Raw genomic sequence first — 106997 nt, 5'->3', positions numbered from 1 at the left:
CGATCACCCTGCTCGTCATCGAGGTCCACGTGCCGCACGTCCCCCACGGCGCGAATGACGTCGCCTATCTGCAGGCGCTGGCGAACCTCATACCGAGCTTCATCGGCTTCATCGTCAGCTTCGCCGTGATCGGGATGTTCTGGGCGGGGCATCACCGCGCCTTCGCGCTCGCCCGCCGCTACGACGGCGGCGTGGTGCCGTGGAACCTGATGCTGCTCGGCACGATCGCGTTCATGCCGTTTGTCACCGCTTTCATGAGCGCTCATCAAGGGGCGCGCGTGCCGGCGGTGCTCTACTGGAGCTGGCTGCTGCTGACGGCGGCGCTGAACCTCAAGGTCAACAGCTTCGCGACCCGGCCGACGATGGTCGGGACCGATGCGCCGGAGGGAACCCCCGCCGCGATCCGCCGCAGGAGCCGCAGCGTGCTGCTCGGCGCCCTGCTTTCCTTCGCCATCGCGTGGGTGATGCCGGTCGCGGCGCCGCTCGGCATGGCGACGATCCCCCTGTGGATGCGGCTGTCGGCGCGGCGGGCGAAGGGGGGTTTGATCAAGGCGGGCCTGCCACGTGAGGTTGTCGATGAAGGGGTGCTCGGATCATCTCCAGGAAGTCACCCGCTACGCCAAATGCGTACCCTGCCTCACCGAGCGCAACACGAAGATCGGCGGCCCCAGGCTGGCACTCACCCGCGACCCGCCCACCGGCGACCCGCTCCCCTACCGACCGAGCGGCGGTGGAAGGACGGGATGAAATGGCAGCGGCGGTGAGTTGATGTCTCTTGCTCGTGATCGCCGGGCGCTCGTCAAGTCCGACGCTAACCCCGCGCAATCACAGAGCCACCTAAGTACATGTCTTTATTGCTCGACTGATACTCGAATTTTATCTTGCCCACAACACGGGCCATGTCCACGATTTTGTATGAGATGAGAGAGTAACGCTCAAGTCCATCATCGCCGCTTCCCCGCCTCTTGTGCACGAAGGCTACCAGTAGGTGCCGAGCATCCACGCAGACCTTCGGATTTTCCGAGGGCGACAAATAGAACGATCGAAAGGATGAGCCTTCGGAACCAGCGCCGATCACCTTAGCTTCAAGATAAGTTGGACGATCTCCACGGATATCAATAGCAATATCGGGGTAGCCAGTCCGGCCTCCTGATCCATCGCGGCGGCTTGGCCAAGTTGCGTTCAATCCGACATCACAGCACGCTCTCAGCAGAGGCTCTTCAATTGCATTGCCTAGTTCATTAAGGCGAGAGGTTCGTATGAAGTCACCAGCACTGCGCTCTATGAGCAAAGATGCTGCCTGAGATATCCGCCGCAGAAGATTTTTGTCTTCTTCGTCAGATGCTAAAGGAATGACTTTCTGGCCAGTGACCGCCTCAATCGCGTCAGAAACCCGGATCTTACCTGGGAGCCTTCTGTATGCTCTCACAGCCTCAGCGAGTATCTCTTCTACATCATCATTAGGCATTGCCTCTCCTCAACAAAACGATGCGGTTGGTATTTGTCCCACCGGAGTTGTTTCTCACGCCCCAGCAGTTAGCCGTCTTTGTAAACTCCTGCTGGTTCACCATCACACCTAGCCGCTCGAACGGGAGACCCTCCGCAGCCTGCCAAACGAGTCTTTCTAGCAGTAACTTACCCCCGCGGACCTCACCCACTTCGAAAGCCACGTGCCCCCCCGGTCGAACAATTCGCGCCTGCTCTACAAGCACATCTCGCACCATTTTGGTCCAAGCGGTCTCGGTCCGATGCATGGCAATCTGTACTCCCGATACTTCTATTCCGGCGAACCAGCACCTCAGCCAATTGTCATCGGCGTACTGCACAACGTCCAGGAATGGAGGTGAAGTTACGGTTAGAGCCGCAGCACCGTCAGGTATGCGGGGAGAAAGGCTGGCTGGGCTCGCGCACAAAATTGCGGGAGGGTGCTTCCCTACCGTACCATCTGAAAGCAGAGATTTTGACTTCTTGAGTATGAGCTTCACGACGTCTCGATGCGATGGTACCTGTCGGCGCCTCTCGTTGATCTTCAGCTGCGCCGCTACGCTCACAGCCTGATTTGGTGGCAGCGTGTAAACAGAAAAAAATCCGACGGAGTGGCCGGTCAAACGGTTCATCGCTACCATCCTGATCCAGTCGATGACTGGGTCTGGCGCCTCCTCTGCCAAAGGAGCGTTCTCCAGAAGCCAATCCCGTAGAACCGTTAATTTTCGAAGCGTTTCTGGATGATAGAAGGCTAGAAGGTCATTCCTGACCTCCACCTGTTGATCCCAAGGAACCCTCGCTAGCTTTAAGGCAACTTGGTCCAGCGTCACCAGTTGCAGCCGAGGGCGGGTCAGCAGAACTGACAAAGGATTGACATCATTGCCCAAGGGACGCCGTCCCATCAAGGCAGCTTGTACGGGAGTAGTGCCTCGACCCATAAACGGATCGTGCACACCCTCTCCGACCTTAGTGAGTCTCCGGATGAAGAACTCCGGCAACTGAGGCTTGAAGCAAGCCCTGTAGCTAACTTCGTGTATCGACTTGGCCTGCCTCTGACCCGAGGTCCAGAATTCGTTGATCAGATAGGGGATGCCGCCTTCGGTACGCTCCAGCGTGGCAGTGCCGAAGTCGGCGAAGCGCCTCACGATTTCGATGAAATCACTTGCTCCCGTTTGCAGTGGCTCGGGAACCACTAGACTTCCCTCGTGAGGGAAGAGGGGATCGAAGTGAACGAGAGCTCCCGCAGCTACAGAACGCATATGGCCTCCATCGTCCAAGTGTTCGCGGCTCCAGGGCTCGGACGCAATGTTTGAGTGCCTTTATCCCCAGCTTTCTTAAAGAACAATACAAGAACACGCCCAGCTGTACATGAGGTCGCAAGCTACTCCGCGGCCTCGCGCTCCCGCACCGAGGCTGACCGCCGCCCCTTCGCCTTCGGAGCCTCCACCACCTCCGGAACATGCCCCTCCAGCAGCGGCTTCAGATACGCCCCCGTATATGACCTTTTCTCCCGCGCCACCTGCTCCGGCGTGCCCTCGGCGACGATCTCGCCGCCCTTGTCGCCGCCTTCGGGGCCGAGGTCGATCACCCAGTCGGCGGTCTTGATGACCTCCAGGTTGTGTTCGATCACCACTACCGAGTTGCCCTGGTCGACAAGGGCGTGGAGGACCTCCAGGAGCTTGCGCACGTCCTCGAAATGGAGGCCGGTGGTGGGCTCGTCGAGGATGTAGAGGGTCTGGCCGGTGGCGCGGCGGGAGAGCTCCTTGGCGAGCTTGACGCGCTGGGCCTCGCCGCCCGACAGAGTCGTCGCCTGCTGGCCGACCTTGACGTAGCCGAGGCCGACCTCCTCCAGCATCGCCATCTTGTCGCGGATCGGCGGCACCGCCTTGAAGAAGGCGTGCGCGTCCTCGACCGTCATGTCGAGCACGTCGGCGATGCTCTTGCCCTTGAACTTCACCTCCAGCGTCTCGCGATTGTAGCGCTGGCCGTGGCAGACGTCGCAGGTGACGTAGACGTCGGGGAGGAAGTGCATCTCGATCTTGAGGAGGCCGTCGCCCTTGCACGCCTCGCAGCGGCCGCCCTTGACGTTGAACGAGAAGCGGCCGGGCTTGTAGCCGCGCGCCTGCGCCTCCGGGAGGCCGGCGAACCAGTCGCGGATCTGGGTGAAGGCGCCGGTATAGGTGGCCGGATTGGAGCGCGGGGTGCGGCCGATCGGCGACTGATCGATGTCGATGACCTTGTCGAGATATTGCAGGCCGGTGAGCTTTTCATGGCGGCCGGCCTGGATGCGGGCGCCGTTCAGCTGGCGCGCGGCGGAGGAATAGAGGGTGTCGATGGTGAAGCTCGACTTGCCCGAGCCCGACACGCCGGTGATGCAGGTGAAGGTGCCGAGCGGGATGCTGGCGGTGACGTTCTTGAGGTTGTTGGCGGTGGCGCCGTGGACGGTGAGCTTCCTGCCGTTGCCCTTGCGGCGCTGCGCGGGGACGGGGACGAAGCGGCGGCCGGTCAGGTAATCGGCGGTGAGCGAGTTCTCGTTACTAAGGACGTCGCTCAGCGACCCGGCGGCGACGACGGTGCCGCCGTGGACGCCGGCGCCGGGGCCCATGTCGATGACGTAATCGGCCTGGCGGATCGAATCCTCGTCATGCTCGACGACGATGACGGTGTTGCCGAGATCGCGCAGCCGGCGGAGGGTGACCAGCAGGCGGTCATTGTCGCGCTGGTGGAGGCCGATCGAGGGCTCGTCGAGGACGTAGAGGACGCCGGAGAGACCCGAGCCGATCTGCGAGGCGAGGCGGATGCGCTGGCTCTCGCCGCCGGACAGGGTGCCGGAGGTGCGGTCGAGGTTGAGATAATCGAGGCCGACATTGTTGAGGAAGCCGAGGCGCTCGTTGATCTCCTTGAGGATGGCGCGGGCGATCTCGCGCTGCTGCGGGTTGAGCTTGTCCTCGAGGGTGGAGAAGAAGGCGAGCGCCTGGACAACCGAGCGGCGGGTGCTTTGCGAGATGTCCTCGCCGGCGATCTTGACCGCGAGCGGCTCGGCGCGGAGGCGGGCGCCGTGGCAGGTCTCGCACGGGGCGGCGGACTGATATTTGGCGAGCTCCTCGCGCATCCAGGCGCTCTCGGTCTGGAGCATGCGGCGGTTCAAATTGCCGATCACGCCCTCGAACGGCTTGTTGACCTCGTAGCTCTTGCGGCCGTCGATGAAGCGGAGGGTGACGGGCTTGCCCTTGGTGCCGTGGAGGATGGTCTGGTGGACCTCCTCGGGCAAGTCGTTCCACGGCGTGTCGAGGCTGAAGTCGTACGCGCGGGCGAGGGAGCCCAGGACCTGCATGTAATAAGGGCTGGGCGGATTGGACTTGGCCCAGGGGACGATCGCGCCCTTCTTGATCGAGAGATTCTGGTTGGGGACGACCAGGTCGGGATCGAAATGCAGCTTCTCGCCGAGGCCGTCGCAGCCCGGGCAGGCGCCCTGCGGCGCGTTGAACGAGAAGAGCCGCGGCTCAATCTCGGCAATGGTGAAGCCGGAGACCGGGCAGGCGAACTTCTCCGAGAAGGTGATGCGGCCGGGAGGGGCGTTGTCCTGGAGGACGGCGGCCTTGGCGGCCTTGTCCAGCACCTCGGCGACGCCGGTGCGCTCGGTGCCCGGCGGGTCCTGGGGCGGATCGGCCGGGTCGAGATAGACCAGGCCTTCCGCCAGCTTCAGCGCCTGTTCGAGGGAGTCGGCGAGACGCGTCTCGATGCCCTCGCGGACGACAAGGCGGTCGACCAGCACTTCAATGTCGTGCTTGTATTTCTTGTCGAGCGCCGGGGCCTCCTCGATCTCGTAGAGAGTGCCGTCGATGCGCACGCGGCTGAAGCCGGCCTTCTGCCACTCCGCAAGCTCCTTGCGATATTCGCCCTTCCGCCCCCGCACGACCGGCGCGAGCAGGTAGAGGCGGGTGCCTTCGGGGAGCGCCATGACGCGGTCGACCATCTGCGACACCGTCTGGGCGCTGATCGGAAGACCGGTGGCCGGGCTGTAGGGCACTCCGACGCGCGCCCAGAGCAGGCGCATGTAATCGTAGATCTCGGTGACGGTGGCGACGGTGGAGCGCGGATTGCGGCTGGTCGTCTTCTGCTCGATCGAGATGGCGGGCGAGAGGCCTTCGATGTGGTCGACATCGGGCTTCTGCATCATCTCGAGGAACTGGCGCGCATAGGCGCTGAGGCTCTCAACATAGCGCCGCTGCCCCTCGGCATAGATGGTGTCGAAGGCGAGGCTCGACTTGCCCGAGCCGCTGAGCCCGGTGATCACCGTCAGCGTCTCGCGCGGGATGTCGACGTCGACTCCCTTCAAATTATGCTCGCGCGCGCCGCGGACGGAGAGATGAGTCAGCATATCGTTCCAGCTTTGTTCTATAGCTATAGGGGATCGCGCGGGAGGTCAACGCGGGCACCCGCGAAATGGGTGCTCAAGCGGGGAATGGCAAGTTGGTGCGGAGCACCGATCGAATGGATCGGCCTACGATCGTCGCCTCAGGCCGGTCGGCGCAAACTCAGCCGCCGGGCGTGGAGAGGCTGGACAGATCGAACCAGCCATAGCGAACGCCGGCCCAGATTATGAGCGGAACCAGCACGAGATATTCGAACAGCAGAAAAAGGATGAGGTTTCGGTCGAAGGCGGCATCGTGAGGCTTCGCCGCTGCCAAAGCCGGAGCAGGATGGGGATCAGGATCGCCCGCCACGCCTGTCCCTTCCTTGCAGGTCACTGTACCTTCACGTGACGCGGCTGGACCCGGCGGCGCTTCTCGATGAACACGATCGAGTCATAGACGTGCATGGCCGGCACCCACTGCATCGCCTCCGTCTCGGGTGCACGGTCGTGATACCAGGCGTGCATATCATCGATGATCTGCTTGACGAACTCGATGCCTGTTCCCGGCTTCCGGTAACCGCCCTCCCAGGAGCCGGTCCAATAGGAGGTGTGGAGATCCTCGATCACGTACAGCCCGCCTTCCTTGAGCAGCGGGAACAGGATTGCGAAGCTGCCGACCTGATGGCGGCCCACATGCGAGCCGTCGTCGAGCACGATGTCGGGCTGGCCGATCTCGGCGATGACCGAGTGCAGAAAATCGGGGTCGTCCTGAGAACCAATGCGGACCTTGTTCGGCGGATCGAAGCGCCGGGCGCAGTCAGGGTTGAGATCGACGCCGCAAATATTGGCGGCTGGGCCGAAATAGTCGCGCCACAATTCCAGCGACCCGCCCATGCTGACGCCGATCTCCAGCATCGTGAGGCCGGTGCCTCGATACTTCGCGAAGTGCGCGTCATAAGCGTCGAGGAAGTGCGTCCATTTGTGCACAAGGCGGCGGCCCTGTCCGCGGCGCTCGTAGAAGAGACGAGCGAGCTCGGACTGCGCTTCAGCGGCAAGCGAGGGAATGTCAGCATCAGTGAGCGCCATGCGCTCCATGCTGTTCGGAGCAGCGCCCGTAAGCCGGCTCTTGATCCTGCTGATCACGTTCATGGCCCCCGCTCTAGCACGGGCACTTCGGCATCCGCTTACATGAAGCACTGGTAAGTCAATGTAATATCTCCAGAATGGAGAAAACAATCTTCATTCTGGATGGTTTGAATGCTCGCCGCTCGCGTTCGCTGAGCTGTATACCCTCAGCCTCGATGCCACTTAGAAACGAGATCCGGTGGCAAGCTCGAACCTAGGTCGGCCCAGCTGCCTTGCTGTTCCTCGTCGAGGAGAACAGCACCTTCGTCGCAACGTGGGGTGACGAGAGGAGACCTGCTCCAGATGATCCGCGCTTCAACCGGGGAGCATCATGATGAAGATCTCTAGAAACCTCGCCCTGATCGGGCTCGCAGGAATGGCTTTCGCCGCTCATGCTGCACCCGCCGACGTGAACGGCGCCGTCGCCGCCAAGGCGCGGCCGGCGGAGGCGGTGAAGCTCGACGAGAGCCGCAGGCCGAAGGACGTGCTGAAGTTCCTCGGGCTGGAGCGGGGGGATCGGGCGCTCGATCTGTTTACGGGCACCGGCTACTATGCTGAGATCATGGGGCGGGCGGTGGGGCCGCAGGGCTCGGTGGTCGCGTGGGAGCCGGCCAACTTCTACAATGACGACGCCAAGAAAGCGTGGAGTGCGCTGGGGCCGCGGGTGCCGAATGCGCGGTTGCTTGTGTCGCCGGCGACCTCGATCGAGCTGGCGCCGGACAGCTTCGACTTCGTGCTGATGCACATGATCTATCACGATCTTTACTGGCAGAGCGAGCAGTACAAGTTTCCGCGGCTGGAGCCGGATGCGGTGCTGAAGAAGATCCATGCGGCGACCAAACCCGGCGGGATCGTCGGCGTGGTAGATCATGTCGCGGCAGCGGGCGGGGATACGAGGGCGGTGGTCGACAAGCTCCACCGGATCGATCCGGCGGTGATCCGCGCCGATTTCGAGCGCGCCGGGTTCGTGTTCGACGGCGAATCCGACCTGCTCCGCAATAGCGGCGACGATCATTCGAAGCTGGTGTTCGATCCGTCGGTGCGGGGGAAGACGGACCGGGTGGTCTATCGCTTCCGCAAGCCGGGCTGAGATCTTTTGGGGAACCTCAGTCTGGCGTGAGCGACTTCGCGAGGTCCTGCATCGCCGCTGCGGTGCCCGAGGGGATCAGGTCCTCCCCTCCCCCGGTCATGCCGTTCCAGATGACGGCCCGACTGTCGGCGTCGGTGGCGGTGAACATGACGGTGGGCTTGCCGCTCCACAGGATCAGACGGGCGGAGAGGCGGACGACAGGCGCGTCGTCGCCGCGGGGGCGGACGCGCTCGCCGGCCGCCGGCTCGCGCATCACCACCGGACCGTCGATCGCGCGGGCACGGTTCAGGAGCACTTCGCTCGAAGCGTCGGCGAGCGGCTGCCAGGCGGGGCTGCCGGTCGCATTCTCGACCGCTGCCACCACCAGGATCGTGTGCTGGGTCGACCGACCGCCCGACAAGGCGAAGAGCAGCCCGGCCACGACGACAACCAGAAGCAGCAGGCCAAGGATGAGCGGGCGGAGGCGCGGCTTCTCCGGAGCTGGCGCGGCGGCACCGCCGGTGAGGCGGTAGCCGCGCTTCGCCACGGTTTCGATATGGCGCGGGCTGCGGGCATCGTCGCCGAGCGCCTCGCGCAGGTCACTGATCACGATCGAGACGCTGTTCGGGCTGACGAGGCGGCCTTCCCAGACTTCGCGCACGATCTCGTCGCGCGAGACGAGGGCGCCGCGGCGGGCGCAGAGCAGCTCCAGGGTGCGGGCGGCGCGGTGCTCGAGACGGCGCTTCCCCAGCGGGCCGCGCAGTTCGTTGTCGGCGGGGTGGAAGGTCCAGTCGCCGATCGCGTGAGGCGATGCGTCGGCCCTTCTGGTGTCTGCTTCGGCCATGAGCCAGCCTCCCCCGGACCATCCCCACCCCGAAAGGTGAAGCAAAGTCGTGGCCGAAGCAATGCGGACGCCGCGGCGCGGCTGCTTTATCGAAACTTTATGATTTCCTGACTCGACCTCGAGGGCCTCCCGGCGACAGAAATCCGGCCTTCAACCAAACAGCTTGAGGCCTGCCAGCGGGGGAGATGAGGGTGCGGAAATTCAACACTGGGATGATCGTGATCGCGACGCTGGTCGTGCTGGCCGGCTGCCGTTCGGAAGCGGAGGAGCCGAAGCGGGCATTCTCGGCGGCGGCGCTACAGGCGGCGCTCGCGGATCCCGGCCGGGCTGCGCATCGCGGCGCCGATGCGCGGCGCAAGCCTGCGGAGTTGATCCGGTTCGCCGAATTGAAGCCGGGCGACAAGGTGCTCGATCTGATACCGGGCGACGGCTATTGGACGCGCATCTTCAGCAAGGTGGTGGGTCCGGAGGGGCGGGTCTACGCGGTCTGGCCGCAAAGCTATGCGAAGCTGGCGATGGGCAATGTCGCGACCTTGCGACAGCTGTCAGCGGACAAGAGCTACGGCAATATCGTGACGCAGGTGCAGCCGACGACGGTGCTCGGAGCGCCCGAGCAGCTCGACATGGTGTGGACCTCGCAGAATTATCACGATTATCCGGACGAGTTCATGGGCAAGACCGACCCGTCGGTGCTGAACAAGGCGGTGTTCGGGATGCTGAAGCCGGGCGGCACCTTCATCGTCATCGATCACGCGGCCCAGGCCGGATCGGGGATGCGGGACACCGAGGCGCTGCACCGGATCGATCCGGCGGCGGTGCGCAGCCAAGTCGAAGCGGCGGGGTTTGAGTTTGCGGGTGAGAGCGAGGTGCTGAAGAACCCGGCCGATCCGCTGACGCTGACCGTCTTCGACCCGGCGATCCGCGGCTGGACCAGCCAGTTCGTCTACAAGTTCAGGAAGGCGGAATGAAGCGGGCGCGGCGTTCCGGCCGCGCCCGCGCGGAACTTACTGGCCGTTGACCATCGCGTTCTGCTGCTCGGCGCTGAGCTCGTCGGTGTCGACGTCGGAATCGTCGATCGCCTCCTCCTTCGCCTCGCCGGCATCCTCGACCGCGTCGGCCTGATCCTCCAGCGCGTCCGCCTGGGCGCCGCTGGTGTTGTCCGCCATCTCCTCGAGCGCGTCGGCCTTGTTCTCGGCCTGGTCCGCGGCGCGATCGCCCAGCGCGTCGTCGCCGTCGCCGCCGCAAGCAGCGAGCGAGAAGGCGGCAGCGGCCAGGGTGGCGACGATAATCTTACGCATGTTAATCCTCCTGTAGTTCGGGCGCACAATTCGCCGGGGCCGTTTCGGTTCCGCAATGTGCGCCAGCCCGAGTGTGCAGGAAATGTCGTCTCCGAAACTTTTTTCTTGCGCGCTGCTACAAATGTGGCATGCTACGGGTGTAGCAGGTGGAGCGGCATGATCGATTCCCTTCCGAGACGCGAACGCGAAATCTTCGAGATCCTGTGCAGCATGAGCGAGGCCACGGCCGCCGACGTGCGTAAGGCGATGGCGGACCCGCCCAGCCACAGCGCAGTCAGGACGATGCTGGGGCGGCTGGAGGCCAAGGGCCTCGTCAAGCATCGCAGCGTCGACCAGGCTTATGTCTATAAGAGCGTGCCGCAGGCATCGAAGGTGCGCGAGTCGGCGCTGAAGAACCTGGTGCGGACCTTTTTCGACGGATCGGCCGCCAGTGCCGCGACGGCGCTGCTCGGCCTCACCAAACAGCTTGATCCCAAGGAGCTCGACGCGCTCCAGCGGGCGATCGACGAAGCAAAGGAGCGTAAGTCATGAGCTTCTCCTTCCTGTTCGAGATGTCGTGGAAATCGGCGCTGATCATCGGCGCCGCCCTGATGCTGACGACCTTGCTGCGCTCGCGCTCGGCGTCCGACCGGGCGGCGGTGCTGCGGCTCTCGGTGGGCCTGCTGCTGCTGCTGCCGATGATCGCGATGTTCCTGCCCGCCCTGCAGGTCGAGATGGCGGCCGAGGAGGCGCAGCCCCTGCCCTTCGAGACCCTGCTCGCCGCGGCGAGCGCGGCTCCGGTCGAGATCGCGCCGCTGCAGCCGGTGCCGCAGACGATCTGGGACGATCCGAGCGCGCTGATCGGCATCGCCTATCTGGGCGGCCTGCTGATGGTCGCGATGCGCATCGCCGGGGGCCTGTGGACGCTGCGCCGGTGGACGCGCGCGGCCAAGGCGGTGGACGAAGCGACCTGGGTCGAGGCGCTCGAACGTTCCCGCCCCGCCGGACGGCTCGGCGAGCGCATCCGGCTGCTCGTGTCCGACGAGAGCCCGTCGCCGCTGAGTTGGGGCCTGCTGAACCCCGTCATCCTGCTCGACCGCGACACGCTCGAGCGGCCCGAGGATGCCGAGGCGATCATCGCCCATGAGATGGCGCATATCGAGCGCCGCGACTGGCTGTCGCTGATGATGACGCGCACGTCCGTCGCCCTGTTCTGGTTCAACCCGCTGGTCTGGCTGCTTGAGCGCGAGATCGTGCAGCAGGCCGAGGAAGCGGCGGACACCCATGCGCTCGGCCGGGTCGAGCCGGCCCATTACGCCCAGACCCTGGTCAGCTGCGCCCAGCATGCGGTGCCGCTGCCGGCGAACAGCATGGCGCCGGTCAAGGGCGGGCTCGGCCGCCGGATCTCGGCGATCCTGGACGGCCGCACCCGCAGCCGCAAATCGGGCTCGCTGCTGACGCTGGCGGCGATGCTCGGCTGCACCGCCTTCGCGGCGCCGCTCGCCGCGATCGAGCTGGTGCCGGCGCTGGCCAAGGCGGTGGACTTGCCGATGGCGGCCCTGGCTCCGGCGGCGGCTCAAGCCCCCGCCGCCCCGCTCCCCGCCCCCGCGTCGCTTGCCCCTCCGGCTCCTGCAGCGCCCGCCGCTCCTGCGGCCGCCCCGGCACCCGCGGCACCCGCGGCACCCGCCGCGCCGCAGGTGATCACCGTGCCCGCGGTGGACGTCGATCTCCCCGCTATGGAGGTCAAAGTGCCGGCGATCCGGATGAGCTTCAACGGCGAGCGGATCCTTGTCCCCGCCCAGCTCGTCAAGGTGCCGCGCGTGAAGATGAACATGCCGGCCCAGACTGTTGCCATGCCGGCTTTCGAGCTCCCGGCGGGCCTCGCGGCGACGATCGGCGCCGCCGTCGCCATGCACCCGCATCCCGGCTGGACCGCGGAGGACCAAAGGGAGCTCGAGGAGGATCTGAGGGACGCGCAGCGTGACATCGAGGAGGCTCGTCGCGACGCGCAGCGCGAGGCGGTGGAAGCGCAGCGCGAAGCGGTGGAGGCGCAGCGCGAAGCGCAGCGGGACATGCAGCGCGCACAGCGCGAGGTGCACCGGGCGCACAGGCGGATCAAGATCGACATGTCACACGGCGCAGATGGCATGGAGAAAGGTGCCGAGGGTATGGTCCGCGGCGCTCGCCAGATGGAGCAAGAGGCGGTCAAGCTGCGCGATCCCGCCTATCGCGAGAAGCAGATCGCCAAGGCCCGCGAGGACGGCCGCACGCTCACTCATCAGGAGCTGATCGACGCCATCCCGAAGCTGCAGAACGGCGCCAAGAAGATGGTCGAGGGCGCCGCCCGCATGCGCGAGAGCGCGTCGCGGATGCGCAGCAAGAGCTAGGCACCCGAACAGGACGCGAACCGAGCCCTCTCATCCCGGGGCTCCGGGCCTGCCGCCAGCGATGGCGGCAGGCCTTTTCGTATACCTTCAGTTCAAATCAACTTTACAGGAGCGTGCCTGCTGCCGCCGCGACAAGGTAGAAGCCTGCGCCCACCAAGGCCGCCGCGGGCAAGGTGACGATCCAGGCGATGACGATATTGCCGGCGACGCCCCAGCGCACGGCCGAGGCGCGGCGGGCGGCGCCGACGCCGACGATGCAGCCGGTGATCGTATGGGTGGTCGAGACCGGGATGCCGAGCGAGGTCGCCGAGAACAGCATGATCGCGCCGCCGGTCTCGGCGCAGAAGCCCTGGTGCGGCGTCAGGCGCGTGATCTTGGAGCCCATCGTGTGGACGATCCGCCAGCCGCCGAGCAGGGTGCCGAGGCCCATCGCCGCCTGCGCCGACAGCACGACCCAGAAGGGCACGTAGAATTCGGAGCCGAGAAGGCCTTGGCTGAAGAGCAGGACGGCGATGATGCCCATCGTCTTCTGCGCATCGTTGCCGCCATGGCCGAGCGAGTAGAGCGCGGCGGAGACGAGCTGCAGCCGGCGGAAAATTCGGTCCGCGAACGGGGCGTTGACTCGCTTGAAGATCCAGGACGTGAGCGCGACGAGGAGCAGGGCGACGAGCATGCCGATGGTCGGCGACAGGAAGATGGCGACGGTGGTCTTGGTGACGCCGGACCAGACGACCGCCGATAACCCTGCCTTGGCCGTGCCGGCGCCGAGCAGGCCGCCGATCAGCGCGTGGCTGCTGCTCGACGGAATGCCGAGCATCCAGGTGACGACGTTCCAGGTGATCGCGCCCATCAAGGCACCGAAGATGACGGCGGGATCGATGATGCCCGGATCGACGATCCCCTTCCCCACCGTCTCGGCGACATGGAGGCCGAAGAACAGGAAGGCGATGAAGTTGAAGAAGGCCGCCCAGGCGACCGCCACCTGCGGCCGCAGCACGCGCGTCGAGACGACGGTGGCGATCGAATTGGCGGCGTCGTGAAGGCCGTTGAGGAAATCGAACAGCAAGGCGACGCCGATCAGGGCGGCGAGCAGCGGGAAGGCGAGGGTCGCGTCCATGCCGGCGTCAGGCGTGGTCGATCACGATGCCGTGGATTTCGTTGGCGACGTCCTCGAACCGGTCGAGCACCCGCTCCAGGTGACTGTAGACCTCGCGGCCGATGAAATAGGCCATCGGCTTCGCCTCGCCATGTGCCTTGAAGATGGCCTTGAGCCCGTCCGCGTGGAGATCGTCGGCCGCGCCTTCGAGATGCACGACATTCTCAGTGATCCTGTCCAGCATGCCGGCATTCTTCCCGACCGAGCGGAGCAGCGGCACGGCCTCTGCCACCAGCCGCGCCGCCTGGCCGGCGAGGGCCGCCATCTCGCACATCTGCGGCTCGAATGCGGTGACTTCGTAGAGCGTGATCGACTTGGCGGTGCCGCGCATCTCGTCGATCGCATCGTCCATCGCTGAGATCAGGGCGGTGATCGCGCTGCGATCGAACGGCGTGATGAAGCTTCGGCGCACGGCAACGAGCACGTCACGGGTGATCGCGTCAGCCTGATGCTCGAAATCGGTGATCGCGTCGCAGGCCTGGGCGATCGGGATCTGGCCAGCGAACATCGCCCCCATCGTGTCGGCGCCGCTGACCAGGGTCGCGGCGTGCCGGGCGAACATCTCGAAGAAGCCGTCCTCGCGCGGCATGATGCGTTTGAACAGGTTCAGCACGGAAAACCTCGAGGGCGGCGGCGGCGGAGCGGAGAGCGCCGCGAGCGGCACGGCGGTAGCCGCCGTCGGCGGCGGGGTAAAGCCGCGGATCAGCTCCTTGAGGCCCGCTTCGTCGACCGCTTCGACCGCCTCCGCACGGGTGAACCAGCGCCATTCGCGCTGGTGCCGCTCCGGCCACTCGCCGCTCTGGACGGTGGTGCGGAGCGGGAAGACATGGACGTTCGCGGTGACGCTGCTGCCGTTCCGCCGGCCCTTCTCGTAGCGATAGGCGCCGACCTCCTCGGACGAGACTAGGCCCGTCAGCCCCGCTTCCTCATAGGCCTCCTGAGCGGCGGACTGGGCCGGCGAAAGCCCGGGGATCGGATTGCCGCGCGGAATGATCCAGCGGCGGGTCGAGCGCGAGGTGATGAGCAGGAAGCGCGGCTCGCCGTCATGGCCGACGTCATAGGCCAGAACTCCATATTGCCTGATCATGGGAGCGCTCCTGCGTGCCGACGCACGGGCGTTAGCAAGCGACCGCGGGGCCCGTCCACCTGAGCCGGCACCCAAGCTTGGCAACGGTTATTCGCAGGCCGCTCTTCACCTTGCCTTAGGCTGCAGCCGCCACGGTGCGGCTCGAAGTCGTCGCGTAAGCCGGTCCGGAGAGTCCAATTGTCGCTTCCCTCGCCTCTCCAGCGCATCGAGGAGGCCCTGCGCGAGGCCGGTGTGGAGAAGGAGGGCCTTGCCGAAGCTCTCCTCGAAGCCTCTCGATCAGACGAACTCAACCGCAGGCAGCTGATGAGCCGAACCGAGGCCGCGTTTCGGGAGGGCTTCCTCCTCGGCAAGCGCTGGCCGAAATTCGCGCCCTATGCGGCCGACATCTGGCGCAAGAGCGACGTCTACGGGCGATATTTCGGTAAGAAGGCAGCCGATCCCGCGGCGGATCAACGCTACGCCCGCTATAACGACCTCGCCTAGCCCAGCGACGGGAACAAGGCGTAACGGCCGGCGGCGACCTGGTCGACGCAGCGCCTGTATTCGTCGAAACATTGCATGCCCGTGCGAATAAGGCCGAGCACCGGCTCCGCACCGGGCTTCACCGGGATAAGAGTGATCGGCGAGGAGGCAGGGATGAGCTGCGACCCGGCCCCGACGGCGAGCGTCGTCAGAATGCCGCTCATCGAGCCCTGGATGTTCGGCCGCCCGAGCAGGATCATCCGATGCTGACCCGACGTGTTGGTGACGAGATAGATGTGCCCTGAAATATAGGGGAAGGAGACCAGCCCCTTCTGCGTGAAGTCGCTGTCGAGGCGCGACGCCTCGGCGAAGGTCAAGAGCTCGCGTTCCTCGTCCCAGCTGATGAAGGTCAAATAGGCGTAGACGGCGCCGACCTCCTCGATCGAAGGGCGCAGCGTCAGATACTGGCCCTCCAGCCATTGCACCGCCGGGCGGGCGTAGGCGCCAAGCTCGTCGGGAGCGAGGCCGCTCTGATGGTGCGGGTCGGCGTCATTGGCGGCGTTGCCGCGCAGCTTCATGTCGAGCGCCTCTTCGAGCCGGACGACGGTACCGAGGGTGAAGCGGCGGCGGCCGGCCAGCGCTTTTTCAAGCGTCGAGATGCTGATCCGCGCCTCGTCCGCCAGCCACTGGCGCGAGAGCCGGCGCCGTGCGAGCTCCTCCCGCACCTTCATGGCGACCGCGTCGCTTTGGCCCTCATCAATCTCGTCGTGCACGAATCCACCCCTTGGTCAGGACTGCTTTCCGCACATTTCCGCACATCTCGTCAACTTCTTGCCAGCTTCAAACATAAAGGATCGTTACGGTGGCGGTGATTTGCCGACACTTCCTCTCGAAAAGACGGAGCCGGGGGCGCAAAGCCGCACTGTCGGCATGGGAGCCGATTGGGGAGTGTAAGATGAACCGCGAGCACAAGCTCGACCGTGAAGAGGCTGTGCTGATGGGGGTCTGCGCGCGCCTTGCCGAGAGGGCGGACGTCAACCCGCTGCTGGTGCGCGTCAACGCCGTGCTGATCGGCCTGCTGCTCGCGCCGGTCGTCGTCCCCGCTTATGTGCTCGCCGGACTGGTCTTTGGGAGGCGGACGCTGGCCTGCTAAGGCGGGCGCCATGACGTTCACCGCCAGGATCATGCTGCTCGGCTCGGGAGAACTGGGCAAGGAATTCGCCATCTCCGCCAAGCGGCTCGGCTGCTTCGTCATCGCCTGCGACAGCTATGCCGGCGCACCCGCCATGCAGGTGTCGGACGCGTCCGAGGTCTTCTCGATGCTCGATGCCGAGGCGCTGGGCGCCGCGATTGACCGCCACCGGCCGGACATGATCGTGCCGGAGGTCGAGGCGATCCGTACCGAGGTGCTCCAGGATTACGAGCAAAGGGGCTTCACAATCGTGCCGTCCGCGCGGGCGACGGTGATGACGATGAATCGGGATGCCATTCGGGATCTCGCTGCCGACAAGCTCGGCCTGCGCACCTCGCGCTACCGCTTCGCCGAGAGCTGGGAGGAGACCGAGGCTGCGGCCAGGCATACTGGCCTCCCCTGCGTCATCAAGCCGGTCATGTCCTCCTCCGGCAAGGGCCAGACCACCGTCCGCACGCCGGACGAGCTTCGCGCCGCCTGGGACTATGCCGTCGCCAACATGCGCGGCGACCGGGCGCGGGTGATCGTCGAGGAGTTCGTCGACTTCGACTATGAGATCACCCTGCTGACGGTGCGGACGCGGGATGGCGTGCTCTTCTGCCCGCCGATCGGCCATCGGCAGGAGCGCGGCGACTATCGCGAGAGCTGGCAGCCTGCCGCCATGTCGGAACAGGCGCTGGCCGACGCGCAGGAGATGGCGCGAAAGGTGGTCGACGATCTCGGCGGCTACGGCCTGTTCGGCGTCGAGTATTTCGTGCGCGGCGAGGAGGTGATCTTCTCCGAGCTGTCGCCGCGGCCGCACGATACCGGCATGGTGACGCTCATCTCGCAGAACCTGTCCGAGTTCGACCTCCACGCCCGCGCCATTCTCGGCCTGCCGATCCCGTCGATCCAGCTGCGCGCGCCGTCCGCCTCGGCCGTGATCCTCGCCGACCGCGACGCCGACGCATTCCGCATCCAAGGCCTCGCCGATGCGCTGGCGCTCGGAAGCGACGAGGCGGAAGTGGACGTGCGCATCTTCGGCAAGCCGGTCACCCGCCCCTATCGCCGCATGGCCGTCGCGCTGGCTACAGGCGAGACCACTGACGCCGCACGCGAGCTGGCGAAGGCGGCCGCGGATCGGGTGACGATCGACTACAACTAGGCGAGCAGGCGCTCCGGCAGGATCTGCTCGGGCGCGACGCCGAGTTCCGTCAGATCGGACGGCCAGTCGCGGCCGGTCACGAGGTTTTCGGCGATGGCGGCCATGGCGGGGGCGGTCTGGAGGCCGTAGCCGCCCTGGCCGGCCAGCCAGAAGAAGCCCGGTGCGTCCGGTGCGAAGCCGGCGGTGGGGACGCGATCGGCGGTGAAGGTGCGCAGGCCCGCCCAGCGGTGGGCGATGCGGCTGACGCTGAGACTGGTATATTCCTCCAGCCGCCAGGCGGCGAGGGCGAGGTCGTATTCCTCGGGCTGCGCGTCGCAGGGATAGTCGGGGACCTCGTCCACGGGAGACGCCATCAAGCGACCTGCTTCGGGCAGCATGTAGAATTCGTCCGTGGCCGTCTTGATGAAGGGCCAGGCACTCACGTCCGGCTCGGCAGGCGGATCGATGACGATGATCGTCCGGCGCCTGGGGGCCAGGCCAAGCGGGCGCACGCGGGCCATCTCAGCGATGCGGTCGGCCCAGGCGCCGGCGGCGTTCACGACGACCGTCGCGCTGAAACGCTCGCCGCCGGCCTCGACCTCCCAATCAGTCCCGGCTCGGCGTAGCCCCGACACGCGCGCGCCCGTCCTGACTTCGCCGCCTCGGGCGCGGAGCTGGCGCGCATAGCCTTGCAGGAGCGCGTCGGCATCGAGCTTGAGACCGCCGCTGTCGAGCACTCCGGCCACCACCGCGCCCGCACCCGTCTTAAGGATCGGGCAGATCGACCGCATCTCCGCCTCGCCCACCCTGCTCGTCGTGTCGGTGAAGCGCCGCATCTCCGTCTCGAGCGCGTCGAGCGCCGGCAGCATCTCCTCGCGGGCGATGAACAGGGCGCCGGCGGCGCGGGCGATCGGCACCTCGGCCAAGCCGTCCGGCGGATCGAGGAAGAAGCTGCGGCTGAACGAGGTGAGGCCGCGCACCGCACGGTCGCCGATGCCGTAATGGGCGAAGGTCGCGCTGCGGCCGGAGCTGTGATAGCCGACCGCCTCCTCCGCCTCGAGCACGACGGCGCGGCCATGGGATGCGAGGGCGGCCGCCGCGGAGAGACCCGCAATGCCGCCGCCGATCACGATGAAGTCCGCCGTCGTCATGCGCGCGCTGTCGGGCTGAACGGAGCTTGAGGTCAATGCCCGGCTCCATCCAACGCGAACATGAGCGAGGCTTAGCGGTCGAGGAACCTCGCCAGCACCGGCCCCACTTCCTCCGGCCGCTCCATGTTGAGGTTATGGCCGAGATCCGGGAAGACGTGCGCCTCGGCCACCGGATAGGCCTTCACCAATGCGGCGTGATGCTCGGCGGTGAAGAAGGGGTCCTTGCCGCCGGACAGGATCAGGACCGGTGCCTTGATGTCGGGCGCGAAGCGGCCGATCGGCACCTCCACCAGCTCCCGCATCACGCCCCGCCAGACCTGCAGCGGCACGGCTGCTGTCTCTCGGTCGGCGAAGGCGAGGAAGGCGCGATCGACAGGTGTCGGGCTTCCCGAGGGGCTCCAGCCGCGCATGAACTCCGAGCCGAGCGCAGGCGGCGCCTTGAAGGCGATCACCTCACGGTAGAAAGGATCGTCACGCCTCATCGGCGGCAGAGCGGTCGAGCCGATCAGGACGAGCTTGCCGACCCGCTCCGGATGCTCGGCCGCGATCCACTGCCCGACCATGCTGCCGAGCGAATGGCCGATCACGTCCGCCGTGCTTATGCCCTTGGCGTCGAGGAGCAGCATCGCGTCATGAGCGAAGGCGGAGGTGGAGTAGCAGCAGGCCGGCTTGTCCGATCCGCCGTGGCCGCGCTGGTCGGGGATGAGCAGGCGATGCTTCAACAGATGCGGCGCAAGGATGGTCCATGCGCGGCTGCTGTCGGTCCAGCCGTGAAGCAGCAGGACCGGCTTGCCCTTCGGATCGCCCATCTCGACGTAGGAAAGGGTGATGCCGCTGGCGAGCTTCACCTGCTGCTTGCGGGCGGTCCAGCCGGCCTGATCGATCGGCGCGGCGATGGCGGGGCTCGCGAGCGTCATGATCACGCCCGCGAGGATGCAGAGGGCTGCGAGAATGCGGTTCATGCGATCGCCTTTCCGGTCAGCATGGCGCCGAGCTTCTTGGAGGCGCCGTCGTAGAAGCCGGCCTCGAAGTCGCATTCGCGGGGGTTGCGGAAGGTGCCGAAGATCATGTCGATAAGCGGCAGGTCGCTGTAATTGTAGCGATGCTCGCCGCGGCGATGATGGAGCGTGTGGCTCTCCGGACGGACGATCAGATAGCCGAGCCAGTGCGGCGTCCTGATATTGGCGTGCTGGAACATCGACAGGAAGGTGACGCCGAGGCTGACGATCACCGCCGCCTCGCCGCTGATGCCGAAGCCGAGCACCAGGCAGAGGCTGCCGAGGAAGGCCCAGCCGATCATGTCGAGCGGGCTGAAGTAGAAGGCGCCCCAGATGTCGACCCGCTCGGCGCTGTGATGCATCTGGTGGAACCAGCGCCACAGCAGGTCCGTGCCGTGCATGGTGCGGTGCCAGACATAGATGCCGAGCTCGATGACGAGGAAGGCCCCGATCACCTGCACCGCCAGCGGCAGGACGGTCGCATCGACAAGACGATACTGGCCGAGCAGCCCGTCCCACAGCAACGGCGCGTTGATGGAGATGGCGAAATAGAAAGCGGTGGAGACGATCCCCTTGAGGCGCCAGTTACGGATCCTCGGGAAGATACGCGCGCCGGCGACGAGATCGAGCAGCGCAAAGGCGGCGAACAGCCCCAGCGCGATATAGAGTGTGAGCATGTGTTCCCTCCCGTATGTTGTGGGAGGCGCTGTAGGGCGCTGCCATTGGGAGGACCGTTTGAGGCAGCGTTGAAATTGGGCGGAGGCGGTGAGATCCGCCGTTGGAAAGCAGCTATTCGGCGGGCTGCTCGGCGGGGACCGGTGCTGGTGAACGGAGCTTGATCGCGCCGGAATTGCGGTAGCGCTCGCGCACGGTCGACTGCGGCAGGCCGAGTTCGGTCAGCTTCACCTTGGGCAGGTTGTCGGGCGGGGCGGTGACCAGGGTCGCGAGGGGATCGTCCGCCGCGGCCTCCGGCGCCGGGCGGATGATGTCGGCGAGCGTCAACGGCAGCTTGGTCGCGGAATCCTGCGCGTTTTGCCGGGCGAGCGCGCCGACGCCGGGTTCGACACCCGCATAGGCCTGGCGGAAGGCCACCGGCTGTCCCCAGGCGCCGCCCCAGCGGTAGAAGATGTGGGACCCGATCACGGCTGACTTGACCAGGCTCGACGCCCAGTAAGGCAGCACCGCGACGGTATGGTAGTGGGTGGCGTGGCCGACCGGACCGTAGACCCTGCCGGCCAAGGCCTCGGCGGCGATGCGGCGCGCGCGGGCCCAGCTCGGGCCACCCGCGGGCAATGCGAGCGAGCCGTCGCAGGTGAAGGTGAACTGGCAGCCGGTGTTGCGCTCCGAGCCCTGATAGATGACGCCGCAGACGGTCGAGGGATAGGTCGGATGGCGCAGGCGGTTGAGCACGACCTGGGCGACCGCGCGCTGGCCCTCCTCGGTCTCGGAGCGCGCTTCGTAATAGATGGCCTGGGCGAGGCAATCGAGCGAGCGGAGCTGGTCGGCGGGGGTGCGGCCGCGGAAGACGATCGATGCAGCGCGCGGATTGGGCAGGGTCGACAGCGGGATGGAGGCGTTGATCGCGATCGCCTCGACCGGCGCCACCGGCTTCAGCAGCAGCGGCTCGGGCGGTGGCGGCGGCGCCTTGGCGAGCGCGAGTGCGGCATCCGACGCGAAAGCGGGTCCTGCGCGAGTCGCGCCTTCGGGCACGCACGATGCAGTGGCGATCATCGTAAAAAGGCCGAGCGCGCCGAGGCCGTGCAGTTGCAACCTGCCTCCTGCTTTCAGTTTTTCCACCGACGCTCGCATGAAATGCCGACAATCCCGCTATACTGGGCTGGGCGTAACGTCCTCTACCTGCTTTGCTTCCCGCTGAGGACGGCGCTTTTTCGCCTGTCCCGATACGGTACAGAACTGAAAAAGACGTTGATGCGTTGGGCATTCCAAAAGGGGATTCCCATGTGCCGGCCAGCCTGACAAAGCGCCCGCAATGACAGCCACTTCCTTCGTCGATTTCGCGTTCGCGCTGGCCGATGCCGCGCGCGGCGTGACCATGTCCGCCTCCGTGAAGCTCACCGCGGAGGACAAGAATGGCGGCGGCGTGTTCGACCCGGTGACCGAATCGGACCGCGGCGCGGAGCGGGCGATGCGCGCGCTGATCGAATATCGCCACCCCAATCACGGTATCAGCGGCGAGGAATATCCGGAGCGGCGCGCGCGCGGGCGCTACGTGTGGAGCCTCGACCCGATCGACGGGACGCGCTCCTTCCTGTGCGGACTGCCGAGCTGGACGACCTTGATCGCGCTGCTTGACGAGGGAAAGCCGGTGCTCGGCGTCATCGACGCGCCGCGGATGAGGGAGCGGTTCCTCGGCGTGTCCGGTGCAACGCGGCTGATCGGCGACAAAGGCGAGACCGCGCTGACTACGAGCGGCTGCACGCGGCTCGACGAGGCGCGGATCACGACGACCAACCCCTATCTCTTCGCAGGTGCGGAGAAGGATGCGTTCGAGCGGTTGCGGGCGGCGGCGCGGCTGACCGTGTTCGGCCACGACGCCTACGGCTATGCCCGGGTCGCGGCGGGAACGATGGATCTGGTGGCGGAATCGGGGCTGAAGCCGCACGATTATAACGCCCTGATCCCCGTCGTTCGCGGCGCCGGGGGCGTGATCGGCAACTGGCGGGGCGAGAACGATTTCAGGGCCGGCCAGGTCGTGGCGGCGGCGACGCAGGAACTGTTCGACGAAGCGGTGGCGATCCTGAGAAGCGCTGCAGCCTGACCTCCCCTCCCGGATTCCCGGGAGGGGATCGAGGGGTGGGCACGAGGCGGCGAAGCCGCGAGCTCTGTCAAGGAAGGGCCCACCCCCTGCCCCTCCCTGTAATCAGGGAGGGGGGAGCTCGTGGCGCCGTGCCAGTTCGGAGGCGATGTCTTCCCAGGTGAAGCCGCGGGCCTGCATCAGGACGGTGAGGTGATAGAGCAGGTCAGCGGTCTCCGAAACGCATTGCGCCGCGTCGCCGGTGGCGCCGGCTAGCGCGACTTCCACTCCCTCTTCGCCGATCTTCTGGGCGATGCGAATCGGCCCCTGCTCTAGAAGCTGGGCGGTGTAACTTTCCGATGCGTCGGCGCCAGCGCGTTGCTCCACGATCTCCGCGAGCTTGCCTAGCCAGCCCACGCCGCTGGGCCCGGCTGCGGAGAAGCAGCTCGTGGTGCCGAGGTGGCAGGTCGGCCCGGCGGGTTTCGCTTCGATCAGGAGGGCGTCGCCGTCGCAGTCGGGACGCACGGCTTCAATCGAGAGGCGGTTTCCGCTCGTTTCCCCCTTCGTCCAGAGGCGGTCTTTCGAGCGGCTGTGGAAGGTGACGAAGCCGGTCTCCAGCGTCTGCGCGAGAGCCTCGCGGCTCATATAGCCGAGCATCAGCACCTGGAGCGTGCGCGCATCCTGGACGATGGCGGGGAGGAGCCCGTCCATCTTGTCCCAGGCGAGGCCGCCCACCTCCTCGGCGCTCAGCGGCGCATTTCGATCCCGCATTGGGCGAGATACTCCTTGAGATCGGGAATGGCGACGATGCGGTCGTGGAAGACCGTCGCGGCGAGAGCGCCGCTCGCGTCCGCTTCCTCGAAGACGGTGCGGAAATGCTCCGGAGCGCCGGCACCGCCCGAAGCGATGACGGGGACCGGCGCGGCTTCGGCGACGGCGGCGGTATGGGCGACGTCGTAGCCGGTGCGGACGCCGTCCTTCTTCATGCAGTTGAGAACGACCTCCCCTGCCCCGCGCTCGGTCGCCTCGCGCACCCAGTCGAGGGTGCGGAGGCCGGTGTCGCGGCTCTTCTCGGGGCTGCCGGTATATTGGTGGACGTAATAGTCGCCCTCCGCCTCGAAGCTGTCGACGCCGAGGACCACGCACTGGCTGCCGAAGTCCTTCGCCAGCTCCTCGATCAGCTCCGGCCGCTCGAGGGCGGGCGAGTTGATCGAGACCTTGTCGGCACCGTTGGCGAGGCAGGCGGTGGCCTGTTCGCGGGTGCGGATGCCACCGGCGACGGCGAAGGGGATATCGATGACGGCGGCGACGCGGCGGACCCATGACGTGTCCAGGCTGCGCCCTTCCGCGCTGGCGGTGATGTCGTAGAAGACGAGCTCGTCGGCGCCCTCGTCACGGTAGCGCAGGGCGTGCTCGACGATGTCGCCGATGTCGCGATGGTCGCGAAACTGCACGCCTTTCACGACGCGGCCGTCCTTCACGTCCAGGCAGGGAATGATCCTACGCGCCGGCATCGATCGCTTGCTTTAGGTCGATCCTCTGCTCCCAGAGCGCCTTGCCGACGATCGCCCCGGCCGCGCCCGCAGCCTTCAGGTCCCTGAGGTCATCGAGCGAGGAGACCCCGCCCGAGGCCTGGACGCAGAGATGCGGAAGGCGGCGCGCGACCTCCGCGATAAGCTCGCAATTGGGACCCTTGAGCATGCCGTCGCGGCCGATGTCGGTGACCAGCAGATGCTTGGCGTTGGGATAGAGTTCGGCGATCTCCCAGAGGCTCTTGCCGGACCGTTCGGTCCAGCCTCCGGTGGCGACGATCGGCTCGCCCTCCTCCATCTTCACGTCGAGCGCGAGCGCGATCCGCTCGCCGCCGAAGCGGTCGAAGAGTTCGCCTGCCTTGGCAGGGTCCTTCACGGCGAGGCTGCCGACCACGACGCGGTCGACGCCGGCATCGAAGACGCGGGTGAAATGCTCGGGCTCACGGAAGCCGCCGGCAACCTGCAGCTTCACCGAGACGGACAAGGCGATGTCGACGATCATGCCGTGCTGGCGCGGTGCGCCCTCCCGCGCGCCGTCGAGGTCGACGACATGCGCCCATTCGGCGCCGGCCTGTTCGAAGCCGAGCACCGCCTCGGCGGGATCGAGCATGTAGGAGGTGACGTCGTCGAAGCGGCCCTGCGCGAGGCGCACGCACTGGCCGCCCATCAGGTCCATGGCGGGATAGATGATCATGATCCTGCAACGAACCTTTCGAGAAAACGAGCCCCGGCCTTTCCCGACCGTTCCGGATGGAATTGGGCGCCGAGGAAGTTGGCCTTGCCGACCACTGCCGGAATCTCGCGGCCATAGTCGGCGGAAGCGAGGACGTGCGGACCGGGATCGCAGGCGTAGGAGTGGGCGAAATAAACGTAATCGCCGGCCGCGAGGCCCGGCACCTCGCCGTCGAGCGTCAGCTTGCTCCAGCCCATGTGCGGCACCGGGCGTTCACGCGTCGGCTCAAGCCGGCGGACCTGCCCGGCGATGATGCCGAGACACTCCACGTCTTCCTCGTCCGAGCGCTCGAACAGGAGCTGCATGCCCAGGCAGATGCCGAGCACGGGCTGCTTCAGCGCCTTCAGGGGCTCGCGCAGGCCGAGCGCCTCGATGCGGCGCATCGCATAGCCGGCGGCGCCGACGCCGGGCAGGACGACCCGGTCGGCGGAGGCGATCGCCTCCGGGTCTGCCGTCGTGACCATGTCCAGCCCCAGCCGCTCGAAGGCGATCGCCACCGAGCCGATATTGCCGCAGCCGACATCGACAATGGCGAGCTTCATTCTCCCCTCCCTGATTTCAGGGAGGGGTCGGGGGTGGGCGCGAGCGCACCAGCGCGAGCTCCGGCCGCCATGGCGGGCTCGCATGCCGTGGGCCCACCCCCTGCCCCCTCCCGGAAATCCGGGAAGGGAGGATAAGAGGTTTTCACAGGACGCCCTTGGTGCTGGGCAGCGCATCGCCGTCGCGCTTCACCGCCTGGCGGAGGGCGCGGCCGAAGGCCTTGAAGCAGGCTTCGGTCTTGTGGTGGTCGTTCTCGCCAGACACGCGGACGTGGATGGCGGCGCCGAGGCTGTCCGCGAAGGAGCGGAAGATGTGGCGCGTCATCTCGGTCGGATAGGCGCCGATATGGCTTGCCTCGAACGTGCCTTCGAAGACGCTGTAGGAGCGCCCGGAGAGGTCGATGAGGACGTGAGCCTCGGTCTCGTCCATCGGCAGCGAGAAGCCGAAGCGGCCGATGCCGCGCCGATCGCTGAGCGCCTTGCCCAAGGCCGCGCCGAATGCGAGGGCGCAGTCCTCCAGGCTGTGATGGGCGTCGATGTCGAGATCGCCGTCGCAGGCGAGCGTCAGCGAGAAGCCGCCATGCGCGGCGACCTGGTCGAGCATGTGATCGTAGAAGGGGATGCCGGTGTCGATCCTGCGGGGGGCGTCGGCGTCGAGGTCGATGGCGACGGCGATCTTCGTCTCCTTCGTGTCCCGCACGATTTCTCCGCGGCGTGCGGGTGCGACCTCGACTTCGATGCCGAAGGCGGCGAGGGCGGCCTCATTCTCCGCGTCGGTGCCGATCGTCAGGCGGACGCCGCCAGGAGCGGCGTTGGGCCGGAACCGGATGCGGATGCCGAGGGCCTGCAGCTTCCTCGCCAGCGCTTCGGGGTCGTCTACTTCGAGGAACAGGAAGTTGCCGCCGCCGCTGCGGACGGATTTCACGATCGGGGAGGCGGCGAGCGCGGACGCGAGGCGCTCGCGGTCGGCCTTGATCTGCTCGATTCGCTGCCGGTGGACGGGACGGCGTGAGGGCGAAAGCCCGACCAGCGCCGCCTGGATGGCAAGGGTCGGCAGCGGATATGGCGGCAGAGCGCGCGAGATGAGGGCGATCAGTTCCGGAGTGCCGATCGCGCAGCCGATGCGCGCACCCGCCAAGCCGTACGCCTTTGAGAGAGTGCGCAGGACGACCAGGTTCGGGCGACGCGCGGCCTCGGCGGCGAGGCTCTCCATCTCCGAAAACTCTATATAGGCTTCGTCGAGGACGATGATCGTGTCCGGCAGCGCTTCGGCAACCCGCAGGATGTCGCTAGGCGGGACCGGGTTGCCGGTCGGGTTATTGGGCGAGCAGATGAAGGCCAGCTTCAGCTCCGCTCGGCCGCTCACAGCCTCGAGGAAAGCATCGGGATCGAAGTCGAAGCTGGCGTTAAGAGGTGCCTCGATCACCCCGGCGCCCTGGAGGCGGGCGAACTGGGCATAAGCCGAGAAGGTCGGCGGGCAGATCGAGATCGCGTCCACGCCCGGGCGGCAGAACGTGCGGATCAGGATGTCGATTGCATCGTCCGCGCCGCGGGTGACGACCAGATTCTCCGGCCCGACGGCGTAGAGCGCGGCCATCACCCGCCGCAGTTCCGCCGGCTGAGGCTCGGGGTAGCGGTTGAGGTTGGCGGCGAGGCTGCCCTCGACCAGCGGCGGGAACGGGTTCTCGTTGGCGTCGAGCTTGATCGCGCCCGAAGAGAAGATTTCGTTCGCCTGGGCGGCGATGTCCACCGGCGGCAAGGCCAGGATCTCCGGACGGGCGAGGCGCTGCAACAGGCTCGTCATGCGGCGCGCTCCAGCCGTGCCTCGCCGGCGCGGGCATGGGCTTCCAGCCCTTCGAGCCTCGCGAGAGCCGCGGCGGGGGCGGCGATGGCGCGGGCGGCGCCGGGGCTCACCTGCTGGATGGTCATCGCCTTGAGGAAGGTGTGGACCGAGACGCCGCTCCAGCTCCGCGCCGCGCCGTCGGTCGGAAGGACGTGGCTGCTGCCGGCGAGATAATCCCCGAACGTCTCCGCGGCGTTGTGACCGGCGAAGACGGCGCCGGCATTGCGGATGCGCGGGAGCAAAGGCTCAACGTCGTCAACGGCGAGGGAGAGGTGCTCCGGCGCATAGGCGTTCGCCACCTCCACCGCCTCGGCAGGCGAACGGACGAGGATCGTCCGTCCTTGTGCGAGCGAAGTCTCGGCAATGTCGCGGCGCGGCAGGAGCGGGAGTTGCTTCGACAGCTCCTGCGCGACGATGCCGGGAAGCGAAGCGGAAGTGGTGACCAGCAGCACCTGCGCGGCTGGGTCATGCTCGGCCTGGCTGAGCAGGTCGGCGGCAACCGTGCGCGGGTCCGCGCTGTCGTCGGCGATCACCAGCAGCTCGCTGGGTCCGGCCGGCATGTCGATCGCCGGGCCACCGGGCAGACCAGCGACATAGGTCTTGGCTTCGGCGACCCAGGCGTTGCCGGGCCCGCAGATCTTCGCGACCGGCGGGATGTCGCCGACACCGAAGGCGAGCGCCGCCACCGCCTGCGCGCCGCCGAGCGTCCAGACCGCTTCGATGCCGCACAGCTCGGCGGCCAGAGCGACGACCGGATCGAGGCCACCGCCCGGCCGTGGCGGGGTGACGACGACGATATCCTCGACGCGTGCGGCGCGCGCGGGAATGGCGAGCATCACGAGGGTCGAGAAGAGCGGCGTCCTGCCGCCGGGTATGTAGAGGCCGACACGGTCGAGCGGGCGCCAGACCTTGCGGCAGAGGAGGCCCGGCATCGTCTCCACCGCATGCTCGGCCGGGACGCTGCCGCGGTGAAAGGCCTCGATATTCCGATGGGCGAGTTCGATCGCCTCGATCTGCTCGGGCGCGAGAGTGCGGCGCGCCTGGGCGGCAACGGGTGCCGTCTCGACCCGCCGCGGCGCCTCTCCGTCGATCCGCTCGGCGATGCTGGAAAGGGCGGGCCAGCCGCCCTCCCGGACCTCGTCGACAATGCTGCGCACGGCAGCGAGCAGCGCCGGGTCCCGCCGCGCGATCGGTCTCGCCAGCGCGGCGCGCCGATCGGCCTCTCCGAGACCGCTCCAGTCGAGCCGCCGCATCACATCATCATCTTTTCGATCGGCATCACCAGGATCGCCGAGGCGCCGGCGCCCTTGAGCTTCTGCAGCGTCTCCCAGAAGACCGATTCCTGGCAGACGGCGTGGACGGCGAAGTGGCCGGGGCGGCCGACCAGCGGGATCACCGTCGGCGATTCCGCGCCGGGCAGGATGGCGGCGATCTCGTCCAGCGCCTCCTCCGGCGCATTGAGCATTATATATTTTGAATCCTGGGTGGCGAGCACGCCGTCGATGCGGCCGAGCAGGCGCCCGGCAAGCTCCGCCTTGTCGCCGGGCAGGGGCTTCAAGGTGCGGATCAGCACCGCCTCGCTTTCGAGCACGGTCTCCACCGGCCGCAGCCCGTTCGCCTCCAGGGTGGCACCGGTCGACACGAGATCGCAGACAAAGGTGGCGATGCCGAGCCGCGGCGCCAGCTCCACCGCTCCGTTCATCTTCACCACGGCCGCGGCGACGCCGGCGCGGTCGAGAAAATCCTGCAGGATACGCGGATAGGAGGTGGCGATGCGGGCGCCGGCCAGGCTCTCCGGTCCGTCGTAGGGCAGCCGTTCGGGTGCGGCGAGCTTCAACGCGCAGCGGCCGAAGCCGAGCGTCGCCACCACTTCGAAGCGCGGCTCCGCTTCGCCCAGCGCGAATTCGTCGAGCACATTGCGGCCGACGATGCCGAATTCGCAGACGCCATCGGAGACGAAGGTCGGAATGTCGTCGTCGCGGACGAACATCAGGTCGATCGGGAAGTTCTCGACCCGCGCGGCAAGGTCGTTCTTGCCGTTCTGGATGCGCAGGCCCGCATCGCGCAGCAGGCCCCGGCTGAGCTCGGACAGCCGGCCGGACTTCTGGATGGCGAGGTGGAGGCGCCCTTCCGAGATCATTCGCCGCCCCCGACCCGCTGGATGGCCTTGCGATAGGCCTGGTGCGGCTCCTGGCGGAGGAAGCGGGCGACGCGAACGATGGTGGTCGTGCTGACGCCCGTCGCGTCATGGATCTCGCGATAGGAGAGCTCGCCTTCCTCGAGCAGCCGGGCGACGTGCCAGCGCTCGGCGAGCGTGCGCACCTCGGCGGGGGTGCAGAGATCCGCGAGCAGTGCGGACATCTCCGCGGCCGTCTCCGGCGTCAGCAAAGCGGCGCAAAGGTCGCGCGCCAGCACGTCGCGGTCGCGACTAGGTTCGATCCTGCTTTTCTGCGCGGTGGGCATCGGCTTGTTACACCGTGTTAATACGTTGGAACGGGCCACTACCGATTCGCCGCGCCTGCGGCAAGCGGATTCTTCGTTGCGGGCGCTCGACCTTCGTCGCGCCGCCCCGGCCGTTCGTCGCGTCCGAAAGCCCTTCGCCGAGCCCATCGGACCCCGGTCGCAGAGGGCGCGCATTGCCGCCGCGGGCTGGTTACGCACCACTCATCGGCAGGCCGTCTCGGCTGAAGTTCCCGGGCCGGGGCGGTCTGTCGAACCACCGCAGTCTGGAAGGAACGAACATGTCAAAGCTGGTGTCTATCGCACTCGCCGCCGCCGCAGCCTTCGCTGTGGTCTCCACCTCCACTCCCCTGTTCGCGGCCGAGCCGGCGCTGGTCTACGAGACCGCCGCCGTGCCCTACCGCGACCTCAACCTGGCCAGCACCGACGGCCAGCAGCAGCTTCATCAGCGGGTGCGCGCCGCCGTTCGCAAAGTGTGCGGCGTCGAGAGGAGCCCGGCGCTCAACGAACACAAGGTCGTGCAGGGCTGCCGGACCGAGGCGTTCGCGTCGGCGCGGCCGCAGGTCGACAAGGTGCTCGCCGGGCACCGGCCGCAAGTCATCATCGCCGCCAGTCGCTGAACTGGCTCTTCAGCGGCTGCGGCAGGCGGCGGAGCGATGCTCCGCCGCCTCTTTCTTCAGTTCACGTTGGCGTCGGTGCGGGATTCGGTGCGCTGCTTGTCCGATCCCTTCGACTTCTGCTCGCCCTGGATCGCCTCGCCGCTGACGCCTTTCTCCCGCTCATGATCCTTGAGCGTCGGGTTGTGGTTGTTGTTGCTGCTTTTTCCGTTGCCGCTGTTGTCGCGCATCTTGCTTCTCCTTGTGCGGCTTCAACGAGGCTCGGCGGCAAGCGTTGCGCCTCTCCCCAAGTGCTGCGGCGGAGGCTATCGCAGGAGAGATGCGCCGTTCCCTCTCCCCGCTCCTGCTGCTGCTCGCCGCGAGCTGCTCCCCGCTCAAGACCTTCAATGCGCTGGTGCCGAAGGATGGCGGCGTCGCCATCGTCGCCAAGGACCAGATATTCCGCGAAGGCCCCCGCGGACGGCTGGACCTCTATGCGCCGCGCAGGCGAGGCGAGGCGCCCCTGCCGGTCATCGTCTTCTTCTATGGCGGGTCGTGGAACTCGGGCACCAAGGCTGGCTATGCCTTCGTCGGGCGTGCGCTCGCCTCCCGCGGCTTCCTGGTCGCGATCCCCGATTACCGGCTGGTGCCGGAAGTGCGTTTTCCTGCGTTTCTGGAAGACGGCGCAGCGGCGGTGCGATGGGTGCGGGCCCATGCCGCGCGGCACGGCGGTGATCCCGGCCGCATCGTTCTCGCCGGCCATTCGGCGGGCGCCTACAATGCCGCCATGCTGAGCCTCGACCAGCGTTGGCTCGGGCAGGATCGGGCGGCGGTGCGGGGCTTTGTCGGCCTTGCCGGCCCCTATGACTTCTTCCCCTTCGACCAGCCGGCGAGCCGGGCCGCGTTCGGAGAGGCGGCCGACCCGGCGGCGACGCAGCCGGTGCGCTTCGCAAGCGCCGGCGACCCGCCGTCACTGCTGCTCGTCGCAGGCAAGGACGATCTGGTCGGGCCACATAACGCCCGCAACCTCGCGGCTGCGCTGCGCCGCGCAGGCGTGCCGGTCGAGACGCGCACCTATGACCGGATCGGCCATGTCGGGATCATCACCGCTTTGTCGCGGCTGTTCCGGGGCAAGGCGCCGGTGCTGGACGACCTCACGGGATTCGCGCGGCAGGTGACCGCCGAGGAGCCGGCGACAATCGCCCCCGCAGCCTGAATCGCGGCGTCCTCGTTGCGGCTCTGGCACGTTCGTCGGAGCCGGGAGTCGCTTCGTCGGCACCGCCCGCATTCCGCAGAAATCTGCGGCCTTTACGTCGATCCGCGCGCGCTTTGAACCCGGGTGCGGGTTATCCAGGATCAGCGGCGCAGGGCTTCAGGGTCGTCTTCATCCCTCGATCGGCGGGCCTTGCGTCGCACCCGACATCAGACAGGCAGACAGGACATGATCGCACGTACTCTCGCCGCCATCGGAGCTTCGGCCCTCCTCCTCGCCACGCCGGCTTTCGCGCAGGACGAGCTGATGAGCGTCGAGGTACAGGTCGGCGACCTCAACCTCGCCAGCGTCGACGGCAAGGCCCAGCTCAATCGCAGGGTTGTGAGGGCAATGGGCGAGATCTGCGGCCAGCAGCCGCGCGAGCTCCGCCTGTATACCGGCTACGACAGCTGCCGCACCGAAGTTATGGCCGACGCCGACGCCAAGATCTCCGCCCTCAGCGGGCCGACGGTCCGCATCGCACTTGCCAGGCGCGCGCGCTAGAACCCCCTTCTGTCGCGGCTCCTGCAAGAGCTCGCCGAGCTATTTCCGCCCGGCGAGCTCTTTCGCATTGTGGAGGTAGAGCCGGCCGACCTTCTGCTCCTCGCCGGTCGGGAAGCGCGCATACCAGCGGCCGCTCTCGTCGCGGCGGAGGCCGACCACATAGTCGCGGCGGACGATCGCGGAACGGTGCAGCCGGACGAACTGGGTGGGATCGAGCTCTTCCTCAAGCTTGCCGATCGTGTGGTTGATCAGCCAGCTGCGCTGTCCGGCGTGGAGCCGCATATAGTCGCGCTCGGCGGTGATCCGGTCGACGTCGCGCGCGGCGAGGCGGACCAGCCCGCTCGGCTCCGACACCCAGAATTCCTCGATGTGGCGCGACTGCTGCTCGGGCGCCTTGGGCTGTGGGGGGCCGCCGAGGCGCTCGCGGGCACGCTCCAGCGCGCGGGCGAGCCGCTCCGGCGTCACCGGCTTCATCAGATAGTCGATCGCCTCGAGATCGAACGCACCGACGGCGAACGTGTCGAAAGCGGTCACGAAGATGACGAGCGGCGGCGTCTCCAGCCGGGACAGGGCGCGCGCCACGTCCATCCCGTCCATGCCCGGCATGGCGATGTCGAGGAGCAGCGCGTCCGGCGCGACGCCCTCGACCATGCGCAGCGCCGCATCGCCATCCGAAGCCGTCCCGACCAAGGTCACGTCGGTAAAGCGCGTCAGCAGCACCTGCAGCCGCTCGACCGCGAGCGGCTCGTCGTCCACCACCAGCACCCTCAGCGGTTTCGCCTCAGTCATTGCGCACCACCGGCATCGTCAGCACCACCCGGAATCCTCCACCTTCAATCGGCCCGTATCGGCAGCTCGCCGCATCGCCGAAGCGAGCCAGCAGGCGGTCGCGGACATTTGCGAGGCCGACGCCGGTGCCATGCTCGGCCTCGACGCGCTCGACCGCGCCCGCATCGTTCTCGATCACCAGCTTCACCCGACCCTCCTCCTCGGTTCCGCGGATGGTCAGGGTCACGACGTTCTTGGCGCGGGCGACGCCATATTTGATCGCATTCTCGATCACCGGCTGCAGCAGCAAGGCAGGTATGCGGGCGTTGCGGAGCGCCGGCGGGATCTCGATGTCGACGCGGAGCCGGTTCGGGAAACGCGCCTTCTCGATGTCCAGATAGAGCATCTGGAAGCGGATCTCGTCGGCCAGAGGCACGTCGGCGGCGGGATCGATGGTCAGCGTCGAGCGGAAGAAGTTGGAGAGGCTGAGGATCATCTTCTCCGCCTCCTCCTCGCGCCGGGTCATGATCAGCGAGGAGAGGCTGTTCAGCGTGTTGAACAGGAAGTGCGGATTGACCTGGTAGCGCAGCGCCCGAAGCTGCGCCGACTGCGCCGCCCGTTCAGCATCGGAAGCGCGCCGTTCCGCCAGGCGGAGCTGGTTGCCGGCGCTCATCGCCACATAGAAGGACGCCCAGGCGCCGAAGAAGAAATACCAGGTGACGGCGCCGTCGGCGATCGTGCGGGGCGCCTCGCGCAGCAGCAGCTCGCGCGCGTTGACCTGCATCGTCTGCCCGCCCGGCAGCACGACCTGGCGCACATCTGCCTGCCGCGCCGCGCCGCGCGCCACCTGGCGCTGCACCAGCGGCTCGTAGAGGAAGAAGGCGTTGAAGTTGAACGCGGAGTAAAGCAAAGCCGCCGGCACCGACGCGACCGCGGCGACGGTGATCATGCGCGACAGGCTGGCGCGGTTCGCAACCAACCGAAGCGCGAGATAGACGAGGAAGGTCAGCGCGACCCCGACGAGGATGCCGGCCGAGCGCCTCAGCAGCATCTCGTTGATGCCGTGGCCGATCACCAGCGCGCGCAGCATCACCGTCGCGAAATAGAAGAACCAGAAGCCGAGGATCGACTTGACCGCGAGCGGGAAATCCGAAAACCGGCCCTGGGGACGCGGCAAGGTAAGTGACGCCATCGGCCCTTCTTAGCCGGTGGAATCGCCGAACGCCGCAGCCAACATGCCGTTTGCAGAAAAAACCGGCAGGTTGGTCGAAACAGGACGTGCTTATAGGGTCCGGCGCCTCGGCAGGGTGCTGGCGAGTCGGTTCACGAAAGGGCGAGGCTATGCGGCTCAGGATCGACGCGACGCTGGATTATTATTTCCCCGCGCCCGCCGACGTGCTGCTGGCGCTGGAGGTGGCGCAGCTCCCCGACCAGCTGCTGGTCGAAGACAAGCTCACCGTATCCACTGGCACCCCGCTCACGCCCGTCGAAGGGCAGCAGAGCATCGGCCGCCGCACCTGGGCCGCCGGCGAAGGCGATTTCCTCGCCCATTACACCGCGACGGTGGACGTGGACCGGCCGCTGCCCGACATCGCCCAAATCCCCGCCGCGCCGCTGCGGGAGCTGCCCGGGCTCGTCATCCCGTTCCTCTGGCCGAGCCGCTATTGCCGCGCCGACAAGGCCCGCGATTTCGCGCTGGAGACGTTCGGCAGCCTCCAGGGCGGCGCGCAGGCGCTGGCCATGGCGGAATGGATTCGGACCAACATCGCCTACACGCCCGGCAGCAGCGACGGTGAAACCACCTCGGTCGATACCTTCCAGCAGAAAAAGGGCATCTGCCGCGACTTCGCCCATGTCATGATCAGCTTCTGCCGGACGCTCGGCGTGCCGGCGCGGATGGTGAGCGCCTATGCCTGGCAGCTCGACCCGCCTGACTTCCACGCCGTCGTCGAAGTCTATCTCCAGGGCGGCTGGCACCTCGTCGACCCGACCGGCCTCGCCCCGATCGAGGGGCTCGCCCGGATCGGCATCGGCCGGGATGCCGCCGACATCAGCTTCATGACCATCTTCGGCACCGCCGAGCTCAGGAACCAGGCGGTCAAGGTCGAACGGATCGATTGACGCCGCGCCACGTTGCTCTCGCATCAGCGAGGAGGCGCACGATGGTCGAAATCAAGAACCCGGTCGACGAGAAGGCGATGGCGAAGATGTCCGTCGCGCCGCCCGATCCCAAGGCCGGAAATCAGAGCGACACCCCTCCCGACAACGTGTCCGGTGCGACCGCTTCCGGCGTCGACGACGAGGATCCGCTTTCGGCACACCCAACCTGATCTGAGCACTCGCCGCTAATTAGCTGTGGATAAGCCGCTTTCTGTGGATAAGCGGCTTGCCAGGGGTAAATGCCGCAGATTCTTGCGCTTCCCGCTGTCCCGCTGTTGCACGCATGTGACAGTCGCGCCGCTCGCCCGAAAATTATCGTTAAAACAAGTTGCGACCCCGCCGTTTCTCTGATTCACTTTATGAACGGGGAGCGGATTTCTGGTTAAGCGCTTGGAAAGTCGTTTGGGCGCATGATCTCCGCGAAGGGCAAGAGGAGTGGGATCATGGCCACGAACACGAAGCCAGCGGATGGAGCGCTGACCCTGGCCGAAATGAAGGAATTCGCGAGCTTCTCGAAGGCGACGCAGCGTTATATCCGCCGCTCGCTCGACGTGGGGCTCGGCCGCCGGGACGCGATCAAGCGCTGGTCGCGCGACGTCGCCGAAGCCGCCAGCATCCGCGCCCAGGCCCGCATCTACCAGCGCCTCGATCATATCCGCGACTATGTGCCGGACGACAGCGGCCTGGAGGCGATGGAGCCGCTGATGGGCCCGCTCGTCACTATGACCGCTTTCGATCTCGGCCAGGACCGCCTTCCCGACTTCGCGTCGTTCCGCTTCCTCTACGAGCGGCTGATCGGCGCGGCGGTGCGGCCGTGGCTCCCCGGTGCCTTCTGCGCCGCTGCCGCGCTCCCGCACCTCCACCCGGAGAAGCGCCGCGTTCTGCTCCAGTCGATCAGCGAAGCCGCCGCGACCGCGCCGGGCTGGTCGAACCGCGAGCCGGCTTTCTACCCGGAATGGGTGGAAAAGGTCGACGTCACCGTCGCCGGCTGAACTTTTCCCAAAAAATGCGAAAGGCCGCTCCCCGCCCTGGAGCGGCCCTTTATTTTCTCTCGATCACCGCTCCCACCACCGCGATCCGCTCGACGTCGGCATAAGCCGGCGTCTCCAGCTCCTCCCCGAACACGTCCGGATCAATTTCGCGATAGCGCAATGTGCAGCCTAGCCCCGGCAGCGCCCGCTCCAATTCGTGTCGGAAGGGGTCCCGCCCATCGACGATCGCGACGCCCGTATAGAGCAGCATCCTCCCCCCCGGCTCCAGCCGCCGCGCCCCGGCGAGGCCCCAGTCGAGCGACAGCGCCGCACCATGCATGCTGCCGCCGTTGCGATAGGTGCGGTCGGACGGATCGATCATGTAGGGCGGGTTGGCGATGATGAGGTCGACCGCACCGGCCACGGCGTCGATACTCTCGCCTTCCACTAGCTCGACCTCCACGCCGGCATGGCGCCCATTGATCGCCGCCTTCCGCAGCGCCCTTGGATTGGTGTCGAGCAGGGTGATCCGCGCGCCCGGCACGTAAGGCGCGGCGAGGATGCCGCCGGCGCCGCTGCCGGCGCCAAGATCGACCAGCCGGGTGGCGCGCCCTCCTCGCGGCAGCTCGCTCCGGAGGAAATCGGCAAAGCGATACGTATCGGGTCCGAAGAAGACCGCGTCTTCCGCTTCCGTCGGGAAGGGCGAATGGAGAAACAGCCGCCCGTGGATCCGCGCCACCCGCACGCCGCTCTTCAGCAGCGCGCCTTCGCGGCGGAGCGATCCCGCCCGTTCCAGCAGGTCGCGTAGAGCTGGCGGCAGCACTTCCGCGGCGAAAGGCAGGCTCCAGCCGAATATGCCGCGAAGGTCCTGCGCCTCGCTCATCCCGGGTCGCGCCACCACCCGCTGATGGGTGGCAGGCGTCGGCGCGACGAAGTCGTAGCCGCGGCGTTCCAGCTCCGCGAGCAGCTCCAGCAGCGCATCCGCTGCCGCATCACCCTGCACCAATCGCCGTCTCCTCCTGTCTTTCGCGCGCCGATTGCACATCGCCGCCGTCATGGCCATGTGCGGCGGGTAACGAGGAGGATCACATGTTCACCCGCAGCGCATCGGCCCGCTATGACGGCCTCGGCAAGGACGGCAATGGCCACGTCTCGACCCAGTCGGGCGTGCTCGCCGATCAGGCTTACGGCTTCAATACCCGCTTCGGCGACGAGGCCGGCACCAATCCGGAGGAGCTGATCGCGGCCGCCCATGCCGCCTGCTTCACCATGGCGCTCTCCTTCGGCCTCGCCCGCGCCGGCTTCAGCGACGGCACCCTCGAAACCACCGCGCGGGTGAAGCTCGAAAAGGACGGCGACGGCTTCAAGATCAGCCGGTCGGACCTGCAGCTCGAGGCCACGGTGACCGGCATCGAGGCGGAGCGCTTCGCCGAGATCGCGCAGGAGGCGAAAGCGAACTGCCCGGTCTCCAAGCTGCTCAATGCCGAAATCACGCTGGAGCATCGGCTCGCCGCCGGCTGAGGGCGGCTGAACCCCGGCCTTCGCCCTTGTTGTTTTGGGTTCATGAAACCCATGCAACAAGCGCCGCGTTGTTCCATCCGAATAACGACAGAAGGATTAGGGGTATGCGTAAGATCATGATGGCCGCCGTCGCGGCTAGCCTCGCCATGCCGGTTGCGGTGCCGAGCCCGGCTTTCGCGCAGCGGGACGGCTATTATCACGGCAAGACCTGGCGGGATAACCAGGGGCGCCTCCGCTGCCGCCGCAAGAACGGGACCACTGGTCTGATCATCGGCGGCGCCGCCGGCGCGCTGGCGGGCCGGGCCATTGACGGCGGCCGCAACCGCACGGTCGGCACCATCGCCGGCGCCGCGGCGGGCGCGCTGCTCGGCCGCGAAGTCGACAAGAGCCGCGGCTTCCGCTGCCGCTGAGCGAATAATCCGCCCTCCCAGTATCTGGAGGCCGGGCTGCTTCGCTAACCTGAGGCAGTGAATTTTTCGAAAGGGCCGCGGACCATCCGCGGCCCTTTCTCGTTGCGCCTCCATGCGCATCCATCATCTCAATTGCGGCACCGACTGCCCGTTCGGCGGGGCCTTCTTCGACGGCCGCAGCGTCAGCCCGCTCGGCCGCCTGGTCTGCCATTGCCTGCTGGTCGAGACGCCGTCCCACGGGCTGGTGCTGATCGACACCGGCTATGGCCTGAGGGACGTCCATCATCCGCATGAGCCGCCGGAGCCGCGCATCACGCCGGTGATGCGGGCGATGCTCAACATCCGCCTGCGCGAGGAGGAGACCGCGATCCGCCAGATCGAAGCGCTGGGCTACAAGGCCGGCGACGTGCGCCACATCGTGCTCACCCATCTCGATTTCGACCATGCCGGGGGGCTGGAGGATTTCCCGCACGCGACCGTGCACCTGATGGACAAGGAATATCAGGCGGCGACCGGCCCGCGCGAAGGCTTTGTGCCGCGCAACCGTTACCGGCCGCGGCAGTTTGACGAGATCCGCAACTGGAAGCGCTACGGCGTCAAGGGCGAACCGTGGTTCGGCTTCGAGGCGGTCCGCGATCTCGACGGCCTGCCGCCCGAGATCCTGATGGTGCCGCTCCCCGGCCACACCTGGGGCCATGCCGGGATCGCCGTGCAGGACGAGGACGGCTGGCTGCTCCACGCGGGCGACGCCTATTTCTACCGGCACGAGGTGCGGCGCCGGCAGCGCAAGTGCACGCCGGGCCTGCGCCTCTACCAGACGATGATGGAGACCGACCGCAGGCTCCGCCTCGCCAACCAGAAAAGGGTGCGCCGCCTTTCAGTGGAGAAGCGCGACAAGGTGCGCGTCATCTGCGCCCACGATCCCGTGGAATTCGAGCGCTGCGCGGCGGGACGGCCGCTTTAGGGCATCCAGAGAACCCGTCACCCCGGCGAGCCGGGGTCTCAGGACGAGAAGGCGCCGGCGCAGTTTCTCACTGAGATCCCGGCTTTCGCCGGGATGACGCAGGACACTTGGTCTTTAGCTGCCGCTGCTTGGCGAGCCGCCGCCGCCTTCACTTCCGCCCGAGGCCTTGCGCCGGGAGCCGCCGCTCTTGGCGGCACCCGATGTGCTCTTGGCCTTGGCAGCGTTGCTCTTACCGCCCGACTTGGCGCTGGCAGCCTTGGCGCCGCCAGATGCTTTCTTCGCTGCGCTCTTCGCCTTTCCGCCGCTGCCGGCCTTGCCGCCGCTGCTGCGCTTCCGCGGCGTCGAAAGCGGTTCTTCCGAGCCGGAGGCGCGGGAGCCGCCGCCGCTCGAGCTGCTGCCGCCCTCATCGAGGTTGAAGACACGCCGGAAGGTGTCGGTAGCGGCGGCGACGAGCTGCTCGCCGATCCGGCTGGCGTTGGCGGCCGCTTCCTCGGTCGCGTCGGCCGCATCCTTGGCCGTCTTCTTCGCCGTGTCCCTTACCTTCTGGTTGGCGGTAAGCGCCGCTGCGGCCGTGACCAGCCCGGCTGCGATCACGCTGCGGGCGATCGGGTTCTGGGCGAGCTCGGCCGCCTTCTGGCCGAATTCCTTCAGCGCCGCCGGAATGCGTTCGGTGCCCGACTGGTCGCCGTTCGCACCGCCCTGATTGTCGGATTTGTCCTTAGCCATTTGCCGTCTCCAGCCTGATTCATAACTGACCCGTAACAGACGTGCGGGAGCGCGAACAGTTCCGTTCGCGCTCCCGCAGTCTTGGCGAGACGTCGCTCAGGCGCGGCGTGCCGTTATTGCTCTTCGTCCCGTTCGAAGCTGCCCTGGCCGCGATCCTGATGCTGCTGCTGGTCCTGCAGCAGCTCGTCGGCCTGCTGGTCGAGCTGCAGGTTCTCGGCGGGATCGGAGCCGCCTTGCTGGCTGATGCTCCCGCTCCCGCGGCCGCCGCCCTGCTGCTCGTCATACGCTTCGCCGCGGCTCTGGCCGCCTTCCTGGCTGTTGCCATAGCCAACCTGTGCCTGCTGCTGGCCCTGGTGATTGGCCTGGTTCTGGGCATTGCCGTAACCGCCGCCGCCGCTGCTGCCGCCCGGCGCGGCCATGTCGCTCTGCGAGGGGCCGCCGCCCATCTGCTCGCCGCCCGTGCCTTCCTGCATCTGGTCGCGCGTGAAGTCGCCGCCGCGCTCGCCGGTCTCCTGCGATTGCTGAAGATCGCGGCCTCTGAGCTGATCCGCGTCCTGGATGCCGCTATTCTGCTGATTGGTCATATCGTCTCTCCTTGAAAATCGTCCTTAGCGGGCGGGCTCGTGATCGCCCGGCCCGCGGCCGAGATCGTCGTAGCGATAGGGCTCGCCGTCAGGATTGACGCCGGTGGGGTTGGGGGTGACGACCTCGCGCCCCTCCTCGCCGCGGCCCTTCGCTTTCTCGAGATCCTCGGGGATTTCGTTGTGGCGCGCTTCGTCGCTCTCGGGGAGCGGATGGCCCTTGCCGTCCATCTCAGACGCCCTCGTCCAAATCGATCGGGCGCTTCACCGCGCGGTCGATCGGGCGCGGGCCGTGCGGAGGCTCCTCGCCGGCGCCCGCCATCGTGTCGCTGTCATAATCCTCGCGCGGATTGCCGCCGCCGCCCGCGCCCGAGCCGCTGCCATGCACTTCGCCGCTCTTCGGATCGAACGAAGCCGGCTTGCCGCGCTCGCTCTCTTCGGGACCGGTCGGTCGCTCCTGCACCTGAAGCCTCCTTGCCTTTGCTCGACGGGATGAACGCGCCCGGCGACACGCCCGTTCCCCGCCCCCATTTGTCGAGCCGGCCGCACCCTTCTCGTTGCCGGTGCGTTACGTCACCGGATTTCCACCCACAGGAGTAAAACCATGTTCGACAAGAGCCATGACATCAGCGTGCTCAACAGCCTGATCGAGACGACGATCGACAGCGTCGACGGCTACCGCCGCTCGGCCCAGGAGGCGACCAACAGCCGCTTCAGCGCCGCCTTCCTGGAGCGCGCCAACGAGCGCGAGCAGGTCGTCTCGCAGCTGCGCGACCAGGTCCGCCAGCTCGGCGGCAATCCGGAGGATGACGGCAGCGTGCTCGCCGCCGCCCACCGCGCCTTCCTCTCGCTGCGCGACAAGGTGACGGGCAGCGACGACGCCGCCGTCATCGCCGAGGTCGATCACGGCGAGAGCTACCTCAACGGCAAGTGGGAAACCGCGCTGCGTGACGACCAGCTCTCGACCGAGACCCGCAGCCTCATCCAGAGCTGCTACGACTCGGTCCGCGAGGGCCGCGACACTTTCCGCCGCCTCCACGAGGATATGTCCTCGACGACCGGCGCGGGCACCAGCACGAGCTACTAAGTTCGACGCTTTGGGAAGGGCGCGTTCCGAAGGTGGAGCGCGCCCTTTTTCGTGCCTAGCCGGAGAGCCTTTCGCAGGCTTCGGCGAAGGCGTCGATGAGCTGGGGAGGCGGCGGCTCTACCGGGCCGATCCGCTGGGTGCCGTAGAGGGCGGTGACCTGACCGGCATTCCGAAGCAGCGCCTCCAGATTGGCGGGGATCGGCCCCTCAGCCGCGACGCCGTTTGGACGGGACAAATCCGCCACCAGCGTCACCGGCTCCTCGCCGAGGCCGAGGCTGAAGCGATCCTCGCTCCCGATGGCGGTGAAGCCGGGCACTTCGACCGTCAGGCGCGCCGGCGAAGCAAGACATGCGACTTCCATGCGGGCGTCGCCGCGCTCGACCAGCCTCAGCTCCATCGTACCCCCGGCAACGACACTCTCCCACGTGGAGGTCGGGGCCGGTGCCGCCTCGAGCGGCTGAGGCGCCGGCTGCTGTGCGGCCGGTGGGCCGGACGGCGTGGGCAGCGTGTCCGGTTGGTCCGGTTGAGGCGCAGGCCCGCAGCCTGTGAGGAGGGCGAGCAGGATGACGATCCGCTTCATGTTCGAGCCACTGCACGGACACGGCGGCGCCTGGCAAGCCGCTATCGGGCAGAGCGCTCCCAGAGCGGGCGCAGCAGCGCGGCCGCCAGCCGCCCCCGGACCAGCAGGCAATCGATGATGTCGGGCCCGGGCACCTCGCCGATGATGCTCTTGTGGCCGCCGTCGCCGGCACCGTCGTCGAGGATCTGGATGCCGCGCCCGGCGGCGTCGATATAGGTGCGGTAGGCCAGCAGCTTGCCGGGGCTGTGGCGGGCAAAGGCCTGATCGTAGCTGTTGGCGATGCAGTAGCGGGTGCGGCCCGCCTCGATGCCGAAGCTGAACGCGGCCGGCTTTCCGTCTATGTAGAGGAGGCCCGCATGCATCATCGCCGCGAGCGCGGGGTCCTGCGCCGCTCTCTCCCAGAGGGCGCGGCGATTGGCGTCAAGGAATTTGGCGTCGGCGCCTCGCGTCTCGCCGACCCAGCTTCTGCGCTCGATAGCTGCGAGATCGTCGAAGAGCTCGGGCGTCCAATCGCCGCCGGACGCGAAACGCCACTCGACCGCGCCGTGCGCGGCGAGATGCTTCTCGTGCTGGCGATTCTTCTTCAGCGTCGAAGAGCGCGGCCAGCCGCCCGACGCCCGCGCCTCGCCGACGTCCATTGTGAAGCTGGTCGCGATCCGCCGCTCCAGCAGTTGCCAGCCGGCGCCGGGAGCCACGCGGCGGATGCGGCTGACGGTGGGGTCATCGGCGTTGGCGGGCCCGATGCGTACTGCCCAGCCGAGCGCCGCCTTGGTCACCGGGCTGGCGAGGAATGCCCCAACCTCCGCATCGTCGGCATCGGCGGCAATCGGGAAGCTGCGGATCGGCCAGTAGCTGCCGGGCACCGCCCGCACGAGGGGCGCCGCCCTGACGCTCGGAAGTGCTGCGACGAGGCCTCTGGAGTTGGAGGCGATGAGTGTCGTGGCACCCTCCCCCGCCGCGGCCTCAAACCAGGCCTTGCGCAGGAAGGCGTGGCGCGGATCGGCATGCGCGGCCACCTCGTCGAGGCCCGCGTCTATTCCGCTCGCCACCCGCACGTCGACGTCCGGACCGGAGGTTCTGGCTGTTAGTCCGTGCAACTTGGTGTTTCGCTTCTCCAGGATCGGCAGCGGCTTAGCCGGCAAAAGTGACGATCCGGTAAGCCGCGGTTGACGCGCCGCCCCGCCACGGCCCAATCAGGATCCCATGAACGGGGCGGGCATCGCATCGATCGCCGAGATCATCCAGCTGGCGATCGCGCCGGTCTTCCTGCTCGTCGGCATCGGCAGCCTGCTCAACGTCATGACCGGCCGCCTCGCCCGCATCGTCGACCGCGTCCGTGCGCTCGAAGAGGACGTGCTCACCGCCGACGAGCAGCGCCGCCGCGACGATGTCGGCGAGCTGGCGGTGCTGTCGCGGCGGCTCAGCATCAGCCAGTGGGCGATCGCCATGTGCACCATCTCGGCCGTTCTCGTCTGCGTCATGGTCAGCCTGCTCTTCTTCGGCAGCATGGGTGCGACCAGCTTCGCCTTCGCGGTCGCCGTGCTGTTCATCGCGGTGATGGCGGCGCTTACCCTCGGGCTCCTGCTGTTCTTCCTCGAGGTGACGATCTCGACCCGCGTCGTCCGGGTGCGGGAGGAATATGTCCGCGCCGGGAGGATGAAGCGTGACGCCTGACCTCGAGCGGCGGCTGCTGCAGGCGAGCGTGGCGCTCGCCTCGTTGGTGCCGCTGTCGATGGGCGGCCTCAGCATCCTCAAGGGCGCCGACGTGATCAAGGGCATGGACCCGCCCTTCCCGATCGATCTCGACAGCCATTATCGCTACCTTTCCGGCCTGCTGCTCGGCATCGGCATCGTTTTCGTCGCCTCGATCCCGCGCATCGAGAGGCACCGCACGATCTTCCTCACACTGGGCGCGGTCATCCTCGTCGGCGGCCTCGCCCGCCTCTGGTCCCTGGTCGAGGTCGGACCGCCCAGCCGCGGCCACCAATTCGGCCTGGTGATGGAACTCGTGGCGGTGCCGCTGATCGTGCTGTGGCAAGGCCGCATTGCCCGGCGCTGCTCGGGCTGACGTCCGCAGGAGAGAGTTGCAGCGCGAGCGCTCCTGTATTAATGTTCTAACACAGCGATTTTCTATGCGCTGTGCGGGAGCAAGAGCAAGCCATGCGGGCCTTGAGTGATGCCGATCTGCTGACTGCCGGCGGCGCGTTCGACAGCGAGGAGCTGGCGGACCGGCTCGAAGGCGGACGCAAGAAGCGTCGCTACGCCTATCTGGCCTGGCTCTGCCTCGGTTCCCACTACCTCTATCTCCGCCGCCCCGTGATCCAGGCGCTGTTCTGGCTGAGCCTGGGCGGCCTGTTGATCTGGTGGGCGGTCGATCTCCTGCGCATCCCGGCGCTGGTCGAGCAATATAATCGCAGCGCCGTCGGCAAGCTGCTCAAGTCTTGGCAGGCGCGACTGGACTGGCGCCTGGAGGCAGCCAGACCGACCGCGCCGTGGCCGCTCCAGAGGAGTGGTTACGCAGAGGAAGCTGAAGAGCCGGCTCCTGCGCCTGAGGCCCAGCCGGAACGCGAATACGCACCTCGCCCGACCGGATACGCGGCTGCGCGGCGGAACTTCAGGCCGGCGGCGGCTTATGCGCTGGTCGCGCTCCTGCTGGCCGTCCTGGTCGTCCCTGTGCTGGCGCCGAGGCCGATCTATCCCCGCGGTGCGTACGAGCCCTCTCATCGGACGCTGCGACAGGTCAATATAAGGGCGACGCCGAGCACGAGCGGCGCCGTCCTCGACACCGTCCCGAAGAACATCCTCATCAGGGGAGAGGTGGTGGAGGTGGCGGACGCAACGCCTTCCACCTGGCTGAAGATCACGCGCGGTCCCCAGACCGGCCGCTACGTCGCCATCCAGAATCTCGGCCGGCGCTGATCCGAAGCCCATAACGAAAACCGCTCCGCCTGCCGGAGCAAGCGGAGCGATCCTCGCGTAAAGCGGACCTCAACAGGCCCCCGGAAACTGGGCAGCAATGATCGTGCCACGACGCAAAGCTGCGGTTCACCGTGGTAAAGCGGATTGGTTTCGTAAAGATTAGCGACATTCGAGGAGTGCCGGCGCAGCTGCGACATCGGGGCTCCAAATGCGTTGAAGGGTCGCCGGGCGGACTTGCCCGACGACCCTCCGACATGGTCAGCGGCCGGATGCTCCAGCCCGGAGGACCACTAGAAAGCCTAGGCTTTCGTCCCCCGAACGAGCAGAACCGCGCCTCTTGCTGGACCATGAGACATCGGATCACCTCCTTTCGCTTGTTGAAGAGGAGGCAACTATGAGTCGGGCCGAGTCGCCGATCAAGGCTTGTAATGAATTAGTTTGACGCTAGGATTCCTGGCTTCCGCCTGCCGGCCCGACCGGCGCCTCTGAAGAGGCTTCCCACCTTGCGGCTTTCCGGTTTTTCGATCCTTTTCCTGGCCCTGCTGCTCTGCGCCTGCACCAGCCGCACGCAGCAGGTGCTGCCGCTGTCGCGGTCGATCGTCGGAGCGAGCCAGGTGACGAAGGTGGAGATGGTCGTTCAGCCCGCTGCGCGCGCGTCGGTGGCCGCGCTCGACGAGCGGGCGAGCCGATCGGGCGACGAGGGGTATGAGGCGGCTCCGCTGGCACAATTGCTGCCGGACATGATCCGCGATGCGACCCGCAAGCTGGGTCTCACGAACGAGCGCGAGCTCAAGCTGTTGCTCGAGATCGACGATCTCCAGACGGCCAGCGCCGGCGCAGCGATGTTCGGCAAGGAGGATCGGCTGGCGGGCACCGTCTTCATCCGCGACGCGGGCACGGACGAGCTGCTCGGCCAGCTCTATGTCGACGTCAATGCCCGCAGCAGCGGCCTGATCGGCCTCGCCACCCGCGGCGGGGTCCGCGAGCGGATCGCCGAAGCTTTCGCCACCCGCATCGCGAACGCGCTGGCAGGGCGCTAGGCCCGGCAATCCTCCACGACCCGGGCCGGCTCGGGCCAGGCGGGGATGACCAGCATCGTCTGGCCCGGCACTTCGACGGTGAAGCGGCCGCGGCTGAAGGCGATCTGGTCGAGCAGGCGGTCGCTCGCCGGCACGGTCGCATGGACATAAGGCAGCGGCTCGGCCTGCAAAGAGACGGGCAGGTTGCGCGCGCCGTAGGAGGTGCGGACAGTCATCATGTTGCCGCTCGCCCGCCCCTCACGCCAGAGCGAGACCTGGCGGGAACCGCGGTCGCAGCGGACGCTGAATTGTGCCTCACTGTTGGCGGCGCCGAACTGCGCCTGGCTGGTGCCGCCCTGGTTGCTGTAGACCCAGGCGCCGGGCGTAAGTGCGACAAGGCTCCAGTCGGCCGCGGCTGGCGGCGGGGGCGGCGGTGCCGGGCGCGGCCGCGGCGATGCCTGGGGCTGCTGGACAGGCGGCGGCGCCGGCGTCTCGCGCTTCGGCACGCAGCCGATCAGGACGGCCACCGACCCAAGCACCAACACCGCACGCACAGATTTCATCGCCACGCTCCGCAACCTTCATGTTTCAACCATGGCGCCCGCAAATCGATCCCGACGCGGCGATTGGCTTATCCGAAGACGAGGCCTATCGCACCCCGGAAAGGAGCCGCCGATGCGCCGCCTCGCCCTCATCCTGCCGCTGCTCGTCGCCGCCTGCGCGCAGCCCTTCGAAGGCCGGGTCGCCGCCCGCCTCGCCGATGCCGGCCTGTCGCGGCCGATGGCGGACTGCATGGCGAAGCGCTGGGTCGACCGGCTGAGCCTGGTCCAGCTCCAGAAGATCTCCGCCCTCTCGGAGGATCTGAAGCGGGAACGGAGCGAACGGCGGCTGACGGTGGCGCGCTCTATCGATCGGGTGCGGGAGGTCGACGATCCCGAGATCCTGAGGGTCGTCACCAGCTCCTCCGTCGCCTGCGCGCTGAGGTCCTAGCAGAGCGACGGACTGGCGGCGGGTCTTGGGGCCGAAGGTGGCGAAGCTCGGATCGGGTTCGGCACGATATTCGGGCGCGGCCCCGAGAGAGCTTCTCCGGGGGAAGCGATCGGCGAGGCCATGCGTTCTTCATTCGTGGGTCATGTCTGCCGAGTCATGCTCGCGGCACCCACGGGTAACGGCAGTGCAGGGATGGACCAGGCCAGCAACAGCGACCGGATCAAGTCGGCGGCCGCCGTCGCGGCCTTCCACGCGCTGCTCGGTTACGCATTCGTCACCGGTCTCGGCATTGATGTGACGCAGCGCGCATCGGAGACGCTGAGGCTGTTCAACATCATGGATCCCCCTCCTCCGCCGATCGAGGAGGTCATCCCGGCGGAGAAAAGAACCGAAGCGCCGGAGGGCGAGGCCTCGCCGCAGAATCTCAAGTCGAAAGCCACTCCGGTCGTCGCGCCCGAGCCCAAGGTCCGGCTGGAGGTGCCGCCACCAGTGGTTGCCGCGCCCGTGCCGGCGCAGGGCAGAGAGAGCTCGACCGGCGCGGCCCCCGTTCCCGGTCCGGGCACCGGCGCGGGCGGGATCGGCACCGGCACGGGCAGCGGTGGCCAGGGCGACGGCACCGGCGGCGGCGGCCTGAGGCAGCGGGCGCGGCTGTTGGAGGGCGAGTTGTACCGCCGGGATTATCCGCGGGCCGCGAGGCGCGCCGGCATCGGCGGCCGTGTGGTGGTGCGGATCGACATCGGCGCCAACGGCCGGGTCAGCCAGTGCAGCATCGTCCAGAGCAGCGGCAATGCCGACCTCGATGAAACCAGCTGCCGCCTGATCCAGCGCCGCTACCGCTACGCCCCGGCTCGCGATGCCGCCGGCCGGCCCGCTCCGGACTCGGTCCGTGAGGGCCATGTCTGGTTTACCGACCGTCCGCCCGATGGCCCGCCGCCTTCCTGATCTCAGTGCCGCGCGGCTCTCGCCCTCTTCTCCGCCCGCGCGGCCTTCTGCTTGCCGTAGCGGGTGGTGCGGGTGCCGGGCTTGCCGCTGATCGACTGGCCGCGCGGCATGGCGCGCTTCTCGGTGTCGGGGAGGCCCAATTCGTCGGCCTGGAGGCGGCGGATCTCGTCGCGGAGGCGACCGGCCTCCTCGAATTCGAGGTCGGCGGCGGCCTTGCGCATGCGCTGCTCGAGATCCTCGATGTACGCGCGCAGGTTATGCCCGACGAGATGCGGCGCCTCCTCGTCGCCCGTGTCGACCAGCACGGCGTCGCGCTGCGACACGTCTGCCAGAATGTCGCTGATGTTGCGCTTGATCGTGGTCGGTGTGATGCCGTGGGCGGCGTTATATTCTTCCTGTTTCTGCCGGCGGCGGTTGGTTTCGTTGAGGGCGCGCTCCATCGAGCCGGTGATGCGGTCGGCATAGAGGATGACGCGGCCCTCGACGTTGCGGGCGGCGCGGCCGATCGTCTGGATCAGCGAGGTCTCGGAGCGGAGGAAGCCCTCCTTGTCGGCATCGAGGATGGCGACGAGGCCGCATTCGGGGATGTCGAGGCCTTCGCGCAGCAGGTTGATGCCGACCAACACGTCATAGACGCCGAGGCGCAGGTCGCGGATCAGCTCGATGCGCTCCAGCGTCTCGACGTCCGAGTGCATGTAGCGGACGCGGAGGCCCGCTTCGTGGAGGAACTCCGTCAAATCCTCGGCCATGCGTTTGGTGAGCGTGGTGACGAGGGTGCGGTAGCCCTTCCGCGCCGTTTCCTTGGCTTCGTAGATCAGGTCGTCGACCTGGTCCTCGACCGGCTTGATTTCGACAGGCGGGTCGATGAGGCCGGTCGGGCGGATGACCTGCTCGGAGAAGACGCCGCCGGTCTGCTCCATCTCCCATGAGCCGGGCGTCGCCGAGACCGCGACCGATTGCGGGCGCATCGCGTCCCATTCGTTGAAGCGCAGCGGCCGGTTGTCGATGCAGCTCGGCAGGCGGAATCCATATTCGGCGAGCGTGATCTTCCGCCGGTGATCGCCCCGCGCCATCGCGCCGATCTGCGGCACCGTCTGGTGGCTCTCGTCGACGAACAGGAGCGCGTTCTCGGGCAGATATTCAAACAAAGTGGGCGGCGGCTCGCCGGGGAGGCGGCCGGTGAGGAAGCGGCTGTAATTCTCGATGCCGGCGCAGGAGCCGGTGGCGGCGATCATCTCCAGGTCGAAATTGGTGCGCTGCTCCAGCCGCTGCGCCTCCAGCAGCTTGCCTTCAGCCACCAGCTCCTTGAGCCGCTCGGCAAGCTCGTGGCGGATCGCCTCCATCGCCTGCTTGAGCGTCGGACCCGGGGTCACATAGTGGCTGTTGGCGTAGACCTTCACATAATCGAGGCTGGCGATCTTCTTGCCGGTGAGCGGATCGAACTCGACGATCTCCTCGATCTCGTCGCCGAAGAAATTGATGCGCCAGGCGGTGTCCTCATAGTGGGAGGGGAAGATCTCCAGATTGTCGCCGCGGACGCGGAAATTGCCACGCGCGAAGGCCTGGTCGTTGCGCTTGTACTGAAGCGCGACGAGCTTGCGGATGATCTCGCGCTGGTCCTCGGTCGCGCCTTTCTTGAGGCTGAAGACCATCGCCGAATAGGTCTCGACCGAGCCGATGCCGTAGAGGCAGGAAACGGAGGCGACGATGATCACGTCGTCGCGCTCCAAGAGCGCCCGGGTGGCCGAGTGGCGCATCCGGTCGATCGCCTCGTTCACCGAGCTTTCCTTCTCGATGTAGGTGTCGGAGCGCGGCACGTAGGCTTCGGGCTGGTAGTAATCGTAATAGCTGACGAAATATTCGACCGCATTTTCCGGGAAGAAGCTCTTGAACTCCCCGTAAAGCTGGGCGGCGAGGATCTTGTTCGGCGCGAGCACGAGCGCCGGGCGCTGCAGCTCCTCGATCACCTTGGCCATGGTGAAGGTCTTGCCCGAGCCGGTGACGCCGAGCAGCACCTGCGTCTGCTCGCCCTGCCGCATCTGATCGACGATCTCCGCGATCGCGGTCGGCTGGTCGCCGGCCGGCTCATAGTCGGAGACGATGCGCAAGCGCTTGCCGCCTTCGGCCTTTTCCGGCCGCTGCGGACGGTGGGGAACGAAATTCTCGCCGGTCTCCGGCTCTGCGAGGCCGGTTCTGATCGCTATCGCCATCGCTTCCATATGGTCATTCCGCCGCCGTCCCGCTAGCGTCACGGCAAGAACAACAGGGGGATAACTGAAAGATGCGCAGCCTGGTCCTGCTTCCTTTGCTTGCCCTTGCCGCCTGCTCGGGCGGCGGCGAGGATCCTACGGCTCAGAACAAGGCGAAGGCCGAAGCCGCCAAGAACCTGCAGCTCGCTGCCGGCCAGTGGCAGATCTCGACCGAGGTCACCCGCTTCGACAGCCAGGATAACGGGCCGCCCAAAATCAACACGCCGGTCGGCACCAAGCACGAGGCGAGCGCCTGCGTCGCCGAGGGCGAGGGCAAGAAGCCGGCCCCTGTCCTTCTCGCCGGGGATGAGGATTATGAGTGCGAATATGGCAGCTTCTACATGTCCAGCGGGACGCTCAACGCGCAGCTGAACTGCCGCCGCGACGGGCTTTCCGGCGAGATCAGGATGACGGTCGACGGCACCTATACGGCTGACAAGATCGACGCCGAGCAGAGCATCTCGACCTTCCTGTCGGGCACCGGCGACGTCACCATGCAGACCAAGCTCACCGGCCGCCACGCCGCCCCGGCCTGCGCGGCGGCGGGCGACGCCAAGGCGAGCTGAAGGTGATCACGGGCAGGCTGATCAAAACAGGGGCCATCCCGCTCCTGCCGCTCCTGCTCGGCGCGGCCGACGCGCAGCTCGCACCGGGTCTTTGGGAGGTGATCAACACGCCCGGCGTCGCCACTCTCGACGGGCGCGCATTGGAAGACCTGCCGCTGGGGCCGATCAAGACCCAGGAGATCTGCCTGACCCCCGACCAGGCGGCGGACCCCGCCCGCTTCTTCGCACGCGATACCGAGGCGGACTGCCGGATCACCAGCGCTACGATCGCCGGCGGCAGGATCGAGATCGTCGGCGCCTGCCCCAACTCCGAGGAAGGGAATGAGGGTGAAGTGACGCTGAGCGGCCGCTATGGCAGCGACAGCTACGAGATCGACTTTGCGACCAAGGCCGAGGATTTTCAGGGCGTGATGACGTTCAGCGGCAAGCTCACCGGCCGCCGCGTCGGATCATGCGGCGGCACCAGTTAACCGAACAGAGGAACCATGCGCTTCAAACTCCTGATCCTGGCGAGCGCCTTTGCCGCCGCCCCCGCCCTCGCCGCGCCGGATTTCTCGGCGGCGGTGAAGGCCGATTACGACCGGCAGCTCCGGGCGATGTTCGAGGATTTCCACAAGAATCCGGAACTGAGCTTCAAGGAGAATCGCACCGCCGGCATAATGGCGAAGCAGCTGCGCGCGGTCCCGGGCATGACCGTCACCGAAAAGGTTGGCGGCACGGGCGTGGTCGGCGTGCTGAAGAACGGGAGCGGGCCGACAGTGCTGGTCCGCGCCGACATGGACGGGCTGCCGCTCGAGGAGAAGAGCGGCCTTCCTTATGCCTCCGCCGCGAGGCAGACCGGAGTGGACGGCGTCGAGAACCCGGTGATGCACGCCTGCGGCCACGACGTGCACATCACGTCGATGGTCGGCACGGCGCGGCAACTCGCGGCGATGAAGGATCGGTGGAAGGGAACCGTCGTGTTCATCGTGCAGCCGGCCGAAGAGCGGGTCGGCGGCGCCAAGGCGATGATCGCGGACGGGCTCTACACGCGCTTTCCCAAGCCGGATTACGCGATCGCCTTCCACGTCGCGTCGGACCTGCCGACGGGCAAGGTCAGCGCGGCGGAGGGCATCCAGTATAGCTCGGCCGACAGCGTCGACATCATCGTCCACGGCGTCGGCGCGCACGGCGCGTCGCCCAACGCCGGCAAGGACCCGGTCTTCATCGGCTCCCAGATCGTAGTGGCGATGCAGGGCATTATCGGCCGCGAGATCGAGCCGCTGAAGCCGGCGGTGATCACGGTCGGCGCCTTCCACGCGGGCACCAAGCACAACATCATCTCCGACCGCGCCCACCTGCAGCTCACCGTCAGGGCCAATGACGAGCCGACGCGGGCGCAGCTGCTGGCCGCGATCAAGCGCACGGCGGAAGGGATCGGCCGCGCCAACGGCCTGCCCGAGAACAAGCTGCCCGAGGTGAAGGTCTCGGAAGGCACGCCGACCACGATCAACGATGCCGCGCTGGCCCGGCGACTCAATGCCGCCATGGCCCGCGACCTTGGCGCCGACGCGCTCGAGCCGTTCGTCCAGACCGGCATGGGCGCTGAGGACTTCGCCTATTTCGTCGAGCAGAAGCATGGCATCAAAGGCTATTACTTCGCCGTGGGCGGGACGCCACAGGCCGCGTTCGACGCCGAGAAAGCGGGCGGACCGCCGGTGCCGTCGCACCATTCGCCGCTGTTCAAGATCGATCCCGAGCCTTCGGTGCGCCTCGGCACCGAAGCGACGACCGTCGCGGTGCTCGACCTGCTGAAGCCGGGCGCCTCCGCGGCGGCCGGAAACTAGGAGAAAAAGAAGATGCGTCGACTGCTGCTGCCTTTCGCCCTTGCCGGCGCCCTCGCCGCCTGCGGCTCCGAGCCCGAGGCGGAGAAGAAGGGCGACATGACGGCCGAGGAAGTGGCGGACGAGCTCAGCGGCATGAAGATCGAGCCGGGCCAGTGGGAGGCGACGAACGAGATCCTCTCGGCGAGCGCGCCCGGCGTCCCCGCTGACGCGCTGAAATCGATGGTCGGTCAGAAGAGCACCGTCAGCAACTGCATCACGCCCGAGCAGGCGGCCAAGCCCAGCGCCAACTTCCTCGCCGCCCAGCAGAGCAACAATTGCACCTACCAAGACTGGAACATGGACGGCGGCAGGATGACCGGCACCATGACCTGCGAGGGCGGCGGCATGCCCGGCAAGGTAGTGATGAACATGAGCGGCGATTACGGCCCCACCGCCTACAACCTCGATATGGATATGAACACGACGGGGCTGCCGGGCGGCATGACGATGACGATCAAGGCGAAGACCACCGGCCGCCGGGTCGGCGAGTGCACGGCGACCTGAAATTCCTCCCCAGCAAAAGCTGGGGAGGGGGACCATGCGAAGCATGGTGGAGGGGAAATCGGGGTACGACCCTTCCACCACCCTTCGGGTGGTCCCCCTCCCCACGGCTTCGCCGCAGGGAGGAATGAAAGATGATCGGATATGCGACTGTAGGGACGAACGATCTCGACCGCGCCCGCGGGTTCTTCGACGCATTGTTCGGCACGATCGGGGCGAGCCGGAAGATCGAGCTGCCGCACGGCTTCACCCTTTACGGCACGAGCATGGGCCGGCCCGGCGTGGTGGTGACGCCTGCCTATGACGGCAAGCCCGCGACGCCGGGCAACGGCAACATGATCGCAATTCCCGTGGACAGCCGCGACAAGGTCGACGCGTTCCACGCCAAGGCGCTGGAGCTCGGCGGCAGCGACGAAGGTGCGCCTGGCCTGCGCGGCCCCGAAGGCGACAAGGCCTTCTACGGCGCCTATTTCAGGGACCTCGACGGAAACAAGTTCTGCGTCTTCCGGATGGGCCCGGCCGACGCTTGACGATCAAAGTGGCGGCACCCGGAAGGTTCGCCCGACCTCCGTCGCCACGAAGCGCTCCGGCGCGATCCCCCGCTCCCGCTTCAGCCGTTCGAGCCGCTGCGGCGGATCGTTGATCGGCTCGAAGGTGAGCTGGAAGGTCCCCCAGTGGATGCCGAGCGCGCGGGTCGGCTTCAGCGCCTCAAAGATGCGCACCGCCTCTTCCGGGTTGATGTGGTTGGTCTTCATGAAATCGCGCGGCTCGTATGCGCCGATCGGGATCATGGCGAGCCGGAACGGGCCGCGACGCGCAGCCTCCTGAACCCATGTTCCATCGCCCCAACCGGTGTCGCCGGCGAAGAAGATGTTGCCGCCCGGCAGGACCACGGTGAAGGCGGACCAGAGCGCCCTATTGCGGTCCGTGCCCCAGCGAGAGCCCCAATGGTGGTTCCGCTCTGCGATGACGGCACCGCCCTCGAAGGCCCGCTTCTGGTTCCAGTCGAGCGCGACCGACTCCACGCCGACGTTCCGAAGGATCGTATCGTTGCCGAGGCTGGTGACGATCAGCGGCCGATCGCGCTGCCAAAGCCGCCTGAGCGTCGGCAGGTCCATATGGTCGTAATGATTGTGGCTGATGAGAACGATGTCGATCTTCGGCAGCCGCTCGAAGGCGACGCCAGGCGCCCGAGCCCGCCGGGGGCCGACGAAGGAGAATGGCGAGGCGCGCTCGGACCAGATCGGATCGGCGAGGATGTTGAGCCCCTGCGTCTGCACCAGCACCGTCGCATGGCCGATCCAGGTGACGAGCATCTCGTTGCCCTCGACGCGCAGGGGCGGGACAGTCTGCGTCACCGCCACCCGCTCCGGCCACTCGGCGCGGCCGCCGCTGATGAAGCGGCTTAGGAAGCCTCTTCGCCCGCTCGTCTGTGCCGCCGGCTCCGGTCCCTGGCTGCCGGGATTGAAGAAGTGCTGGCCGTCATAATGGCTGCTCGGCGGGCCCCGATAGTAGATGCGATCGAGGAAGGGCGGGATCAGCGTCGGAGCGAGGCAGATGGCGATCACGACGAACAGGAGGACCGTGCCGATCCACTTCAGGATGGTGCGCATGGCGGCGGCTCCTGACCGATGTTGATCTCGGCGGCAAGTTGCGCGACCAGTGAGGCATGCCCTATTCGGACGAGCAGATCGGCGCCTATTTCGCTCGCATCCGGGCGCGGGAGGCGACCAGCAGCCTCGGCGCGCTCGCCGAGATCCAGCGCGCGCACCGACTGGCGATCCCGTTCGAAAATCTCGACATATTGCTCGGCCGCGGTGTCAGCCTCGACCCGCAGGCGCTGTTCGACAAGCTCGTGACGCGGCGGCGGGGCGGCTATTGCTTCGAGCAGAATGCGCTGCTGCTCGGCATGCTGCAGGCGCTTGGGTTTGAGGCGCGGCCGCTGCTCGCCCGGGTCTGGCTCAACGTCACTGAGACACCGCCGCGCACCCACACCCTCAATCTCGTCCACGTCGAGGGCGAGGACTATATCGCCGATGCGGGTTTCGGCGGCAGCTATGTGCCGCCGATGCCGCTGATCGCCGACGAGGTGGCGCAGACCGACGACGGCGCCCGCCACCGGCTGGTGCGGGCGGGCGAGCATGGCTGGATGCTCCAGCGCGACGTCGGTAGCGGCTGGACGCGGCAATACAGCTTCGCCACCGAGAAGGTCTGGACCGCGGACCTGGAGGCGGCGAACCACTGGACGGCGACGCGGCCGAACACGCGCTTCACGACGCTTCGGATCGTGTCGGGGACGCTGCCCGACGGCCATGTCGCGCTCACCGGTACGGCGCTGACCGTCACCCGGAAGGGAGTGGCGGAGACGCGGGAGATCGGGGATCCGGACGAATATCGGCGGGTCCTGCGTGAGAGCTTCGGCCTGGAGCTTTCGGCGCAGGAGGTGGACGGGCTGGGGCTATTCTAGCGCGCGACCTGGAAGCCGGCGGGGGCGCCCTGCTCGGGATGCTCCTCATGATATTTGTCGAGGATGAGGCTGACCTTGCCGGGCGCGGCGGCACCGCAATCGAGCGGCCAGGCATCGACCAGCGAGCCATAGGCGCCGACGCCGGCCGCCGTCCTGGTGCCGATCGCGGGGGCGCGGCCATCGGCGCAGCGCAGCCGCGCGAGATAGGCGCGCTCGCCCTCCGGCCCGGCGACGCGAACCGGATTCTCCAGGGTGCCAAGCGGATGGGCGGCAGCGGCGGCGATCGCCTGCTCCAGCGCCGCATCCGAATTGCCGGCGCCGATCCCCTCGAGCAACGCGCGCGGCGCCGGCGATTCCTCGCGCGGAGGCTGCTGGGCGGTGGCGGTGGTGGCGGTGATGACGGCGGCGGCGAGGACGAGGACGCGATACTTCATGGCGTTGTGCTTAGCCGACGCCTCAATGGAAGTCGCGGGTCTTCTGGCGGACGATTGTCTCGGGATCGGCGCCCGTGCGGAAGGGTGGGTGGTAGGAGTCCCGGACCCTCTTCTCCCAATCGCGTTCGCCGCGATCGGGCGAGCCGCCATGAGTGGCGCCGTCGCCCGGCCCGGGCCGGTGCGGAAAATCGCGTTCGCCGACGGTGCGCAGCAGCGGCGTATAATCCTCGATCCGGTCGGCGATGACGTGGATCACCCGCCCTTCTTTCTGGACCGTGCCCTTGATGCTGATCATGGCCGAGGAGAGCACGACCCGGCGCTGCGCCTCGAACCGGTCGGGCCAGATGATGCCGTTGGCGATGCCGGTCTCGTCCTCGATGGTGATGAAGAGGACGCCCTTGGCCGAGCCCGGCTTCTGGCGGACGAGGATGATGCCGGCCACCTCGACCTTGCGGCCGTCCTTCACATGCTCGAGGTCCGAGCAGCGGATGATGCCGCGCCGCTCGAGCTCGGATCGAAGAAAGGCGAGCGGGTGATCGCGCAAGGTGAGCTGGGTGGAATGATAATCCTCCACCACCTCGCGCCCCGCCGTCATCGGCTTGAGCTTGACCTGAGGCTCGCGCTCGGCCTCGCGGGCATTGGCATGGGCAAATAGCGGCAGCTGCTTCTCGCCGAGGCCTCGCACCTGCCATAATGCCTCTCGACGATTGAGGCCGAAGCCGTGAAACGCGTCCGCATCGGCCAGCCGCTCCAGCGCGGCGACCGGTACGCCGGAGCGCAGCCAGACATCTTCAATGCTGCGGAACAGTCCTGAGGCTCGAGCCTTCAGAATTTCCTCAACGTGGATGGCGGCCAGGCCGCGCACGACGCGCATGCCCAGGCGAACCGCCAAAAAACTTTCCGTGTCTGCCTTCTCCAGGCTGCAATCCCAGGAGCTGGCGTTGATGCAGGGCGGGCGAACCTCCACGCCATGCTCGCGCGCATCCCGGACGATCTGAGCGGGGGCGTAGAAGCCCATCGGCTGCGCGTTCAGCAGCGCGCAGCAGAAGATATCGGGATGATGGCACTTCATCCACGATGACGCGTAGGCGATCTTGGCGAAGCTGGCGGCGTGGCTTTCCGGGAAACCGTAGGAGCCGAAGCCCTCGATCTGCTTGAACGTCCGTTCGGCAAAGTCGCGCGCATAGCCGCGCGCGATCATGCCGTTGATGAGCTTGTCCTGGAACGCGCCGACACCGCCGGTGAACTTGAACGTCGCCATCGACCGCCTGAGCGCGTCGGCCTCGGCCGCGGTGAAGCCGGCGCCGACGATCGCCACCTTCATCGCCTGCTCCTGGAAGAGCGGCACGCCGAGCGTCTTTTCCAGCACCTCGCGCAGCTCGGGCTTGGGATAGTGTGGCTTCTCCTTGCCCTCGCGGCGGCGCAGATAAGGATGGACCATGTCGCCCTGGATCGGACCGGGACGGACGATCGCGACCTGGATGACGATGTCGTAGAATTTGCGCGGCTTCAGTCGCGGCAGCATGCTCATCTGAGCGCGGCTCTCGATCTGGAAGACGCCCAAAGTGTCCGCCTTGCAGATCATGTCGTAGACGACCGGATCGTCACGCTGGAGCGCAGGTGAGGCGAGGTCCATGCTGATGCCCTTGTGCGCGGCGAGCAGATCGAAAGCGCGGCGCATGCAGCCCATCATGCCGACGCCGAGCACGTCGACCTTCATGAACTTCAGCTCTTCGATGTCGTCCTTTTCCCATTCGATCACCTGACGGTCGACCATCGCGGCAGGCTCGATTGGAACGAGGTCGGCCAGCCGGTCGCGGGTGAGCACGAAACCACCGGGATGTTGGCTGAGGTGGCGCGGCGTCCCGATCAATTGCCGGGCGAGGTCGAGGGTCAGGGCCAGCCGGCGATCGCCGGGATCAAGGTTGAGGCTGGCGGCGTGCTTCTCGCTGACGCCTTCGTCGGACCAGCCCCAGACCTGACCGGCGAGCGCTCCCGTCACATCCTCCGGAAGCCCCAGCGCCTTGCCGACCTCCCGGACCGCGCCGCGTGCGCGGAAGCGGCTGACGACGGCGGTCAGCGCGGCATGCTCCCGGCCATAGGTGCGGTAGATCCACTGGATCACCTCCTCGCGTCGCTCATGCTCGAAATCGACGTCGATGTCGGGCGGCTCGTCACGCTCGGGCGAGATGAAGCGCTCGAACAGCAAGGTGTGCTTGATCGGATCGATCGAAGTGATGCCGAGCACGAAGCAGATCAGCGAATTGGCGGCCGATCCGCGCCCCTGGCAGAGGATGCTCTGGCTCCTGGCATAAGCGACGATCGAATTGACGGTGAGGAAATAGGGCGCGTAGCCCATCCGTCGCACCAGCCGGAGCTCATGCTTCAGCAGCCTCTTATAGCGCCGCGGCGGTGCATAGCCGCCGAACTTCGCCCGCAGCGCCTGATTGGAGAGCCGCTCCAGCGCCTGCTGCGGGGTGCGGCCGCTCATCACCAACTCGTCCGGATATTGGTAATCGAGCTCGCGCAGCGAGAAGGTGCAGCGCTCGGCGATGGCCTTGGTCGCAGCAGTCGCGTCCGGATATCTTCCGAAGCGGCGCTGCATTTCATCGGGGCCCTTGAGGTGCCGGTCGGCGAAGCGCTCACGACGGAAGCCGAGCTCGTCGATCGTGCATTTCTCGCGAATGGCGGTGACCACGTCCTGCAGCATGCGCCGATCGGGCGTGTGGTAGAGTATGTCGCCCGTGGCCAGCGGCGTCAGTCCGAAGCGGCGGGCGAGTTCGGCCGTGCGATGCAGACGAAGCGCATCGCCCGGGCGGCGATGATGGGTAAGCGCGACATGGCCGTCAGCGCCGAAGATCTCCGCCATCATCGAAAGCTCGGCTTCGCCCGGTTGGCCGAGATCCGGGACCAGCGCCGCGACGAGACCTTTGGCGTAGGCCGCCACATCCTCCCAATAGAGGAAGCATTGTCCCTTCTGTCCCCGTTGAGCATCGGCACGGCTCTTGCCGACGGTCAGCAGCCGCGTCAGGCGCGACCAGGCGGCGCGATCCTCCGGCCACACCAGGATCGATGCCGCGTCGACCAGATCGAGCCGGCAGCCGGCGATCAGGCGACAGCCGGTCGCCTTGGCGGCGATCAGCGCCCGGACGAGACCGGCGACGCTGTTGCGATCGGTCACGCCAAGGGCGTCATAACCGAGCAGCTTCGCCGCCGCGAACAGCTCGTCGCTGGACGAGACGCCGCGCAGGAAGCTGAAATGGGTGGTGACCTGGAGCTCGGTATACATGTTCAGCCGAACAGGCCGTGCAGGTGCCAGCTGAGATCACCGCTACGCGGATCGACGGCGTCGCCGCGGCGGAACAGCCAGAAGCGTGCGCCGGTCACGTCCTCCACCTGGAAATAGTCGCGGACGGCATCGCGCTCGGCGGAGCCGCGCCACCATTCGCCCTGGATGCGCTCGGGGCCGTCGCCGCGAGTGACCTGGTAGGAGCGGCCGCGCCAGGTGAAGCGCTTCGGCACGCCGTCGGGCAGCAAGGCGAGCACGCCCTCCACCCGTTCCGGTGGATCGAGCAGCCGTGTCGGGCGCGGCCATCGGGGCCACCTAAAAGGGTTTTGCGCCATCGGGTCGGTGCGGCGGACGCTGCGTTCCGGAACGTCGCTCTCGACCGCGGCAAGGCGGAAGATCCGCCGCAAGCCGAGCCGCGTGGCAAGCCGGTCGACCAACTGAGCGAGGTCCGCGGCTTGTTCCTTGCCGGAGAGTTCGGACGGCACCGGCTGAGGAGCAAGCGGATCGACCCGCTCGGCCACCAGCCGCATGGCCTCGATGCCGAAGCCGGGCTCGATCTGGTCCAGCCGGGTGGCCATCAGGCGCACGATGTGATCGGCATCGCGGCTCGGCCGGGCCAAACCGATGGCGACCCGCTGGTCGACCGCGTCGATGCGCGTGAGCGTAAGCGAGACGAGCCGAGCGCCCAGGTGCCGAGCTGTCAATTGCACGCATAATTCCGCCACCAGATTGGACATGGCCAGAGCGATCGGCTCCGCGGTGAGCAGAGGCTCGACGAAGCGGCAATGGGCGAGCGGCGCCTCGGCCGGCACGAGCTGGTCGATCGGCTGGGCACGCGCGCCGAGCGCTTCGTCGAGGCGGATCGCCACCGCCTGGCCGAAACGGCGCACGAGCGGGGCACGCGGCAGGGCGGCGAGCGCCCCGATATTGTCGATGCCCAGCCGCCGCGCAGTTTCAGCCGCGGCCGTATCGAGCCCCAAGGCGGAGAGCGGCAGACGCTCGATCGCCTTAGCCGATTGCCCCGGCGGGCAGATGGCCACCGGCCGGGCAGAGCATCTGGCGATTGCCTGTGCCGCCGCCGCGGTGTCGGCGATCGCGACACGGGCGCCGAAGCCGAGATAGCGGCAAAGCTTGAGCATTCGTCGCGCCAGGCGCTCCTCACCGTCGAACAGATGGGCGGAAGCGCCGATGTCGAGTAGCAGCCCCTCGCCCGGGGCGACGGCAACCTGGGGCGTCCAGTGCCTGGCGGCATGGCGGGCGAGGCGATCGAGGTCGGCGGCGACGCCTTCAGGATCCGCCGGGCGGATGACAAGGCCCGGCACCAGCGCCCGCGCCTGAGTGAGCGGCATGCCTGCGGAAAGGCCGAGCGCCTCTGCGGTGGGGCAGACATGAGCCAGGACGACACGCTGGCCGACGCGCTCGGTGATGACCATGGGGGGCCCGCCGGTCTCGGCCGGATCGTCCTTCTCCGCCTCTGAGGCCGCAGAACCGACCGCGCGGGCCACGAAGCCGCCCAATGTGCGCCCCTGCTGCCAGAAGGCGCCCTCGAGATCATAGACCGGGCGACCGGGAGGCGCGGCCTCGTCGGACGGTGCCGGGCGAAAGGGATGCGGCAGGCTTTCGCTGCGGCGGCCGAGCTCGCGCACAGGCGGGCGCTGATGGAGCGGCAAGGTCTCGATCTGGGCGAGGATCGCCGCCTTCTGCGCGCGCTTGCGGGCAAGCCGCTGATCGAGCCACTCGTCGGTTCCCGCGTCCCGGGCCCAGTGCGCACCGGGCCGCCAGCCGCCAGCCTCCACGGAGGAATGATCGGCCGGTTGTCCAGCCTCAATCAGCTTTGCGGGCGTCTGACGCGCCTTTTCCTCCTGGCCAAGCCTCTCTCTTAGAGCGAGGAGCTTGGCCCGCTCCTTGGCATTTTCAGGCCATCGGGCATCCGGCCACCATGGCTCCTCCTGCGGCGCTGAAGCCGGGGGCCTAGGCTGCGCGTCTTGCCGCGGCCGCTCGGTCTGCCGTATTCGCTCGATCGCCAAATTCGGCAGGTAGAGCGAGGCAACCCGTCGCATCGCAGGACTCCATCATCCAGTCATGGGGCTCGCCGCCGCGCTGGCGGACGAGGGTGAGGCGCCAGCGGGGGCGGCCGATGCCTTCCACCGGCAGGGGCGATGACGGCGCAGAGGCGATCCGCCAGCGCGTCACCGCGGACGAAGGCAGCGCCAGCGGGTCCTCTCCACTCCGCTTCCAGCGCTTCAGCATCAAGGCGGTCGTGCCGCCCTCCTCCGCGGCCAGCTGCAAGCGGCGGGTGGAGGCCATCTGGACGCGGCCGACCTCTCCCACCACGGCGGCGAGGCCGCGGTGGCGAAGGCCCTCCTCCATCACCGCGAGTACATCCTCGTCGCGGCCGCATTCGGCATAGATGACCTGGCCCGGCCCAAGCCCCGCCTGGGCGATGCCAGGCGCGAACAGGTCGCGGCGGCTGAACGCCCAGAGCACGTCGCCCGTGGCCCCGGCACGCCGGGCCGCGATGCCGGCAATGAACAGGGTCGCGGCGGCATCGTCGCTGAGTTCAGGCGTGGCGCCGGTCACCTCGTGCAGCGCCGCGACGGCAAGCCCGCCGCCGGCCATCCGCGCATCGATGGACTCGATGCCGAAAGGCAGGCAGTCGCGTGCCCGCTCGCCGCCCGCCGATTCGATCGCCCGCACCTCGGCGCGCAAGGCGGCAAGGCGTTCGGATTGGGCAGGCGACAGGGCAGGCATAGCGACTCACAAGACTCGTCTGTTCCTATTATGTTCCTCTTACATTCATCCGGAGTCAACGTGCCTGTGGCGAGAAGAACAGCCTGCACCCGCACTTGCGGTCTTCCACGCTCGACAGCCGCGCCTAAATTGGTGAAGCCGATCCGATGAATTTCCTCCGCACCTGTTTCCTCACCTTGCTCCTGCTCGTCGGCGCTCCCGCCTCGGCCGAGGGAGACAGCAGCTGGTTCTACAAGGGCAGCGACGTTCCGCCCGATCCGGCCTGGACGTTCGGCACGCTGCCCAACGGCCTGCGCTATGCGGTGCGGCGCAATGCGCTGCCGGAAAAGCAGGTGTCCGTGCGGGTGCGGATCGCCGCCGGCTCGCTCCACGAGCAGGATCATGAGCGCGGCTGGGCGCACTTCATCGAGCATATGGCGTTCCGCGGCACCAAGGGCTTCGGCGACGGCGAGGGGCGGCGGATCTGGCAGAAGCTCGGCGCCAATTTCGGCAGCGACAGCAATGCGTCGACCAGCCCGACCCAGACCGTCTACCAACTCGACCTCCCCCGCGCCGACGAAGCGAGCCTCGACACCAGCCTCGGCGTGCTGTCCGAGATGGTCGACACCGCCTTGTTCGACCCGACGATTCTGGAGGCCGAGCGCAAGGTCATACTGGCGGAGAAGGGCCGCCGCTCCGAGCTCGCCACCCGCATGCTAGAGGCGAGCTGGCCGGTCTTCTACGCCGGCCTCAAGATTGCCGACCGCGACACGATCGGCACCACCGAGACGCTGCAGAAGGCGACGCCCGAAGGCATGCGCGCCTTCTACGAGCGCTGGTACCGGCCGGAGCGGGCGACCGTGATCATGGTCGGTGATGCCGATCCCGCGATTATGGAAAGGCTGATCGCCAAGCATTTCGGCGGCTGGCAGGGCACCGGCCCCGCGCCCGCCGAGCCCGATTACGGCCGCATCGCAGAGCCCGAAGCGCGCGCCGCCTCGCTCGCTTATCCTGGCGCGCCTTACGCAGGCTCGGTCATGTGGCTGCGGCCCTATGTCGAGACGCCGAACACCAAGGCCGTCGAGCGGATCGACCTCGCCCGTTCGCTCGCCGCCCGCATCCTCAACCGCCGGCTCGAAGCCAAGGCGCGAGGCGAGGCGGACTTCGTCAACGCTGCGGTAGTCGAGAACCAGACAGCGGGCATGGCCGATTACACCCAGATCTCCGTCACCGCGCGCGAAGGCAAGTGGCGCGAGGCGCTGGCCCAGAATTTCGCGATCATCGCCGATGCGCTGCGGGCACCCCCGAGCGAGGCGGAGATCGCGCGCGAGATGAAGAACCTGAAGGCCACGGCCGCTTCCGGGGTCGCCGGAGAGGCCACCGTCAAGTCGCAGCAGCGCGCCCAGCAGATGGTGAACGCGATCAGCCGCAACAGCATCGTCACCACGGCGGCGACCATCCAGGCGGTGATCGACGAACTCGAGCCCGAGATGACGCCGCAACTGGTGGGCGAGGCGATGAGGGGCCTGTTTGCGGGATCCGGCCCGCGCTTCGTGCTGCTCGCGCCGCAGCCGGTCGAGGGCGGCGACGCGGCGGTCGCGACTGCCTTGGCGATGGCCGAAAAGGCCGCGCCGGCCGCGCGCGAGGCGGAGCGGCTGGTCAGCATGGACAACCTGCCGCCGCTCGGGCCGCCCGGCCGCGAGGTGTCGCGCCAGCGGATCGAGGACCTCGACGTCACCATCGTCCGCTTCGCCAACGGCTCCAGCCTGATCTTCAAGCGCACCGAGTTCGAGCGCGGCTCGGTCGGCGTGCAGGTCCGCTTCGGCAACGGCCTGGTCGGCCTGCGTCCGGACCAGCCGTCGCTGGCATGGCTCGGCGGCCTCGTTGGCCCGTCCGGCCTCGCCGATCTCAACCTCGACGGCATGGAGCGGCTGATGACCGGGCGCCGGATGGGCCTGAGCTTCTCGGTCGGCGAGGACGCGTTCGAGCTGCAGGGCGTGACCAACGGCCAGGATCTCGACGACCAGCTGCGGCTGCTCGCGACCAAGCTCGCCTATCCGCGCTGGGACGCGCCGCTCTTCGCCCGCTTCAAGACCGGCGCGCTGGAGAGCTACGACCTGAGCTTCGCCTCCGCCACCTCACGCGCGGGGCGCGAGCTTGGCGGCTTCACGCGCGGCGGCGACGAGCGTTGGGCGCCGGTCGAGAAAGCGGAGATCGCCCAGGCCGAGCTCAAGGACCTGCAAAGCTATTTCACGCCCCTGCTCGCCACCGGGCCGATCGAGGTGGTGATCGTCGGCGACGTCGACCTCGAAACCGCAGCCGCCGCGGTCGCGAAGACAATCGGCGCGCTACCGGCGCGCGGAGCGGCGGAGATCCCGTCTAATGCGCGCGCGGTGCGGCCGCCGCAGCCGAGCCCGAAGCCCAAGACCTTCACCCACGAAGGCGATCCGGACCAGGCCTTCGCGGTGATCGGCTGGAACACGTTCGGCGGCATCGACCGGCGCAGGGAGCGGCGGGCGCTGAGCCTTGCCGCCAATATCCTCCAGGCGCGGCTGTTCGAGCGGGTGCGGGAGGCTGAAGGCGCGACCTATTCGCCGAGCGCGATCGCGACATCCTCGGAGGAGCTGCCGGACTGGGGCATCTTCTACGCCGCCGTGGAGGTGAAGCCCGAAAGCGCCGGCACCTTCTTCCGGATCGCGCGCGAGGTGGTCGCGGAGCTGGCGGCCAAGCCGGTGACCCCGGAAGAGTTCGAGCGCGCCAAGAACCCGGTGATCACCGGAATCGAGCGGCGGCTCAAGACCAACGCCTATTGGATGAGCGCGCTCGAGGATTTCGTCAGCCAGCCGGAAATGATCGAGGTCGCCCGCACTTTCGAGAGCGACTATGCGGCAATGACCGCCGAGGACCTGCGCGCGGCGGTAGCGGCTCATGTCGCCGATGGCGGCGACTGGTCGATGCTGGTTCTTCCCGCTAAACAGGCGGCCGGTGGCAAGTAGCAGCGCACAGATCACGGCGCCCACGCCGGCGCCCGCTCCGGCGACCGGGACGAAACCCGGCAAGGCCAAGAGCTGGGGCCCACTGAGGCTCCAGCAGCAGCCTTTCTTCGAGGACAAGAACCGCGCCTTCTGGATCCTCCAGTCCGCCGGCTGGGCAGGCTATTTCGTGCTCCGCACCCTGAGCGGCATCGCCAATGCGATGGGGTGGAGCTACGTCATCCACACCGCTTTGCTCACCGCCACCGGCTATTCGATCACCCTCCTCATCGCGGCCTCCTACCGGCGGTTGATCAAGCTCCGGCCGATCATAACCTGGGCGATCTCGATCGCCCTGGTGCTGCTCGCCTCGGCGGGCTTTTCGGCGATCGAGACGTGGAGCTACGCCACCTTCCTCAGCCCCGGATCGCGGCCGGGCGGGCTCCAGTTCTTCAGCTCGATTCTGCTCACCTTCTCGCTGCTCGCCGCTTGGTCGGCGCTCTATTACGGCATCAATTATTATCTGCTGCTGGAAGAGCAGACGGACCAATTGCTGCGGCTCGAGCACCAGGCGAGCTCCGCGCAGCTGGCGATGCTGCGCTACCAGCTCAATCCGCACTTCCTGTTCAACACGCTCAATTCGATCTCGACCCTCGTCCTGCTGAAGCAGACCGAACGGGCGAATGCGATGCTTTCGCGCCTGTCATCCTTCCTTCGCTACACATTGGTGAACGAGCCGACCGGACAAGTGACGGTCGAGCAGGAGGTGGAGACGCTGAAACTGTATCTCGAGATCGAGAAGATGCGCTTCGAGGACCGCATGAGGCCGCGCTTCGAGATCGATCCGGCGGCGGCGCGGGCGCGACTGCCGTCGCTGCTGCTCCAGCCTTTGGTCGAGAATGCGATCAAATATGCGGTGACGCCGCAGGAGGAAGGCGCCGACATCGCCGTCGAGGCGCGCAAGATGGGCGACAGGGTGGTTCTGACGGTGCAGGATACCGGTCCGGGGGCGGACAGCGGCTATACGCAGCGGGCGGAGCTGTCGACCGGAGTCGGTCTGGCGAATATTCGCGACCGTCTGGCGCAGGCCTATGGCGCCGACCATCGTTTTGAGACTCAAACGAACGTTCAGGGGGGCTTCAGCGTTACGATCGAAATCCCGTACCAAATCCAGTCCGAGGAAGTGAAATGACCATTCGTACCATTCTGGTCGATGACGAACCCCTTGCCATCCAGGGCCTGAAGCTCCGGCTTGAGCGGCACGAGGATGTGGAGATCGTCGAGACCTGCTCGAATGGCCGCGAGGCGATCCGCGCGATCAAGACGCACAAGCCGGACCTCGTCTTCCTCGACATCCAGATGCCGGGCTTCGACGGATTCTCGGTGATCCAGGGGCTGATGGAGGTCGAGCCGCCGCTCTTCGTCTTCGTGACGGCCTATTCAGACCACGCGATCCGCGCCTTCCAGGCGCAGGCGACCGACTATCTGATGAAGCCAGTCGAGGAGGAACGGCTCGCCGACACGCTCGACCGCATCCGCCAGCGCCTCGCCGAGAAGCGCGGCGTCGAGGAGGTCGGGCGGCTCAAGGAGGTTCTGGCCGAGGTCGCCCCCGAAGCAGTCGACAGCGTCAGCGAGGGCGGCGATGAGGCGCACAGCTCGAACCGCTACGAGAAGCTGATCAACATCAAGGACCGCGGCCAGATCTTCCGCGTCGACGTCGACACGATCGAGAAGATCGACGCCGCCGGCGACTATATGTGCATCTACACCGGCGACAACACGCTCATCCTCCGCGAGACGATGAAGGACCTCGAGAAGCGCCTCGACCCGCGCCGCTTCCAGCGCGTCCACCGCTCGACGATCGTCAACCTGGACCTCGTCCGCCAGGTGAAGCCCCACACCAACGGCGAATGCTTCCTGGTGCTGGATTCAGGCAGTCAGGTGAAGGTCAGCCGCTCCTATCGGGACGTGGTGGCGAGGTTCGTTCACTGATCAGCCCGCCGGTCGACGAAGGCCCTGTCGCGCTCGTCGCCTGAAGGATCGGGTTTGTCGAATATGAACACGATGAATCCGGCCGCGCGTTAAGCATCGCCGCGTTACTTACCGGCCTCAGCATGAGCGGGCGACGCGATGCGCGTCGCTTAGACGAACGGACCATGTGCGTCCGCTTGTCCGCTGCCTGGCGCCCTGTGCAGCTTGACGTCCCACCAACGAACATGCCGCGCCGCGACGGCGCGAGGCGAGCAGTCGCCCAGGGGGAGAGAATGCAATGAACAGGTGCGTGTTCGTCGTGGCGGCACTGCTGGCGCTTCTCCCCAATTCCGCACCCGCGCAGCTCTCCAGGCAGCAGCCTGTCGCAGCATCGAACCCGACGCATTTCATCGTGTTCAACAAGCCGGGGCCGCAATGGGAGAAGCGCGGCGAGTTCGTCGACCATGCCCGACAGCATCGGGATCTTTACGAGCGGATGGCCGGGGAGGGTTCGATCATCGCCGGGGGCGCACTGGCAGGCGATCCGTTGCTGGCAATGTCGGTGTTCCGCACCGACGTCGACCGCGCGAGGATCCGGGCAGCCCTTGAAGCCGATCCCCTCGTCCAGGCCGGCGTAACGGCCCTCGAATATCAGGAATGGTGCGTGGATCTCGGTCGCCTCAACAATGTCCGTCCCCGGATCGCGTTCCGCGGGTTGACGGAGAGAGAGCTGCACGAAGCGAAGATGCCGTGATCCTCCTTGGCCGAGGCACCTAGTGCCCACCTGATCGTTTCGCTAAACCGAAACCTCCTCGGAACAGGCGCGGACGATGCTGACACTGCTCATCCTTCTCCAGGCGGCCGCTGCGCAGGCGCCGGACATCGAGCTCAACGCCAACGTGCGGGCGCGGTCGGTGACGATCGAGAAGCAGGGGGATGCGAGGCTCACGGTGACGACCGAACCCGACGGCGGCAATGTGGTGGACGTGCAGGCGCCCAAGGCGAACGGCCGCAAAACCCTGCGCAACGTCGAGGTGAACGTGCGGGCCGAAGCGCGCATCGCGGACCCGCTGAATGCGCAGAACAATAATCCCGAGCAGGCGGAAACCGCGCCGCCTAAATAACGTTGAGCCTCCGTAACAGGAGGGATGCCCATGCGTAAATTTGCTGCCCTTGCAGCCACTGCGGCCGCACTTTCAGTGGCGGTGCCGGCCGAAGCTCAAAATCGGGATCGCCGGCAGGCTCAGCCCGGCCAATCGACGCCGCTCGCCATGCAGGCGATGCAGGGGGGCCAGGCACCGGACGTGCTGCTCGATGTGCCGAATCTTTCGGTCGACGAGATCAATCTGGAGGTGAACAATCTCCAGGTGCATATCGCCCTCGACGCGCGGCTCGCCAACCTACTGAAGCTCACGGCAGGCGCGGACGCGTCGATCGATCAGGTGAAGATCGGCATCAAGGGCGTCCAGGCGACCGCGACGTTGGTCGTGCGGCTCGAGAATGTCCGGGCGATCATCGAACGGACGCTGCAGACGCTGGACAACAATCCCCAGATCGTGACGCAATTGCTCTCCACCGTCGACAATACGGTGGGCACTGTCGGCGGCGTCGCCAACAATGCGCTGCCGGTGGTGGGTGGTGTCGCCAACAATGCCGTCAACACTGTCGGCGGCGTTGCGAACAACGCCCTGCGCAACGGCTCATTGCTCAATCTCGGCGCCGCAGGGCTGAGCGAGGTTTCGCGCACCGTCAACAGCGCCGGCAACACGGTGCGGCGCGTGCGGGACCGCGGCGGACAGCTGCTCGAGGTCGTGACCGACACGGCCGGCCGCATCCTCTCTTCGCGGCCGGTCAGCCAGTAGGCGCTTTCGCCGCAAGGAACGGGACGGCATGATCGCCTGGAGCTGCTCAAACAAGCGGCTCCAGGGAGGCAAATCATGAGCGACAAGGCAGGCGCGTTCCGGGCGCTGCACGTGAAGGGCGATCCGCTCGTCCTCTTCAACATCTGGGATGCCGGCAGCGCGCGCATCGTCGCGGAGGCGGGTGCGAAGGCGATCGGCACCGGCAGTTGGTCGGTGGCGGCAGCCCAGGGCTTCGATGACGGCGAGCAACTGCCGCTCGAGCTGGCGATCGCCAACATCCGCCGGATCACCGACGCGGTCGAGCTGCCGGTCACGATCGACCTCGAAGGCGGCTACGGACGGGAGCCGGAGCGTGTTGCAGACAGCGCACGGCAGGCGCTCGAAGCAGGCGCCGTCGGCTGCAATCTCGAGGATCGGATCGTCCGCGGCGGCGGCCTCTATCCGATCGAGGAGCAGTGCGCGCGGCTCGCCGGAGCGCGATCAGCCGCGCCGGCCGAACGCTTCTTCATCAATGCGCGGATCGACACCTTCCTGCAGGCCGATCCCTCGACCCATGAGGGGCTGATGGAGGAGGCGCTGGAACGCGGCCGCGCCTATGCCGGCGCGGGCGCGGACGGACTGTTCGTGCCGGGGCTGGTCGAGGACCGGCTGATCGGCCGCTATTGCGAAGCCGCGCCGCTGCCGGTCAACATCATGGTCTGGAAAGGAACGCCTCCCCTTCCCCGCCTCGCCGAACTCGGTGCCGCGCGCATCAGCCATGCCGGCGCGCCATGGCGCATCGCAATGGACGCGCTGCGCGATGCCGCGGCGGAGCTTTACGGCTAAGCTCTCCCGGGCAGCGGCCGGATGACCGATCAGCTTCTCCGCGCGCGCAGCATGGACCTCATCCCGCCGGACGTGCCGGACTTCATCACGTTGCTCTTGAACAGGCTCGCGCCGAGCTTGATCGTCAGCCACACCCAGCCCGCCTGCCAGACAAGGGCGAGGAGGTGCGGCCAGAGCTCCGGCGTCTGGGCGGCGCGGGCGATCATCGCGAGCGGCGAGCTGAACGGGAAGATCGCTGCGGCAATGCCGAGCAGGCCGTTGAACGGACCGACCGCGAACGAAGCGAACATGAAGATCAGGATCTGGCCGACCGTCACCGGCATGGAGAGCGTCTGGACCTCACGCACGGAGGAGGCCTGGCTGCCGATGCCGAGGAACAGCGCGCCGAGCAGCAGGTAATTGGCGCTGTAATAGAGGATCACCAGGATGACGAAGAAAGGCCAGCCGACGGCCGGTTCGGGCAGGCTGCCGCCGGTCGGGAACAGGGCCAGCCCGGTAATGGCGCCGACGGCCCAGACGGTGATGCCGACGAGCGACACGGCCAGCATCGCGAACAGCTTGCCCAGGAAGATTGCGTCGACCGGCGCGGAGGCGGCGAGTATTTCGATGACCTTGTTCGACTTCTCCTCGATCAGGTTGGAGAGCAGCATGCCGGCGAGCAGCACGGTCAGCATGAACAGCAGGAGCTGGCCGCTCCGCGCGGTGAGCGCGCGCAGCGAGGCGAGCGAGCCGGCGGATTCGTCGACCTTGACGAAATCCAGCTCCACCGGCGTGTAGGGCGCGCCGGCACGGGCGAGCGCGCGCTGCTGCATCGCCTCGTCGAGGATCAGCCCCACCTGGCTGCGGATCGTGCCGGTCTCGCTGACCGCGCCGGTGAGCTTGGGCCGCGCCAGGCCGCCGGTCAGCACGCCTAGGAAACGCCGGTCGGAGGAGGTGAGCAGGTCCTGCACCTGCCCTTCCACCTCATAATCCTGTTCGACGCGGACCAGCTCGGGAAGCTCCCGCTCGCCGAAACTGGGGTTGAGCCGCTCGCGCGCCGCGGCAATCGGTGCGAACTCGGCCGCGCTCGCGATCACTGCAACGCGGGCGCGGAGGTCGTCGCGGGCCATACGCTCGGTCGCGTTGCCGAGCACGATCGACAGGCCGATGATCAGCAGCGGCCCGAGCAGGAACAGCAGAAACGTCCGCGAATAGACCGTGGCAACGAAATCGCGGCGGCCGATCACGAAGGCGGAGCGGAGGAAGCTGTTCATGCCGCAGCCTCCAACTCGGCGTTTTGGGCCATCTCGCGAGCGGCCGCTTCGCCGGCGATGGCGACGAAGGCGTCGTGCAGGCCCGGCCGCTCGATCGACAATTCCTCGATGCCGGCGCCGCCGTCGATCAGCGCCTTGAGGAGCGGCTCGATGCCGGCGAGCGGCAATTCGAAATGCCACACGCCCTCTTCGCTGACCGCATCGACAGGCAGAGCGGAGCGCCAGGGACCGTCCTGGGCCCGCGTGCGCAGGCGCACCTGCGGCCGGAGGCGGTCGCGCGCTTCGGCGACGCTGCCTTCGAAGCGGATGCGGCCGCCGGCGATGATCGCGATCCGCTCGCACAGCCGCTCGGCATGGGCGATGACATGGGTCGAAAAGATGATCGTCGCGCCGGCCGCCGCCTCGGCACGAATGAGATGCTCGAGCCGCCCCTGGTTGATCGCGTCGAGACCCGAGAAAGGCTCGTCGAGGACGATCAGCTTCGGGCGATGGATGATGGTGCCGAACAGCTGCACCGTCTGCGCCATCCCCTTCGACAGGCTCTTGATCGGCTTGGCGACATAGTCGGCGAGGCCGTTTTCGCGAAGCATCCCCTCCGCCCGCTTCTTGCCGACGTCGAGCGGCAGACCACGCAGGGCGCCCATGAAGGCGATCGCGTCGCGTGTCGTCATGGCCGGATAAAGGCCGCGCTCCTCAGGCAGATAGCCGACCAGCTGGGCCGCCTCGATCGGCCGCTCGTGGCCCAGCAAGGTGCGGTGGCCGTTGTCGGGATCGATGATGCCGAGCAGCATGCGCAGGGTCGTCGTCTTGCCGGCGCCGTTGGGGCCGAGCACGCCGTAGATCGTTCCCTCCGGCACGGCGAGGTCGATCCCGTCCACCGCGGTCTTGCCGTCAAAGGCCTTGAACAGGCCCTTGGCTTCGATTGCGAGCCCACCCACCTTTGCACGTCCCCTTTTCGGATCAATGTGGTAGCGGCGGCTCGTGACGATAAGCAAGCATTTGCGTGAGCGGATCGAGGAGCAGGCGCATGCGCTCGGCTTCGCAGCCGTCGGCTTCGCCCGCGCCGATGCGACGCCGAAGACGGCGGAACGCCTTCGCGAATGGCTGGCGACGGGCGCGCATGGCGACATGATCTGGATGGAGGAGACGGCAGAGCGTCGTGGATCTCCTGCAGGGCTGTGGCCCGAGGTGCGCTCGGTGATCTCGCTCGGCATGAGCTACGCGCCCCAGATGGATCCGCTGGCGCTGGCCGGTCAGGCGGAGATCGGGCGGATCTCCGTCTATGCGCAGGGCGCCGACTATCATGACACGGTCAAGAAGGCGCTGAAGGCGCTGGCGCGCTGGCTGGTCGCGGAGGCAGACTGCGAGCTCAAGGTATTCGTAGACACGGCACCGGTCATGGAGAAGCCGCTCGCCGAAGCGGCGGGGCTCGGATGGCAGGGTAAGCACACCAATCTGGTCAGCCGCAAGGACGGCTCCTGGCTGTTCCTCGGCGCCATCTACACCACGTTGGAGCTCGAAGAGACTGTGCCGTCTCACCGGGTGCATTGCGGAAGCTGCAGCGCCTGCCTCGACGCCTGTCCGACAAGCGCTTTTCCGGCACCCTTCCAGCTCGATGCGCGACGCTGCATCTCCTATCTGACGATCGAGCATAAGGGATCGATCCCGCACGAGTTGCGCGAGGCAATCGGCAACCGCATCTACGGCTGCGACGACTGCCTGGCAGTGTGCCCGTGGAACCGGTTCGCCGACACGGCACGCCGCAACCAGGCTTTCGTGCCTCGCGCGGAGCTGGTCGCCCCCGCCCTCGCGGACCTGCTGGCGCTGGACGACGCGGCATTTCGAAAGGTGTTCGCCGGCTCTCCGATCAAGCGCATCGGCCGCAACCGCATGGTGCGCAATGCTGCCATTGCCGCGGGCAACAGCGGCAGTGCGGCGCTGATGGAGCCGTTGCGCAAGCTGGTGGACGACGAGGATCCGGCGGTGGCGGAAGCGGCGCAGTGGGCATTGGAGCAGCTGACAAGCGTCCGCTCGTCGCGAGCGAACCTGGCAGAGCTTACTGCCCCTGCCGACCTGCCATAAGCGCAGCGACGCAGCTGGCGCGGTCGATGTCGCGGCCGTCGGGAAGGCGCGCATCAACATGGGTGACGACTGGCTCCCGCCCCTGCTGCGACGGATAGAGATAGGCGTCGAGCACGCAGACCGGACCTGAGAATTGCAGCTTGCGGGCGCTGCCCTCGCGCACATCCAGCGCCGGATTGCCAAATTGGGCGGTAAGGGTGCCGGCGCTTTGCCCCATCACCGCGCCGAGGCCTGCGACCGAGACGGCACGCGGGGCAGCCGCGACGGTCGGCGCCGGTGCTTGCGTCGTCGTGGTCGGCGCACAGGAGACCAGCGCCAGCGGTACCCCGAATATCGCCGCCTGCCTCGCCAGAGCCCGCATCTCTTTCTCCCGCATCGGCGCCCTGTTCGCCGAGCCGCGGCGCAGGGTCAATCGCTTAGGTTGCCGAGCCATGAGCGGGCGGCTAGGGCCGGCCCTTTCCCGGCCAGAGAAAGACCTAAGTGACCGACACCAGTCTCGATATCCTCGCGATCGGCAACGCCATCGTCGACGTGCTCGCCAGCGCCGACGAGGCCTTTCTCGAGGCCGAAGGCCTGACCAAGGGCGGCATGCAGCTGATCGACGCCGATCGCGCGGAAGCGCTCTACAGCCGGATGGGTCCGGGGCGGGAGATCAGCGGCGGATCGGCGGCCAATACGCTGGCTGGTGCGGCGGCACTGGGCGTGCGTTGCGCCTTCATCGGCCAGGTCGCGGACGATCAGCTCGGCGCGGTCTTCGCGCACGACATCCGCGCCCATGGCGTGCGCTTCGACACCGCGGCCCGCCCCGGCCATCCGCCGACTGCGCGCTGCCTGATCATGGTCACGCCCTGCGGCGAGCGGACGATGAACACCTTGCTCGGCGCCTCGCATTTCCTCGATCGCTCCACGCTCGACCACGACCTCGTTCGCAGCGCCTCGATCCTCTACCTCGAGGGCTATTTGTGGGATCCGGAAGAGCCGCGCGCGGTGATGCGCGAGGCCATCGAAGTGGCACGTGCGGCCGGTCGCAAGGTGGCGATGACGCTGTCGGTCAATTTCATCATCGAGCTGCACCGCGCCGACCTGCAGGGGCTGATCGACCAGGGGCTGATCGACATCCTCTTCGTCAACGAAGAAGAATTGCTCTGCCTCACCCAGGACGAGGACCTCGACACCGCCTGCGCGAAAGTTGCCGCGAAGGTCCCCTTGCTCGTGGTCACTTTGGGTCCGAGGGGTGCGATCGCGATCCGCGACGGCGAGCGGTTCTCGGTTGAGGCCGAGCCCGTCGAGCGCGTGGTCGACACGACGGGCGCGGGCGACCTGTTCGCCGCCGGCTTCCTCGCCGGCCACGCGCAGGGCCGCTCGATCGAGGATTGCCTCCACATGGGCGCCATCGCGGCCGCCGAGGTGATCTCGCATTACGGCGCCCGGCCGGAGGCGGACCTCAAGGCGCTGGTCGCGCAGAAGCTGGGCTAAGTACGAGCTTCCTCTACCAGCGGGAGGATTGATTTAGTCGACCGGGCCCTTTGGGCTGGGCGGACTGTCCGGATGCGGATCCGGCACGTCGATGTCCGGTGACGGCGGAATGATTTCGGGCGGCGGCTCAGCCGGCTGCGCCGGTTGCCCGTCGGGGCTCGGGATGGGCGGATTGGTCGCCATGTTTCGTCTCCTCCGCCGTGCAACGTCACCGCGCAAGCGGAGTTGCCGCCGCCGCGCATAAACGAAGGGGAGCCGAAGCTCCCCTTCTCGATCACATCTGCGGGATCAGGTCACACCCGGCGGGGATGGTGGTCTTCGTCGACCCCCGGGATGCCCGGCTCGATGTCATGGATCTCGGGCTCGTGCACCTCGATGATGCCCTTGCCCAAGTGACTGTGCCGGTAGCCATAGAGATAGTAGATGACGAGCCCGATCGCCGCCCACACCGGCAGCACGATCATCGCCTCCGAAGGCAGGTTGAAGAACAGGAAGATGCAGCCGGCGATGGTCAGCGGCCCGATCAGCCAGAGCGCCGGCGTCTTGAACAGGCGTGGCCGGTCCGGCTCCGTCTTGCGCAGCAGCATCACCGCGATGGCCACCATCATGAAGGCGTAGAGCGTGCCCGCATTGGCGATGTCGGCGAGCTGACCGACCGGAAGGAAGGCGGCCGCGAACGCCACCACGGCGCCGGTGAGCGCAGTCACCACATAGGGCGTCTTCCATTTCGGGTGGATCTTCGACAGCCCCTCCGGCAGCAGGCCGTCGCGCGACATTACGAAGAAGATGCGGGTCTGGCCAAACAGCAGGATCAGGATCACCGACGGCAGGGCCACGAATGCGGCGATGCCGAGCAAGTTGCCGATGCCCGAGAAGCCGATCTGGCGCAGAACGTGGGCCAGCGCCTCGTTCGAGCAGACCAGCATCTCGGCATATTGCGGCAGCGCGCACTGACGGGCGAGTTCCTCGGAACCAGCCGGGAACGGAACGCCGTTCGGGCCCATGATCGGCTGGCCCCCGACGGTGCCGACCGCACCCGCCGACACCAGGATGTAGAAGATGGTGCAGAAGAGCAGCGATCCGATGAGGCCGATCGGCACGTTGCGCTGCGGATTCTTGGTTTCCTCGGCCGCGGTCGAGACCGCGTCGAAGCCGACATAGGCGAAGAAGATCGTGGCCGCCGCGCCGACTGCGCCAAGGCCCGTGCCGAAGCCGCCGAAGACGCCGGCGGGAAGGAACGGGTTGAAGTTTGCCACCTCCGCGTTGGGCAGCGTCAGGATGATGAATGCGGTGAGCGCCGTCACCTTGATGGCAACCAGGACTGCGTTGACCTTGGCGGATTCGCTGGTGCCGATCATCAGCAGCCAGGTGACGAGGAGGGCGATCACCACCGCCGGAAGGTTGATGAACCCACCCGGCGCGCCGCCCAAAGCCAGCGGGCCGGCGGTGAGCGCAACCGGCAACTCGACTCCGAGCAACTCTCGCATATTGCCCACGAAATAACCGGACCAGCCGACCGACACCGCACTGGCCGCCACTGCATATTCGAGCACCAGCGCCCAACCTACCGTCCAGGCGAGCATCTCGCCCATCACCGAATAGGTATAGGTATAGGCGGAGCCGGCGACGGGGATCATCGCCGCGATTTCGGCATAGCAAAGCGCGGCGACGATGCAGATCGCACCGGCGATGGCGAAAGCGAGCATCAGTCCGGGACCGGCCTTTTGCGCTCCGGCCGCGGTCAACACGAAGATGCCGGTGCCGATCACGCAGCCGATGCCGAACAAGGTCAGCTGGAACGCGCCGAGGGTCGGCGTCAGCGACTTTTTCTTGGCTGTGGCGAGGATCGCGTCGAGAGGCTTTACGCGCCCGAAAATCATGTCCGTCCCCTTACATTGGGCGGAGCCGACGCACCGCCGTCTTTATTGGCCGGGAACCTAGCCAAACATTCCGCAGCCGCAAAGGATTAAACGCTCAGCGCGCAAGCATGGGCCCCAACGGCTGACCGCCGAAGATGTGGACGTGAAGATGGGGCACTTCCTGCCCGGCGAGACGGCCTATGTTGGCCAGCAGGCGATAGCCGCGCGCCACCAGGCCGATGTCCCGCGCCACCTTGCCGACCGCCCGCACGAAGCCCGCTATCTCCTCGGCCGAGGCGCGTTCCGAAAAGTCGTCCCAGGATACGTAGGCGCCCTTCGGAATGACAAGAATGTGCACCGGCGCCTGCGGGTTGATGTCGTGGAAAGCCAGCGCATGCTCGTCCTCGTAAACGCGCTTCGAGGGAATCTCGCCGCGCAGGATGCGAGCGAAGATGTTGCTGTCGTCATAGGGCTTGGTGGCGTCGATCGGCATGAAGGCTCCTCCTCCGCCCAGCTAGCCAAGTCTGCTCACCCGGCGCAACGCGCTTGACCCCTAACGGTGCGGCGTTACGAGTCAGCCTTATGAGCGAGCACACGCCCGACAGCCTGATTCCCTATGACGAGATCGTCCAGGAAGCGCTGCGCGCGGTGGTGGGGCGCGTGCTCGGCGAGGTCGAGACGACCGGGCGGCTGCCGGGCGAGCATCATTTCTATATCACCTTCAAGACCGCCGCTCCGGGCGTCGAGATCCCGAAGCACCTGTCGGAGCGCTTCCCCGACGAGATGACGATCGTCATCCAGAACCGCTTCTGGGACCTTAAGGTGGCCGAGGACGGGTTCGAGGTCGGCCTCAGCTTCAACCAGGCGCCGGCCAAGCTGATCATCCCGTTCGCTGCGATCACCGGCTTCGTTGATCCGGCGGTCAATTTTGCGCTGCAATTCCAGGCGCAGGTCGAAGAGGCCGAGCCGCAGGGTCACGAGCATGCGGAGAACGATCCGCCGGCCGCAGAGCCGATCGAGGACGGATCGAACGTCGTCTCGGTGGATTTCAAGCGTAAGAAATAGCGAGTCCTCCTCCTCCGCGAAGCGGGTGAGGCTGCGCCTCACATGGAGGAAAGATTGACCACCACCCGCACCGAGACCGACAGCTTCGGACCCATCGACGTCCCTGCGGACTGCCTGTGGGGCGCGCAGACGCAGCGTTCGATCGAGAATTTCCCGTTTGGGCCGCAGGAGCGGATGCCGGTCGAGATCGTCCACGCGCTCGGCTTCGTGAAGCAGGCGGCGGCGCGCGTAAATGCGCGAATTGGCGGCCTGGACGCCGAGCTTGCCGAGGCGATCCAGCAGGCCGCGGGCGAGGTCGCGGGCGGAGCGCATGACGACCAGTTCCCGCTCGTCATCTGGCAGACCGGCTCCGGCACCCAATCCAACATGAACGCCAACGAGGTGATCGCCGGCCGCGCCAACGAGATCCTGACCGGCAGGCGCGGCGGCAAGACGCCCGTCCACCCCAACGATCACGTCAACAAGGGCCAGTCCTCCAACGACAGCTTCCCGACCGCCATGCACATTGCCGCCGCCGTGGCGGTGACCAAGCGGCTGCTGCCGGCGCTGCGGACGATGCAGGCCAAGCTCGCCAGCCAGGCGAAGGCGTGGGATGTGATCGTCAAGATTGGCCGCACCCATCTCCAGGATGCGACGCCGCTGACGCTGGGGCAGGAATTTTCCGGCTATGCGGCGCAGCTCGCCGACGGGATCGAGCGGGTCGAGGCGGTGCTGCCGCGCCTGCACCGGCTGGCGCAAGGCGGCACGGCGGTCGGCACCGGCCTCAATGCCCCCAAGGGCTTCGGCGAGGCCTTCGCGGCCGAGGTCGCCAATCTCACCCGCCTCCCCTTCGAGACCGCGCCGAACAAGTTCGAGGCGCTGGCGAGCCATGACACGCTGGTCGAGCTGTCGGGCGTGCTGAACGTGCTCGCTGTGTCACTGACCAAGATCGCCAACGACATCCGCCTGCTGGGCTCGGGACCCCGCGCTGGCCTGGCCGAGCTCAGCCTGCCGGAGAACGAGCCGGGCAGTTCGATCATGCCCGGCAAGGTGAATCCGACGCAGGCGGAGATGCTGACCATGGTCGCCGCGCAGGTGATGGGGAACCATGTCGCGGTCACCATCGGCGGCCTTCAGGGGCACATGGAGCTGAACGTCTTCAAGCCGCTGATCGGCGCGGCGGTGCTGCGCTCGATCGACTTGCTGTCGATCGGCATGGAAAGCTTCACCGAACGTGCGCTCAGCGGGCTTCAGCCGAACGAGCGGCGGATCACCGAGCTGATGAACCAGTCGCTGATGCTGGTGACCGCCCTCGCGCCCGAGATTGGCTATGACAACGCCGCCAAGATCGCGAAATACGCACACGAGCACGGCCTGACGCTGAGGGAGGCGGGGCTGGAGCTGAAGCTGGTCGACCAGGCGACCTTCGACCGGGTGGTGAAGCCGGAGGCGATGCTCGGGCGGTAGCGGAACTGCGGGCGGCCTGCGCGGTTCTGGTGGAACGACCACTCAGTTCGCTTCCGCAACAAGAAAGCCGCCGATGCTCCTCGATATCGCTGCCCGATCCAGTCCCTTCGGCGAGCTCCTGACACTGGCGCCCGGGATCAGGTGGGGCGTGGACAGCGAATATGGCGTGCTGAAGCACGTCATGGTGAGCGAATCGCACCATCTGGCGATGGTGCCCTGCAACTCGGTGACCAAGGCGAGCCTCGAAGGCGGCCTCGCGCTGTGCTCGGATACGGCCGCGGACCAGCACGCGAGGCTGGTGGAGGCGCTGGAGCAGGAGGGCGTGCGCTGCCATTTCGTGCCGCCGGGACGCGATCTCGTCGATCTCTGCTTCACTCGCGATTCGACATTGATGACGCCCTGGGGGCTGCTCACCCTGCGCCCGGCGGTCGAGCATCGCCGCGCGGAGGCAGAGCGCGTGCGCGGCGCGACGCAGGGGTGGGGCGTCCCGAGCCTCGGCCCTCTGACCGATGGCCACGCCGAAGGCGGCGACGTCTGCCTGGTGCGGCCGGGAACGGTCGCGATCGGATGGTCGGGTGAGCGGACCGACGCGGCGGGCGTCGAAGCACTGGCCGCATTGTTCGAGGCGCGCGGCTGGCAGGCGATCCGCACCCGCTTCGACCCGCATTTCCTGCACCTCGACACCCTGTTCACGATGGTGGACCGGAACCGGGCGGTCGCCTCCATCGAGGAGCTCGAGGCCGGATTCGTGCGGCAGCTCCGGGCGCTCGGTATCGATCTCGTCCCCGTCACCCGCGAAGAGGTGGATCAACTCGGCGCCAACATCCTCAGCCTGGGCGGCGGCCGGCTGCTGTCGACCGCTGCCAATCACCGCGTGAACCGTGAGCTGGAGCGGCTCGGCTATCGCGTGATCGCGGTCGAGATCGACCAGTTCGTCCGCTGCGGAGGCGGCATCCACTGCCTCACCATGCCGCTCGCGCGCCTGCCGGGCTGAATCGCTAACCCACATCAGGAAACGTGCGTTTCCAGCCGCTTGGCAGGAACCCGGCCGGCGAATCCTTGTTGGCGAGCTATCCAAAGGCGAAAAACAGGAGTCCCCTATGCACCGCTCGATCTTCCTCGCCGCGGCGGCGTCCATCACGCTCGCCGCCTGCGCCATGAACGACGACATGTCCGGCCCGGGCGCTACAGCCGCCGGCATGCCCGCCGACATGACGCCCGAAGAGCGCACCGCCTATGTCCGAATGGCGGCGTCGAGCGACATGTACGAGATCCAGTCCTCGCAGATCGCGCTGTCAAAGGCGCAGAACCCGGCGATGCGCAGCTTCGCCGAAATGATGGTGAGGGACCATACCAATACCACCCAACAGCTGATGGCCGCCGCCCAGACCTCCGGGATGCCGCCGATGGCGCCGCAGATGATGCCGATGCATGCCGACATGGTCGCAAAGCTCCAGGCCGCTTCCGCCGGTGCAAGCTTTGACCGTATGTATGCTCAGCAGCAGCTGATGGCGCACCAGCAGGCGCTGGCGCTCCACTCCAACTATGCCGCGCGCGGAGATACGCCTGCGCTCCGCACGGTGGCAGGCACCGCCACGCCGATCGTGCGCGGACATCTGGAGATGGTGCAAAGGTGGCCGCGCTAACCCCCGACGGCGCGGCGCCGGGCGACGAGGCTGCGCCCGGCACGCCCGGCACGGGCGAGAATCTGTGCCGCGACTGCGGCGGCAGCGGAAAGCTGAACGGCGCATCCTGCCCGACCTGCGACGGCACGGGCAGGATCATCGAAGGGATTGGCGGGGGCTAAGCGCCCTGCCCGTCCGCCTCAGGCGCCGGCCAGCTCCGCCAGCTTCACGACGGTGCGCCAGTTGCGTGCCGTCACCGGCGAACCTGCGAGCCGTTCGAGCAGCGAGGGCGCCAGCTTCGAAGTGCCCGCGCCCTCCGGATAGTGGATCCAGAGCGCTCCGCCGGCCTCCCGGATCTGCTCGCCGTCGCGGGCGCGCTCCTGGATCGCGGCGGCGGCGCCGGCCGCAAGGGGATGCTTTGAGAGGCTGAGCATCAGCCGGTTCGGCTCGGCCTCGGCAGCCTCGCGAAGAGGGTTGGCAGCTACCAACGCCTGCCATTGGGCGGCAGAGCGTACGAGCACCGGGACGTCTATTCCGAACCTACGCTCCACCGCCTGCTCCAGCTTTGTCTCGAGCGAGGTGGCACCGCCTTTGGCCGCAAAGATCAAATTGCCGCTCTGGATGTAGGTCTCAACCTGCTCCCAGCCCAGCTCCGCGCAAAGCTCGCGGAGCTCCGCCATCTTGATGCTCGTGCGCCCGCCGACGTTGATGCCGCGCAGCAGCGCGATGTTCCTGGCCATGGCCGTTTCCCTAACTCGTCAACGAGCAGGAAACCAATCGCACTTGACGGAGCGGAGCGCCCGACGCCATTGGCCGCCATGGCGACCGGCAATCCGCTTCTGAGGCGTGGCCTCCTGTTCGTGCTTTCCAGCCCCAGCGGCGCCGGAAAGTCCACCATCGCCCGGATGATCCTCGAAGCCGATGACGGCATCGGCCTCTCGGTTTCCGCCACCACGCGACCGATCCGGCCGGGTGAGGAGGATGGGGTCGACTATCATTTCGTCAGCAATGCAGAGTTTGACGAGTTGATCGCGAACGGCGCCTTCCTCGAATGGGCGCATGTTTTCGGCCACCGCTACGGGACGCTCAAGACCGAGGTGGTGAAGCAGATAGAGCATGGCCGCGACGTTCTGCTCGACATCGACTGGCAGGGCACCCAGCAGCTGAAGCAGGTCGACCCGGACATCGTCCGCGTGTTCGTGCTGCCGCCGTCGATGGAGGAGCTGGAGCGGCGCCTGCGCTCGCGCGGCACCGACAGCGACGAGGTGATCGCTCACCGCATGAACCGCGCCCATATCGAGATCAGCCACTGGGCCGAGTACGATTACGTCTTCATCAACGACGATGCCGACAAGTGCAAGAAGCTGGTCCATACCGTGCTGAAGGCGGAGCGGCTGAAGGCGTCGCGGCGCGTCTTCCTGCACGATTTCGTGCGCAGCCTGCTCAACGGTGAAGCGTCATTTGCGCAGGGCGCGCATTAGGTTAGTCTAAGCTCCTCAACAGGGGAGCGAAGACATGATCGGACGAGCATTGATCGGCGGCGTCGCGGCGGCGGTCGCCATGTTCATCATCGGCTTCATCTTCTTCGCAACGCCGCTCTACAAGCTCGGCAGCAGTTCCCTCGACAACGCCCAGGCCGCCGCAGTGCAGACCGCGATGGCGCAGAACATACCCGAGACCGGAACCTATTTCGTGCCGAGCGGCGACACGGCGGAGCAGGCGGTGATGTACGGCCGAGGTCCCGTCGCCACCATCCATTACAACACGGCCGGCTTCTCGATGGGCGATGCCGGGGTGATGATCGGCGGCTTCCTGCACATGCTGGTGGTGTGTCTGCTGATGGCGGTCGGGCTCTACACGCTGTCGCTCTACATCCCGAGCTTCGGCGAACGGGTGCGGCTGCTGGTGCTCGGGGTCGTCGGCGCGGCCGTGTTCATGCGGCTCGGCGACCCGATCTGGTACCACCAGGACTGGGGCCACGCCATCTACCTGTTCATCGCCGACTGCGTGGCGCTGATCGTGGCCGGCCTGGTGATCCTGAAGCTGCTCCCGCGGCAGGGCGTGGCGGCCCGCACATCGGCGGATACTACAGCAGGGTGAGAAGCCTGTAGCCCGCGTCGAAGTCGCGGCGGCGGGAGGCGAGCATGGCGGCGGCTTCGGCGTCCTCGCCCCATTGCTCGATCTGCCAGCTTTCGTCGAGCGTAGCCGCGGCCCAGCCGGTCTCGAGGTCGATCGCCCGTTCAGCCAGTGCGAGGGCGATCACCAGCGAGCCGCTGACCGTGACCAGCGGCGACAAGGCGGCAAGCTGGAAGGCGTCGCGCGAAGCGATGGCGCGGGCGAGACGTTCGATCGTCTCCTGGTGCTGAGGGCGGTGCATGATGCCGCAGGCCGTCTCGAACTCGATGTCGTAGCGACGGCGCGCCCAGGCGAGGAGCGGGTCCCAGAGCTCGGTCTGGCGCTCGACCAAAGGCTGCGGCCCCTCCGCCCGGTAGCAGAGGAGGTCGCTCTCGCCGTAGCGCGCCAGGCCCGCCGCAAAGAGCGTCGGATCCGGCGCGACCCGGTCGATCGCGGCATTGGCCAGCCCTGTAAGCGGCATCGAGCGCGGGTCGATCTCTTCCCCCTGCCCCTGCCATTCCTCGGCAATGGCCTGTCCCAACCTCTCCGTCGGCACGACGAGCCCGTGGCGCGCCGGCGTCTTCACCGGCCGCCCGTCGAGCGCGATCTGCCAGCCGCCGTCGGCCGGCGCCACCGCGGCTTCCTTGTAGAAACGCTTCATGGGCCGGGAGGCGTGCGCCACCTGCGGGCCAGCCACTTCGGCGCGAAGAAGCTGATGACGAGGCCGATCAGGGCGAGCGGCAGCCCGATCTCGATCGCGCCGCCCTGCCGCATCCAGTCGCTGTGCCAGATGGCGAGGCCGATCAGCACAACGATCGTGCCGCCGATCCGCACCAGGTTCATCAGGATGAAGCGGTTGCGCCAGGTGGCTTCGCTGATGCCGCCGGTGGGGTCGAAGGTCATGCAAGCGCCTTTACGAGCTCGGCGATCTGGGAGGGGTGCTCGGCGATGTAATCCGCGCCGGCGGCGAGAAGTTCCTGGGCCTCGTGATAACCCCAGGTGACGCCGATCGCCGTCACGCCGGCCGCCCGCGCCATCGCCATGTCGTAGCTGGTGTCGCCGATCATCAGGGTCGTCTCCGGCGCTGCGCCGGCCTCGGCCATGGCGAGCTCGACCATCGAGGGATGGGGCTTGGACGGATGGCAGTCGGCGGTCTGCAGGGTGACGAAGCGGCGGGAGAGCCCGTGATGGTCGAGGCAGAGGGAGAGGCCGCGGTCCGACTTGCCGGTGGCGACGCCGAGGAGCCAGCCGCCCTCCTCCAGAGCGTCGATCAGCGCATTTATGCCGTCGTAAAGCGGCTCCTCGACGAGACCACTGCCCCTCAGCCGCTGGAATGCGCCTTTGTAATCCTCCGCCAGCGCCACATGGACGTGCGGCTCCGCGTCCGGAAGCATCGCGCGCATCGCCTCGACGAGGCTGAGGCCGACTACCCTGCGCGTCCGCTCCCGCGGCGGCGGCGGCAGCTCGGCCTTGGCAAAGCATTCCTCCATCGCCAGGCAGATATTCGCCTGGCTGTCGACGAGCGTGCCGTCGCAGTCGAAGATGGCGAGGCGGTTGGTCATTCGGCGGGCATCATCAGGGCGGCCATGGCCGCATTGCCCGCGCCCGCCACGCCGGAGGCGGCGGCGCGCCGCTCGTCGGGCTTCTTCATCTGGCCGAGCTTGCGCGTGCCGCGGATCCCCTCGATACGCATCTCGAAGCCGGTGATCGCCTTCAGCATCGCTTCGAACTTGCCGGGGCTCATCTTTGCCCGCGTCCAGACCGGCTTCGGCGCCAGCCGCGCTTCCTGCACCGCGCTCAGATCCTCGATCTGGGCGGCCAGCTCTTCCTCGCTCAGGCGGCGCAGCGACCCCTCGCATTCGACCGCGAGGTAATTCCAGGTCGGCACCTGGTCGGCCGTGCCATACCAGTCCGGGCTCACATAGACGTCCGGACCGGTGCAGGAGAGCAGAGCGTAGGCGCCGTCGAGCGCTGCAATCGCGCGATTGGCGCGGGAGACGTGGAAGGCAACGCGGTCGCTCCCGGCAGTGACCACCGGCGCGTGGACCAGCATCGGCCCGGCCTCGCCCGAGACGAAGATGGTGCTGAACGAGACCTCCGACAGGAAGGCGAGCATCTCGCTCCGCTCCTTCCAGGCATAGCCGGGATGCGGGTGCATCAGAAGCGGCCCCGCGAACGCCGCTCGCCCTTGCGTTCCTTGCGGCGGCTCTTGGCAGCGGCCGTCGCGGCCTTGCGTTTCCCCTCAGGGGTCTCGGAGAACTTCACCTCGTCGAGCGGCAGGTCGCCCTGCTCCAGCTCGAAGCCGAGCGCGGCCAGGCTCTCGGCGAAGTGGGACGGCAGATCGGCTGTCACGTCAACCCGGCCGCCATCCGGATGGTCGATCCTGAGCCGCCGCGCGTGGAGATGGAGCTTGCGGCTGATCGTGCCGGTCAGGAAGGCATCCTGGCCGCCATATTTGCCGTCGCCGACGATCGGATGCCCGATCGCTTGCATGTGGACGCGCAACTGGTGGGTGCGGCCGGTATGGGGCTGGAGCTCGACCCAGGCGGCGCGGCTCCCGGCACGATCGATGACGCGGTAGCGGGTGCGGGCGGGCAGGCCCTCATCCTCGTCGACACACATTTTCTCCCCGCCGGTGCCGAACTGCTTGCCGATCGGCAGGTCGATGAAGCCGTCCTTCACCTCCGGCACGCCGACCACCAGCGCCCAGTAGACCTTTCGCGCCGTCCGGCCCGAAAAGCTCTTCGAGAAATAGGCGGCCGCGCGCGGGGTGCGGGCGATGAGCAGGACGCCGGACGTGTCCTTGTCGAGCCGGTGGACGAGCTTCGGCCGGTTCGTCTCCGCGCCCGGCAGGCCGTCGAGCAGGCGATCGAGATGGGCGTTGGTCTTTGTCCCGCCCTGGGTGGCCAGGCCCGGCGGCTTGTTGACGACGATCGCGGCGGGGTCGGTGTGGATCACCATCTCGTTGACGAAGGCGATCTCATCCTCGCTGAGCGTCGGGCGTTGAGGTTTCGCGCGCGGCCGCTCCTCGCCTTCGGTATCGGCCGGAGGAACGCGGATGGCCTGCCCCGTTTCAACCCGGTCACCCGGCGTGGCGCGCTTGCCGTCCACGCGAAGCTGCCCCGTCCGCGCCCAGCGCGAGACGGTGTTGAAGCGCGCGTCCGGCAGGTTGCGCTTGAACCAGCGGTCGAGGCGGATGCCGTCATCCTCGGATGAGACGGTGAACTGGCGGACCTCGTCGCTCATGCCGTCGCCCTCGCCACCCAGAGGCCGACGAACAGGAGCGCCACCGATCCCGCGACCGAGGAGACGGCATAGGCCGCCGCCACGATGAGCTCGCCGCGCTCGATCATCTGCACCGTCTCGAGGCTGAAGGCGGAGAAGGTGGTGAAGCCGCCGAGCATGCCGACGCCGAGGAACAGGAGCAGGGGCTCGTCCACCTTGCCGTCGTGCGCCGCGATGCCGGCGAGGATGCCCATCAGCAAGCCGCCGAGCAGGTTGGCGATCCATGTGCCCCAGGGGAATAGGTGCCCGAGCTGCTCGACGGCGACGCGGCTCAGATGGTAGCGAAAGCCCGCGCCGATCGCGCCGCCCAGCATGACGATGAGGTAATTCGGCATTGCCGGCGATGTAGCGACGGCCGGCCTATGGCGCCAGCCTCTCACATGCCCGTCATACCGGCGAAGGCCGGGATCTCAGGACGAGAAGGCTCAGGTGCAGGTTCTCGATGAGATCCCGGCGTTCGCCGGGATGACGTGATCGATCACACCCCGTTGACGATGACCGCGACTTCCGAGCCGCTCTGCTGCGGCGTTACGATCAAATAGTAGGCGCCGCCCTTCTGCTGGTTGGCGCCGGCCAGGATCTGATCGCCTTCGCGCTGCTGCTGCTCGGCCGAATAGCCGGCGCTCTGGGCGCGGCCGCGATACCAGTCGAGCACACGCTCGGCCGCGTCACCGGTGGTGAAGGTGACGACTCGCATCCGGCAGTCACCCTGGTTGTTGGCCGCCGCCTCGGTGAGCTTGCCGCCAGGATACACCGCAAAATCGGGCCCGAGCTGCTGCGCCCATTGCGGGTTATAGTCGAACGCGCCGCTGGCGCAGCCGCCGCTGTTGACGGCGGAGCTCTGGTCGCCTTTCGGCTGCCCCGCCGGATATTGCGCCTGGGCGGGTCGCTCGGGCGGGCGAACGGCATTGCGGTTCGACTGCTGAGTCAGCGTCGGATCGACCATGATCTGGTCTTCCAGCGCGCTGGTCAGCGCCGGATCGGCTTCGTTGCCGGCGATCTGGTTGTCGATCTTCGCCAGTTCGGCATCGTCGGAACGATTGCACGCGAAGATGGAGAGCGTCGCCACGGCCAGGATTGCGGTCGGGATCAGCAACTTGCGGTTGGTCATCGAGAGCTCCTCGGCGAGGCTTATGCCAGAAGAGGCGCCCCAATGGGCCACCGGAACATGGTTAACGGCTTAGCCGGCCCCGCCTGTCCCTTTCCGGGACCGCCAGTAAGCGAAGGTTTCCGCCTGCACCGCTTCGATGAAGCGGCGTGCCTCCGGTCCCTCCCATGGACCGGAATAGCCGCGCGAGCGGCCGCCGCCCGCGACCCACCAGCCCTGGCCCGGGAGGCCGTCGCTCTGGCGCACCACCAATACCGCCAGCTCCGGCTCACCGCGCGAGGCGCCTTTCTCATCGACAGTGCCGAGGACCGCGCAGAGGGCACGCATCTTCGGGCGCGAGAAATGGTAGCCGAGCCGCTCCAGCACCTCGGCGTAAGTGAGCGCCACGCCGGCGCGGGCCGCGGCGACGAGATGCGCCCGCACCTCCGCCGGATCCGCGAGCGCGGTCATCAGCCGCCGCCGAGCGACGGATCGAACGGCTTGAGGCGGATGAGGCGCGACGTCCTGAGCGCAGCCTGGCGATGGACGACGGCGTCCTTGTATCCCGGATGGGTCACGGATTTGAGGAAGGCCGTCGCCGAGGGGTAGCGGGCAACGAACGCCATCGACCAATTTTCCGTGATCGGCCCAATCAGCATTCCCTCCATCCGGCCGGACCAGATGATCTGCCCGCCGGCCTCGACGAAGGATGGAAAGCTCTGCTCGCCATAGATGCGGAAGGCTTCGGCGCCGCTCAAATCCTCCTTCGCCTGAGGGTGATCGGCGGGATAGAGCGCCTTGTCGCGAAAGAGGACGAGGTTGAGGAGGTCGATCGGATAGCCGTCCGGCAGCTCGAGGAAGCCTGTGAAATGAGCCGGCCAGGGCTCGGTATATTGTTCGTCGACGGTCATTGCCCGTGCCGGTCCTGGAGCACGATCCGCCCTTCCGTGCCGCCGCCCGCCGCCGGCGTGAGCGTCAGCGTGAACGGGTCGGTGTCGCCCTTGCTGGTGCCGACAATGCGATAGCCCTGGCCCTGCTGCTCCGCCGACGAGACCGTCAGTTCCTTCGCCTGGGCGGGATCGCGATACCAAGCCGCGACCTTCGCCGGCGCGTCGCCGGTGGTGAAGCGAAGCTCGACCGAATCGTCGCCCGCGCCGCTGCCGTCATTGGCCTGGACGTGAAGTCCCGCCAGCTTGGAGCCGGGATAGAGGACGTCGCCGTCGGCGCCGATCTCCGCCCGAAGCGCGTCCGGGATATTGAGCTTCATGTCGAATCCCGGCGCGTCGATGCTGATCGAGCCGTCTTCCGATTTGCCGTCGGCCGTCGACGCGGCCTGTCCGGCCGCCTCCGCCTTGTCGTCCGTTCCGACCTTCATCTCGCAGGCGGCGAGCAGCGCCAGGGCGCCAACCAGGATGTAACGAGCTGACACGGTCATATTCGGCTCCTTCATCGGAGCGCCAGCCTAGCCCATTGCGGAGGCGCAACCAACCCGCCGCGCTTGTGGGGGCGCGGTCGCTCCTCTAGGCGCGCGGCGATGACGAACGATCGCGCCCGCGGTGGCCTGCTCCTCGGCCTCGGCGCCTATCTTCTGTGGGGCGTGCTGCCGCTCTACTTCAAGGTGCTGGCGCATGTCCGGCCGACCGAGATCGTCGCCCATCGCATCCTCTGGTCGCTGATCTTCCTCGGCGCGCTGGCGGCGCTATGGGGGCGGCTGCCGAAGATCCGCGCGGCGCTCGCCAATCGGCGCGTGCTCGGCACGCTCGTGCTCACGGCCACGCTGATCGGGGTCAATTGGCTGGTCTGGATATGGGCGGTCTTGAACGGCCATGTGCTCGAGGGCAGCCTCGGCTATTATCTCAACCCGCTCGTCAACGTGCTGCTCGGCGTCGTGCTGCTGAAGGAAAAGCTGAGCCGGCCGCGCCAGTTCGCCGTCGGGCTCGCCTGCGCGGGCGTAGCGGTGCTCGCCTGGGGCGCGGGCGGCGGCCTCTGGATCAGCCTCAGCCTCGCTGTGAGCTTCGCGCTCTACGGCTTCCTGAGGAAGGTGGCGCCGGTGGAGTCGCTGGAGGGCCTCGCGATCGAGACCGCCATCCTGACGCCGCTCGCGCTCGGCTGGATCCTTTATCTCGAGCAGCAGGGCACCGGCGGCCTCGGCATCGACCGGATGACGACGATCCTGCTGATCCTCGCCGGCGCCGTGACCGCCGTCCCGCTGCTCCTGTTTAACGCCGCCGCCAAGCGGCTGCCTTATTCGACGCTCGGCTTCCTCCAATATATCGCGCCGTCGCTGCAGTTCCTGCTGGCGGTGCTGCTGTTCGGCGAGCGGCTGACGCTCGCCCACATCATCTGCTTCGGCGCGATCTGGACGTCGCTCGTCATCTTTGCGGCGGAGGGATGGCGGCTTGGGCGCGCCAGCGCGCGCGAAAAGGCTGCGCTCGAGGCGCAGGTGCGCTAGGAGAGAAGGATGCTGAACCTCGTCTCGATCATCATCGGCGTCGTTGCCCTGCTCCTTGGGGTCGTCGCCTTCCTCCCGTTGCTCGGCTGGATGAACTGGCTCGTCATCCCGATCGCCATTGTCGGCCTCGGCGTCGGCGTCCTTTCGAAGCGCAGCGGCGGGACCACGCTCAACATCGTCGTGATCATCGTCTGCGCGCTGCGCCTGATGCTCGGCGGCGGGATCTTCTAGAGCGGGCTGTAGTCCTTCGGCATCTGACGGAAGTCCTGCCGGTCGCAGATCTCACCATTCTCATCCTGGAGAAAGGCTTCGCCGTGAAGCTCGGCGGCGCGCTCCTTGGCGGTCGCCCAGGCTTCCTCCTCGCTGGCATGGCTGGTGGTCTGGTCGGGCAGGCCTTCCTCGCGCACGACCCAGCTGCCGTCCCACTTCACTGCCCAGAAATTCCGTCCGACCATCATATCCTCCTGAGAAGCGCCGGGGGGAACGCGGCACGTTGCACACCCGTTCCAATAGTCGATCGGACGACGGGAGGACAGACTCATGCACGGCCGTAGCGGGACAGGCTGATGCGGCCGAACCTCCACCCGCACATCGTCAACGGCCGCTCCGGCGATCCGGCGCTGTACGTCGAGATGCTGCACCGGAAGGGCGCCCTGCTCTTCGACATCGGCGATCTGTCCACGCTCAGCGCCCGCGACCTGCTGCGGGTGAGCCATGTCTTCGTGACGCACACGCATATCGACCATTTCATCGGCTTCGACGCGCTGCTGCGGGTGTCCGTCGGGCGCGAGAGATCGGTCGAGATGGTCGGACCTGCGGGGTTCCTGGACCGCCTCCAGCACAAGCTGCTGGGATATGAGTGGGACCTCGTCGACCGCTACGATGCCGATCTCATCTTCGATGCGAAGGAGGTGCATCGCGGCGGTCATTGTCGATCCGCGCGCTTCCGCTTCAAGAACGCCTTCCAGCGGGAGGCGCTTGCGGACTGCAGCGTAGCGGACGGAGTGGTCGCGACGGGTCCAGGCTTCGACGTCCGCGCACAGGTCCTGGATCATCACGGACCGTGCCTCGGCTTCGCGGTTGCCGAGAGGGCGCATGTGAACGTGTGGAAGAACCGGCTCGAAGAGCGGGGGCTCGCAACCGGACAATGGCTGCAGGCGCTAAAGCAGGCGGTGATCGAAGGCGCGGGCGACGACCTGCCGATCGCACTTCCCTCAGGCGAAACGGCGACCCTCGGCAGCTTGCGCGACCTCGTCAGCGTCACGCGCGGGCAGAAGATCGCCTACGTCTCGGACGTTGCGGACACGCCGTCGAACCGGGAAGCCATCGCCGCGCTCGCGGGCGAGGCGGACACATTCTTCCTCGAAGCGCGCTTCGCCGCCGACGACAAGGAACAGGCACGGGAGCGGGCGCATCTCACGACCACAGCGTGCGGAGAAATCGCCCGCGTTGCCGGAGTGCGGCGGCTGGAGCCGTTTCACTTCTCGCCGCGCTACGAAGGTGAAGAGGCGCGGATGCTGGGCGAGGTTGAGGCAGCGTTCGGGCGGGCGCTGGCGCCCTAGCCCTTCATCCGGACGTAGGAGCCGGGCGCCGGCTCGAGCGCCGGGAGCTTGCCCGATCCGGGCTCGAGCGCCGGCACCATCTTCTGGCCCTTGGCGAGCCGCGCCTGCCAGTGCGGCCACCAGGAGCCGTCCTGCTTGGTGGCGCCGCCGAACCATTCGTCCGCGCTCTCCGGCAGCGCCTCGTTGGTCCAGAAGCCGTGCTTGTTGGCCGAGGGCGGGTTGATGACGCCGGCATTGTGGCCCGATCCGCCGAGCAGGAAGGTGACCGGTCCGCCGAACAGCCGCGCGCCGTCATAGGTGGCGGACCAGGCGGAGACGTGATCCTCCTTGAGGCTGATCGCGAGCAGGGGCGTCTTCACCGCGCCGAGATCGAGCGGCACGCCGTCGAGAATGATGCCGCCCGGCTCTTTCAGCAGATTGTCGCGCAGCAATTGCTGCGCATAGCTCAGCAGGAAGGCACGCGGAATGTGGGCGCCGTCGGCGAACCAGTAGAGGATGTCGGAGGGCGGCGCCTCGCGGTCGAGCAGATAGTGGCTCACGACCGACGACCAGATGAGGTCGTTCGCCCGGACCGCGCTGAACAGCGCCTGGAAGTCTTGGGCGGCCATGAAGCCCTTGTGGTCGAGATGACGTTCCATTGCTGCAAGCTGCTCGGGCTCGGAGAAGGTCGCCCACTGGCCGAGCTCGGCGAAATCGAACAGCGATCCGATCGTGGTGGCGGAGGCGACGCGGTCGCCCTGCCCCTTCTCTTCGAGATAGGCGAGCGTCATCGCCACCAGCGTCCCGCCCATGCAGAAGCCGAACATGTCGACCTGCCTTTCGCCGGTCGCCTGCTCGACCGCGTCCAGCGCGGCGACGGGGCCGAGCTTTATGTAATCGGCCATGTCCATGCTTGCGAGCTCGGGACCCGGATTGATCCAGGAGACGACGAAGACGGTGTGCCCCTGCTCGACCAGCCAGCCGATCAGGCTCGATTTGGGCTGGAGGTCGAGCAGATAATATTTGTTGACCAGCGGCGGGACGTAGAGGATCGGCCGCCGGTAGACCTTCTCCGTCGTCGGCGCATATTGGATGAGCTGCATCAGCTCGTTTTGATAGACCACACTGCCCGGCGTCGCGGCGATGTTCACGCCGAGCTCGAACTCCTCGCTCGATCGCCGCTGGACGATGCCGGGCTGCGCCGCCGCGTCGGCGAGCATGTTGGCGAGGCCGGAGATGAGGCTGACCGATCCGGTGTCGATCGCCTTTCGGATCGCCTCGGGATTGGTGAACGGAAAATTGGCCGGCGACAGCGCCTGCAGATATTGCTGGGTGAAGAAGAGCACGCGGGTGCGGGTCGCCTCGTCCAACCCTTCCGCATTCTCGACCAGATCGACCATCCGCCTAGTGGCGAGCAGATAGGCCTGTTTGAGATAATCGAAGACCGGCTCTTCCGACCATGCGGGGTCGTTGAAGCGCCGGTCGCCGCGCTCGGGCACCGCCACCGGCTCGGCCGAGCCGCCGGCCGCGCGCGTCGCGGCATTGCTCCACAGCTTCATGAAATCGGCCGCGGCCTGCTGCTGCGCCGCGACGGCCTGCACGGGATTGGTCAGGAGATGCGTGGCGAAAGCGGAGAAGGCGCGGATCGGCGAGGCCGGATCATAAGGGAGCGGCGCCGGCGGGTTCGCCGCGGCGCCGGCAGTGGAGCGCAGCACGTCGGCGGCACTGGTGACGACCCGGGACCAAGCTTCGGCCAGCTCGGTCGGGCTCGGCGCCGCCGAAGGGACTGTCCAGACGCGGCTGTCGGTCACCTGTTGCTCCTTGTCCTTAGAGCGCCATCAGCTCGTCGATTGCGGCGCAGTCGCGGGGGCTCACGAACAGGAACGCGAGTGCGCGATTGGGGTTGCGGCTCGCCCAGCCGGCTTCCGGGTCGGCGACTTCGGCGTGGGTCGGAAAGGCACGCGCCTTCGGCTGCTCGAACGCAAGTTCAACGTCAGCGGTGAACGCGGCCGCATGTGCCTCGAACGTCATCTCGATTCCCCTGAGTGGATGGCGCTCCTCTCTCACATGCGGTATGTGGAATCCATCTATATTGCATCGCAACGATAGCTCGAAAGTTCACATACGTGGCCGAGTTCGACTGGAACAGCCTGCGGAGCTTCCTCGCCATTGCGCGGACCGGCCGCCTCACCGCCGCGGCGGCGCGGCTGCAGGTGGACCATATGACGCTCTCGCGCCGGATCGCAGCGCTGGAGCACTCGCTGAAGGCCAAGCTCTTCGACCGGAGCCCGTCCGGCTACACGCTCACCGGCGCGGGGCACCGGCTGCTGCCGATCGCCGAGCAGATGGAGGGGCTCGCCGTCGGCGTCCGTGACGCGGTCGGAGGGACCGCCGCCACGGTGGAAGGAAGCGTTCGCATCGGCTCTCCGGAAGGCTTTGGCAGCTATTTCCTCGCGCCGCGCATCGGGCGCCTGACGGAGCGTCACCCGCAGCTCAACGTCCAGCTCGTCGCCGGCTCGGCCGTGTTCAGCCTGGCGAAGCGCGACGCGGACATCGCGATTGCCGTCAGCCGCCCGCCCGCCGGCCGCCTGATCGTCAGCAAGCTGATCGACTACGATCTCGCCCTCTATGCGGCGCCTTCCTATCTGGAGGCGCACGAGGCGATCCGCAGCGCGACCCAGCTCGAGGGCCACCGCTTCGTCAGCTATATCGGTGACCTGCTGCACTTTCCTGAGCTCGATTTCCTGAAGGACGTCGCGCCGGAGGGCTGCACCGCGCTCGAAAGCAGCAACCTAGTTGCGCAGTTGAAAGCCACGCTCGCCGGCGCCGGCCTGTGCGTGCTGCCGGCATTTCTTGCATCGGAGGAAGCGGGGCTCGTCCGCGTATTGCCGGATGAGGTGAGGCTTACCCGATCGCTCTGGTTGATCGTCCACGAGGATTTGAAGGCGCTCGCCCGCATCAAGGCGGTGCTGCGGTTCATCAAGGAGGAGGTCGAGGCCGCCGAGCCGGTGTTCAAGCTTTGAAGAGCCCACCCCTACCCCTCCCGATAATCCGGGAGGGGTGAAGGCACGGGCTCGCTGTCACTTCTCCGTCATCACCCAGACGCCGTTCCAGTTCACGAGCGGCGGACGCTCGGCGTAGATGCGGCAGCGCTCGAGATAGAGGGTTGAGGGGCCGTCGTCGGGGATGGCCTGTAAGGCGGTCTCGAACGCCTCCATCCCCTTCTTGAACTCGCGGGCGCGATAGGCGGCGATGCCCTCCGCATAGGCTTCCAGCATCTTGCCGAGCCCGTTCGACAGCTCGGCTTCGCGATAGCCGAGGGATTCGTAGACGGCGACCGGCTGGTCCTTGCCCTTGACGCGGAGCAGGTCGATCTCGCGCATCAGGCCGGGATTGCGAAGGTCCGCCACAGTATATTCGGAGAGCAGGATTTTGGAGCCGTAATATTTGGTGGCGCCCTCCAGCCGCGAGGCGAGGTTCACGCTGTCGCCGATGACGGTATATTCCATGCGCTTGGTCGAGCCGATATTGCCGACGACGACGTCGCCGGTGCTGACGCCGATGCCGATGTCGAGCGGCCCCTTGCCGTCCCGCGCGCGCTTGGCGTTCAGCGCCGCCAGCTCCATCATCATCTCGTTGGCGACGAGCAACGCGTTGTCGGCATCCTCGGGGCTGGCGAAAGGCGCGCCGAACAAAGCCATGATCGCGTCGCCGATATATTTATCGAGGATGCCGCCATGGTCGAAGATGACGTCGACCATCTCGGTGAAATATTCGTTCAGCATCGACACCGTCTCGCGGGCGCCGAGCGCTTCGGAGATGGTGGTGAAGCCGCGCACGTCGGAGAAGAGGACCGAGACCTTCTGGTCCTTGCCGCCCAGTTCCTCCTCGCCGGCTGCGAGCAGCTGGTCGGCCACTTCCTTCGACATGTAGCGCGCCATGGTCGAGCGGACGCGCTTCTCGTTGGAGATGTCCTCCAGCACCAGCATCGAGCCGATCCGCTGGTCGTTGACGTCGATCAGCGGGGTGGTGGTGAGGTTCACAGAGATTGGCTGCAGGTCGAAGCGCGCCACCTCGGCATCGACCGCGATCGCGGTCTCGCCGGTCTGCCGGGTCTTCTGCAGGCTGTCGGCGATCCAGCGGTTGACGCCGGTAAAGGCATAGGGCGCGAGCACCCCGACCAAGGCGTCCGAGCGCGCGGCGAGCAGGCCTAGGGCGGCATCGTTGGCGGTGACGATGCGGTTCTCGGCGTCGAGCGTGATGATGCCGTTCGACGTGCTCTTGAGGATGCTCTCATTGTAGTTCTTGATGGTGAGCACGTCGTCGAACAGCTTGGCATTCTCCAGGCTGACGGCGATCTGGGCGGAGAAGGCGCGCAGTCGCGCCTCGTCCTTGGCGTTGAAGGCGCCGCCCCTTTTGTTCAGGACCTGAGTGACGCCGATGCGGCCGCCGGCCTTGTTCGAGATCGGCGTGCAGAGGATCGAGCGGGTGCGGAAGCCGGTGCGCAGGTCGACCTGCGGGTCGAAGCGCGGGTCCTCATAGGGGTCGGAGATGTTCTCCAGCTTGCCGGTCGTGAAGACGGCGCCGGCAATGCCCTTGTTCGCCGGGATGCGGATCTCGCGGACATGGATCCCTTCGGCGAACAGCGAATAGAGCTCGTGGCTCTTCTCGTCATAGACGAACAGGGTCGAGCGCTCGGCGTTGAGGAGCTCGGTCGTCGCGCGCATGATCTTGGCGATCAGCACGTCGAGCTGGAGCTCGCCGGCAAGGTCGTTGCTGATCTCGAGGATGCGCTGCTCCTCGCGCAGCGAGTCGACCATCAGCTCGAAGCCGCGGAAGAGGTCGGCATATTCGTCGGTGCTGATGACGTCGAGGTGGACCTCGTCGATCTCGCCCTTCTCGACCTGCTTCATAGCCGCCAGCATGCGATCGGCGGACCGGGACACCTCGTTCGCGGTCAGCAGCGCCATGATCACCGCGCCGACCATGCAGGTGATGATGACGCCGGCGATCCAGAGGTAGAGCGGCATCATGTCGCCCATGCCGACGGGCATGCCGCGCAGGACGAGCAGTCGCTCGAACTTGAAGATGACCGACAGGGCGAAGAAGACCAAAGGCAGCGCCGCCACGAAGATGGCGAGATAGAGGAGCTTGGCCTTCAGGCGGATCGAGATCAGCCGCTTCTGGCTGTACGGAGGTAGCGGCCCGCCGAGCATTCGGCTGAACTTCGCGACGATCGGCTCCATCTCGCGGCTGACGGCGAAATATTCGAAGATGGCGTGGGTCGGCGAGGCGAAGAACATGATCGTTGCTGCCAGCGTCCATAGCTGCCAGCCCGCATAATTGGCGTCGGCCACAGCGTTGCCGACGACCAAAGCGAGGCACATCAGCACCGTCGCCAGCGGTCCGTGCAGCAAGGTGACGCGCAGGAACGAAAGGAACGGCAGGTTCAGCGCCTGCACCAAAGCGTCGCAAATCTCGTCGCTGGTCGGCCGCTCACCCCGATCCAACGCCCGCAGCGCCGGCCGGATCGGCCGCACGTGCATCCGGATCGCGAGCACGTCGACCGACGTATAGAGGCCGATCCCCAGCGGGATCGCCATGAACAGGGTCGCCCACTGCCACGGCGTGAACTCGAGCCCGAGATAGACCAGGATCAGGGTGATGACGACGGCCGCCGCCGAGCCCTGATGGTAGAGCACGACCATGCGCCAGAACAGAGCGCGGCCGGAATCCTTCTCGGCCGCAGGCACGGCTTCGCCAGCGCCGGCCGAGGCGGCTCCCGTGATGCTGCGGCTCAACATGCGCTAATCGCCGACGCGTCCTCCCCCGAATCGCGACCGTCGCACGCTACCATGCCGACGGAAAGAGGCTTGAAAAAAATGGCGTCCGGAGCGCCCGAGATCAGAAGCGGATGACGCCGCCGACGCTCAGCACCAGAGGGTCCATCTTGAAGCCGCTGACCACCGGCGCGCCGTTGAACGTGCCCCTCGCCTCGGTGCGGAGGAACGCCTTCTTCACGTCGACGTACAGCCCGTATCGGCCGGTCAGCATGATATCGGCGCCGGCCTCGATCACCGGGCCGATGTCGTTGTCGACCTCGACATCCTGGAACGCGCCGTCATCGGTCGAGAAGACGAGCATATAGGCCACGCCGGCGCCCACATAGGGCCGGATCGTGCCGCTGCGGAGCGGGTGGAACTGGGCGGTGACGGCGGTCGGCCCGTAGGTGACTTCGGCAAGCTTGCCGAACGGCGCCAGGACGTCCGTGCCGATCACGTCGATATGGGGCGGAATACCGACCACGGCGGAAATGGCGATATTCTCGGCGACAAAGCGGCCGACATGCACCGTCGGCGTATAATGGTCCTTGGTGTTGGCGTCGGCGCCGGGCACCGGCGTCCCGCCGACGCTGAGCTCGATCTGGTCCGCGAGGTGGAGCATGGAGACACCGGGCTTGGCGAACCACGTGGCCTCATCGTTCTGGGCTGCGGCCGGAGCGGCGCACAGTGCCGTCGCCGCCAGGATCGGCAGATGATGTCTACGCAACGCGCACACCCCCCATGTTCGCCGCGCAACATGGTTAATGCGCGGGCGCTCGCACCCTATGCCCGCTGGAATTCGCGTTCAAGAGTCCAGCGCGAGCGCCCGCGTGGAGGGTCAGCCTTCCTGGCTCTGATTGTGCTCGCCGCCCGGTTCGGAGACACCATCGAGCGCCGCCGAGGCCGCCTGCCCCTCATCCTCCATCTTGGTGAGGTCGCCGAGCGAGACAATGCCGACCAGCTTCTGCTCCTCGCGGCTCAGCACCGGGAAGCGGCGCACCTGCGCCTCGCTCATCTGTACGGCGACATCGTCCGCATCCTCGTCGTCGAAGCAGAAGAGCGGTTTGCCGCTCATCACGTCGCGGACCGGCGTATCGGGCCCGAGCCCTTCGGCGACGCCGCGCACGGCAATGTCGCGATCGGTGACCATCCCGATCAGCTTGTCGCCCTCCTGAACGGGGACGACGCCGGCATCCGCCTGGAGCATCAGGCGGGCCGCTTCCTGCATCGGCTGCTCGGGGGTGACGACCTCGACGTCGGAGGTCATGATCTCGGATATCTTCATCGGGATGCTCCTGGCTGGGGATGCCGTTCAAACGGCTGCTGAATTCGCCCGTTCCGGCGCTTCGTCGCGTCCCAGCGGCGGCTCGGATGAAGCGTGGGCGGCGCCGGCTGACGCAAATGGGGGCACCCCGCTCTTCCGGCTTTGCAAGCCTCGCGAAGCGGCTGTCGATGCTGCGGAATCCGTGCGCCGGCGATAACAACTACGATCTGAGTCTTTCCAGCCACACCACTTCAGATTGAGTCTGAACTTTGGCGCCCGTCACAACATCTAGTGGGGGACTCCTTCCGTTCCCACTATATCTTAACCAATCTTAACATTCAGTCTGAACTGTTTCGCTTGACGGGATCGGCCGGCTGACTCAGGCTGGCTGTCTTTGGGGAAGACGGGGGCGAGATTGAATGAGCGTCATGGGACGTGTCGGAACGAGTGCGCGGCGCGCCAAAGCGACGCCCAAGCCACTTGATTTGCCCGTAAATCGCATCATCGAGGGCGATTGCATCGCCGCCATGGCCGCCCTTCCGGACGCCTGCGTCGACATGGTCTTCGCCGATCCGCCCTACAATCTCCAGCTGGGCGGCGACCTGTTCCGGCCCGAGGGCAGCCGCGTCGACGCGGTCGACGACGATTGGGACAAGTTCGACACCTTCGCCAGCTACGACGCCTTCACCCGCGCCTGGCTGACCGAAGCGCGCCGCATCCTGAAGCCGGACGGCACGCTCTGGGTGATCGGCTCCTACCACAACATCTTCCGCTGCGGCGCCGCGCTCCAGGATCTCGGCTATTGGATCCTGAACGACATCGTCTGGCGCAAGTCGAACCCGATGCCGAACTTCCGGGGCACCCGCTTCACCAACGCGCATGAGACCCTGATCTGGGCGAGCCGATCGGAGGACAGCCGCTACACCTTCAACTACCGGGCGATGAAGGCGCTCAACGACGAACTCCAGATGCGCTCCGACTGGGTGATCCCGATCTGCTCGGGCGGCGAGCGGGTGAAGACCGACGGGGTCAAGGCGCATCCGACCCAGAAGCCCGAGGCCCTGCTCTACCGCGTCCTGCTCGCCTGCACGAGCAAAGGCGACGTCGTGCTTGACCCCTTCTTCGGCACCGGCACCACCGGCGCGGTGGCGCGGCGACTGGGACGCAACTGGATCGGTATCGAGCGCGAGCAGAAATATGTGAAGGTGGCGCGCGAGCGGATCGCCTCGACGCTCGAGCTGGACGAGAGCGCGATGCGGACGATGGCGTCGAAGCGCGCCCAACCGAAGGTGCCGTTCGGCGCCCTGATCGAGACCGGCATGATCGAGCCCGGCGCGGTCCTCACCGACTCCAAGCGCCGTTGGACCGCCCGGGTCGGCGCCGACGCGTCGGTCGAAATGGCTGGCAAGATGGGCTCCATCCACCAGATCGGCGCCGCCGCCCAAGGTGCGCCGAGCTGCAACGGCTGGACCTTCTGGCACGTCGAGCAGGGCGAGGCGCTGATTGCCCTCGACGATCTCAGACAGAAGTATATCGCGACGCTCGACTGACCTTACGGAAGCCCGGCATGAGCGAGCGTATCTATCTCCGCCCCACGGCATTCGTCGACGCGCCGTTCGGGCATGACGGAAAGGTGGCGCGGCTTGCCGGGGGGCTGCTCTGGTTCTCGGCGGTCGAGCTGCTGCGTGTCCAGGATGGGCGGCTGGCGGCCGAGTTGGTGCCGGTCGGAGGGATCGAGGAGCGGCTCGACGAGGCGGGCCGCGCCGCCTGGGAGAATATCACCCGCCCGCGGCCTCCGCTCATGCTCGGCGAGCGGGTCGTCCGGCTCGACCAGCCGCAGGTGGTCGGCATCGTCAACATCACTCCGGACAGCTTCTCGGATGGCGGCGCGCATGAGGAGGCGGCTGCCGCGATCCGGGCGGGGCACGACATGGCCGCGGCCGGCGCCGCGATCGTCGAGCTTGGCGGCGAGTCCACCCGCCCGGGCTCCAAGCCGGTCTGGGAAGGGGATGAGATCGAGCGCATCCTGCCGGCGGTCCGTCCACTCGCGGCCGCCGGCACCGCGCTTTCGATCGACACACGCAAGGCGGCGGTGATGGAGGCGGCGCTCGCCACGGGCGCGACGATGATCAATGACGTCTCCGCTCTTTCCTTCGACGAGCGGTCGGCCGGCATCGTAGCGCGCGCAGGCTGCCCGATCGTGCTGATGCATCATCAGGGAACGCCGGAGACGATGCAGGATGCGCCGCGCTATGATCGTCCCGTGCTGCTCGAAGTCTATGACTGGCTGGAGACGCGGATCGAGGCGGCAGTCACCGCCGGCATCGATCGCGCCAGGATCATCGTCGATCCGGGGATCGGCTTCGGCAAGAATGTGCAGCACAATCTTCAGCTGCTGAACGGCCTGTCGCTGCTCCACGGTCTCGGCTGCCCGATCATGCTCGGCGCCAGCCGCAAGCGAATGATTGGTGCGCTCGCCGGCGAGGCGCCCGCGGACCGGCGCCTGCCCGGCTCGGTCGCTCTCGCCCTGAAAGGCGCCGACCAGGGTGTCCACTTGCTGCGCGTCCACGACGTCCCCGAGACGGTCCAGGCCGTGAAGGTCTGGCGCGGGCTCAGGGACGCCGCTCTGGCGCCTTAGACGACCATCACGTCCTGATGCATGGCGACGCTGTCGCTGCGCGCCAACATGGATGGATCGTAGCTGCCGCCGCCGAAGCCGCTGCCCACCGGCTCAAAAATTACCTCCGTATCGAGCTCGGCCGGTGCCTCGAGGCCGACGAAATCGTCCACGGTCAGCGCCAGCGCGTCGGCAAGCTCGATCTGGAAGTCGGCAACGCGATCGCCGTTGCTGTCGCCTTCGATGATCGTCGTGCCGTCGAAGCTGACCGCGCGGACTTCGCCCGCCGTGCCCGAGAAGCGAGCGTCGCCGATGAATGTCGACAGCGCCAGGTCCGAGAGGTCGATGAGGTCGCTGCCCTGATCGAAGTCGGAGATGACGTCGCGGCCACTGCCGGCGCCGCTGTCGGCGAGCGTATCATAGGCGAAGACGTCCGCGCCGGCACCGCCGGTCAGGGCATCCTTGCCGAGGCCGCCGGTCAGGACGTTGGCGGCGTCGTTGCCGATCAGCGTGTCGTTGCCGGAGCCGCCGCGCGCATTCTCGATGGTCACGCTGTTGGCGATGGTGAAGCCGCCGTGAATGCCATAGGCGAAGGAGACACGACCGCCGCCGCCTTCCTCATATTGCAGCGTCGCGGGGCGAAGGTCCATGGTCGCGTCGCGGGCGCCGTCATAGACGATCTGGTCGGTGCCGCCGGCATCCCAGATCGAGGCGTAGAAGGTGCCGGGCGCGTTGACGTCCTTCAGCGCATAGGTGTCGTCGCCGGTCGCCCACTCCTCGTTGACGCCATATTTGTCTTGGATGACGGCGATATCGAGGGGGCTGAGCGTCGCGACCCAGCCGAAATGATCGACCTCAAGGCCGGTGATGCCACCTGAGCGCGATTGGCCGTAGGGCGAGGTCGACCAGCCGTCATTGTAGGACATGATGGTGAAGACCTGCTGGCTGAGGTCGAAGTCTCCGAAGCCGCCGCCGATCCCGGCCGTGCCGCCGCCGGCGCCGCGCATGATGCTGGAGCGCCCGCCATTGTCATGCGGGTGGGCCATGCCGAGGCCGTGGCCGAATTCGTGCAGCAGCGTCGGGAAGTAGAAGCCACCCGGCTGCAGGCCCTCCTCGGTCCAGCGCACGTCGCCGGCGTTGAACTCGGCCTGGCCTTCATTCTGCTCGTTGGGCGGGCTCATCCTGCCGAGCAGCGACGCGCCGGCGCCCGGCGTGCCGAGATAGGTGATGATCTTGAAGTCGGCCTCGGCGCGGTTGTCGACTTCGACGAAGACCAGGTCCGCGACCTGCTCATAGAAGTCGAAGGCGAGTAGGAACGCCTCCTTCTCCCAGGCCTGCAGGCCCTTGGCGACGATGTTCTCGGTGGTGCCGGGGCTGGTCGGATCCTCGCTTATGAAGACGTCGCCGGCCTTGGCGAAGTAGACGGTGATGACGTTCTTGCCCTCGATGCCGAACGGATTGCCGCCGACGCCGGTGAAGGCGTTGCCAGTGACGCGCGGACCCTCGGCGCCGTCGGGATTGCGGGAGGTGCGGTCCACCTGGCTGCCCCAGTCGAGCGAGTGGAGCGGGCTGTCCGGCGAGTAATAAGGCTGGTAGGTCGGCTTGCCGGTGACGTCCTTCACGAACAGCTCGTAATCGCCGATCGCGTCGCCGCCGGTGCCGTTGGTGGCGTCCTGATCGAACGCGCGGGCATTGATGTAATAGGTGCCGCTGCTCTGGGCGACATAGGTGAGCAGGGCATCAAGACCACTGGGCGTGTTGGGGCCGCCGCCGTCGGCGGAGACGACCAGGTTGCCGGCGCTGTCGTAGAGCTCGACATAGGCGTCGGCGAGCGGGATGCCGGTGGGGCCGAGCAGCTTGGCATATTGGCCGATGTCGTAGGTGCGGCCGGCGACCAGCTCGACCTTGAAGAAGTCCATGTCGCCGATCATGTTGATCGTGGAGACGAGGCTCGGTCCGTTCACCTCGACGATGCGGGTGGTGCTGGTGTCGCCCGGGATGTTGTCGGGCGTGAGGATCAGGATGTTCTGGGCGGTGAGCGGCTTCAGGTCGCCGACCCCGTCGATCGGCATCGCGTCATAGCTCTTGCCGCCGAACGTCAGGCCGAGCGGCCCCGCCGCCAGCGCGAAAGCGCCGGGCAGATCGGCTTGAGTGGCGGTCTGATAATGAGTGGTGAGCTTGCCAGCCCAATAATTCCTAGCAAGCTGCGATTTGTCGGCGTCACAGATCCAGCACATTCAACTCTCCTGATGTCGTGAATCGCGTCGGGACCGCGCCGATCCTGCAGGCGGCAGCGGTCGTCCGAGGGCGGGGGAAACGCTCGAAAGCGCGCGTGGGAACGGGAGCGGAAAGGCTGCGCCGGCAGGCGGCGGATCGGGGCTTTCCAATAGCCGACAGAAGAGAGCGTCGAGCCAACTTCATCCCTGTTCGAAGCCGGAGTCCGGCTGTTGAAGATCGAGAAGAAGTGCGACGGATTATGGTTGCGGCGTCCACGACGAGCGGAATAAGTCACGCGTCAAGACGAAGCTTTAGGCCACCACGTCCCAGTAGTTACGTCACCGTTATCATGAGTTGACTTGGCGTCCATTTCGCTGAGCCGGCGCGGCCATTTGCGGCCACGCCGGCTGGCTTGTCATCGGGCGGCCATCAAGGTCTCCTGGCGGGCCGCGAGAGCAGCCTCAAGCGAGACTTTCAACCGCGTTGGGGCGGTCGCGAGAGCCTTGTCCAGCGCGGCGGAAGCGCAGCGTTCGAACGCGATCTTCGGCCGCTCGTCGCGGCAGATCTGGACGCCGGCCCGCTCGACGCGGCGAAGCAGGCGCTCGCGACCGTCGCTGGTGGCGAGATCAAGATCGGAGCCGCGGATCAGGAAAGTGGAGCCGATCTCCCACTTCTGTTCCTCGGCGGCGGCGGGCGTGATAGTCACGAGAGAGAGGAGGGCGGCGAGTGCGAAGGTGCGGGTCATGCGAAGTCTCCATTCGGGCGCGGCCGTTCCGCGCCGGGATGACAGAGACTGGTCCCGTTCAGGCTTCGTCCGACAGGATGCCGGCCTGATGATCTGCCGATAAAGTGCCGATGAACGCCTGACATGGCCAGCGAAGCGCCCACCATCGTTCTTGCCCATGCCGCGCCCTTTCGAATCGGGGCGATGGAGGTCCGGCCCGGCACCCGCGAGGTGATCGGCCCGAGCGCACGCGAGGTGATCGAGCCGCGCGTCATGCAGGTGCTGGTCGCGCTGGCCCAGGCGAGCGGCGAGATCGTGTCGCGCGACGACCTCATCGCCTGCTGCTGGGAAGGCCGCGTCGTCGGCGAGGATGCGATCAACCGCGTCATCTCCAAGGTCCGCAAGCTCTGCGACACGGTCGGCGCCGGCAGCGCACGGCTCGAGACCATCACCAAGGTCGGCTATCGCCTCCTGACGGACGAGAGCGCGCCGATCCCGGGCGCGCTGGCCGCCGTGAAGCCCCGCTTCAGCCGACGTGCTCTTCTGGCGGGCGGCGGCGCCCTCCTCGCAGCGGGAGGCGGTGCCGCCTGGTTTGCGTTGCGCGACGACGATGGCGTGCCGGCCGAGGCCGAACCCTATTATCAGCAGGGCCTGGAGGCGATGCGGATCGGCCTCACCGAGCGGAACGCCGAGGGGATCGGCTTCCTCCGCCGCGCCGCCGAGATCGCGCCCCAGTCGGCGCAGGTCTGGGGCGCGCTCGCCGTCGCCTACCAGCAGAGCCGCAATTCCTTGCCGCCGCGGGAGGCGCAGGTCGCGCAGGAGCGGTCGCGGTCAGCCGCCCGGCGCGCGCTCGAACTCGACCCAGACAATCCCGCCGCCCATGGCGCGATGCTGATGGACATGCCGCTGTTCGGCAATTGGCTGGCGGTCGAGCGGTCGGCGATCAAGTCCAGTGCCGTCGGCCGTTTCGACGCGGGCGGCGTGCTCAATTCGCTACGCTGGAACGTCGGGCGGACGAGGGAGGCCCTGGACAGCTTCGAGACATTGGGCGCGGGCAAGCTCATCCAGCCGCTCGTCCAGTATCGCTATGCGATGCTGCTCTGGGCGGCCGGGCGGCTCGACGAAGCGGACCGGGTGACTGAGCGGTCGCTGTCGCTCTGGCCGCGCAACTTCGCGATCTGGTTCGGGCGCTTCTGGATGCTCGCCCGCACCGGCCGCCCGCAGGAGGCGCTGGCGCTGTCCGCAAACCGGGCGGTGCGTCCCACCGGGATCCCCGACTGGAATTTCGAGGTGAACGACCTCAACGCCCGCGCTTTCCTGACCAGGGCGCCGGCGGATGTGGAAGCTGCGCTGGCCGCGTATCGCAGGGCCGCGCCGATGGGTGCCGGCTTTGTAGAGAATGCGATCCAGTTCGCAGCGCCCGCAGGCCTGCTCGACGAGGCGTTTCGCTTCGCCGAGGCTTATTATTTCGGGCGCCACTTCCGCGTCAGCACGACCCGCTTCACTACCCAGCAGGGCGGCTACACGCCGCGCGACCGGCTCGTCACGCACATCCTCTTCGCGCCCAGCACGCGGGCCATGCGGCGCGATCCGCGCTTCCTGCCGCTGGTCGAGGAGCTTGGCTTAGTCGAATATTGGCGCCGCTCCGGCACCCGGCCCGATACAGCCGCGGAAATGGGGCTCCGCCTCTAGCGCGACGGAGCCCCGCTCCGCTCAATGATCGAGCGGGATCGCCTTGGTCTTGCCCGCACCCGGGCCGGCGCCGAGATCGGTGCCGGTGGTCGGGTTGCGGCTGGTGTCGGACTTGGTGCGCTCCGCCAGCGCGACATTGTCCTTGGCTTCGCGGCCCGACAGATTGACCGACGCGAGGCCGTCGCCGCCGTCCACCGGGATATTCTCGACGATATTGTCCATGCGCTCCCACTCGTCGCCGTCGTTCCACGGCCCGACCGCATCGCCCTGACCCTGCGAGGTGTTGACGTAGAGGCTGGCGAATTCCGGACGGCCCGGCAGCTTGCCCGGCGGGAAGTTGTTCTCGATCGAATAGAGCGCCTTCTCGAAGCTCTTCTGGTGCGCGACTTCGCGGGTCATCAGGAAGGTGAGCGCATCCTTCACGCCGGGATCATCGGTGACGTTGATCAGCCGCTCATAGACGATCTTCGCCCGCGCCTCGGCGGCGATGTTGGAGCGCAGGTCCACGGTCGGCTCGCCGCGCGTGTCGACATAATGGCCGTTCCACGGCACGCCCGACGAGTTCACGAAGGCGGGGCCGCCGCCGTAGAGGATCGATTCGGTGTGGCTGATGCCGCCGGCATTGATCTCCCGGTACAGCTCGGCCTCGGACATGCTGCCCTCCGCCATCTTCGCCTTGGCGCCCTTGTTCAGCATCGTCACGATCGAGCCGATCACCTCGAGGTGGCTGAGTTCCTCGGTGGCGATGTCCATCAGCATGTCCTTGCGGCCGGGGTCGTCCTCGGCAAGCCCCTGACTGAAGTAGCGCATGGCGGCGGCAAGCTCTCCGTCGGGGCCGCCGAACTGCTCGAGCATGTAGGTGCCGAGCACCGGATCCGGCTCCGAGACGCGGACGGTATATTGCAGCTTCTTGTTGTGAATGAACATGAATGGACTCCCCGGGGAAGGCGTTGCGGGCACTGGATACGCAAGTAGCGAACCCCCGCCGCGCTCCTGACGTTCCCCGGGCATGCGACGAACCGATGTAAGTAAGTCGTTCAGTCCAAAAGGCTAATTTAGGTTAACCTCTCAGGCGGCGACAATCCTTGGATCGCCTGCAGCGACGGCCAGGGACGCGCGCGTCGAGAGCGCCCCGCCCGGCTGCATCACCTGATCGACGACCTTGAACTCGCTCAGCCAGCGCTCCGGCGTGACGTCGCAGACCAGATAGCCGCGCTGGTTGTTGTTGAACTTGAGGAAGGGGCTGGCCTGCTGGATCTCAACCATGTCCGGCCGCTGGTCGTTGCCGGTGCCGCCGGAGCTGATCGAGGTGGCGACGAACTCGGTGGCGATCGGCTCGCCTTCCGGGTTGCGGCCGTCGAGGTGGAGCTCGCCGGCGAAATTCTGGTGCTCGTCGCCGGTGAGGACGATGGTGTTGGCGATGCGGCGATCGCGGATGAAGCGCAGCAGCCGGTCGCGCGGACGCTGATAGCCGCCCCAGCTGTCGGGGTTCACGGCGAAGACATCCGGCGCCGGCACCCGGTCGAGATCCATCATCATGATCTGCTGCGCCAGCGCCTTCCAGCGGGCACGCGAGCCGGCGAGGTTGTCCATCAGCCACTTTTCCTGCGCCGCCCCGAGCACCTCGGCATTGGCGCGGTCGAGTTCGCCGCATGGAACGCCCCATTTGTCGTCGCAGGGCTGGTCGGTGCGATATTGGCGGGTGTCGAGCAGGTTGAGATCGAGCAGGTCGCCATAGACGGCGCGGCGGTAGAGCTGCAGCGAAGGCCCGACCGGGAAGGACCTCGCCCGGAGCGGCATGTTTTCGTAATAGGCTTGGGCGGCGGCCTGCCTGCGCAGGTTGAAGGTGGCCGGCGGCGTCCCGTTCTCGTCGATCGAGCCGACCCAGTTATTCTCGATCTCGTGATCGTCCCAGGTCACGAACCATGCCGCCGCGGCGTGCGCCGCCTGCAGGTCCGCGTCCATCTTATACTGGGCGTAGCGGCGGCGATAATCGTCGAGGCTGTAGATTTCGAGGTCGACGTGGCGGCGGACATTCTCGACCGGGCCGCCCGGACTGTTCCACAGCCGCTCGCCGCG

General features: G+C 67.2%; 120 protein-coding genes (2 of these 120 cut by a window edge). 54 read left to right on the top strand and 66 right to left on the bottom strand.

Annotated elements, in window-relative coordinates; all coding sequences use genetic code 11:
* A protein-coding gene (locus tag AC5JBD_RS06115; RefSeq protein WP_495720871.1) for a TMEM175 family protein crosses the window boundary here: on the top strand, positions 1-764 show its 3' portion. It extends 70 nt beyond the left edge of the window; only the last 764 of its 834 coding nucleotides appear in the window; the start codon falls outside the window, past its left edge; it ends in the stop codon at positions 762-764.
* A gap of 47 nt (positions 765-811) precedes the next feature.
* Here AC5JBD_RS06115 and AC5JBD_RS06110 read toward each other — a convergent pair whose 3' ends face one another.
* The 5 genes from AC5JBD_RS06110 to AC5JBD_RS06090 form a co-directional block, all read right to left on the bottom strand.
* A complete protein-coding gene (locus AC5JBD_RS06110; protein WP_495720870.1) occupies positions 812-1468 on the bottom strand; it encodes a hypothetical protein in 657 nt (218 codons plus the stop codon).
* Complete coding sequence (locus AC5JBD_RS06105; protein WP_495720869.1) at positions 1461-2744, bottom strand: DNA methyltransferase; 1284 nt, start codon at positions 2742-2744, stop codon at positions 1461-1463. Before AC5JBD_RS06105 ends, AC5JBD_RS06110 begins: the two co-directional genes overlap by 8 nt.
* Positions 2745-2866: 122 nt before the next feature.
* Positions 2867-5866: an excinuclease ABC subunit UvrA gene (gene uvrA / locus AC5JBD_RS06100; protein ID WP_495720868.1), complete on the bottom strand. Its 3000-nt coding sequence runs from the start codon at positions 5864-5866 to the stop codon at positions 2867-2869.
* A 157-nt stretch (positions 5867-6023) separates the two neighbouring features.
* The gene (locus AC5JBD_RS06095; protein WP_495720867.1) at positions 6024-6212 is read right to left on the bottom strand and encodes a hypothetical protein; all 189 of its coding nucleotides are present in this window, start codon (positions 6210-6212) and stop codon (positions 6024-6026) included.
* 20 nt (positions 6213-6232) lie between these two features.
* Positions 6233-6991: a class I SAM-dependent methyltransferase gene (locus AC5JBD_RS06090; RefSeq protein WP_495720866.1), complete on the bottom strand. Its 759-nt coding sequence runs from the start codon at positions 6989-6991 to the stop codon at positions 6233-6235.
* Positions 6992-7301: 310 nt separating this feature from the next.
* On the opposite strand from AC5JBD_RS06090, the gene AC5JBD_RS06085 reads away from it, so the two are divergent.
* A complete protein-coding gene (locus AC5JBD_RS06085; RefSeq protein WP_495720865.1) occupies positions 7302-8057 on the top strand; it encodes a class I SAM-dependent methyltransferase in 756 nt (251 codons plus the stop codon).
* Between the two features lie 16 nt (positions 8058-8073).
* On the opposite strand, the gene AC5JBD_RS06080 is transcribed toward AC5JBD_RS06085, so the two are convergent.
* Entirely contained in the window at positions 8074-8880 is an 807-nt protein-coding gene (locus tag AC5JBD_RS06080; protein ID WP_495720864.1) for a winged helix-turn-helix domain-containing protein, read from the bottom strand.
* Between the two features lie 185 nt (positions 8881-9065).
* On the opposite strand from AC5JBD_RS06080, the gene AC5JBD_RS06075 reads away from it, so the two are divergent.
* The gene (locus tag AC5JBD_RS06075; protein WP_495720863.1) at positions 9066-9848 is read left to right on the top strand and encodes a class I SAM-dependent methyltransferase; all 783 of its coding nucleotides are present in this window, start codon (positions 9066-9068) and stop codon (positions 9846-9848) included.
* 36 nt (positions 9849-9884) lie between these two features.
* On the opposite strand, the gene AC5JBD_RS06070 is transcribed toward AC5JBD_RS06075, so the two are convergent.
* Positions 9885-10178 (bottom strand): hypothetical protein, encoded by a 294-nt coding sequence (locus tag AC5JBD_RS06070; protein ID WP_495720862.1) that lies wholly within the window; start codon positions 10176-10178, stop codon positions 9885-9887.
* A 156-nt stretch (positions 10179-10334) separates the two neighbouring features.
* Between AC5JBD_RS06070 and AC5JBD_RS06065 the strand changes: the two genes are divergently transcribed.
* Together AC5JBD_RS06065 and AC5JBD_RS06060 are read left to right on the top strand one after the other, a co-directional pair.
* The gene (locus AC5JBD_RS06065; protein ID WP_495720861.1) at positions 10335-10709 is read left to right on the top strand and encodes a BlaI/MecI/CopY family transcriptional regulator; all 375 of its coding nucleotides are present in this window, start codon (positions 10335-10337) and stop codon (positions 10707-10709) included.
* Positions 10706-12544, top strand: coding sequence for a M56 family metallopeptidase (locus AC5JBD_RS06060; protein ID WP_495720860.1), 1839 nt, complete (start codon positions 10706-10708; stop codon positions 12542-12544). The genes AC5JBD_RS06065 and AC5JBD_RS06060 overlap by 4 nt, the downstream gene beginning before the upstream one ends.
* A gap of 103 nt (positions 12545-12647) precedes the next feature.
* Here the strand turns inward: AC5JBD_RS06060 and AC5JBD_RS06055 are convergent, their stop codons facing one another.
* Together AC5JBD_RS06055 and AC5JBD_RS06050 are read right to left on the bottom strand one after the other, a co-directional pair.
* Positions 12648-13661 (bottom strand): inorganic phosphate transporter, encoded by a 1014-nt coding sequence (locus AC5JBD_RS06055; protein ID WP_495720859.1) that lies wholly within the window; start codon positions 13659-13661, stop codon positions 12648-12650.
* A 7-nt stretch (positions 13662-13668) separates the two neighbouring features.
* A complete protein-coding gene (locus tag AC5JBD_RS06050) occupies positions 13669-14784 on the bottom strand; it encodes a DUF47 family protein (RefSeq protein WP_495721194.1) in 1116 nt (371 codons plus the stop codon).
* Between the two features lie 180 nt (positions 14785-14964).
* Here AC5JBD_RS06050 and AC5JBD_RS06045 point away from each other — a divergent pair, with 180 nt between their 5' ends.
* The gene (locus tag AC5JBD_RS06045; RefSeq protein WP_495720858.1) at positions 14965-15270 is read left to right on the top strand and encodes a hypothetical protein; all 306 of its coding nucleotides are present in this window, start codon (positions 14965-14967) and stop codon (positions 15268-15270) included.
* Here the strand turns inward: AC5JBD_RS06045 and AC5JBD_RS06040 are convergent.
* Positions 15267-16022 carry a helix-turn-helix domain-containing protein gene (locus AC5JBD_RS06040; protein WP_495720857.1) on the bottom strand — a complete coding sequence of 252 codons (756 nt, stop codon included), beginning with the start codon at positions 16020-16022 and terminating at the stop codon, positions 15267-15269. The genes AC5JBD_RS06045 and AC5JBD_RS06040 overlap by 4 nt on opposite strands.
* A gap of 182 nt (positions 16023-16204) precedes the next feature.
* Between AC5JBD_RS06040 and AC5JBD_RS06035 the strand changes: the two genes are divergently transcribed.
* Entirely contained in the window at positions 16205-16402 is a 198-nt protein-coding gene (locus AC5JBD_RS06035) for a PspC domain-containing protein (protein WP_495720856.1), read from the top strand.
* A gap of 10 nt (positions 16403-16412) precedes the next feature.
* On the top strand, positions 16413-17585 hold the full coding sequence (gene purT, locus AC5JBD_RS06030) for a formate-dependent phosphoribosylglycinamide formyltransferase (protein WP_495720855.1): 1173 nt from the start codon (positions 16413-16415) through the stop codon (positions 17583-17585).
* Here purT and AC5JBD_RS06025 read toward each other — a convergent pair.
* The 4 genes from AC5JBD_RS06025 to AC5JBD_RS06010 all read right to left on the bottom strand — a co-directional run bounded on the left by AC5JBD_RS06025 (position 17582) and on the right by AC5JBD_RS06010 (position 21483).
* The gene (locus AC5JBD_RS06025) at positions 17582-18715 is read right to left on the bottom strand and encodes an NAD(P)/FAD-dependent oxidoreductase (RefSeq protein WP_495720854.1); all 1134 of its coding nucleotides are present in this window, start codon (positions 18713-18715) and stop codon (positions 17582-17584) included. The genes purT and AC5JBD_RS06025 overlap by 4 nt on opposite strands.
* 71 nt (positions 18716-18786) lie before the next feature.
* Positions 18787-19677 (bottom strand): alpha/beta fold hydrolase, encoded by an 891-nt coding sequence (locus AC5JBD_RS06020; RefSeq protein ID WP_495720853.1) that lies wholly within the window; start codon positions 19675-19677, stop codon positions 18787-18789.
* The gene (locus AC5JBD_RS06015; protein ID WP_495720852.1) at positions 19674-20390 is read right to left on the bottom strand and encodes a sterol desaturase family protein; all 717 of its coding nucleotides are present in this window, start codon (positions 20388-20390) and stop codon (positions 19674-19676) included. Before AC5JBD_RS06015 ends, AC5JBD_RS06020 begins: the two co-directional genes overlap by 4 nt.
* Positions 20391-20502: 112 nt before the next feature.
* Entirely contained in the window at positions 20503-21483 is a 981-nt protein-coding gene (locus AC5JBD_RS06010) for a cell wall hydrolase (RefSeq protein ID WP_495720851.1), read from the bottom strand.
* A 220-nt stretch (positions 21484-21703) separates the two neighbouring features.
* Here AC5JBD_RS06010 and AC5JBD_RS06005 point away from each other — a divergent pair, with 220 nt between their 5' ends.
* Positions 21704-22492, top strand: a complete 789-nt coding sequence (locus tag AC5JBD_RS06005; protein WP_495720850.1) for an inositol monophosphatase family protein — start codon at positions 21704-21706, stop codon at positions 22490-22492.
* 102 nt (positions 22493-22594) lie between these two features.
* On the opposite strand, the gene hisIE is transcribed toward AC5JBD_RS06005, so the two are convergent.
* The 8 genes from hisIE to AC5JBD_RS05965 all read right to left on the bottom strand — a co-directional run bounded on the left by hisIE (position 22595) and on the right by AC5JBD_RS05965 (position 29578).
* A complete protein-coding gene (gene hisIE, locus AC5JBD_RS06000) occupies positions 22595-23239 on the bottom strand; it encodes a bifunctional phosphoribosyl-AMP cyclohydrolase/phosphoribosyl-ATP diphosphatase HisIE (protein ID WP_495720849.1) in 645 nt (214 codons plus the stop codon).
* Positions 23215-23982, bottom strand: coding sequence for an imidazole glycerol phosphate synthase subunit HisF (hisF, locus tag AC5JBD_RS05995; RefSeq protein WP_495720848.1), 768 nt, complete (start codon positions 23980-23982; stop codon positions 23215-23217). The genes hisIE and hisF overlap by 25 nt, the downstream gene beginning before the upstream one ends.
* Positions 23969-24694, bottom strand: coding sequence for a 1-(5-phosphoribosyl)-5-[(5-phosphoribosylamino)methylideneamino]imidazole-4-carboxamide isomerase (locus AC5JBD_RS05990; protein ID WP_495720847.1), 726 nt, complete (start codon positions 24692-24694; stop codon positions 23969-23971). The genes hisF and AC5JBD_RS05990 overlap by 14 nt, the downstream gene beginning before the upstream one ends.
* Positions 24691-25275, bottom strand: coding sequence for an imidazole glycerol phosphate synthase subunit HisH (gene hisH / locus AC5JBD_RS05985; protein ID WP_495720846.1), 585 nt, complete (start codon positions 25273-25275; stop codon positions 24691-24693). The genes AC5JBD_RS05990 and hisH overlap by 4 nt, the downstream gene beginning before the upstream one ends.
* A 142-nt stretch (positions 25276-25417) precedes the next feature.
* On the bottom strand, positions 25418-27076 hold the full coding sequence (gene hisC / locus AC5JBD_RS05980) for a histidinol-phosphate transaminase (RefSeq protein ID WP_495720845.1): 1659 nt from the start codon (positions 27074-27076) through the stop codon (positions 25418-25420).
* Entirely contained in the window at positions 27073-28368 is a 1296-nt protein-coding gene (hisD, locus tag AC5JBD_RS05975; RefSeq protein ID WP_495720844.1) for a histidinol dehydrogenase, read from the bottom strand. The genes hisC and hisD overlap by 4 nt, the downstream gene beginning before the upstream one ends.
* Positions 28368-29255 carry an ATP phosphoribosyltransferase gene (gene hisG, locus AC5JBD_RS05970; protein WP_495720843.1) on the bottom strand — a complete coding sequence of 296 codons (888 nt, stop codon included), beginning with the start codon at positions 29253-29255 and terminating at the stop codon, positions 28368-28370. The genes hisD and hisG overlap by 1 nt, the downstream gene beginning before the upstream one ends.
* On the bottom strand, positions 29252-29578 hold the full coding sequence (locus AC5JBD_RS05965; protein WP_495720842.1) for a YerC/YecD family TrpR-related protein: 327 nt from the start codon (positions 29576-29578) through the stop codon (positions 29252-29254). The genes hisG and AC5JBD_RS05965 overlap by 4 nt, the downstream gene beginning before the upstream one ends.
* Before the next feature lie 278 nt (positions 29579-29856).
* On the opposite strand from AC5JBD_RS05965, the gene AC5JBD_RS05960 reads away from it, so the two are divergent.
* Positions 29857-30195: a UrcA family protein gene (locus AC5JBD_RS05960; RefSeq protein ID WP_495720841.1), complete on the top strand. Its 339-nt coding sequence runs from the start codon at positions 29857-29859 to the stop codon at positions 30193-30195.
* Between the two features lie 56 nt (positions 30196-30251).
* Here AC5JBD_RS05960 and AC5JBD_RS05955 read toward each other — a convergent pair whose 3' ends face one another.
* Positions 30252-30422 (bottom strand): hypothetical protein, encoded by a 171-nt coding sequence (locus tag AC5JBD_RS05955; protein WP_495720840.1) that lies wholly within the window; start codon positions 30420-30422, stop codon positions 30252-30254.
* An 89-nt stretch (positions 30423-30511) separates the two neighbouring features.
* Between AC5JBD_RS05955 and AC5JBD_RS05950 the strand changes: the two genes are divergently transcribed.
* Both AC5JBD_RS05950 and AC5JBD_RS05945 read left to right on the top strand, forming a co-directional pair.
* The gene (locus AC5JBD_RS05950; RefSeq protein ID WP_495720839.1) at positions 30512-31387 is read left to right on the top strand and encodes an alpha/beta hydrolase; all 876 of its coding nucleotides are present in this window, start codon (positions 30512-30514) and stop codon (positions 31385-31387) included.
* A 225-nt stretch (positions 31388-31612) separates the two neighbouring features.
* On the top strand, positions 31613-31927 hold the full coding sequence (locus tag AC5JBD_RS05945) for a UrcA family protein (protein WP_495720838.1): 315 nt from the start codon (positions 31613-31615) through the stop codon (positions 31925-31927).
* Between the two features lie 39 nt (positions 31928-31966).
* Here AC5JBD_RS05945 and AC5JBD_RS05940 read toward each other — a convergent pair whose 3' ends face one another.
* Entirely contained in the window at positions 31967-32716 is a 750-nt protein-coding gene (locus AC5JBD_RS05940; RefSeq protein WP_495720837.1) for a LytR/AlgR family response regulator transcription factor, read from the bottom strand.
* Entirely contained in the window at positions 32709-33887 is a 1179-nt protein-coding gene (locus tag AC5JBD_RS05935) for a sensor histidine kinase (protein ID WP_495720836.1), read from the bottom strand. Before AC5JBD_RS05935 ends, AC5JBD_RS05940 begins: the two co-directional genes overlap by 8 nt.
* A gap of 149 nt (positions 33888-34036) precedes the next feature.
* Between AC5JBD_RS05935 and AC5JBD_RS05930 the strand changes: the two genes are divergently transcribed.
* The 3 genes from AC5JBD_RS05930 (at position 34037) to AC5JBD_RS05920 (ending at position 35847) form a co-directional block, all read left to right on the top strand.
* Complete coding sequence (locus AC5JBD_RS05930; RefSeq protein WP_495720835.1) at positions 34037-34816, top strand: transglutaminase-like domain-containing protein; 780 nt, start codon at positions 34037-34039, stop codon at positions 34814-34816.
* Between the two features lie 41 nt (positions 34817-34857).
* On the top strand, positions 34858-35025 hold the full coding sequence (locus AC5JBD_RS05925) for a hypothetical protein (protein WP_495720834.1): 168 nt from the start codon (positions 34858-34860) through the stop codon (positions 35023-35025).
* Between the two features lie 273 nt (positions 35026-35298).
* Positions 35299-35847, top strand: coding sequence for a hypothetical protein (locus tag AC5JBD_RS05920; RefSeq protein WP_495720833.1), 549 nt, complete (start codon positions 35299-35301; stop codon positions 35845-35847).
* A 49-nt stretch (positions 35848-35896) separates the two neighbouring features.
* On the opposite strand, the gene AC5JBD_RS05915 is transcribed toward AC5JBD_RS05920, so the two are convergent.
* Positions 35897-36829: a methyltransferase gene (locus AC5JBD_RS05915; protein ID WP_495721193.1), complete on the bottom strand. Its 933-nt coding sequence runs from the start codon at positions 36827-36829 to the stop codon at positions 35897-35899.
* An 86-nt stretch (positions 36830-36915) separates the two neighbouring features.
* Here AC5JBD_RS05915 and AC5JBD_RS05910 point away from each other — a divergent pair, with 86 nt between their 5' ends.
* The 3 genes from AC5JBD_RS05910 to AC5JBD_RS05900 all read left to right on the top strand — a co-directional run bounded on the left by AC5JBD_RS05910 (position 36916) and on the right by AC5JBD_RS05900 (position 38721).
* Positions 36916-37347 carry an OsmC family protein gene (locus AC5JBD_RS05910; RefSeq protein WP_495720832.1) on the top strand — a complete coding sequence of 144 codons (432 nt, stop codon included), beginning with the start codon at positions 36916-36918 and terminating at the stop codon, positions 37345-37347.
* 104 nt (positions 37348-37451) lie between these two features.
* Positions 37452-37757 (top strand): glycine zipper 2TM domain-containing protein, encoded by a 306-nt coding sequence (locus tag AC5JBD_RS05905; protein WP_495720831.1) that lies wholly within the window; start codon positions 37452-37454, stop codon positions 37755-37757.
* A 112-nt stretch (positions 37758-37869) separates the two neighbouring features.
* Entirely contained in the window at positions 37870-38721 is an 852-nt protein-coding gene (locus tag AC5JBD_RS05900) for an MBL fold metallo-hydrolase (protein WP_495720830.1), read from the top strand.
* A 114-nt stretch (positions 38722-38835) separates the two neighbouring features.
* Here AC5JBD_RS05900 and AC5JBD_RS05895 read toward each other — a convergent pair whose 3' ends face one another.
* From AC5JBD_RS05895 to AC5JBD_RS05880, 4 genes are all read right to left on the bottom strand, one after another.
* Positions 38836-39447: a hypothetical protein gene (locus tag AC5JBD_RS05895; protein ID WP_495720829.1), complete on the bottom strand. Its 612-nt coding sequence runs from the start codon at positions 39445-39447 to the stop codon at positions 38836-38838.
* Positions 39448-39560: 113 nt separating this feature from the next.
* Positions 39561-40031, bottom strand: coding sequence for a hypothetical protein (locus AC5JBD_RS05890; protein ID WP_495720828.1), 471 nt, complete (start codon positions 40029-40031; stop codon positions 39561-39563).
* A gap of 24 nt (positions 40032-40055) precedes the next feature.
* Positions 40056-40259 (bottom strand): hypothetical protein, encoded by a 204-nt coding sequence (locus AC5JBD_RS05885; RefSeq protein ID WP_495720827.1) that lies wholly within the window; start codon positions 40257-40259, stop codon positions 40056-40058.
* A gap of 1 nt (position 40260) precedes the next feature.
* Positions 40261-40491 carry a hypothetical protein gene (locus AC5JBD_RS05880; RefSeq protein WP_495720826.1) on the bottom strand — a complete coding sequence of 77 codons (231 nt, stop codon included), beginning with the start codon at positions 40489-40491 and terminating at the stop codon, positions 40261-40263.
* A gap of 141 nt (positions 40492-40632) precedes the next feature.
* Here AC5JBD_RS05880 and AC5JBD_RS05875 point away from each other — a divergent pair, with 141 nt between their 5' ends.
* Positions 40633-41115, top strand: coding sequence for a ferritin-like domain-containing protein (locus AC5JBD_RS05875; RefSeq protein ID WP_495720825.1), 483 nt, complete (start codon positions 40633-40635; stop codon positions 41113-41115).
* A 55-nt stretch (positions 41116-41170) separates the two neighbouring features.
* Here AC5JBD_RS05875 and AC5JBD_RS05870 read toward each other — a convergent pair whose 3' ends face one another.
* Together AC5JBD_RS05870 and AC5JBD_RS05865 are read right to left on the bottom strand one after the other, a co-directional pair.
* Positions 41171-41695: a hypothetical protein gene (locus tag AC5JBD_RS05870; RefSeq protein ID WP_495720824.1), complete on the bottom strand. Its 525-nt coding sequence runs from the start codon at positions 41693-41695 to the stop codon at positions 41171-41173.
* A 41-nt stretch (positions 41696-41736) separates the two neighbouring features.
* Positions 41737-42792 (bottom strand): GNAT family N-acetyltransferase, encoded by a 1056-nt coding sequence (locus AC5JBD_RS05865; RefSeq protein WP_495720823.1) that lies wholly within the window; start codon positions 42790-42792, stop codon positions 41737-41739.
* A gap of 106 nt (positions 42793-42898) precedes the next feature.
* On the opposite strand from AC5JBD_RS05865, the gene AC5JBD_RS05860 reads away from it, so the two are divergent.
* The 4 genes from AC5JBD_RS05860 (at position 42899) to AC5JBD_RS05845 (ending at position 45654) form a co-directional block, all read left to right on the top strand.
* A complete protein-coding gene (locus tag AC5JBD_RS05860) occupies positions 42899-43369 on the top strand; it encodes a DUF2721 domain-containing protein (RefSeq protein WP_495720822.1) in 471 nt (156 codons plus the stop codon).
* On the top strand, positions 43359-43763 hold the full coding sequence (locus tag AC5JBD_RS05855; protein WP_495720821.1) for a DUF4345 domain-containing protein: 405 nt from the start codon (positions 43359-43361) through the stop codon (positions 43761-43763). The genes AC5JBD_RS05860 and AC5JBD_RS05855 overlap by 11 nt, the downstream gene beginning before the upstream one ends.
* Positions 43764-43855: 92 nt before the next feature.
* Complete coding sequence (locus AC5JBD_RS05850) at positions 43856-44614, top strand: hypothetical protein (RefSeq protein WP_495720820.1); 759 nt, start codon at positions 43856-43858, stop codon at positions 44612-44614.
* Positions 44615-45117: 503 nt separating this feature from the next.
* Complete coding sequence (locus tag AC5JBD_RS05845) at positions 45118-45654, top strand: hypothetical protein (protein WP_495720819.1); 537 nt, start codon at positions 45118-45120, stop codon at positions 45652-45654.
* On the opposite strand, the gene AC5JBD_RS05840 is transcribed toward AC5JBD_RS05845, so the two are convergent.
* On the bottom strand, positions 45651-46196 hold the full coding sequence (locus AC5JBD_RS05840; RefSeq protein WP_495720818.1) for a hypothetical protein: 546 nt from the start codon (positions 46194-46196) through the stop codon (positions 45651-45653). The two genes, AC5JBD_RS05845 and AC5JBD_RS05840, sit on opposite strands and share 4 nt — an antisense overlap.
* Positions 46197-46308: 112 nt before the next feature.
* Between AC5JBD_RS05840 and AC5JBD_RS05835 the strand changes: the two genes are divergently transcribed.
* Both AC5JBD_RS05835 and AC5JBD_RS05830 read left to right on the top strand, forming a co-directional pair.
* Positions 46309-46623 carry a hypothetical protein gene (locus tag AC5JBD_RS05835; RefSeq protein ID WP_495720817.1) on the top strand — a complete coding sequence of 105 codons (315 nt, stop codon included), beginning with the start codon at positions 46309-46311 and terminating at the stop codon, positions 46621-46623.
* Positions 46624-46815: 192 nt separating this feature from the next.
* Positions 46816-47565 carry an energy transducer TonB gene (locus AC5JBD_RS05830; protein WP_495720816.1) on the top strand — a complete coding sequence of 250 codons (750 nt, stop codon included), beginning with the start codon at positions 46816-46818 and terminating at the stop codon, positions 47563-47565.
* 2 nt (positions 47566-47567) lie between these two features.
* Here AC5JBD_RS05830 and uvrB read toward each other — a convergent pair whose 3' ends face one another.
* The gene (gene uvrB / locus AC5JBD_RS05825; protein ID WP_495720815.1) at positions 47568-49775 is read right to left on the bottom strand and encodes an excinuclease ABC subunit UvrB; all 2208 of its coding nucleotides are present in this window, start codon (positions 49773-49775) and stop codon (positions 47568-47570) included.
* Positions 49776-49846: 71 nt separating this feature from the next.
* On the opposite strand from uvrB, the gene AC5JBD_RS05820 reads away from it, so the two are divergent.
* The 5 genes from AC5JBD_RS05820 (at position 49847) to AC5JBD_RS05800 (ending at position 53276) form a co-directional block, all read left to right on the top strand.
* Positions 49847-50380 carry a DUF3617 domain-containing protein gene (locus AC5JBD_RS05820; protein ID WP_495720814.1) on the top strand — a complete coding sequence of 178 codons (534 nt, stop codon included), beginning with the start codon at positions 49847-49849 and terminating at the stop codon, positions 50378-50380.
* A gap of 2 nt (positions 50381-50382) precedes the next feature.
* A complete protein-coding gene (locus AC5JBD_RS05815) occupies positions 50383-50850 on the top strand; it encodes a DUF3617 domain-containing protein (RefSeq protein WP_495720813.1) in 468 nt (155 codons plus the stop codon).
* Positions 50851-50865: 15 nt separating this feature from the next.
* Entirely contained in the window at positions 50866-52206 is a 1341-nt protein-coding gene (locus AC5JBD_RS05810) for an amidohydrolase (RefSeq protein ID WP_495720812.1), read from the top strand.
* Positions 52207-52218: 12 nt separating this feature from the next.
* Entirely contained in the window at positions 52219-52749 is a 531-nt protein-coding gene (locus AC5JBD_RS05805) for a DUF3617 domain-containing protein (protein ID WP_495720811.1), read from the top strand.
* A gap of 131 nt (positions 52750-52880) precedes the next feature.
* Positions 52881-53276 carry a VOC family protein gene (locus AC5JBD_RS05800; protein ID WP_495720810.1) on the top strand — a complete coding sequence of 132 codons (396 nt, stop codon included), beginning with the start codon at positions 52881-52883 and terminating at the stop codon, positions 53274-53276.
* A 3-nt stretch (positions 53277-53279) separates the two neighbouring features.
* Here AC5JBD_RS05800 and AC5JBD_RS05795 read toward each other — a convergent pair whose 3' ends face one another.
* Positions 53280-54359, bottom strand: a complete 1080-nt coding sequence (locus AC5JBD_RS05795; protein ID WP_495720809.1) for an MBL fold metallo-hydrolase — start codon at positions 54357-54359, stop codon at positions 53280-53282.
* Between the two features lie 56 nt (positions 54360-54415).
* On the opposite strand from AC5JBD_RS05795, the gene AC5JBD_RS05790 reads away from it, so the two are divergent.
* Complete coding sequence (locus AC5JBD_RS05790) at positions 54416-55213, top strand: arylamine N-acetyltransferase family protein (RefSeq protein ID WP_495720808.1); 798 nt, start codon at positions 54416-54418, stop codon at positions 55211-55213.
* Here AC5JBD_RS05790 and AC5JBD_RS05785 read toward each other — a convergent pair.
* From AC5JBD_RS05785 to AC5JBD_RS05770, 4 genes are all read right to left on the bottom strand, one after another.
* A complete protein-coding gene (locus AC5JBD_RS05785; protein WP_495720807.1) occupies positions 55210-55647 on the bottom strand; it encodes a hypothetical protein in 438 nt (145 codons plus the stop codon). The genes AC5JBD_RS05790 and AC5JBD_RS05785 overlap by 4 nt on opposite strands.
* Before the next feature lie 22 nt (positions 55648-55669).
* A complete protein-coding gene (locus AC5JBD_RS05780) occupies positions 55670-58936 on the bottom strand; it encodes an error-prone DNA polymerase (RefSeq protein ID WP_495720806.1) in 3267 nt (1088 codons plus the stop codon).
* A 2-nt stretch (positions 58937-58938) separates the two neighbouring features.
* Complete coding sequence (locus tag AC5JBD_RS05775) at positions 58939-60732, bottom strand: DUF6504 family protein (RefSeq protein ID WP_495720805.1); 1794 nt, start codon at positions 60730-60732, stop codon at positions 58939-58941.
* 175 nt (positions 60733-60907) lie between these two features.
* Positions 60908-61687, bottom strand: a complete 780-nt coding sequence (locus AC5JBD_RS05770; RefSeq protein WP_495720804.1) for an ImuA family protein — start codon at positions 61685-61687, stop codon at positions 60908-60910.
* 146 nt (positions 61688-61833) lie between these two features.
* Between AC5JBD_RS05770 and AC5JBD_RS05765 the strand changes: the two genes are divergently transcribed.
* From AC5JBD_RS05765 to AC5JBD_RS05735, 7 genes are all read left to right on the top strand, one after another.
* Entirely contained in the window at positions 61834-64662 is a 2829-nt protein-coding gene (locus AC5JBD_RS05765) for a M16 family metallopeptidase (protein WP_495720803.1), read from the top strand.
* A gap of 82 nt (positions 64663-64744) precedes the next feature.
* Complete coding sequence (locus AC5JBD_RS05760) at positions 64745-65830, top strand: sensor histidine kinase (RefSeq protein ID WP_495721192.1); 1086 nt, start codon at positions 64745-64747, stop codon at positions 65828-65830.
* On the top strand, positions 65827-66630 hold the full coding sequence (locus AC5JBD_RS05755) for a LytR/AlgR family response regulator transcription factor (RefSeq protein WP_495720802.1): 804 nt from the start codon (positions 65827-65829) through the stop codon (positions 66628-66630). Before AC5JBD_RS05760 ends, AC5JBD_RS05755 begins: the two co-directional genes overlap by 4 nt.
* A 277-nt stretch (positions 66631-66907) precedes the next feature.
* Positions 66908-67363, top strand: a complete 456-nt coding sequence (locus AC5JBD_RS05750; protein WP_495720801.1) for a YciI family protein — start codon at positions 66908-66910, stop codon at positions 67361-67363.
* 76 nt (positions 67364-67439) lie between these two features.
* Complete coding sequence (locus AC5JBD_RS05745) at positions 67440-67733, top strand: hypothetical protein (protein ID WP_495720800.1); 294 nt, start codon at positions 67440-67442, stop codon at positions 67731-67733.
* Positions 67734-67763: 30 nt separating this feature from the next.
* Positions 67764-68471 carry a hypothetical protein gene (locus tag AC5JBD_RS05740; protein WP_495720799.1) on the top strand — a complete coding sequence of 236 codons (708 nt, stop codon included), beginning with the start codon at positions 67764-67766 and terminating at the stop codon, positions 68469-68471.
* 75 nt (positions 68472-68546) lie between these two features.
* Positions 68547-69296 carry an isocitrate lyase/PEP mutase family protein gene (locus AC5JBD_RS05735; RefSeq protein ID WP_495720798.1) on the top strand — a complete coding sequence of 250 codons (750 nt, stop codon included), beginning with the start codon at positions 68547-68549 and terminating at the stop codon, positions 69294-69296.
* 29 nt (positions 69297-69325) lie between these two features.
* Here the strand turns inward: AC5JBD_RS05735 and AC5JBD_RS05730 are convergent, their stop codons facing one another.
* Positions 69326-70549 carry an ABC transporter permease gene (locus AC5JBD_RS05730; protein ID WP_495720797.1) on the bottom strand — a complete coding sequence of 408 codons (1224 nt, stop codon included), beginning with the start codon at positions 70547-70549 and terminating at the stop codon, positions 69326-69328.
* A complete protein-coding gene (locus AC5JBD_RS05725; protein WP_495720796.1) occupies positions 70546-71487 on the bottom strand; it encodes an ABC transporter ATP-binding protein in 942 nt (313 codons plus the stop codon). The genes AC5JBD_RS05730 and AC5JBD_RS05725 overlap by 4 nt, the downstream gene beginning before the upstream one ends.
* 43 nt (positions 71488-71530) lie before the next feature.
* Between AC5JBD_RS05725 and queG the strand changes: the two genes are divergently transcribed.
* A complete protein-coding gene (gene queG, locus AC5JBD_RS05720) occupies positions 71531-72631 on the top strand; it encodes a tRNA epoxyqueuosine(34) reductase QueG (protein ID WP_495720795.1) in 1101 nt (366 codons plus the stop codon).
* Here queG and AC5JBD_RS05715 read toward each other — a convergent pair.
* Positions 72606-73007 carry a hypothetical protein gene (locus AC5JBD_RS05715; RefSeq protein ID WP_495720794.1) on the bottom strand — a complete coding sequence of 134 codons (402 nt, stop codon included), beginning with the start codon at positions 73005-73007 and terminating at the stop codon, positions 72606-72608. The two genes, queG and AC5JBD_RS05715, sit on opposite strands and share 26 nt — an antisense overlap.
* A gap of 104 nt (positions 73008-73111) precedes the next feature.
* Between AC5JBD_RS05715 and AC5JBD_RS05710 the strand changes: the two genes are divergently transcribed.
* Complete coding sequence (locus AC5JBD_RS05710) at positions 73112-74107, top strand: adenosine kinase (RefSeq protein WP_495720793.1); 996 nt, start codon at positions 73112-73114, stop codon at positions 74105-74107.
* 33 nt (positions 74108-74140) lie between these two features.
* Here AC5JBD_RS05710 and AC5JBD_RS05705 read toward each other — a convergent pair whose 3' ends face one another.
* From AC5JBD_RS05705 to AC5JBD_RS05695, 3 genes are all read right to left on the bottom strand, one after another.
* Positions 74141-74290: a hypothetical protein gene (locus AC5JBD_RS05705; protein WP_495720792.1), complete on the bottom strand. Its 150-nt coding sequence runs from the start codon at positions 74288-74290 to the stop codon at positions 74141-74143.
* Between the two features lie 110 nt (positions 74291-74400).
* Positions 74401-75987, bottom strand: a complete 1587-nt coding sequence (locus AC5JBD_RS05700) for an amino acid permease (protein WP_495720791.1) — start codon at positions 75985-75987, stop codon at positions 74401-74403.
* Between the two features lie 94 nt (positions 75988-76081).
* Positions 76082-76459, bottom strand: a complete 378-nt coding sequence (locus AC5JBD_RS05695; RefSeq protein WP_495720790.1) for a histidine triad nucleotide-binding protein — start codon at positions 76457-76459, stop codon at positions 76082-76084.
* 89 nt (positions 76460-76548) lie between these two features.
* On the opposite strand from AC5JBD_RS05695, the gene AC5JBD_RS05690 reads away from it, so the two are divergent.
* The 5 genes from AC5JBD_RS05690 to AC5JBD_RS05670 all read left to right on the top strand — a co-directional run bounded on the left by AC5JBD_RS05690 (position 76549) and on the right by AC5JBD_RS05670 (position 80284).
* Positions 76549-77031: an SspB family protein gene (locus AC5JBD_RS05690; protein ID WP_495720789.1), complete on the top strand. Its 483-nt coding sequence runs from the start codon at positions 76549-76551 to the stop codon at positions 77029-77031.
* A gap of 54 nt (positions 77032-77085) precedes the next feature.
* On the top strand, positions 77086-78477 hold the full coding sequence (fumC, locus tag AC5JBD_RS05685) for a class II fumarate hydratase (RefSeq protein ID WP_495720788.1): 1392 nt from the start codon (positions 77086-77088) through the stop codon (positions 78475-78477).
* 73 nt (positions 78478-78550) lie between these two features.
* Positions 78551-79471 carry a dimethylarginine dimethylaminohydrolase family protein gene (locus AC5JBD_RS05680; RefSeq protein ID WP_495720787.1) on the top strand — a complete coding sequence of 307 codons (921 nt, stop codon included), beginning with the start codon at positions 78551-78553 and terminating at the stop codon, positions 79469-79471.
* Between the two features lie 106 nt (positions 79472-79577).
* Complete coding sequence (locus tag AC5JBD_RS05675; protein WP_495720786.1) at positions 79578-80123, top strand: DUF4142 domain-containing protein; 546 nt, start codon at positions 79578-79580, stop codon at positions 80121-80123.
* A complete protein-coding gene (locus AC5JBD_RS05670) occupies positions 80111-80284 on the top strand; it encodes a hypothetical protein (RefSeq protein WP_495720785.1) in 174 nt (57 codons plus the stop codon). The genes AC5JBD_RS05675 and AC5JBD_RS05670 overlap by 13 nt, the downstream gene beginning before the upstream one ends.
* Before the next feature lie 18 nt (positions 80285-80302).
* Here AC5JBD_RS05670 and AC5JBD_RS05665 read toward each other — a convergent pair whose 3' ends face one another.
* On the bottom strand, positions 80303-80842 hold the full coding sequence (locus tag AC5JBD_RS05665; RefSeq protein ID WP_495720784.1) for a DUF1697 domain-containing protein: 540 nt from the start codon (positions 80840-80842) through the stop codon (positions 80303-80305).
* Positions 80843-80920: 78 nt separating this feature from the next.
* Here AC5JBD_RS05665 and gmk point away from each other — a divergent pair, with 78 nt between their 5' ends.
* Together gmk and AC5JBD_RS05655 are read left to right on the top strand one after the other, a co-directional pair.
* Positions 80921-81583: a guanylate kinase gene (gmk, locus tag AC5JBD_RS05660; RefSeq protein ID WP_495720783.1), complete on the top strand. Its 663-nt coding sequence runs from the start codon at positions 80921-80923 to the stop codon at positions 81581-81583.
* A 34-nt stretch (positions 81584-81617) separates the two neighbouring features.
* Positions 81618-82202: a hypothetical protein gene (locus tag AC5JBD_RS05655; RefSeq protein ID WP_495720782.1), complete on the top strand. Its 585-nt coding sequence runs from the start codon at positions 81618-81620 to the stop codon at positions 82200-82202.
* On the opposite strand, the gene AC5JBD_RS05650 is transcribed toward AC5JBD_RS05655, so the two are convergent.
* The 10 genes from AC5JBD_RS05650 to AC5JBD_RS05605 form a co-directional block, all read right to left on the bottom strand.
* Positions 82189-82878 (bottom strand): ATP12 family chaperone protein, encoded by a 690-nt coding sequence (locus AC5JBD_RS05650; protein ID WP_495720781.1) that lies wholly within the window; start codon positions 82876-82878, stop codon positions 82189-82191. The genes AC5JBD_RS05655 and AC5JBD_RS05650 overlap by 14 nt on opposite strands.
* Positions 82875-83120, bottom strand: coding sequence for a hypothetical protein (locus AC5JBD_RS05645; protein ID WP_495720780.1), 246 nt, complete (start codon positions 83118-83120; stop codon positions 82875-82877). Before AC5JBD_RS05645 ends, AC5JBD_RS05650 begins: the two co-directional genes overlap by 4 nt.
* Positions 83117-83779, bottom strand: coding sequence for an HAD-IA family hydrolase (locus AC5JBD_RS05640; protein WP_495720779.1), 663 nt, complete (start codon positions 83777-83779; stop codon positions 83117-83119). Before AC5JBD_RS05640 ends, AC5JBD_RS05645 begins: the two co-directional genes overlap by 4 nt.
* Positions 83776-84375 (bottom strand): FMN-binding negative transcriptional regulator, encoded by a 600-nt coding sequence (locus AC5JBD_RS05635; protein WP_495720778.1) that lies wholly within the window; start codon positions 84373-84375, stop codon positions 83776-83778. Before AC5JBD_RS05635 ends, AC5JBD_RS05640 begins: the two co-directional genes overlap by 4 nt.
* Positions 84375-85463 carry an RluA family pseudouridine synthase gene (locus AC5JBD_RS05630; protein ID WP_495720777.1) on the bottom strand — a complete coding sequence of 363 codons (1089 nt, stop codon included), beginning with the start codon at positions 85461-85463 and terminating at the stop codon, positions 84375-84377. Before AC5JBD_RS05630 ends, AC5JBD_RS05635 begins: the two co-directional genes overlap by 1 nt.
* Entirely contained in the window at positions 85460-85837 is a 378-nt protein-coding gene (gene crcB / locus AC5JBD_RS05625) for a fluoride efflux transporter CrcB (protein ID WP_495720776.1), read from the bottom strand. Before crcB ends, AC5JBD_RS05630 begins: the two co-directional genes overlap by 4 nt.
* A 143-nt stretch (positions 85838-85980) precedes the next feature.
* Positions 85981-86613: a hypothetical protein gene (locus tag AC5JBD_RS05620; RefSeq protein WP_495720775.1), complete on the bottom strand. Its 633-nt coding sequence runs from the start codon at positions 86611-86613 to the stop codon at positions 85981-85983.
* A 69-nt stretch (positions 86614-86682) separates the two neighbouring features.
* Positions 86683-87060 (bottom strand): ribose-phosphate pyrophosphokinase, encoded by a 378-nt coding sequence (locus AC5JBD_RS05615; RefSeq protein ID WP_495720774.1) that lies wholly within the window; start codon positions 87058-87060, stop codon positions 86683-86685.
* Positions 87060-87500: a DUF1330 domain-containing protein gene (locus tag AC5JBD_RS05610; RefSeq protein WP_495720773.1), complete on the bottom strand. Its 441-nt coding sequence runs from the start codon at positions 87498-87500 to the stop codon at positions 87060-87062. The genes AC5JBD_RS05615 and AC5JBD_RS05610 overlap by 1 nt, the downstream gene beginning before the upstream one ends.
* Positions 87497-88024: a hypothetical protein gene (locus tag AC5JBD_RS05605; protein WP_495720772.1), complete on the bottom strand. Its 528-nt coding sequence runs from the start codon at positions 88022-88024 to the stop codon at positions 87497-87499. Before AC5JBD_RS05605 ends, AC5JBD_RS05610 begins: the two co-directional genes overlap by 4 nt.
* A 99-nt stretch (positions 88025-88123) precedes the next feature.
* On the opposite strand from AC5JBD_RS05605, the gene rarD reads away from it, so the two are divergent.
* Together rarD and AC5JBD_RS05595 are read left to right on the top strand one after the other, a co-directional pair.
* Positions 88124-89041: an EamA family transporter RarD gene (gene rarD, locus AC5JBD_RS05600; RefSeq protein WP_495720771.1), complete on the top strand. Its 918-nt coding sequence runs from the start codon at positions 88124-88126 to the stop codon at positions 89039-89041.
* Between the two features lie 9 nt (positions 89042-89050).
* Entirely contained in the window at positions 89051-89272 is a 222-nt protein-coding gene (locus AC5JBD_RS05595) for a hypothetical protein (protein WP_495720770.1), read from the top strand.
* Here the strand turns inward: AC5JBD_RS05595 and AC5JBD_RS05590 are convergent.
* Complete coding sequence (locus AC5JBD_RS05590; RefSeq protein ID WP_495720769.1) at positions 89269-89496, bottom strand: DUF2188 domain-containing protein; 228 nt, start codon at positions 89494-89496, stop codon at positions 89269-89271. The genes AC5JBD_RS05595 and AC5JBD_RS05590 overlap by 4 nt on opposite strands.
* Before the next feature lie 111 nt (positions 89497-89607).
* On the opposite strand from AC5JBD_RS05590, the gene AC5JBD_RS05585 reads away from it, so the two are divergent.
* On the top strand, positions 89608-90603 hold the full coding sequence (locus AC5JBD_RS05585) for a ribonuclease Z (RefSeq protein WP_495720768.1): 996 nt from the start codon (positions 89608-89610) through the stop codon (positions 90601-90603).
* On the opposite strand, the gene AC5JBD_RS05580 is transcribed toward AC5JBD_RS05585, so the two are convergent.
* Positions 90600-92393 (bottom strand): alpha/beta fold hydrolase, encoded by a 1794-nt coding sequence (locus AC5JBD_RS05580; protein ID WP_495720767.1) that lies wholly within the window; start codon positions 92391-92393, stop codon positions 90600-90602. The genes AC5JBD_RS05585 and AC5JBD_RS05580 overlap by 4 nt on opposite strands.
* A 16-nt stretch (positions 92394-92409) precedes the next feature.
* Positions 92410-92613 (bottom strand): hypothetical protein, encoded by a 204-nt coding sequence (locus tag AC5JBD_RS05575; RefSeq protein WP_495720766.1) that lies wholly within the window; start codon positions 92611-92613, stop codon positions 92410-92412.
* A gap of 95 nt (positions 92614-92708) precedes the next feature.
* Here AC5JBD_RS05575 and AC5JBD_RS05570 point away from each other — a divergent pair, with 95 nt between their 5' ends.
* Complete coding sequence (locus tag AC5JBD_RS05570) at positions 92709-93605, top strand: LysR family transcriptional regulator (protein ID WP_495720765.1); 897 nt, start codon at positions 92709-92711, stop codon at positions 93603-93605.
* A gap of 57 nt (positions 93606-93662) precedes the next feature.
* Here AC5JBD_RS05570 and AC5JBD_RS05565 read toward each other — a convergent pair whose 3' ends face one another.
* The 3 genes from AC5JBD_RS05565 to AC5JBD_RS05555 all read right to left on the bottom strand — a co-directional run bounded on the left by AC5JBD_RS05565 (position 93663) and on the right by AC5JBD_RS05555 (position 97689).
* A complete protein-coding gene (locus AC5JBD_RS05565) occupies positions 93663-96386 on the bottom strand; it encodes an adenylate/guanylate cyclase domain-containing protein (protein WP_495720764.1) in 2724 nt (907 codons plus the stop codon).
* Positions 96387-96486: 100 nt separating this feature from the next.
* A complete protein-coding gene (locus AC5JBD_RS05560) occupies positions 96487-97131 on the bottom strand; it encodes an OmpW/AlkL family protein (RefSeq protein WP_495720763.1) in 645 nt (214 codons plus the stop codon).
* Positions 97132-97242: 111 nt separating this feature from the next.
* Complete coding sequence (locus tag AC5JBD_RS05555; RefSeq protein WP_495720762.1) at positions 97243-97689, bottom strand: CBS domain-containing protein; 447 nt, start codon at positions 97687-97689, stop codon at positions 97243-97245.
* A 398-nt stretch (positions 97690-98087) separates the two neighbouring features.
* On the opposite strand from AC5JBD_RS05555, the gene AC5JBD_RS05550 reads away from it, so the two are divergent.
* Positions 98088-99218 (top strand): site-specific DNA-methyltransferase, encoded by a 1131-nt coding sequence (locus tag AC5JBD_RS05550; RefSeq protein WP_495720761.1) that lies wholly within the window; start codon positions 98088-98090, stop codon positions 99216-99218.
* A gap of 17 nt (positions 99219-99235) precedes the next feature.
* Complete coding sequence (folP, locus tag AC5JBD_RS05545; protein ID WP_495720760.1) at positions 99236-100306, top strand: dihydropteroate synthase; 1071 nt, start codon at positions 99236-99238, stop codon at positions 100304-100306.
* Here the strand turns inward: folP and AC5JBD_RS05540 are convergent.
* Positions 100303-102522: a M10 family metallopeptidase C-terminal domain-containing protein gene (locus AC5JBD_RS05540; RefSeq protein ID WP_495720759.1), complete on the bottom strand. Its 2220-nt coding sequence runs from the start codon at positions 102520-102522 to the stop codon at positions 100303-100305. The two genes, folP and AC5JBD_RS05540, sit on opposite strands and share 4 nt — an antisense overlap.
* A 395-nt stretch (positions 102523-102917) precedes the next feature.
* Entirely contained in the window at positions 102918-103247 is a 330-nt protein-coding gene (locus AC5JBD_RS05535) for a UrcA family protein (protein WP_495720758.1), read from the bottom strand.
* A gap of 123 nt (positions 103248-103370) precedes the next feature.
* Here AC5JBD_RS05535 and AC5JBD_RS05530 point away from each other — a divergent pair, with 123 nt between their 5' ends.
* Positions 103371-104918 carry a winged helix-turn-helix domain-containing protein gene (locus AC5JBD_RS05530; RefSeq protein ID WP_495720757.1) on the top strand — a complete coding sequence of 516 codons (1548 nt, stop codon included), beginning with the start codon at positions 103371-103373 and terminating at the stop codon, positions 104916-104918.
* A 21-nt stretch (positions 104919-104939) separates the two neighbouring features.
* Here the strand turns inward: AC5JBD_RS05530 and AC5JBD_RS05525 are convergent, their stop codons facing one another.
* The gene (locus tag AC5JBD_RS05525) at positions 104940-105845 is read right to left on the bottom strand and encodes a manganese catalase family protein (protein ID WP_495720756.1); all 906 of its coding nucleotides are present in this window, start codon (positions 105843-105845) and stop codon (positions 104940-104942) included.
* Between the two features lie 141 nt (positions 105846-105986).
* Positions 105987-106997, bottom strand: partial view of an alkaline phosphatase D family protein gene (locus AC5JBD_RS05520; protein WP_495720755.1) — the 3' portion only. It continues 579 nt past the right edge of the window; 1011 of the gene's 1590 nt are visible here — the last part of the coding sequence; its start codon lies beyond the right edge, outside the window — the gene reads right to left on this strand; its stop codon occupies positions 105987-105989.

The sequence above is a fragment of the Allosphingosinicella sp. genome, assembly GCF_059502505.1.
The sequence above is the reverse complement of the archived record's forward strand: the minus strand, read 5'-3'. Positions and strand labels throughout refer to the sequence as shown.

Coding starts and splice junctions, on each gene's coding strand:
- AC5JBD_RS05565 (WP_495720764.1), bottom strand. CDS start 96,386: ATGTTGAGCCGCAGCATCACGGGAGCCGCCTCGGCCGGCGCTGGCGAA.
- AC5JBD_RS05910 (WP_495720832.1), top strand. CDS start 36,916: ATGTTCACCCGCAGCGCATCGGCCCGCTATGACGGCCTCGGCAAGGAC.
- AC5JBD_RS05645 (WP_495720780.1), bottom strand. CDS start 83,120: ATGACCTTCGACCCCACCGGCGGCATCAGCGAAGCCACCTGGCGCAAC.
- AC5JBD_RS05610 (WP_495720773.1), bottom strand. CDS start 87,500: ATGACCGTCGACGAACAATATACCGAGCCCTGGCCGGCTCATTTCACA.
- AC5JBD_RS05605 (WP_495720772.1), bottom strand. CDS start 88,024: ATGACCGTGTCAGCTCGTTACATCCTGGTTGGCGCCCTGGCGCTGCTC.
- AC5JBD_RS05540 (WP_495720759.1), bottom strand. CDS start 102,522: ATGTGCTGGATCTGTGACGCCGACAAATCGCAGCTTGCTAGGAATTAT.
- AC5JBD_RS05550 (WP_495720761.1), top strand. CDS start 98,088: ATGAGCGTCATGGGACGTGTCGGAACGAGTGCGCGGCGCGCCAAAGCG.
- AC5JBD_RS05630 (WP_495720777.1), bottom strand. CDS start 85,463: ATGAGCGACGAGGTCCGCCAGTTCACCGTCTCATCCGAGGATGACGGC.
- AC5JBD_RS06085 (WP_495720865.1), top strand. CDS start 7,302: ATGAAGATCTCTAGAAACCTCGCCCTGATCGGGCTCGCAGGAATGGCT.
- hisH (WP_495720846.1), bottom strand. CDS start 25,275: ATGAAGCTCGCCATTGTCGATGTCGGCTGCGGCAATATCGGCTCGGTG.
- AC5JBD_RS05965 (WP_495720842.1), bottom strand. CDS start 29,578: ATGCCCACCGCGCAGAAAAGCAGGATCGAACCTAGTCGCGACCGCGAC.
- AC5JBD_RS05885 (WP_495720827.1), bottom strand. CDS start 40,259: ATGGACGGCAAGGGCCATCCGCTCCCCGAGAGCGACGAAGCGCGCCAC.
- AC5JBD_RS05675 (WP_495720786.1), top strand. CDS start 79,578: ATGCACCGCTCGATCTTCCTCGCCGCGGCGGCGTCCATCACGCTCGCC.
- AC5JBD_RS05595 (WP_495720770.1), top strand. CDS start 89,051: ATGCTGAACCTCGTCTCGATCATCATCGGCGTCGTTGCCCTGCTCCTT.
- AC5JBD_RS05920 (WP_495720833.1), top strand. CDS start 35,299: ATGGCCACGAACACGAAGCCAGCGGATGGAGCGCTGACCCTGGCCGAA.
- AC5JBD_RS05905 (WP_495720831.1), top strand. CDS start 37,452: ATGCGTAAGATCATGATGGCCGCCGTCGCGGCTAGCCTCGCCATGCCG.
- AC5JBD_RS06025 (WP_495720854.1), bottom strand. CDS start 18,715: ATGACGACGGCGGACTTCATCGTGATCGGCGGCGGCATTGCGGGTCTC.
- AC5JBD_RS05805 (WP_495720811.1), top strand. CDS start 52,219: ATGCGTCGACTGCTGCTGCCTTTCGCCCTTGCCGGCGCCCTCGCCGCC.
- AC5JBD_RS05585 (WP_495720768.1), top strand. CDS start 89,608: ATGCGGCCGAACCTCCACCCGCACATCGTCAACGGCCGCTCCGGCGAT.
- AC5JBD_RS05755 (WP_495720802.1), top strand. CDS start 65,827: ATGACCATTCGTACCATTCTGGTCGATGACGAACCCCTTGCCATCCAG.
- AC5JBD_RS06080 (WP_495720864.1), bottom strand. CDS start 8,880: ATGGCCGAAGCAGACACCAGAAGGGCCGACGCATCGCCTCACGCGATC.
- AC5JBD_RS05950 (WP_495720839.1), top strand. CDS start 30,512: ATGCGCCGTTCCCTCTCCCCGCTCCTGCTGCTGCTCGCCGCGAGCTGC.
- AC5JBD_RS06090 (WP_495720866.1), bottom strand. CDS start 6,991: ATGAACGTGATCAGCAGGATCAAGAGCCGGCTTACGGGCGCTGCTCCG.
- AC5JBD_RS05715 (WP_495720794.1), bottom strand. CDS start 73,007: ATGCGGGAGAAAGAGATGCGGGCTCTGGCGAGGCAGGCGGCGATATTC.
- AC5JBD_RS06075 (WP_495720863.1), top strand. CDS start 9,066: ATGAGGGTGCGGAAATTCAACACTGGGATGATCGTGATCGCGACGCTG.
- AC5JBD_RS06035 (WP_495720856.1), top strand. CDS start 16,205: ATGAACCGCGAGCACAAGCTCGACCGTGAAGAGGCTGTGCTGATGGGG.
- AC5JBD_RS05705 (WP_495720792.1), bottom strand. CDS start 74,290: ATGGCGACCAATCCGCCCATCCCGAGCCCCGACGGGCAACCGGCGCAG.
- AC5JBD_RS05940 (WP_495720837.1), bottom strand. CDS start 32,716: ATGACTGAGGCGAAACCGCTGAGGGTGCTGGTGGTGGACGACGAGCCG.
- AC5JBD_RS05960 (WP_495720841.1), top strand. CDS start 29,857: ATGTCAAAGCTGGTGTCTATCGCACTCGCCGCCGCCGCAGCCTTCGCT.
- AC5JBD_RS05555 (WP_495720762.1), bottom strand. CDS start 97,689: ATGAAGATATCCGAGATCATGACCTCCGACGTCGAGGTCGTCACCCCC.
- AC5JBD_RS06070 (WP_495720862.1), bottom strand. CDS start 10,178: ATGCGTAAGATTATCGTCGCCACCCTGGCCGCTGCCGCCTTCTCGCTC.
- AC5JBD_RS05800 (WP_495720810.1), top strand. CDS start 52,881: ATGATCGGATATGCGACTGTAGGGACGAACGATCTCGACCGCGCCCGC.
- AC5JBD_RS05615 (WP_495720774.1), bottom strand. CDS start 87,060: ATGACCGCGCTCGCGGATCCGGCGGAGGTGCGGGCGCATCTCGTCGCC.
- AC5JBD_RS05680 (WP_495720787.1), top strand. CDS start 78,551: ATGCTCCTCGATATCGCTGCCCGATCCAGTCCCTTCGGCGAGCTCCTG.
- hisC (WP_495720845.1), bottom strand. CDS start 27,076: ATGACGAGCCTGTTGCAGCGCCTCGCCCGTCCGGAGATCCTGGCCTTG.
- AC5JBD_RS05650 (WP_495720781.1), bottom strand. CDS start 82,878: ATGAAGCGTTTCTACAAGGAAGCCGCGGTGGCGCCGGCCGACGGCGGC.
- AC5JBD_RS05735 (WP_495720798.1), top strand. CDS start 68,547: ATGAGCGACAAGGCAGGCGCGTTCCGGGCGCTGCACGTGAAGGGCGAT.
- AC5JBD_RS05790 (WP_495720808.1), top strand. CDS start 54,416: ATGCCCTATTCGGACGAGCAGATCGGCGCCTATTTCGCTCGCATCCGG.
- AC5JBD_RS05990 (WP_495720847.1), bottom strand. CDS start 24,694: ATGATCATCTATCCCGCCATGGACCTGATGGGCGGCCAGTGCGTGCGC.
- rarD (WP_495720771.1), top strand. CDS start 88,124: ATGACGAACGATCGCGCCCGCGGTGGCCTGCTCCTCGGCCTCGGCGCC.
- AC5JBD_RS05810 (WP_495720812.1), top strand. CDS start 50,866: ATGCGCTTCAAACTCCTGATCCTGGCGAGCGCCTTTGCCGCCGCCCCC.
- AC5JBD_RS05935 (WP_495720836.1), bottom strand. CDS start 33,887: ATGGCGTCACTTACCTTGCCGCGTCCCCAGGGCCGGTTTTCGGATTTC.
- AC5JBD_RS06005 (WP_495720850.1), top strand. CDS start 21,704: ATGACAGCCACTTCCTTCGTCGATTTCGCGTTCGCGCTGGCCGATGCC.
- AC5JBD_RS05835 (WP_495720817.1), top strand. CDS start 46,309: ATGCGCCGCCTCGCCCTCATCCTGCCGCTGCTCGTCGCCGCCTGCGCG.
- hisIE (WP_495720849.1), bottom strand. CDS start 23,239: ATGCGGGATCGAAATGCGCCGCTGAGCGCCGAGGAGGTGGGCGGCCTC.
- AC5JBD_RS05850 (WP_495720820.1), top strand. CDS start 43,856: ATGCGGGCCTTGAGTGATGCCGATCTGCTGACTGCCGGCGGCGCGTTC.
- AC5JBD_RS05525 (WP_495720756.1), bottom strand. CDS start 105,845: ATGTTCATTCACAACAAGAAGCTGCAATATACCGTCCGCGTCTCGGAG.
- AC5JBD_RS06060 (WP_495720860.1), top strand. CDS start 10,706: ATGAGCTTCTCCTTCCTGTTCGAGATGTCGTGGAAATCGGCGCTGATC.
- AC5JBD_RS06105 (WP_495720869.1), bottom strand. CDS start 2,744: ATGCGTTCTGTAGCTGCGGGAGCTCTCGTTCACTTCGATCCCCTCTTC.
- purT (WP_495720855.1), top strand. CDS start 16,413: ATGACGTTCACCGCCAGGATCATGCTGCTCGGCTCGGGAGAACTGGGC.
- AC5JBD_RS06110 (WP_495720870.1), bottom strand. CDS start 1,468: ATGCCTAATGATGATGTAGAAGAGATACTCGCTGAGGCTGTGAGAGCA.
- AC5JBD_RS05620 (WP_495720775.1), bottom strand. CDS start 86,613: ATGACCAACCGCAAGTTGCTGATCCCGACCGCAATCCTGGCCGTGGCG.
- hisD (WP_495720844.1), bottom strand. CDS start 28,368: ATGCGGCGGCTCGACTGGAGCGGTCTCGGAGAGGCCGATCGGCGCGCC.
- AC5JBD_RS05875 (WP_495720825.1), top strand. CDS start 40,633: ATGTTCGACAAGAGCCATGACATCAGCGTGCTCAACAGCCTGATCGAG.
- AC5JBD_RS05820 (WP_495720814.1), top strand. CDS start 49,847: ATGCGCAGCCTGGTCCTGCTTCCTTTGCTTGCCCTTGCCGCCTGCTCG.
- AC5JBD_RS05925 (WP_495720834.1), top strand. CDS start 34,858: ATGGTCGAAATCAAGAACCCGGTCGACGAGAAGGCGATGGCGAAGATG.
- AC5JBD_RS05640 (WP_495720779.1), bottom strand. CDS start 83,779: ATGACCAACCGCCTCGCCATCTTCGACTGCGACGGCACGCTCGTCGAC.
- AC5JBD_RS05530 (WP_495720757.1), top strand. CDS start 103,371: ATGGCCAGCGAAGCGCCCACCATCGTTCTTGCCCATGCCGCGCCCTTT.
- AC5JBD_RS05795 (WP_495720809.1), bottom strand. CDS start 54,359: ATGCGCACCATCCTGAAGTGGATCGGCACGGTCCTCCTGTTCGTCGTG.
- AC5JBD_RS05700 (WP_495720791.1), bottom strand. CDS start 75,987: ATGATTTTCGGGCGCGTAAAGCCTCTCGACGCGATCCTCGCCACAGCC.
- AC5JBD_RS06015 (WP_495720852.1), bottom strand. CDS start 20,390: ATGCTCACACTCTATATCGCGCTGGGGCTGTTCGCCGCCTTTGCGCTG.
- AC5JBD_RS05730 (WP_495720797.1), bottom strand. CDS start 70,549: ATGAACAGCTTCCTCCGCTCCGCCTTCGTGATCGGCCGCCGCGATTTC.
- uvrA (WP_495720868.1), bottom strand. CDS start 5,866: ATGCTGACTCATCTCTCCGTCCGCGGCGCGCGCGAGCATAATTTGAAG.
- gmk (WP_495720783.1), top strand. CDS start 80,921: ATGGCGACCGGCAATCCGCTTCTGAGGCGTGGCCTCCTGTTCGTGCTT.
- AC5JBD_RS05780 (WP_495720806.1), bottom strand. CDS start 58,936: ATGTATACCGAGCTCCAGGTCACCACCCATTTCAGCTTCCTGCGCGGC.
- AC5JBD_RS05535 (WP_495720758.1), bottom strand. CDS start 103,247: ATGACCCGCACCTTCGCACTCGCCGCCCTCCTCTCTCTCGTGACTATC.
- AC5JBD_RS05665 (WP_495720784.1), bottom strand. CDS start 80,842: ATGGCCAGGAACATCGCGCTGCTGCGCGGCATCAACGTCGGCGGGCGC.
- AC5JBD_RS05870 (WP_495720824.1), bottom strand. CDS start 41,695: ATGAAGCGGATCGTCATCCTGCTCGCCCTCCTCACAGGCTGCGGGCCT.
- AC5JBD_RS05695 (WP_495720790.1), bottom strand. CDS start 76,459: ATGCCGATCGACGCCACCAAGCCCTATGACGACAGCAACATCTTCGCT.
- AC5JBD_RS05945 (WP_495720838.1), top strand. CDS start 31,613: ATGATCGCACGTACTCTCGCCGCCATCGGAGCTTCGGCCCTCCTCCTC.
- AC5JBD_RS05770 (WP_495720804.1), bottom strand. CDS start 61,687: ATGCCTGCCCTGTCGCCTGCCCAATCCGAACGCCTTGCCGCCTTGCGC.
- AC5JBD_RS05895 (WP_495720829.1), bottom strand. CDS start 39,447: ATGGCTAAGGACAAATCCGACAATCAGGGCGGTGCGAACGGCGACCAG.
- AC5JBD_RS05930 (WP_495720835.1), top strand. CDS start 34,037: ATGCGGCTCAGGATCGACGCGACGCTGGATTATTATTTCCCCGCGCCC.
- AC5JBD_RS05890 (WP_495720828.1), bottom strand. CDS start 40,031: ATGACCAATCAGCAGAATAGCGGCATCCAGGACGCGGATCAGCTCAGA.
- AC5JBD_RS05690 (WP_495720789.1), top strand. CDS start 76,549: ATGAGCGAGCACACGCCCGACAGCCTGATTCCCTATGACGAGATCGTC.
- uvrB (WP_495720815.1), bottom strand. CDS start 49,775: ATGGCGATAGCGATCAGAACCGGCCTCGCAGAGCCGGAGACCGGCGAG.
- crcB (WP_495720776.1), bottom strand. CDS start 85,837: ATGCCGAATTACCTCATCGTCATGCTGGGCGGCGCGATCGGCGCGGGC.
- hisG (WP_495720843.1), bottom strand. CDS start 29,255: ATGATCTCGGAAGGGCGCCTCCACCTCGCCATCCAGAAGTCCGGCCGG.
- AC5JBD_RS05590 (WP_495720769.1), bottom strand. CDS start 89,496: ATGGTCGGACGGAATTTCTGGGCAGTGAAGTGGGACGGCAGCTGGGTC.
- AC5JBD_RS06065 (WP_495720861.1), top strand. CDS start 10,335: ATGATCGATTCCCTTCCGAGACGCGAACGCGAAATCTTCGAGATCCTG.
- AC5JBD_RS05830 (WP_495720816.1), top strand. CDS start 46,816: ATGGACCAGGCCAGCAACAGCGACCGGATCAAGTCGGCGGCCGCCGTC.
- AC5JBD_RS05840 (WP_495720818.1), bottom strand. CDS start 46,196: ATGAAATCTGTGCGTGCGGTGTTGGTGCTTGGGTCGGTGGCCGTCCTG.
- AC5JBD_RS06020 (WP_495720853.1), bottom strand. CDS start 19,677: ATGAACCGCATTCTCGCAGCCCTCTGCATCCTCGCGGGCGTGATCATG.
- folP (WP_495720760.1), top strand. CDS start 99,236: ATGAGCGAGCGTATCTATCTCCGCCCCACGGCATTCGTCGACGCGCCG.
- hisF (WP_495720848.1), bottom strand. CDS start 23,982: ATGCCGGCGCGTAGGATCATTCCCTGCCTGGACGTGAAGGACGGCCGC.
- AC5JBD_RS05635 (WP_495720778.1), bottom strand. CDS start 84,375: ATGCACCCGCATCCCGGCTATGCCTGGAAGGAGCGGAGCGAGATGCTC.
- AC5JBD_RS06055 (WP_495720859.1), bottom strand. CDS start 13,661: ATGGACGCGACCCTCGCCTTCCCGCTGCTCGCCGCCCTGATCGGCGTC.
- AC5JBD_RS05750 (WP_495720801.1), top strand. CDS start 66,908: ATGAACAGGTGCGTGTTCGTCGTGGCGGCACTGCTGGCGCTTCTCCCC.
- AC5JBD_RS05745 (WP_495720800.1), top strand. CDS start 67,440: ATGCTGACACTGCTCATCCTTCTCCAGGCGGCCGCTGCGCAGGCGCCG.
- AC5JBD_RS05740 (WP_495720799.1), top strand. CDS start 67,764: ATGCGTAAATTTGCTGCCCTTGCAGCCACTGCGGCCGCACTTTCAGTG.
- AC5JBD_RS05955 (WP_495720840.1), bottom strand. CDS start 30,422: ATGCGCGACAACAGCGGCAACGGAAAAAGCAGCAACAACAACCACAAC.
- AC5JBD_RS05900 (WP_495720830.1), top strand. CDS start 37,870: ATGCGCATCCATCATCTCAATTGCGGCACCGACTGCCCGTTCGGCGGG.
- AC5JBD_RS05655 (WP_495720782.1), top strand. CDS start 81,618: ATGATCGGACGAGCATTGATCGGCGGCGTCGCGGCGGCGGTCGCCATG.
- AC5JBD_RS05575 (WP_495720766.1), bottom strand. CDS start 92,613: ATGACGTTCGAGGCACATGCGGCCGCGTTCACCGCTGACGTTGAACTT.
- AC5JBD_RS05765 (WP_495720803.1), top strand. CDS start 61,834: ATGAATTTCCTCCGCACCTGTTTCCTCACCTTGCTCCTGCTCGTCGGC.
- AC5JBD_RS05785 (WP_495720807.1), bottom strand. CDS start 55,647: ATGAAGTATCGCGTCCTCGTCCTCGCCGCCGCCGTCATCACCGCCACC.
- AC5JBD_RS05860 (WP_495720822.1), top strand. CDS start 42,899: ATGAACGGGGCGGGCATCGCATCGATCGCCGAGATCATCCAGCTGGCG.